This window comes from Paraburkholderia sp. RL17-337-BIB-A, assembly GCF_046025895.1.
GTDB lineage: Bacteria > Pseudomonadota > Gammaproteobacteria > Burkholderiales > Burkholderiaceae > Paraburkholderia > Paraburkholderia fungorum_C.
Map to the genome: position 1 here is coordinate 3452598 of NZ_JARESY010000002.1, position 115343 is coordinate 3567940.

The following is a 115343-nucleotide window of genomic DNA, read 5'->3' on the forward strand; positions in this document are numbered from 1 at the left end:
CTATCACACGCCCCGTCACATGCCAGTCAATGCGCTTCTTCCCAGTTCAGGCCGGCGCCCACTTCAGCGACCAGCGGCACTTTCAGCGCGGCCACACCGCACATCAGTTCCGGCAGGCGCTTGCGTACGTCGGACAATTCCGCGTCCGGCACTTCGAGAATCAGTTCATCGTGCACCTGCATGATCATGCGCGTGCCGACCTTCGACTCCTCGATCCACTTCTGCACCGCGATCATCGACAGCTTGATCAGGTCGGCGGCCGTGCCCTGCATCGGCGCGTTAATTGCCGCGCGCTCCGCTGCCTGACGGCGCGGACCGTTGCCGCCGTTGATCTCCGGCAGCCACAGGCGGCGGCCGAACGCCGTTTCCACGTAGCCCTTGGCCTTCGCGCTCAGACGCGTTTCGTCCATATAACGCGCGACGCCCGGATAGCGCGCGAAGTAGCGGTCGATATACAGCTTGGCCGCATCGCGCGTAATGCCGAGGTTCGCGGCGAGACCAAACGCGCTCATGCCGTAGATCAGGCCGAAGTTGATGACCTTCGCCACGCGCCGCTGATCGTTCGACACTTCGAGCGGCGTCACGCTGAAAATTTCCGCCGCGGTGGCGCGGTGAATGTCTTCGCCTTGCGAGAACGCACGCAGCAACGATGCATCGCCGGAGATGTGCGCCATGATGCGCAACTCGATCTGCGAGTAGTCGGCGGAGACGAGCTTGTGTCCCGGCGGGGCGATGAACGCCTCGCGAATCCGGCGGCCTTCGCCGGTACGCACGGGAATGTTCTGCAAGTTCGGATCGTTCGACGCCAGCCGGCCTGTCACCGCCACCGCCTGTGCGTAGTTCGTATGCACGCGGCCCGTTTGAGCGTTGACCATGCGCGGCAGCTTGTCGGTGTAGGTCGATTTCAGCTTCGACAAACCGCGGTGTTCGAGCAGGATCTTCGGCAACGGATAGTCTTCGGCGAGCTTTTGCAGCACTTCTTCGTCAGTGGACGGCGCGCCGCTCGGGGTCTTCTTGACCACCGGCAATTCGAGCTTCTCAAAGAAGATCTGACCGATCTGCTTCGGCGAACCGAGATTGAATTCGCCGCCGGCCAGCACGTATGCTTCGCTTTCCAGCTGGATCAGACGCGTGCCAATTTCGCTGCTTTGCGCGCGCAGCTTGTCGGCGTCGATCAGCACGCCCGTGCGCTCCATCTTGCGCAATACGCGCGACGTGGGCACTTCAATGCCGCGATACACGTAGTCGAGCGTCTTCTCCGCGGCCACTTGCGGATACAAGGCCTGATGCAGACGCAAGGTGATGTCGGCGTCTTCCGCTGCGTATTCGGCGGCCTTGTCCAGCGCGACTTCATCGAAACCGATCTGCGACGCGCCTTTGCCCGCCACCTCTTCGTACTTGATCGTCTTGATGCCGAGATGGCGCAGCGCGAGGCTGTCCATATCGTGCGTGCGATGCGATTCGACCACGTACGATTCCAGCAGTGTGTCGTGCTCGACGCCGCGCATTTCGATGCCGTAGTTCGCCAACACCTGTTCGTCGTACTTCATATGCTGGCCGACTTTCTTGTGCTCGGCGCTTTCCAGCCACGGCTTGAGCTTCGCGAGCACTTCGTCGCGCGGCAGTTGCACCGGCACGTCCGGGCCGCGATGCGCGAGCGGCACATAAGCGGCATGGCCCGGCTCGACCGAGAACGACAACCCGACGATTTGCGCGGTCATCGGATCGAGCGAGGTGGTTTCCGAATCGAACGCAGTCAACTCGGCCGCGTTGATCTTCTCGAGCCATGCATCGAACTGCTCCCACGTCTGCACGGTGTCGTAGTGACGTTCGTGGTCCACGCTGAGCGCCGGCGGCACATCGGTCTCGGGCCCTTCCACCGCATCCGCGATCTCCACTTCGCGCAGCCAGGTCTTGAAACCGTTGCGCGTGAACACCTCGCGCAGTTCTTCACGCGATTCCGGCCGGCTCTCCAGGCTTTCTTCGATCGACACGATATGGCCGGTCAGATCGCAAGCGCGCTCGACGGTGACGAGTTTCTTCGCCATTGGCAGAAAATCGAGCGCACGTCGCAGATTGTCTCCTACCGCACCTTTGATCTCGTCCGCATGTGCGACGATGCCATCGAGTGTTTCGTACTGCGTGAGCCACTTGATCGCCGTTTTCGGCCCGCATTTCTCGACGCCAGGCACGTTGTCGACGGTATCGCCGATCAATGACAGGTAGTCGATGATGCGCTCCGGCGGCACGCCGAATTTGGCGATCACGCCCTCGCGGTCGAGCTTCTCGTTCGTCATCGTATTGATGAGGGTGACATGATCCGACACAAGCTGCGCCAGATCCTTGTCCCCAGTCGACACGATCACATTCATGCCGCGTTTTTCGGCTTCGGTACTGAGCGTGCCGATCACGTCGTCGGCTTCGACGCCTTCGATCATCAACAGCGGCCAACCGAGCGCGCGCACGGCGACGTGAATCGGCTCGATCTGGCGCGAGAGATCGTCCGGCATCGACGGACGATTCGCCTTATAGTCGGCATACCAGTCGTCGCGAAACGTTTTGCCCTTGGCGTCGAACACGCACGCGCTATACTCTGCAGTGACTTCCTTGCGCATGCGCCGCAGCATGTTGATCATCCCGTAGAGCGCACCCGTTGGGCCACCTTCGGGCCCGCGCAAATCGGGCATCGCATGGTAGGCCCGGTACAGGTAACTCGAACCGTCGACCAATAGCAGGGTCTTACCTTCAAGGCTTCGTTCTTCAGGCATTATGACTAAGAGAAAAGTGATTCCGAGTCTGCGATCACTCGCAGATCAAGAGCGCGCAACGGCTAAGAAGGCCCGCGCATCGTGGCAGATGTTCACGATTATGGCAGAGTTTATCGAGGCGACCGAGTACCTCTCGGAGATTCGTCCGGCTGTCAGCATCTATGGTTCAGCGCGCCTGAAACCGAACTCGCCTTACTACAAACTCGCCACGCAAATCGCGCGCAAGCTGTCGGACGCAGGCTTCGCGGTGATCTCGGGCGGCGGCCCCGGCATCATGGAGGCGGCCAACAAGGGTGCCCATGCGGGCAAAGCCCCTTCGGTCGGCCTGAATATCGAGCTGCCGCACGAGCAATCGGGCAATCAGTGGCAGGACATTTCGCTGCGCTTCCGCCATTTCTTCACGCGCAAGGTCACGTTCGTGAAGAACTCGGATGCGGTGATCGTGATGCCGGGCGGCTTCGGCACGCTGGATGAACTCGCCGAAGTCCTCACGCTGATTCAAACCAAGAAGTCGCGCCACGTGCCGATCATTCTGGTGGGCGGCGAGTTTTGGGAAGGTCTGCTTGCGTGGTTCAAGAACTCGCTCACGCCGATGGGCCTGATCAATCCGGCGGATATGGACTTGATGCAGGTGATCGACGACCCGGATCAAGTGCTCGAAGCGGTGCTGAAGTTCTACGAAGACCGCGAAGAAACCGAACCGCATCCGGCCAAGTCGGATGAAGACCGGATGTTCTATCTGTGATCCTGGCGCTTCGCGCCCAGTGCGCGAAGCGCAGCGAACGTGCGGTGTTCGATACACATCGAGCAACGCCCGCAAGCGCTGCTAGCGGGCCGCCTCCAGGCCGCTCGCTTCCACTCCACCCGTCTGATCACCCTGCGCTTGCAGCCATTCGCAGAACTGCGCCACGAGTGGCGCCTGCGCGATCTCTCGCCTCGCCACCCACCAATAGCCGCGTGCATCGATACGTGGGCCGGCCAAAGGCATGATGAGCCGCCCCGATGTCAGCTCGTCCGCGAGCAAAGGCAACGGACCGAGCGCCCCGCCGAGCCCATCCACTGCAGCCTGCAAGGCCAGATAGAAGTGATCGAACGATTGCTTCTTCCGGCATCTCGCCGTCACCCCCGCTGCCGATAACCAGTTGCCCCACGCATCGGGCCTTGTGTCCGAATGCAGCAGTACGTGCTTCGCGAGATCGTCGGCTGTGCTGATCGGCGAGCGTTGCAGAAGCGCAGGACTGCACACCGGAAGCTCGCTCTCACCAAGAAAATGGCCGCTCACGCAGTTCGGCCAATGCGCCGGCCCGCGCCGGACGGCGACGTCAAAGCTGTCCAGGGTTTCGACGGGCGCGTTTGAAGTCGACAGCCGCAGTTCCACGTTCGGCACCTTGCGCTGGAACTGGTGCAACCGCGGCAGGAGCCACTTCATTGCGAAGGTCGGCAGGGCATTCACTCTTAAAACGTGGACGACGCCCGTATCGCGCAGCTGATCGGTGGCAAGCGCGATGCTGTCGAACGCGGCCTGCACGGTGGCCAGATAGCGGCGGCCGTCGTCGGTCAGACGCACGCGCTTGCCGCGGCGATGGAATACCTGCACACCGAGCCACATTTCAAAAGCCGCAACTTGGCGGCTGATTGCACCGTGCGTCACATGCAACTCGTTCGCCGCCGCGGTGAAGCTCTCATGCCGCGCGGCAACTTCAAAGGCGCGCAGCGCCGGAAATGGAGGAAGATTGCGAGACATGCTTGTGATTCTAGATCACAAAGGCGCGCCGAAAAATCGTTTTGCTCGCCGCCGGTTAGGCGCTACCCTCCTGAGCTTGAACCGGAAGCTTAACGATATGGATCACGATCTCACTTCAACCGAGGCAGCGCTCGCGCCCGCGCCCACCTTGCGGGAAATTTTTGGCGGCTTTCTTGGCCTCGGGCTGATCTCGTTCGGCGGCGCGCTGCCGCTAGCGCGGCGCGCCCTGGTCGAGCAACGGCGTTGGCTGACCGGCGCTGAATTTACCGACCTGCTCGGCCTTTGCCAATTCTTGCCGGGTGGCAATGTGATCAATCTTTCAGTGGCGATCGGGATGCGCTTTCGCGGCGTGCCGGGTGCGCTGGCGGGTTTGCTCGGGTTCATTGCGGGGCCTTCGCTGGTCGTGATCGGCCTTGGCGTGCTTTACGAACACACGCAAAACGACCCGCACGTTCGCCATCTGTTTGCTGGTCTCGCGGCCGCTGCGTCCGGCCTGCTAATTTCGATGGCGGTGAAAATCCTGCTGCCGTTGCGGAATAAACCAATGGCCGCGCTCATCGCGACGATCGGCTTCATCGCGATCGCCATCATGCGCCTGCCGCTTCTGCCTACGATGCTGGTGCTCACCCCGCTCAGCATCTACATCGCGTCGAGGGCCGCACGATGAACGACACGCTCATTTCTCTTGCCATCATTTTCAGTCAGCTTTCGCTGCTCGCGTTCGGCGGCGGCAACACGATTCTTCCGGAAATGCAGCGTCAGGTGGTGGATGTGCATCACTGGATGCCGGCTAGCGAATTCAGCGCGCTGTTCGCTCTGGCACAAGCGGCGCCGGGGCCGAATCTGATGATCGTGACACTGGTCGGTTGGCACGTGGCGGGTTGGGCGGGGATGCTGGTGACTTCAGTGGCCAAGTTCGGGCCGTCGTCGCTCGTGACAATACTCGCGCTGCATGCGTGGGATCGGTTCAAGGACCGTCCGTGGCGGCGTTATGCGCAAATGGGGTTGGTGCCGGTGACGGCCGGGATCGTTGCGGCGAGCGCGGCGTTGATCGCCGAGACATCGAATCCGACGGCGATTGCATGGGCGATCGCCGCGTTCACGGCGGTTATGGCGTTGAAGACACGCATTCATCCGTTGTGGCTGCTGGCGGCTGGGAGTTTGATCGGGTTGACGGGGTTTGGGCAGTTTTGAAATTCTTTGGGGGGACATGGGCGTGATTATTTTGGTGAGAAGGCCCCCTGTCTGAGTCTTCCGCCCTTATTTCTTATTGATCGGCATCGAACTCCCGTTCAAAAACGAAATCTGTTCCATCCCAGACATAGAGCGCACCAGATCGACGCCCTATCGACGGATCATATGCATCGTGCTCGATCAGAACCGGTACGCCGCCTCCGTCATGACCAATCCCTACTCCCGTGCCGAAGGAAATTAATTGGAATCGAATGCTTTTTCGCAGGCCAGCAAAGACACCCGTGTAAGAGTTTCGCGCGGTCTTTATCGGATCAACGAGGCAAATGTTTAGAGTGCCGTCGCGAAAAGGTTCAGAATACGCACGGAATTTCAGACCGCGATAAAATCTGTCGATCGAGTATTTATCACTTCCACAAACAAAAAGTCGCATATCCGTGTCGGAAAACAACTCGGAGGCGAGACGGTGTTTAAGAGAAAATGCTCCGCAGGCCTGAGCAGGTAGACAGATAGTCCATGCCAAAATTAATAGAAAAAATCTCATGGACTCTGCACTCCAATGAAACCTACATGATATACATCATTGGCCCGAAAGCTGCTGCTGCCCGACGCCGATAGACGGGCAGGTTGTGCGCAAGTCATTGCACATTCTTCGGCAAGCGAGTTATGCAAGTCTTCGGTACATTGTCCTCGAAGTATGTGCTAGTCAATTGCCTCCTTTTTCTATCCACCTTTAATTCAATAAACTCATCGCCGCAGCTTGGGAAATACTCCACGAACGCCTGTCGTTTTTTTGAAAACATAAAAATTCTGTGAATTGTGTAGACCCCCCATGCCATCATCGACATACCATATCGAAAAGTCCTTTTCCCCATCAAAATTAAAATCATCGATATTTATATTTATTTTCTTCTCCGAATCGACGACTACTTCTCTGCTACGTCTAAAATTCGGCCCATAAATTTTATAAAAAATCAATTTTCCCTCTGCTTTTAACGCCACATTTACTCGACCATCAGGCGAAAACTCTATCCATCCGTTCGACGCCCAAGTCTGGCAACAAAAAAACAACAAAAGGATCTGAATAAAAAACTTATTTTTCCCCATAGCTCTACTCCGACCACTCCATATCGGCACGCACGCCGCTCTTTGGTGGCGGCGCAACGATCAGTTCTGTTGAGCTATTTCCGATTCTATATGTCAGTTTGCGAAGCATGAATGCGGAGTATGCCTGTCTTTCATAGTAACCATTCCCGCCTCCATTCACCAAGCGGTTCACAAGGCCAATATTCACTGCAGAATAGCGGCGATCGGCGACTCTGTTTATATTGAATCCCTCCGAAAACGATTTTGACACCCAATAAAAACCACCTGAGTCACAGGAGGAGTAAATATCTTCGGCTATAAAGTCGGGATCAAACCGAGGGAACCAGACGATCAACTGACCGCCATCATTCGGATTTCCTGTGTAATGACGAGACGTGGATGAAATTCGCGGAGCCGTCGAGGGCAAGCGCTCTGCATATCCGCCGACATTGTTCGGAAAAGATCTAAACTTGCCATACTGTATGTAGTTCCCGGCCCACGTAAGCTGCATTATTCCCCGCCCGTAGAATGCGCCGTAGTATTCCGTCGCCGGATTGTTACTTGAATACTGCCCAAAACCCCATTCGTGCATGAGTCTCCTTGCGCCGCTCAAATTTCTCCACTGCGCCGTTTCAAGAAGCACCTGAGCCAAAAAAATGGATATGCGCTGTTTATCGTATCCTATATATTTTCGAATACATTCGTTCAATGCGACCGAGTGCCCCCGAATTCGATTACATGCTTCCGTTTTTGTCAGGGTGTACGTCGACCCGCTAGTGGTAATTGCTGTCCGCGGGTTTCCTGTTTGACCGTAAAACGTATGTCGAGGAAACGTAGCGGCAAGCTCGTCTAGGCTCATCCATCCACACGTCCTGAAATGCCGAATAAACGCTGTGGGATGAAAAAACCAAAGCTTCCCGCCAGTAGGTAACCCTGTGTGATCCCAGAATTGAAAGGACTTCAACAGGTTGAGGAATTTCATGTAACCCGCTTCGTTGCCATCGTAGAACTCGCCCGAGTCTTTCAATTTCCGGTAACGATCTTCGTTGTGCGTGCTGTCCCATTCGCTCGGCGCTTCACATACGAACCCACGCAACTGCTTACGCACACCATCGGTCGTCTTCACATAGCGAACGAACACATCTTCCTTCTGGTATTCCTCGGTCTCCGCTGCTTCCTCCGGTGTCTCGTGATCCTTCGCGTCCTTCAGGATTTTCTTCAACGCATTGATATCGCACAGGCCGTCCGCATTGAATGGTCCGTTACCCTCACTGATCTTTTTCCAACCTTTGAAGAATGGGAAATCAGCGTCGGACAGCTTCAATACACCTCGGATGTTGATGTCGATATAGCCTTCCTGACCTGACGCAAAGGCGACTCGCATCCAGGTGGTACGCCAGCTTCCGGCAACGTTGCGTGTGTAGTAAGCACGCGGCCGAAGCGCAGCATCTCGTAGCCGTCGCTCGGGCAGCCTGGATATAGGGCACTCGCTCGGTTGTAGAGGTTATATTCGTAGTCAGCCTCACGAATCGGTTCTGTGGTCAGCAGTTCGAAGTGCCCCGCTCCCGCGTCGCGCCACACATTTGTGAATTTCGAACCTTTGTGAAACCACGCCTCAACGTACAGCGTGTCGGGATTCCGCCCAGCGCGCAATTCGTCGAATCGGATACCGTTGAGCTTGTGGTTTGCGTCCGTGCCCACCGGCAGCGCCAGAAACTGCTGATGCGGCGGAATGATGTAGTAACTGCTGCCCCAGTAGTCGGTTGTGGCAGGTGTGACGACCTGCTCGTGGCCCAGCTGGGTAGCACCGAAATACGCATCGAAATCCGGCTTCGTCATGAAGATTTCGAAGTGCAGGTGCAACTGGCCGTGGCATCGCCCGGCCAGTCCGAGGACGTCTTTCCGATAGACCTTACGGCCGCCGCCAGCCTGAGCCGGAGCGACAACCGGAGGCAACATATCGGGTCCAGGTGACGCTGTTCGCAGGAACGACGGCACCACGTCCGGATGAAAGCCGTGGTCGTTATAACCATCGAGTTCCAGCAGATGCATGTAGAGCGAATAGAACGTCAGCTTGCGTCCTTCGCCTGTATCGGTCGTGTGTTTGAGCAGCACAAAGCCGGCATTGCTGTCTGGCACTCCGCCGCCGCCATTGAAGGCGTGCTGGCACACTCGGTAAGCCACCACTTCACCGTCAGCGATCGCGCGGATTTTCTCGTTCTGCATTCTTGGTGCCAAATGCATGCCGGGATGCCAGCGGCGATCGAACGCAATCGGATAGATACCGTGCGCCACTTCATAACGATCAATCGCATCCATCACCGAGTCTGTTGAATTGGTATCGTTCGTCTCGGGCAAGAAGGGAGGGCTGATTATCATCGTCTCAACGCTCCAGACGACTCGATTCGGAAGCCCACAAACGGCTGGCCAGATGGGCTATCAACGGGACGCCTGAGCTAACCTCAAGACCGCAACCGCCCTTATCCGCAGCTGGTAGCGGAAAAGTTTGCAGAACAGGTAGCAAAGCTGGCTCGAACACCCTCGCCGATCCATTGGGACAACTTACGGCTCGCTGCGGTGGAACTGAAGCCGACCTCAGCGACGGGGACGCGAGCGTATTCCCGCGGGTAGTACTTCGGATCTGCAATTGTCCTAATCTTGGTCTGCATGGAGCATCTCCGGTCTCTTGTAGTCGATTGGATAATGTCGATTTACTCGATGTCATCCGATCCGACTCTTTTAATGTGACCTTGGACGCTACCTATTGCCTCAGCCTGTGCCTATAAGAGAAGTCCGATTTTTCTACACAAGCAGTCGCACCCACAGGGCGATTGCATGAAGCTCAATGCCCTAGCCGGCTGCGGAAATACCGACGCCGATGAGTCAGCGGATGAGACGACTGAAACGTTATTGTGATGAAGCCCTAACCCTGAGAGATGATGCGCGGCGCCGATACCTTCACCGAGAGCCTGTTCACGATGCACAAGCTGGAAGACTTTGTTCCCGCGAGTCACCCGCTGCGCGCGATTCGCAAGATGGCCAATGCTGCGCTGGCGAAGATGGAGCCGTTGTTTGCCCGCATGTATGAGGCCGACATCAAGGGCGGGCGGCCCAGCATTGCGCCGGAGAAACTGCTGCGGGCGATGCTGTTGCAAGTGCTCTACAGCGTGCGCTCCGAGCGACAGTTGATGGAGCAGGTCCAATATAACCTGCTGTTTCGCTGGTTCATTGGGCTGTCGATGGACGATAGCGTATGGGTGCCGACCGTGTTCACCAAGAACCGGGAACGACTGATTAAACATGACGCGGTCATCGAGTTCTTCAATGAGGTGCTGGCCATTGCACAGCAGAAGGCCTGGCTATCAGGCGAACACTTCAGCGTTGACGGTACGCTGATCCAGGCCTGGGCCGGCCATAAGAGCTTTGTGCGCCGTGACGATGACGACCAAGCCAATGGCGATGGGGGCAACTTCAAAGGCGAGAAGCGCAGCAACGACACCCATGAGTCGAAGACCGATGTTGATGCGCGACTCTATCGTAAAGGCGGCACGGCCAGTGAATTGCGCTACATGGGCCATACCTTGAGCGACAACCGCCACGGTCTGGTGGCCAACGCCGTGGTGACGATCGCTGATGGTTATGCCGAGCGCGAAGCTGCGCGGGTCATGATTAACGATGCCAGACAGGCGCTCGATGACCCGGCGCGTGAGATCACGCTCGGAGCTGACAAGGGTTACGATGCCCAGGACTTCGTGCAAGCCTGTGTGGACATGAAGGTCACGCCGCATGTGGCGCAGAACAAGTCGGGACGCCATTCGGCGGTGCCGGAGGCGATTGCGCAAAGTGTGGGCTACGCCATCTCGCAGCAAAAGCGCAAACTGATCGAGCAGGGATTCGGCTGGGCCAAGACCGTTGGGGGCATGCGTCAGGTGATGGTGCGCGGCCTGAAGAAAGTGGATCAGATGTTTGTGCTGACGATGGCGGCGTACAACCTGGTTCGTATGCGCACCTTGGGACAAATCCGTGCGCAGGAGGCGCAATAAGCTAAATCGGGGCTAAAAACGGCACCGACTAGCCACCAGAGACGGGATCGGCCAATCAATTCCCGGATGGTGGAAAAAACGACTCCGGCTTCCCCTTCGGGAGGAAAGCCGCTCGTGATTGCTTCGGGTATTTCCGCAGCCTGCTAAGCCCTGATCGGCGTGTGAACTTCATGCGGCACCCGTGGGCAATTCTCTACGCAGCCGCTCTTTTCACAACCGTATTCCGCGAATACCCTCGCATCCCCCTCACTGAAACGCCACTTCCGCAAAACTCCGCAACTTCCGGCTATGCAACCGATGCAGCCCATTCATCCGCAACAACTCCATCGCCTTCACGCCGATCTGCAAATGCTGATCGACCTGCGCGCGATAGAACTGATCCGCCATGCCGGGCAGTTTCAATTCGCCATGCAAGGGCTTGTCCGACACGCATAGCAAGGTGCCGTACGGCACCCGGAAACGAAACCCATTAGCTGCAATCGTCGCGCTTTCCATGTCGAGCGCAACCGCGCGGCTTTGCGACAACCGCTGCACCGGCTCGCGATGATCGCGCAACTCCCAGTTGCGGTTATCGACGCTCGCCACCGTTCCCGTGCGCATCACACGCTTCAGTTCGACACCATCCAGTTGCGTGATCTGCGCGACCGCGCGCTCAAGCGCCACCTGCACTTCGGCGAGCGCCGGAATCGGCACCCACAGCGGCAAATCGTCGTCGAGCACGTGATCTTCGCGCACATAGCCGTGCGCCAGCACGTAGTCACCCAGGCGCTGCGTGTTACGCAGCCCCGCGCAGTGCCCGAGCATGATCCACGCATGCGGACGCAGCACGGCAATGTGATCCGTGATGGTCTTCGCGTTCGACGGCCCGACACCGATGTTGACCATCGTGATGCCGCTGCCGTCGGCGCGCTTGAGGTGATACGCGGGCATCTGCGGCAAACGCGGCGGCGCCGTGCCTTCCTGCGCCTGTTCGCCGAGATTCTCGTTGTACGTGATCACGTCGCCCGGTTCGACGAACGACGTGTATTCGCTGCGGTACGCGCGCAATTCTTCGTCGTCGGTATGGGCCATCATCGTGCGGCCCAGTTTGACGAACTCGTCGATATAGAACTGATAGTTCGTGTACAGCACGTAATTCTGGCAATGCGTGGGCGAAGTCGCCGTGTAGTGCTTCAGCCGATGTAGCGAGAAATCCACCCGCGCCGCCGTGAACAGCGCCAGCGGATGCGGCTCGCCCGGCAGCGGCTCATACGTGCCGTTGACGATGCGGTCGTCGAGCAGCGCGAGGTCCGGCGTATCGAACACGTCGCGCATCAGGAACAGGCGCTCGCGATCCAGGTCGCCCTCGAGGTGGATGCCTTCAGCGAACGCGAAGTGAATCGGAATCGGCTGATCGGACACACCGACTTCGATCTTCACGTGATGGTTCTTGGCCAGCAAACGCAATTGCTCGCGATAGTAGTTGCCGAACAGATCCGGCCGCGTGACCGTGGTCTCGAACACGCCCGGGCCCGCGACGAAACCGTACGAGCGGCGCGAGTCGATATGCGTGTTGACTTCGGTGCACACCCGGACGAACGGGTAGCAGGCGCGCACCCGGCGTTCGAACAGTTCGTTGCGGCGATAGCGCGCGAAGGCGTCGCGCAGAAACGAAGTGTTCGCTTCGTAGATCGCCGACAGACGCGTGACGGCCTCGGTGGCGTCGTCAAAGGATTCGGTCGGGAAGCTGTTGGCGGGAGTCTGCACCGCGCGTTGATTGGTATCGTTGTTCATCTTCATTCGCCCCTATTGATGAGACGACATTACCACGGAACCCGTGATCGCCAAATGACCCCGCGGCGCCTACCACAACTGCCGCCACAGCGGTCGCAAGATTGCGCGCGTGGATTGCGCGCGTGGCGCGCGAAAGCGGCGCAAAATAAGGCGATCGCGCCCGTGGGCAAGGCTGGATTTGCTAGAATCGGGGCACCATATTGGAGAATCACCATGAAGCCGCTCCTTCTCGTCGCCGTTGCACTGGCCCTCGCCTTTGGCAACGCCGCGATGGCTGCCCAGCCTGTCGACGACACGCCGGCCCCCGGTGCGCCCCAGTCCGCCAATGAACGGGCCGGTCTGCCTGACCTGGAGAAGATCAATCGTCCGGGCGCGGAGGTCAGTTCGAAGGTCGAAATCAACGTCCCGCGCACCCCAAGCTTCCACGAACGCAGCGCTAACGGCACCGAAATCACCGAATATCGCGACAAAGGCAAGCCCGTTGAAATCAACGTGCGTTCGAATCTCGGCACGCGCTATCAGATGAGCGCGCCGCTCGACACGTCGCCCAGCGTGCGCGACAACGGCCGCCCGAGCACGCGGTTGCCGTCGGTGAATCTGACTTATTGATGCATGCCGGGGCGGCGGCGCGACATGAACCGCTCCCCCGGAACCTGCGCGGCCCGAGGGCGTCGCCTCGGGATTTCAGCTTGCCTGGCCATTTTTAGCCCCACCTGCAGCATGGTCTGAAACACCGCGATGCCGCGCTCAATGGCCGCAGCGCTTTAAGGCTTTGGCGAGTGGCGAGGATCGCGGCCAGCATCGTAACCAGGTTCACGGCCAGTTGCACGGCCACAACTCGCAGCCCGATTGAGCTTGATCGCGCTGTCTGCAGCGCATTTGCTACACCTCGCACTGGCCGCATCGCGCCAGCCCGACTAACCTCTGATCCGACGTTTCCCGCATGGCTGTCTTCACCGCTGTCACCGAACCCCAACTAGCAGAATGGATGCGTCATTACGATCTCGGCGACGTCGTCGAGTTTCGCGGCATCCCGTCCGGTATTGAGAACAGCAACTTCTTTCTGACGACGACGCGCGGCGAATACGTCCTCACGATTTTCGAAAAGCTGACGGCCGAGCAACTGCCGTTCTATCTCGACCTGATGCAGCATCTGGCCGCGCACCGCGTGCCGGTGCCGGATCCCATGCCGCGCGAAGACGGCGCGCTGTTCGGCACGCTGCGCGGCAAGCCCGCCGCCATCGTAACCAAGCTCGAAGGCGCGCCGGAGTTGGCGCCGCAAGTCGAGCACTGCGTCGAGGTCGGGCAAATGCTCGCGCGCATGCATCTGGCGGGGCGCGATTACGCGCGCTATCAGCCGAATCTGCGCAGCCTGCCGTGGTGGAAGGAAACCGTGCCGACCATCCTGCCGTTTCTGAAAGGCGCACAGCGCGACTTGCTGTCGTCCGAACTGGCGCATCAGGAGGCTTTCTTCGCATCGGCGGATTACGCCGCGTTGCCCGAAGGCCCCTGTCACGGCGACCTGTTCCGCGACAACGCGCTGTTCGCGCATGCCGCGCCGGAAACCGGCCATGAGGTGCGGCTGGGCGGCTTCTTCGACTTCTATTTCGCCGGCTGCGACAAGTGGCTGTTCGACGTCGCGGTCACGGTCAACGACTGGTGCGTCGACCTCGCCACCGGCAAGCTGGACGAAGCGCGCACCGAAGCCATGCTGCGTGCCTACCAGACCGTGCGCCCGTTCTCCGTCGAAGAAAACCGCCATTGGGGCGACATGCTGCGTGCGGGCGCTTACCGCTTCTGGGTCTCGCGCCTGTATGATTTTCATTTGCCGCGCGCGGCCGAGCTGCTCAAACCGCACGATCCCGGCCATTTCGAGCGCATTCTGCGCGAACGCCTGTCCGGCGTTGCACTTCCAGGCATTCATACCTCATGCAACTGATCGAAGTCCCCGCGAAAACCGGCTATGTCTGGTTCCGGCAAGGTATCTGGCTGTTCCGCAAGAACCCGCTCGCGTTTCTGACGCTGTTCTTCACCTATTTGCTGGTCATGACGCTGGCGGCGCAGATTCCAGTCATCGGCGGCGTGCTGCCGCTCGTTTTCATTCCGGGTGTCGCGGTCGGCTTCATGGCGGCGTGCCGCAACACCATCGCGGGCAAGCCGGTGTTCCCGACCATTCTGGTGGACGGCTTTCATTCGTACGGCCCCGTGGTCACCAAACGTCTGTTCGTGCTCGGCGTGCTGTATGTCATCGCGATGGCGCTGGTGCTGGCCGGCTCGGCACTCGCTGACGGCGGCATGCTGCTGAAGGTCATGCTCGGCGCGGCCACGATGGATCAGGACGCGATTGCCAACAGCAATATTCCGCTGGCGGTGATCACCGCGTTCGCGTTCTACATTCCGGTCGCGATGATTTTCTGGTTCTCGCCCATTCTTGCCGCGTGGCACGACGTGCCGCCTATCAAGGCGATGTTCTTCAGCCTCGTCAGTTGCTGGCGCAATCGCGGCGCGTTCATCGTGTTCGGCGCATTGTGGTTCGCGGTGGCGACGACCGTCTCGTTCGGCTTGTCCGCGTTGATGCAGGCGCTGGGCGCGGGCGACTTCGCGTTCGCGATTCTGATGCCCGCCACGATGATCGTGACGACCATGCTGTACTGCTCGTTCTACGCGACTTATCGCGGCTGCTTCGGCGTGCAAACGCCTGAAGCGCCGGACCTGCCGACCACGCCGGCAGCTTGAACCGCGGCCAGGCTATTCAGGCGCGGGCGTTCTTTTGGCGCCCGCGCGGTGTCGATTCGGAACGCTGCCCGCTTCCGTCTTGGTGTCCTTCGCAAGTCCCGCCTGACGGTCCGCATGCCAGCCTTGGCGGCCCTGTACTCTCGTCCCGGTGCCCTCAGCGCTTGCGCTTCAGGGCACGCCATGCGCCCCCGCCGCTGAGTCGAATCCCTGCCGCACTCGTCAACCTGCCTCGAATTGCGGCACAATGGTTTGCGCGCAATCGATTTGCACGCTCTTTTTATACGAGATGCAACATGACCCAGCGCCCCGCTTTGCCCTTCACGCTCGACGAACAACTCTGCTTCGCGCTCTATTCGACCTCGCTTGCAATGACGAAAGCGTACAAGCCGTTGCTCGACAAGCTCGGCCTCACCTATCCGCAATATCTTGCAATGCTGGTGCTTTGGGAAGCCGACGACGTCACGGTCAAAGACCTTGCCGCACGTCTGAATCTCGACTCGGCAACGGTCACGCCGCTACTCAAGCGCCTCGAGGCGCAAGGCTATCTGGAACGGGTGCGCGGCGTTGAAGATGAGCGGCTCGTCTATATCCGCCTCACGAAAGCCGGCACCGCACTGAAGCGCCAGGCACGCGAAGTGCCGGCGGAAATCTTCTGCGCAACCCAGCAGACACCCGAATTCCTGCTCCGTCTGCGCGACGATCTGACGCGCCTGCGCGCCACCCTCAACGATTACATGGACCACTAGCCAGCCTGCTTCAAAAAGCACGCTATCGGTATGATGCAAAAATTGATTTGCACACAAATGATTTGTGTACTACCTTTATCACATGCCGCTTCGATAGGGCGCCGCCGGAACGGTGGCCGAGCAAACAGCGGCAGGCATGCAGATCCTCACAACCCAGACAAAGGAGCAGCACCATGAACATTCTCTACAAAGCAAGCGCAACCAGCACCGGTGGCCGTGACGGCCGTGCAGTGTCGTCGGACAGTGCGTTGGACGTGAAACTGGCAGCACCCCGTGAACTGGGCGGCACCGGCGCAGCGGGCACCAACCCGGAGCAACTCTTTGCAGCCGGCTACTCGGCCTGCTTCCTGAGCGCGGTGAAGTTCGTCGCCGGCCAGCGCAAGCAGACTTTGCCGGCTGACACGCAAGTCACGGCGGAAGTGGGTATCGGCCCGAACGACAACGGCGGCTTCGCGCTCGACATCGATCTGCGCATCTCGTTGCCGGGCCTCGCCGCTGGCGCAGCGAAAGAACTGGTCGACGCCGCGCACCAGGTCTGTCCGTACTCGAACGCCACGCGCAACAACGTCGCGGTGCGTTTGCAAGTCGCGTAAGTCGCGGCTTTGATGAGTCGGTGTTGAATCGCTGGTGAGAACAGTTGAACCGGCGCGGCGCGGCAAAACCGCGTCACCATGAACCGCGCCCGTACTCCGCAAACAGGTACGGGCGCCGTGCCGTTTGGCGAACGCGGCATGCAATGTGCAATACCGGACGGTGCGATCACTTACCATCGCTAACCCGGTGAACGGCCGTGCAGCGCAGCAATACCTTTCGCGTGACAGAACCCAATCTGCCGCTCGATGCCCGGCCACACCACCATTCACCCGACCGACGATTCCAATGACACGCGCCCGACGCCTGAACGACACCTTCGATACCGGTCTGGTCTGGTTCCGCCGCGACCTGCGTAACACGGACAACGCCGCGCTTTACTACGCGCTCAAACATTGCGAACGCGTCTGGTGCCTCTTCGTATTCGACACGACGATCCTGGAACCGTTGGTCGGCGCCTGGCAAGCACGCCATCCCGATACGCAACCGCAGGACCGCCGCATCGAGTTCATTCTTGCTGCGTTGAGCGAGTTGGACGCGGCTTTGCGCGCCAAAGGCGGCGGTCTCCTCGTGCTGTACGGCGATCCGGCTGATCTCGTGCCGAGGCTTGCCAGCGAACTCGGCGTGGACGCGGTATTCGCGAATCACGATTACGAACCGGTCGCGATCGAGCGTGACGAGACGGTTCGGGAGCGGCTGGCCGTTGCCGGGCGCCAGTTGCTGACGTTCAAAGATCAGGTCATTTTCGAGCGCGATGAGGTACTGACGGGTCAGAACAAACCGTTCACGGTGTTCACGCCCTACAAGAACGCATGGCTCAAGCAGCTGACGGCCTTCGATCTGAAGCCGTATCCCGTCGAAACCTACGCGAAACATCTGGCCACCTTGCCGTCCAGCCTGGACCACCCGTCACCAACGCTCACTCAACTCGGTTTCGCACCGAGCAATCTTGCGGAGCTCAATCTGCCCACTGGCATGAGCGGCGCGCAGCGTCTGCTCGACGACTTCCTGACTCGCATCGACAGCTATAAGGACCGGCGCGACTTCCCCGCCGCCAAAGGTCCGAGCTATCTGTCTGTGCATTTGCGCTTCGGCACCGTTTCGATCCGCACACTCGCGCGGCTCGCGCATGAGATGTCGCTGCAGCCCGGCGGGGAAGGCGCGGCCACATGGCTTTCGGAGCTGGTCTGGCGGGATTTCTACTTCATGATCCTCGCGCATCATCCGAGGCTGGCGAGCGGCGCGTCGTTCAAGGAAGAGTACGACCAGCTGCGTTGGGCGCAAGGCCCGGAAGCCGGCGAAGCGTTCGCCGCATGGTGCGACGGCCGCACCGGCTATCCGCTGGTCGATGCCGCGATGCTGCAACTGAACCGCACCGGCTACATGCACAACCGGCTGCGAATGGTGACGGCGAGCTTTCTGGTGAAGGATCTGGGCGTGGACTGGCGGCTCGGCGAGCGTTACTTCGCCGAATTACTGAACGACTTCGATTTCTCGGCGAATAACGGCGGCTGGCAATGGGCGGCGTCGACGGGATGCGATGCGCAACCCTATTTCCGGATTTTCAACCCGATCACGCAATCAGAAAAATTCGACGCTGAAGGGCGCTTTATCAAGCGCTATCTGCCCCAGCTTGCGAAGCTGCCGCCCAAATGGATCCACGCGCCATGGCTGGCGGGCACGGAGCGGCTCGCGGAATTCGGCGTGATATTGGGTAAGGATTATCCTGCACCGATCGTCGACCATGCCGAAGCCCGGCAGCGTACGCTTGCCCGTTTCGGCAAGTGAGCGCCTGCTCACGCAGATTGGATCGAGAACGTCTTAAGGAGACTAGAAAATGCGTCGGGCGGCGTCGTTGCTTCGTCGCGCTGACGTTTGCATTCTGGTCGACGGGACCCTTGCGCGGGCGGACTACTTCGCCCCATATGGCTTTGATGGCGTTCGCCGCGGCGTTGAATCGCGCGCTGTGGCGATTGAATTCCGCTGTTTAAGCCTGTCTGAGCGCGCCTAAGCGCTTCAGGCAATTTATAACAACTCGGGCAACTCGCCCACACACCCACGCTCTTCAAATACGCGCCGATGCTTCAACTTGCGCAGCTCAGTGCTGGCTCATCCAGGACGGCTTGCGGGTGCTCGCTTCACGGTCAAGCTTGCGCATACGGAATTCCAGGTCGTACAGATCGGTTGCCTCTGCGAGGAAAGCGTCAGCGCGTTCTTTCGCGAGTTGATCGGGCGATTTGGTCAGGAAGAGGAACAGGCGGCTAAGCAGATACATGGTCAACCTCGACAATGAATTTAGGCGTTAACGTCTAAGGGATAACCCGTATTATAGGGAAAACCCTCAGATCGCGCCACTGTTCATTTCGAAATGTTGTTCCACCGTCACCGAGCGCCCGCCGAGGCTTCCGTGACGGCGCTTTCAGCGATACGGCCCGCACCGGTACGGCGTTGATGCCTTAAGAATTCCCACACCAGGGCGCTTGCGTCCGGACCTTTGGCGGAATGAAACGGCACGGCATCGTCGCCACCACTCCAGGCGTGGGCAAGCCCTTGCACACGGCACAGCCGCACCACGCGCCGGCCGCCGCGAATGTAGTCGCGCGTCATCACGCCGCTCTTACGCTCTTCTCGAACTTCGCCGGATTTGCGCGCGCCTTTCTCGTCGACGATGCGGTTCAGCCGGAGAAATTCCACCGCCAACTGGTCCGCATTGACCGGCGCGACCACATGGTCGGCGTCGCCGTGAAGGATGATGGCGGGCATGCCTGGGTATTCAGCCACATTGACGAGTTCGTCGACCAGCTCGGCCGGTTCGCGGCGCGCGCCGCGCCGCATCACATCCATCGCCGCAATGCCGGAGCGAGCCTCGCCAAAAGCGGGGCCGGAATGCAGCGCGACCCCCGCGAAATGCTCTGGATAGTTGACGGCCAGAAGCGCCGTCAGGCCGGCGCCCGCCGAGATGCCTGCGACATACACCCGCTCGCTGTCGAAGCCGTGCTGAGCAACCAGCGAATCCACCAGTGAGACGACCGCACGCGCCTCGGCGCCGCCGGCGCTGTCACTGGCGTCGTACCAATGCCAGCAGCGATGCGAATGCACGTGCTTCGACTGCTCCGGATAGACCACGGCAAAGCCGAACCGGTCGGCGAGGACGTTCATCCGGGTGCCTTCCGCGAATTCGTCGATCGACTGGGTGCAGCCGTGCAGCATCACCACCAGCGGCATCGCCTCGAGCGCATGACCGGACGGAATGTACAAACCGTATTGCAGATGATTGACGAGCCGCCCTGGGGCGGCCGGCGCCGAATGGAACGAGCGCGTCCACGACCCGCTCGCCCATGCCGAGGCACGTGGTCGAACTCGCGATTCCCGGGGGGCAGTGCGCGGCGCCTCGCGTTTCGCGGATGCGCGCAACGCTGCCGCCGGCTTGACGGGACGGGCCTTAGCCGACGGCTTGCTAGTGGCAGCGCGGACCGGCCGTTTGGAGGCGCGCTTGGTCGTTGCGTGAGTGTGCTCGGTTTGAATCGCGAGCAGCCGCTTGAGACCGCGCAGCCAGATTTTCGATAGACTTTTTGCCATCGGCGGGGAACCTCGCAAAAAGGGACAGGTGTCGTTCGATCGAACGACGCTTTGTTGTGCAATGCACAATAACACCAATCCTCATGCGATGCTGAGGGCCAAAGCCGCTACCGAGCACCGAATTTTCCGCCGGCGAACCTTGCAGTAACATCAACGTCAAACCTCTGCAAAGCTTGTTCGCCAGCCCACGTCCGGTCACAAAAAGCCTCGTGCGTGGCGACTCCGGCCCCTGGCACCCGTCTATACTGGCGGGGTAAATCATTTCGGTACACGCCTCTTTGCTGCGTCGGCGATTCATGCCGCTTGCAGGTCAAACCCGCGTTAGACCCGTTAAACCATTACCAACCCGATTCTACGCGGCCTTGGTCGCGCTTTTGCCATGCCCGATTTGCCTGCCCATCTGTGGTACTCGATCACCAGCCTCGGCGGTGCCGGTATGACGCTGCCGCTCGCGTTCGCCATCGCACTTTGGCTGGCGGTCGGCTACACGTGGCGCATGGCTGCCGGCTGGCTGCTGCTGCTTGGCGCGGCCATCGGCGTTGTGACCGTGACCAAGCTGGCCTTCCTCGGTTGGGGCGTGGGCGTGCGCGAGCTGGATTTCACCGGCGTCAGCGGTCACGCCATGCTGTCTACGGCCGTCTATCCGGTCGCGCTGTTCCTGATGTTGCTGCCGGCGCGTCCGGCGATTCGTCTGCTTGGCGTCTTACTGGGTCTGGCCGCAGGCATCGCGGTTGGCTTGTCGCGCGTCGTGCTGAGCGCTCACTCGCCGTCTGAAGCCGTCACCGGCTGCCTGGTCGGTGCGCTGGCAGCGCTGGTGTTCGTGCGCATGGCCTGGAATGCCGAACCGGGACGGTTGTCGGCGTTGCCCGTCACTGCGAGTCTGATGATCCTCGCGGTGCTGATGCACGGCGTGCACGTGCCGACGCAACGTTGGGTCACGCATATCGCGTTGAAGGTCTCCGGCCACGACAAGCCGTTCATTCGCGCCAAGTGGAAAGCCGTACGTGACGTACGTCCCGCCACAGCGCCGCTGTCGCAGACGCTCAACACGCTTGCGCCGCCACACTCGTCGGATATCTGAAGCACGTTCAGCCGATTCCCCGGCCGACTGAACCCTACCTCTAGCGATCCGCGCGCCGCTCCATGCGCACGACTGAATAATCGTCATGGGTATCGTTATAACCTTTCATATATTACGATAGCGTTTTGACCCGCCGTTCCGGCCCACGCCGGACATCCAGCCGCCATGACACTGTCCCGCCGCCTTGTGAAACATGCGCTGTTCATCGCCAGCGCCATCTCCGTTGCCGTCAGCGCCAACGCGCGCGCCGACGAACTGGTGGTTTCCGCCGCCGCCAGTCTGACCAACGCCTTCAAGGCAGTGAGCGAGGTCTTCGAACAGCAGCATTCCGGCACCAAGGTGTTGCTGAACTTCGGCGCGTCCGACGTGTTGATGCAGCAAATCGTCAAAGGCGCACCCGCCGACGTGTTCGCCTCCGCGGACCAGAAAGCGATGGATAAGGCCGCCGCGGAAAAGGTGATCGTGCCGGCTACGCGCAAGGACTTCGCCGCGAATTCGCTGGTGCTGATCGTGCCGGCCGACAGCCACTTCGCGCCGGCCTCGCTGAACGACCTGGCATCGGCGAATGTGAAGCGTGTTGCTTATGGCGATCCGGCCTCCGTGCCGGTTGGCCGTTATACGCAAGGCGCCTTGCAAGCCGCGGGCGTATGGGACGCTGTGAGTGCGAAGGCCGTACTGGCATCGAACGTTCGCCAGAGCCTGGACTACGTGTCGCGTGGCGAAGTCGACGCTGGCTTCGTGTTCAGCACTGACGCCGCGGTCATGCCGGACAAGGTCAAGGTCGCGATGAACGTGCCGACACAAACGCCGATTACCTATCCGATCGCGCAAGTCGAAGGCAGCCGTCACGCGGCCGACGCCCAGGCCTTCATGAATTTCGTGCTGTCGCCGGCCGGCCAGGCCGTGCTCGCGAAGTACGGATTCAAGCCCGCGCATTAACTTTTCAAGCAGGTATCGCACGCCCATGCAACAGGCCTGGATTCCGCTCTTGCTATCGCTGAAAGTGGCGGGCTGGGCCACCGCGCTCAATCTGGTTTTCGGCGTCGCGGCAGGCTTTGGTCTGTCGCGCTGGCGCTCGGGCGCGCGCGATGTGATCGATTCGCTGCTCATGTTGCCACTCGTGCTGCCGCCCACCGTGCTCGGCTACTACCTGCTCGTCGTGTTGGGCCGGCGTGGCGTGATCGGCGGCTGGCTCGATCGCCTTGATATCCAGTTGGTGTTCACCTGGCAGGGCGCGGTGATCGCGTCGACGGTCGTCGCGTTCCCGCTCGTGCTGAAATCGGCGCGCGCCGCCTTCGAAGCGGTCGATCCGCAACTCGAGCGGGCCGCACGCACGCTCGGCGTCAGCGAGACGGCAATCTTCTTTCGCGTGACGCTGCCGCTCGCGGCACGCGGCATTCTCGCCGGCGGATTGTTGGCGTTTGCGCGGGCGCTAGGCGAATTTGGCGCGACGCTGATGATCGCGGGCAATTTGCCGGGACGCACGCAGACACTCTCGGTTGCAGTCTATTCAGCCGTGCAAGCCGGCGACGACAGCACCGCCAATTTCCTCGTGCTCGTGACTTCGGTGACGTGTGTCGTGATCCTGTTGCTGGCGGGCCGTCTGGTGCCACAGCACACGTTGTTGCAGTCCCGCTGATATGCCGCTCGCCGTCGACATCCGCAAGACCTTCGAGAGCGCCGAGCGACGATTCACGCTCGACGTTTCGTTCAAGGCGATCACGCAGCGCGTGGTGCTGTTCGGGCCGTCGGGTGCGGGAAAGAGTTTGACGTTGCAGGCCATTGCCGGCTTGCTGCGCCCCGACGAAGGCACGATCGCGCTGCATGGCAACGCTTTATTCGACAGCGCGCGCGGCGTCGATCTGAAACCGCAGGCACGCAAGATGGCGTATCTGTTTCAGGACTACGCGCTGTTTCCGCATCTGAACGTGCGGCAAAACATCGGCTTCGGGTTGCAGCGGGGTTGGCTCAATCCGCGGGCGAAAATCGCGCACCCGCAAGTCGACTACTGGCTCGATGCACTCGAGTTGAAAAGCGTGGCGGGGAATCATCCGGCGCAGCTCTCGGGCGGACAGAAGCAGCGCGTGGCACTGGCGCGGGCGCTGGTCGCGCAACCCCAGTTGCTGCTGCTGGACGAGCCATTTTCCGCGCTCGATAGCGCGCTGCGTGAGCGTATGCGGCTCGAGTTATCGGACCTGCAAACACGCCTCGATATTCCGATGGTGTTGATCACGCACGATCCCGACGATGTTGCCGCGTTCGGCGATCAGGTCGTGCAGGTCAGCGATGGTTGCGTGCGCGAGAATCATCCGTTTGCTGGGTACGAGCGCAGCGTGCCGTGACATAAGCGCGCGCCGTTGGACGGTTCGGAGCCATCCGGGCCCCCACAATCATCAGAACCGCCAGTGCCCTCACGGGTCTCATCGCCTGACAACCTGAGCGTCCCTCAGAACCTGTGGCACCTCAGAGCGCTAGGAACGTCAGAGCCTGCGCCTCTCCAGCACCCTTGGCTCACTCAATCCTTCACGCCAAGGATCACGCTCGACGCCTTGAACGCCGCAACCGCAGTCCCACCTTCCGCGAGCCCGAGCCTGTCGACGCTTTCATTCGTGACGACCGCGGTAATCACCGCGCCGCCTTCCAGCACCAACGACACTTCCGCGTTGACCGCCCCGCGCTTCACGCTCTCTATCGTGCCGCGCAACTGATTGCGCGCGGACAGTTTTAGCGGCGCGCCGCTTTCAGCCTCGACGAGCAGCACCACCCACGACGCCTTGATCAACGCGAACGCCGCCGCGCCCACCGCAAGCCCCAACGTCTCGGTGCTTTCATGCGTGACTATCGCGACAATCGTGTGGCCGCCCGTCAGCGCCAGCGACACTTCGTCGTTGACCGTGCCGCGCGTGATCGCCGACACCGTTCCATAAAGCTGATTGCGCGCGCTCGTTTTCACGCCGATGCGGCCGATCAGATCCCAATCCGTCGCAAAGCCTTCGATTGCGGCGCCCGCGCGTTCGAGAAAGCGCCGATGCTCGCGTTCAACCGCCCAAAACGTATCGATCAGCTTCACGGCGCGCGGCGTGAGCTTCGTGCCGCCTCCGCCTTTGCCGCCGGTCAAGCGCACGACGAGCGGCTCGCCGGCGAGATTGTTCATGGTGTCGACGGCGTCCCACGCGCCTTTGTAGCTCATGCCGACGGCTTTCGCCGCGCTGGTGATCGAACCGGTCTCGCCGATCGCCGCGAGGAGGGCGATCCGCGCCGCGCCGCCGAGCGTTTGCGCACCGGCCCGAAACCAGACGGAGCCGCCAAGTTCAAGGGCTTCGTGAGATGGATCGAGACGGTCGGATGTCATGGCGGCGGGTCGGTAGGCAGGAAAGGACAGCGAACCATTATATCGATGCACGCCTCTCCCGGCGGATGGGCACAAGCCATGCTGGCCTTGGCTCCCGTTTTTGCGTGGCGTGCGCGCATGGCCGCCTGTCTGACTGCCTTGCACATTCACTCCCGCTCGCCTCAAAATCCGCGCAGGCCATCGAGCCCCACCGGACCTTCAAACCGCGTACTGCGCGATCCCGTTCCCGAACGACCAATTCTCCTTCAGCACCTCGACGAGATTGATGAACACATCCTCTCGTCGCAGCCCCGGCGACTCCGCCAGTTCATCCGCCATCCGTTTGTACAGCGCCTTCTTTTGGTCGAGCGTGCGCGTGTTGTTCAGCGTGATCTGAATCACCACGAGATCGTCACTTCGTTCGATGTTCAGGTACTGCCTGTCGTACACAAAATTGCCGGCCTCATGCTCGGTGATGAGCATGAAGATGTCGTCTTTCGGCACGTTGAACGTGTCCACCAGCGAGCGCTGGATGCTGTCCGTCAGCGCCTTCCGATATTCCGCCGGCTTGCCGGCGCGCAATGCGATTCGTGTGAGCGGCATGGTGAAAACTCCTTGGTTGCTGTGAGTGGGTAAACACAGCTTAGGCGCGCTCAGTCATAATGAACAGCCATCTTTGACTATTTCATCTATATTTAACGGAAATGAAAGTCCTCGATCTCGATGCCGTGCGCGCCTTCGTGCTGGTCGCCGATCTGCGCAGCTTCACGCGCGCTGCCGACGCGCTCGACACCACGCAATCCGCCGTCAGCCTCAAGCTAAAGCGGCTAGAGGCGCATCTCGGCAAGCAGTTGGTGGAACGCACGCCACGCGTCGTACGTCTTTCCGCGGACGGCAGCGCTTTCCTGGGCGCGGCGCGCGATCTGCTGAGCGCGCACGAGCGGGCGCTGGGTTCGCTGTCGGTGGAGCGCCGGAGGCTCGCGCTGGGGCTGAGCGAGCATGTCGCGGGAACAGACTTGCCGGCGTTGCTCGCACGGATCAACGCGCACGATCCGGGTCTCGTGGTCGAATTGCATCTGGGCATGTCGGCAGCGCTGCTCGCGCAATTCGACGAACGGCGCCTCGACGCGGTGATCGTCCGCCATGGTCCCGACGAGCCGCCGCGTGACGACGCGCAGGTGCTGTTCAGCGAGCCGCTCGGCTGGCTCGCCACACCGGAATGGCTGCCGCGCGTCGGCGAGCCGTTGGCGCTCGCGCTGTTGAGTCCGCCCTGCAATGTGCGCGACGTCGCGCTGCAAACGCTGAATAAGGCGGGAGTTGCGTGGCAGGAGGTGTTCGTCGGCGGTGGTGTGGCGGCGGTCGGCGCCGCGGTTGCGGCCGGCCTGGCCGTGTCGCCGCTGGCGCGCCGAGTGGCGCCGCGCGGCCTGGTGGATGTCGGCGCCCGGCTCGGTTTGCCTCAGCTTCCCGAATCACGCGTGAGCGTGCATTCGCGGGTGAGAGATAAGCGCTCAATGGAAACGTTGCGGTTGGTGACGAATGGGTTGGCAAGCGCCTGAGACATCTGGACGCTTCAACACTATAAAAACCCAAGCGGCTCGGGTATATAATGGTCGCCATGCCCATCATTGCCCGGATCGACGGGCTGATCGTGGTCATCTACCCTCACGATCACGCTCCGCCACATGTTCATGTTCTCGGTCCTGATGGTGAAATTATTTTTATCTTGAATTGTCCCGACGGCCCGGTATCCATCCGCGATGGCTCGAGGGTATTCAGAACGCGAAGCGCGTCGGCTGGCAAAACGCATTAACGAAATGGTGCCGTTCCTATGCTCCGCCTGGAAAGGAATCCACTCATGAACAGCAGCGAAGAATGGCGGCTTGCGCGGCAACGCGGCGCCGAAACCGCCAGGCGTCCCGCCGCACGCAGCGCGTGCTATAAACCGCGCACGAAACGGCTCGAAATCACGCTGACCAATGACGTTTCACTGTTGGTGCCGGTCGCCTATATCGAGGGTTTGCACACAGCGTCGGCAGCGGATTTGCGCTCGATTGAGATTTTCGGCCTCGGTTCGGCGCTGGTTTTTCCGGCCCTCGACGTTGTGGTGTCGGTGCACGGCCTTATCGACGGTGTATTCGGCTCCAAAGCATGGATGCGCGATATCGGCCGCAGCGGCGGCAGCGTGAAATCCGAGGCGAAATCGGCGGCTGCCCGCGAGAACGGCAAGAAAGGCGGCCGTCCGCGTAAAGCGGCATGAGGCGGCGCGAAGCAGGATAAAGCCGCGCGAACGCGAAGCGCCGCACGCTCGGCGTCAGCCGGAACGCCGCGTGGCGTCATTTCTCATATAGGCACTCAGTGGACCTCGACCCCCGACAAACCGCCGCCGTGCGCGCGGTGATCGAAACCGGCAGCTTCGAGCAGGCCGCCGTGCGCCTGAACCTCACGTCGTCGGCGGTATCGCAGCGTGTGCGGGCACTCGAAACGCGCCTGGGCAATCCGCTGATAGTCCGCACGCGCCCGTGTCGCGCGACGCAGACGGGCCAGCGTCTGTTGCAGTATCTACGGCGCACGGCCCTGCTCGAAGACGACTTCGCCAGCGATCTCGCGGGCGCCAACGAAGCCTTGCTGAACGTCGCCGCCGCCGTGAACGCGGATACCTTGTCCACGTGGTTTTTTCCCGCGCTCTCCGAAATCCTGTTGCAGGAGAACGTGCTGCTCGATCTGACCGTCGACGATCAGGATCACACTCACGCCCTGCTCGCTTCGGGACTCGCGATCGGCTGCATCACCACCGAACCGGCGCCGATGCGTGGCTGTTTCGCGGAACGGCTCGGCGCGATGCGCTACCGGCTGGTGGCGTCGGCAGCGTTCGTCGAGCGATGGTTTCCGAATGGATTGACGCGTGAAAGCGCGCGGCGCGCGCCGGTGATTCTCTCCTCACGCAAGGACGCGTTGCAGGCGCGCTTTCTCGAGACGCGCTTCGGCCTGCCGCCGGAAGCTTATCCGTGCCACTACGTGCCCGCGCCGGTGCCGCGTTATATGGCGATCCAGCGTGGCCTGGCTTATGGCATGGTGCCCGAACTGGAATTCGGCGATGCCGTCGAGCGCGGCGAACTGGTCGACCTTGCGCCGAAGCAGCCCACCGACGTCGAGCTGTACTGGCACGCCTGGAAGGTCCAGTCGCCACGGCTCGAAAAGCTCTCGGCGCGCATCGTCGAACTCGGCCGCACTGCCCTGGGTCCGCCGGGGGCCAAGGTCAAACGCAAACGCGCCGCCTGAGCCGGAGCTTAGTGGAGGATCGGCGGCAACGAGCCGCTGCTGGCGGTAGCAGGATTGGCCGTGGCGGGATTGGCGGTGGCGTCAGCGGGACTCGCCGTCACGTTCGCGGCGTTAGCAGGCGCGTTCGTACGGACTGCCGCCGGTTTGGCCACGCCGGTTTTTTCCGCCACCTTGACCACCTGCGCATGCGCTGTGTGGCCTTGAACCAGGTTGGCGTGCATGACCCTGCCTCGACCCGGTTTCGCCTGCGCGAGCGGTGCGTGCGGCTTTTTACCCTGCGCGACTACAGTTGCCTTCAACTTCGACTTAGGCTTGCCCGCGCTCTTCGCCACGCCAGCGTGGTCAGCGTTCTTAGCCGCGACTTTCTTCACGCCACCGTGGCCAGTGTTCTTGGCCTCGACCTTCTTCACGCTGCCGTGCGCTGCCGGCCTGGCGCCGCTCTTCGACGTCAACGCAAGCCGCTGCGCGCCATGTTGACCGCTCGCCGCGTGCTTCGAACCGGCCTTCGCGCTGGCGCTAGACTTGATCCTGGCGGCACCCGTCGTTTTCTTTGCGTGCTTCGCCATATGCCCGGTCGACTCGGGCGGATTCCACACTTCCGAATAACCAGCGGCCATTGCCGCACCGGACACACACCACACTGCAACTGCCATTGCTACTACTCGAACCCACATCTCCTGCTTCTCCTGATCTTCGACTTCATAACGAGCCGAGATTATATTCTCTTGCAAAAATCCACTTTTAGACTAATATCAAGTTAAAGTACAGATAAGGACTCACCCACTCATGGCTCACGCTGCCCGTCTCACCCAGCCCGAACCACCCATTCGCCGGCCAATTTCGGAACCAACGCTTACGGAAATGTCGGCGGCAGGCCTGCGCGCGTTCTTCAACATCGCACGAGACTGGGACTTGGGCGCCGAAGAGCAGATCGTGTTGCTCGGCTCGCCGGGCCGCTCCACTTACTTCAAATGGAAGCAGGCGCCGGAAACAGCCCGCCTTGGGCGCGACACGCTGGAACGCCTGTCGCTGCTGCTCGGCATTTATAAGGCGCTGCAAATCCTGCTGCCGCAGCCCAACGCCGCCGACACCTGGATCAAGCGCCCCAACAGCGCGCCGCCGTTCGGCGGCCGCCGCGCGCTAGACCGCATGCTGGCCGGCAACATCAGCGATCTCGTGGCCGTGCGCCAGTATCTCGACGCAATGCGAGGCGGCTGGGCGTGACAGAACCGCATTGGCAGCACCGCTGGCGCAGCGCGCCGCTCGACTGGTCGCCCGCGTATCGCGTGATTCCGACGCGCTTTCCGGCCGTCAATCTGTTCGACCGGGTCGCATCGCCGGAAGATTTCGACGCCCTCTACGCGCTCGAAGCAATGACTAACGACCGCTTGCGCACCGAAGTCGGCGAACTCGATCTGGTGCCACGCGAAGAGCGCCGTTTCGGCCCGGGATACGGACCGATCATGGCCGCGTTGACGCACCTGAATCCGCTCGGCAGCCGCTTCTCGGACGGCACGTATGGCGTGTTCTATTGCGCCCGTTCGCGTGCCACGGCGATCGCCGAGACGCGCTATCACACGGGGAAATTTCTCGAAGCGACCGCCGAGCCGCCCATGCGGGAGCAAATGCGGCTGTACACCGTCGTGGCGCAAGGCAACGTAGTCGATATCCGCGGCGACGTATCGCTCGATCTCGCGGTGCTGTCGCCCGACGACTACGTCGCGGGCCAGGCGCTCGGCCGTGCCGTGCGCGAGGGCGGTGCGCCGGGCGTCGTGTATCCGTCGGTGCGGGATGTCGAAGGCGAGTGCCTCGCCGCGTTCAGAACCACGCTGCTGCGCGACTGCCATCACGCGGCGTATCTGGAATACAACTGGAACGGCACGAGCATCGATATGGTGTTCGAGCTCAATCAGGTGGGCTAGGAGGTCAAGGCAGTGCCATCGCCGCCGCGCCGGCTTCCCGCGCCGCCTCGACCGAGATCGACCAACGCCGCAGCGCCTGCGGCTCCACGATCGTCAGCCTGCCGCCGGGCCCAAATGCGCCGGTGTCGATATAAACCTGGGAACCGAACTGCTGGATGTCGCGCATCGGCGTATGGCCGCAGTAAGTCAGCGAAAGGCCATGCTGACGCACCGGATCGCCATTGCCCAAGGCCAGATCGCGCCCCCATAGCAACTGCTGGCGCGTTTCAGCAGAGAAATTGCCGGCGTCCAATTCGGCGTCCGTGCCGAAAAATTCGGCATGCAGAACATTGAAGCGCTCCTTGCCGCTGCCGACCACGCGCACGAGCGGCAGCGTCCGCAGCTGTTCGGCGTAGTGCTGCAAGCGTTCGTCCGACAAATTCGCCGCCCATATTCCGCCGATGCCATACCACCACTGGCGCCGCAAGCGTCCGTCGGCGACGGCGCATAAGGTGTCTTCGTGATTGCCGAGCACGGCATGAAACCACGGCTTGTCGAGCAGGGCCAATGCCTGCTCCGACTGTTGGCCGCGGTCCACCAGGTCGCCGACCGAAAAAAGCCGGTCGCGTGCCGGATCGAACGCGATGTCGCGCAGCAGGTAGCGCAATGCATCGACACAGCCATGCAAGTCGCCGACGACAAAGTCGCGACCGCTCCGATTGGCCGGATGATGCTGAACGGGATTGATGAGTACGGAAGCCATTCGCTCATGATAGTGCGGCATCCGTCATTGCGTCTGCGCGCTGCCTATCTTTTCCTGGTGTCCCGCAGCATGGGAAAGACGTAGAAACGACGCGAGAAACGCGCGTCTCCGGCAGGACTTACCGAAAAACGCGTGATTAGCAAAGCCGTTATTGCTGTGTGCGCAGCTTGGCGACCTGATCCACCGTCACAGCGGACTGCGGATTGCCGAACTGTCTGGTCACATAATTTGTGATCGCGGCCACCTGATCGTCGGTGAGCTGGGTGCCGAACGCGGGCATCAGCACGTCAGCCTGTTTCGTCGTACGACTGACACCGTGCAGGATCACCATCGCCAGATTATTGGCGTCGCTCGCGCCGACCGCCGAGTTGTGAATTAGCGACGGATACGCGCCCGGCGCGCTCGCACCCACGCCCTGTCCGGTCCAGTTATGGCACGTCGCGCAATTGGCGATAAACAGTTGCGCGCCGTTCACCGCGTTGACCCTGGTGCCGCGCAGCGCGGTCACGTCGTCGACGGCGGGATTGCCCCACTGGTCGCGCGGACGCGATTCACCACCGCTGATCGGCGGCACCGAGCGCAGATACGTGACGATCGAGCCGACGTCCTCGTGCGTCAGATACTGCGTGCTGTCGTTGACCACGTCAGCCATGGGGCCCGCTGCATTGGCGCGGCCCGGCGCCGAACCGGTCGACAGATACGCCACCAGTTCATCGTCGCTCCAGTTACCCACGCCGCTGTTCTTGTCCGACGTGATGTTGTACGCATGCCAGCCGGCCTGCACCGCTCCGGAAAAACGCGAGCTCGTTTTCAAACCCTGCGTGAAATTGCGTGGTGTATGGCACTCCTCGCAATGCGCGAGACCCTGGACCAGATACGCGCCGCGATTCCAGCCGGCGCTTTGTTTCGGATCGGGAACGAAACGGCCTTCGTCGAAATTGAACAGGTTCCAGAACACCATCAGCCAGCGCTGATTGAACGGAAATGTCAGGCTATTGCCCGGCGGCGCATAGTGGATCGGCGCGAGCGTGTTCAGATACGCGCGAATCGCCAGCACGTCCTGATCGGTGACCTTGGTGTACTCCGCATATGGGAAGGCCGGATAAAGCCGCTCGCCGCTCTTGCCGACGCCTTCATGCATGGCGCGCATAAAATCGGCGTCGCTCCATTGGCCGATGCCCGTATCCGGGTCGGGCGTGATGTTCGGCGTCACGATCGTGCCGAACGGCGTGCTGATCGCCAGGCCGCCGGCGAATGGGCGTGCTTTGTCAGCTGTGTGGCAGGCGACGCAATCGCCGGCCCGTGCGAGATATTCACCGCGTTTCACGAGATCGCTGCTGGCCGCCGTCGGTGTGGCCGCGGGTGTGACCATTGCATCGGCCGGATGCGAAGCGTCGTCCGCATGGGCCTGCGTGATCGTCAACTCGTCGTTGCGGCGCGCGCCAGGCCCATGCGCTTCGTGCCAGGCGACATATAGCGCAAACAGCGAAAAGACCGCCGCCAGGGTCGCCACCCGGAAGCGGCGATGCCGCGTGCTGTGGACAAGCGCATCGGCCGGCTGCACGCGAGAGGTGTTCTTCGTCATTGTGGCTCTCCGTTCAGGGCTCAGATTTCACGCTTGAGCTTGTCGGCCAGTTTCAGCGACAACGCCGCGATCGTCAGCGTGCAATTCACGGAGGCAGCAGTCGGCATCACCCCGCTGCTGGCAATGAACAGATTCGAATGATCGTGCGTGCGGCAGTCAGCGTCGACGACCGAATCCCCAGGATCGCTGCCCATGATGGTGGTACCCATGATGTGATTGTTCGGCGCGAACGTATCGTCGAACGAGACCTCGGCGCCGCCGAACAGCGACGCGATCTGCGCATACAGCTCATGCGTGTTCGCCGCGCTCTTCTTCACGTAGTCGTTGATCGAGTAATAGATCTCGGGCTGTGGAATGCCAAGCGCATCCTTGTGATCGGCCGAGGGCACCACGCGGTTCTGCGGCTCCGCGAGATGCTCGTGAAAGCTGTTGATGCTCAACGTGCGGGCCGCGCGGTCGCGGATCTGGCGGTCGAGCTCGGCGCCGGTGAGGCCTTTTTTCAGCAGATCGGCGGTCACGCTCATGGTCGGCACGCCGTTCGACAGATGCAGTTTTTTCGCCGCGTAATCGGAGCGGAATGCGCCGTCGCGGAAGTTGACGATCGAGGTCATCTCCATCGGCCCGCGTCCGGGCCACAGCGGTTCGTTGGCGAGGAAGGTCACGCCCGTGCCGGGATGGTCCATCAGGTTGCGGCCCACCTGGTCCGAGCTGTTGCCGATGCCGTGCGGGAATTTGTCTGCGGTCGACATCAGCATCAGCTTCGGCGTTTCGATGCCGTTCGCCGCGAGCACGAACAGTTTGCCGGTCACGCGTGTGCTGTTGCCGTTCGGGTCCTTGTAGTGGACGGCCGTGATGAGCCCTTTGTTATCCGCTTCGACGCGGTAGACCACTGCTTCGGCGATCAGCTTCGCGCCGGCCTGCTCGGCCTTTTCCGCATGCACCACGCCGTTGTACATCGCGGCAATCGGGCAGATCGGCATGCAGTTGTTATTGCCGCAGCAGGTAGGCCGCGCATCGTACGGACGGCTGTTACGCGCGACCGGCTCGGGCACCACCTTGAAACCCTGGGCGTTGAGCACGTTGCTAAAGCGCTGATCCATGTACGAAAGCGGAAGCTGGCTCATCGGATAGGGCTTCGAGCGCGGCGAACCGAGATCGACCGAATTGTCCGGGCCCGACACGCCGAGTTGCATTTCAGCCGCCGAATACCAGGGCTCCAGCGTTTCATACGGATAAGGCCAGTCACGTCCCACGCCATACAGCTTGTGCAACTGGAAGTCCGACGGCAACAGCCGCCACGCAGCGGCCGCCCAGTGCCACGTCGTGCCGCCGACCAGCCGCACGTATTGTGAGTTGTACGGATAGTCGCCTTTCTGGATCAGATAATTGTTGGCGGGCGCGTACTCGGGATGCGGCGCGTACGGTGTCGACGGATAGGGTGTTGCGAAGTCGGACTTGGCCGGTGAGTTGCGGAAATTCTCGACGATCTGCCAGCGCGGAATGCGCGGTCCCGCTTCGAGCAGAATCACCGAGGCGCCGGCCAGCGCCATCTGATGCGCGACCAGCCCGCCTGCCACGCCCGACCCGACCACGACGATATCGGCGGAATTCGAATTTGCCATTGCTGCCCTCTTGTGTCGACCGGAGTTGGCGCTTTAGCGCTTACTCCGGTCCCATGCACAGCGGTCGACCGGAGTTGGCGCTTTAGCGCTTACTCCGGTCCCATGCACAGCACTTACCCCGTCCCATGCACGACAGTTGTGCTGCCTTATCGTTGCTTGCTGGGTTTCACATGCCGGCGATTCATCCTGATCAAACTCAATCAGCGATACGGCACGCGCGAGAGGAACGTCCTTCAGGCGTGCACCGGCTTCTGTGTCCAGTAGAACGGCACGTCGCGGCAATAGGACGGAATGGTCAGCACGTCCTTGACCGGCTCGAACATCAGTGCTTTTTCATAAGCGACCACCTCCACATGCGGCATGTCCCCCACGAGACCGAGATACCACGCACGCATGATCGCGCTCACGGATTTCGCGAGCGCCGGCTGATCGGCCTGCAATGCCTGCGTGACGGTATCGGACGGTACGCCGCCATGGCCTTGCAGCCACGTGTTGAGCGCGGCGATGTTTTGCGGGAACTGGCTGTCGGATTTGGCGAGGGCGTCGTAGACACGTTTGCCGAGCACGGCGTCGAAGCCCGTGCGGCCGGTGAGACGCTGCGAGAGCGCAAGGAAGGCATCGAGTCCACCGCCGGCGGGCGCATCGGCGAAGGCAGGGGCGATCCATGAGAGCGAGCGGCCCGCGCCGGCAAACGCAAGCGCGGCGGCGGTGGCGCATGCGCGCAGCATCCATGCCCTGCGTGATGCCGAGAATGAAAACGAACGCGATGCCTGAAGCGAAGGCGCTTGCGAAGACCGCAGTGAAGAGTTCGGCGAGGAAGGCCGCGGAGAAGGCTGCGAAGACGAAAACCTGATCGAATGCGTCACTTCGTGGTGCGCATCTTTATTCTCAGGAACATCTGTCATGGAGGCTCCAGATGGTGAGTGGATCGTGAGTCATTCTCAACGGGCAACGCGGCCATGGCGTGATGCCGCTTGCGCGTTGCGTCGATTTCTCTACCCCAAACCTGGTCTAGCGCCGCTTAAGCGGTCTTGTGTGAGTGCATGATGCCGGTGCCGCAGTACGTGGTGCAGCGTTACGTTCCGCCGCATTACGTTGTGCTGATGACAGCCGTGTGAAATAGCTTCACTGCGAGCGCCACCGCGCGCTGCGCACGGCGAAAAACCTGCCGCCTGCCAATCGCCTTTCAACTGAAAGCGACGCGCAAGGCCGTTGCGAAAGACTATAGCCTGTGACTCACCCATTCGACAAATGGTGCCTGAAGCGCGAGTAGAATCCGCGGCACAGACGGCCCTCCACACTGGATCTCATGTTCACAAAATATTATCCGCAGGTGTTTCGCAATCGGCCGCGCATGCTGATCGGCCTTGCCGTCGGTCTCGTGGCCGCGCTGGTCGTGCCTGAGCACACACGCGTCATGGTGCGCGTTCTGGTCGGCTGGGACGCCGCGGTATGGAGCTATCTCGTGCTGATCTGGGTGCACATGGCGCTTGCCGACGAACGTGGCGTGCGCGAATTCGCGCGGCGCGACGATGAAAACGCGGGTGTGGTGCTGGCTGTGATCTGCGTCGCGACGGTCGCCAGTATTGCCGCGATCGTGCTCGAACTCGCCTCGGCGAAGGGGACGGCCGGCGCCTCGACGGTATGGCACTCCCTGTTGACCGGCTTCACGATGATCGGCGCGTGGTTCCTGATCCCGACCATTTTCACCATGCATTACGCGCGGCTGTACTACGACCCGGATGCACCGGAGACGGCGCTGCTGTTTCCCGACGACAAGCTCGAGCCGAACTACTGGGACTTCCTGTACTTTTCCTTCACCATCGCGGTGGCCTCGCAAACGTCGGACGTGGTGCTGCGCTCCCGCACGATTCGCCGCGGAGCGCTCGCGCAGTCGATCCTGTCGTTCTACTTCAACGTCGCCGTGCTCGGCCTGTGCGTGAACATCGCGGCGGGCTTGCTCGGCTCCTAGCCGTGTAAAACCCGGACGACATCCACCCGTTTTACACGCGGGCCGTCCGCGGCGGCCGCGTGAGCTGGCCTCAGGCCGCCTTCCTCTCATCCTGCCGGGTGCGCTTCCCACCCCTTCCCATCGCCCCAAAACCCCTGGCACACCGTTTGCTGCGTTCTGCCAATAGTTCTGGCCAGCCCCGTGCCGTCGACGCCTGGCGTCAAAGCACCTGCTACTGGCCAGCGGCGTGACGATCTTTGCACTACATTGACCAGTACGCGCCCTCGCTTCACGCATCGCGCGGTATCCGGCTCTGGAAGCCCAATGAGCGCTGTGATCGCATGTCACTTGCATCCACACCGCAGCAGGACGAATCTGGAAACGACCGATGGAATCCCCAAACGGGTACGCGCCGCGGATCTACTTTTTTCATTCACTTCTCGTTGGGCCGCTCGATGCATGGCCTGCGCAGTTCGCTCACGCAGCCGGACTGGGCTTCGATCACGCGCTGATCGGCGGCGTCTTTGAGCCGGGCCAGGCGGGTCACGGACAGGTAGTCGGCAACCACGGCCGGCTGCATCCGGTGTTCGAAACTCAGCAACCGGCCACGGAGGCAATCCGTATGCTCGCGCAGGCCGCCCGCCAGCATGGCCTAAGCTTGCTGGTCGATCTGGTGATCGACCGGATGGCCGCCGATGGCGCGCTGTACGCGGAACATGCCGGCTGGTTCCATCCATTCGAGTCTGAAGAGGCGCGGCTCGATCCGCGCCATGTGCATCGCGAGGACAATGTCGCGTATGCCAACTTCAACGAGGCCGGCAGCAGCGCCGCACTGGTCGACTGGTGGACGCAGCAACTGCTGGCGCTGGCCGACGCCGGCGTGGGCGGCTTCCGCTTCGATTCGCCGCATCGCGTACCGGCCGCCGTTTGGCGGCAGCTCGGCGACGCGGTTCGCGCCAGGCATCCCGAGCTGCGTTTCCTCGCCGCGACGCCCGGACTCGCCCGTGGCGACCTGCTCAGCCTTCAGGGCGCGGGCTTCGACAGCGTGTTCTCGTCGGTGCGCTGGTGGGACTTCCGCGCCAGCTGGATGGTGGAGGAGCATGCCGCACTCGCCCGCATCGCCGCCCCCATCGCCTTTCCCGAAGCGCCTTACGGCACGCGCCTCGCCGCCGATCTGAGCGATGCGCACGACGCAACCATTGTCGAGCGGGCCTACCGGCGCGCGCTGTTCGCGTCGGCCTCGACCGGCACCGGCTGGATGATGCCGATGGGCTTCGAATACGGCATCACCGAGCCGATGTCGCAAACACGCGGCGATGCTGCGCAGTTCGCCATCGCCTGCCAGTCGAAGCAATTCGACCTCTCGGAGCGGATCGGCCATGTCAACGAGGTGGTGCGCAATACGAAGACGCTGCACGCCAATGGCGAATTGCGCCCGCTAAGCGGCCCCGGTGCGCCTGCCGCCGTTTTGCTGCGCGCCGACACGCCCGACCTGCGCAACGCCGGCGAAGCTGTCCTGATCGCCATCAATCCCGAACTCGGGGCACCCGTGCGCGTCGATCCGGCGCGCTTCCTCGCGGGCGTGCCGGGCAATTTCACGCGTTTCGTCCCGCTCGACTCACCCGGGCATGCCACGCCCGCTACCTTGACGCCGTTCACGCTCGCGCCTGGCGCCGCGCGCCTGTTCCGCGCCGCAGCCGACAAGCCGATCCGTCTCGCGCCGCCGATCGACAAGGCGAACAGCAAGCGCAGCGGCCGCAAGACCGTGCTCGAAGCGATCAACGCGCCGCGCGTGGCGATCGAGAGCGTGGCACCCTCGGTCGATAACGGACGCTTCCCAGCCAAGCGCACGGTGGGCGAGCGAGCTGAAATCACCGCCGCGATCTTCGCCGAAGGTCACGACAAGATCGCCGCCGCCGTGGTCTGGCGCGCCGCCGACGAAACCGCCTGGCACGAAGTCCTGATGAGCCCGGCACAACCGGCCGGCCTCGACATCTGGAAGGCGCGCATTCCGCTGGAGCGCCTCGGCCGTCACGAATTCACGGTGATTGCATGGCGCGACGACTTTGCGTCGCTGGTCGAGCATATCCAGAAGAAGCTGAAGGCGGGCCAAACCGTCGAACTCGAACTCGACGAAGCCGCGCATCTGTTCGCCCTGGTGCTCGCCGAAGTGGAAACGGCGGAAGGCGCGTTGACCGAGCCGCTCGAACACATCGTCAAGGTGTTCACCAAAGCCGACGCCGAAACGAAGCTCGCATTGATCCTCGCGCCGACCACGGCGAAGGCGATGATCGCCGCGCGCCACCGGCCGTTCCTGAGCCGCGATCCGATCGTCTACAAGATCGACGCCGACCGGACCGCCGCGGGTTTCGCAAGCTGGTATGAGATCTTCCCGCGTTCGATGAGCGACGACGAATCGCGCCACGGCACTTTCGCTGACGTCATCAGGAAACTGCCGCGCATTCGCGACATGGGATTCGACGTGCTGTACTTCCCGCCGATCCACCCGATCGGTCTGGCGAACCGCAAAGGCCGCAACAACACGCTGAACGCGCAACCGGGGGATGTAGGCAGCCCGTACGCGATCGGCGCAGCCGAAGGCGGTCACACCGCCGTGCATCCCGAGCTGGGCACGCTCGACGACTTCAAGCAGATGCTCGCCGCCGCGCACGCGCACGGCCTCGAAATCGCGCTTGACTTCGCGATTCAGTGCGCGCCGGATCATCCGTGGCTAAAGGCGCATCCGACGTGGTTCGCCTGGCGCCCCGACGGCACGCTGCGTTACGCGGAGAATCCGCCGAAAAAGTACCAGGACATCGTCAATCCCGACTTCTATGCGCACGATGCCAAACCCGATTTGTGGCTCGCCTTGCGTGACGTATTCCTGTTCTGGATCGAAGCGGGCGTGCATATTTTCCGGGTGGACAATCCGCACACCAAGCCGCTGCCGTTCTGGGAATGGGTGATTGGCGACGTGCGATCGCGCTATCCCGACACGATCTTCCTCGCCGAAGCCTTCACCCGGCCGCGCATGATGAACCGGCTCGGCAAGATCGGCTTCTCGCAGTCGTACACGTATTTCACGTGGCGCGAGTCGAAGCGCGACTTCATCGAGTACATGACCGAGCTCACGCAAACCAGCGAGCGCGATTTCTACCGGCCGAACTTCTTCGTCAATACGCCGGACATCAATCCTCGGCATTTGCAGTCGTCCGGGCGTTCGGGATTTCTGATTCGGGCAGCCCTCGCTTCCACGCTCGCCGGCTTGTGGGGCGTGTATAGCGGATTCGAATTGTGCGAGGCCGCCGCGCTGCCGAACAGCGAGGAATATCTCAACTCCGAGAAGTACCAACTGCGCGCGTGGGACTGGAACCGGCCCGGCAACATCGTCGGCGAGATCACTGCGTTGAACCGGATTCGCCGCGCGAACCCGGCGCTGCAAACGCATCTCGGCCTCACGTTCCTGTCCGCGCACAACGACAACATTCTGTTCTTCGAAAAAGCGACTGAAGCACGCGACAACGTCATCCTGGTGGCAATCAATCTCGACCCGTTCAACGAACAGGGCGCGGACATCGAACTCTCGTGGGACACTTTCCAGCACTGGAATCTGCACGACCATGGCGCGCTGGAAGTGACCGATCAGATGACCGGTGCGCGTTTCGAATGGCACGGCCGTTGGCAGCATATCCGGCTCGGTTCGGGCCAGCCGTTTTCGATCTGGCGCATCGCGCCGCTTGGCGGCCTGCCCGCCGAACGCCCGGATGATGCCGACAGCGACTATCACGCAGACGCTGGCAACCCAACCCCTACGGAAGGTGCGACATGAAGCGTGACGATCCAGCCCAACCCACGTCGCAGGCTCATACGAGCGCAGCCACCGGCAGCGCCGCCAAGGCGCGTTCGCAGCGGCGCGCCAAGCCCGCGACCTTGAGCGACGATCCGCTCTGGTACAAAGACGCGATCATTTATCAGGTGCACATCAAGTCGTTCTTCGACGCGAACAACGACGGCGTGGGCGATTTTCCCGGCTTGATCGCGAAGCTCGACTACATTGCCGAACTCGGTGTGAACGCGATCTGGCTGCTGCCGTTCTATCCGTCGCCGCGTCGCGATGACGGCTACGACATCGCCGACTATCGCAACGTGCATCCGGACTACGGCCAGCTCGCCGACGTAAGGCGCTTCATTCAGGAAGCCCACGCGCGCGGCATTCGCGTGATTACCGAACTGGTCATCAATCACACGTCGGATCAGCACCCGTGGTTTCAGCGTGCCCGTCGCGCGAAACCCGGGTCCAATCATCGCAACTACTACGTGTGGTCGGATACGGATCAGAAGTACACGGAAACGCGGATCATTTTTATCGATTCGGAGCCGTCGAACTGGACGCATGATCCCATGGCGGCCGCGTACTACTGGCACCGCTTCTACTCGCACCAACCCGATTTGAACTTCGACAATCCGGCCGTGCTGAGGGAAGTGCTGCAGGTGATGCGCTTCTGGCTCGACATGGGTATCGACGGGCTGCGGCTCGACGCGGTGCCGTATCTGGTCGAACGCGAAGGCACCAACAACGAAAATCTGCCGGAAACGCACGCGGTGCTGAAGAAGATCCGCGCCACCATCGACGCCGAGTATCCGAACCGGATGCTGCTTGCCGAAGCGAACCAGTGGCCGGAAGACGTGAAGGAATATTTCGGCGACGAGGACGAATGCCACATGGCGTTCCACTTCCCGCTGATGCCGCGCATCTACATGTCGATCGCGAGCGAGGATCGCTTCCCGATCACGGACATCATGCGCCAGACACCGGACCTCGCGGAAACCAACCAGTGGGCGATTTTCCTGCGCAATCACGATGAACTGACGCTCGAAATGGTCACGGATTCCGAGCGCGATTACCTGTGGAACACGTACGCGAGCGATCGCCGCGCGCGTCTGAATCTCGGCATTCGCCGCCGCCTCGCGCCGCTGATGGAACGCGACCGCCGCCGCATCGAGCTGATCAATTCGCTGCTGCTATCGATGCCCGGCACGCCGGTGATCTATTACGGCGACGAACTCGGCATGGGCGACAACATCCACCTGGGCGATCGCGACGGCGTGCGTACGCCGATGCAATGGTCGTCGGATCGCAACGGCGGATTCTCGCGTGCCGATCCTGAGCAATTGGTGCTGCCGCCGGTGATGGGGGCGTTGTACGGCTTCGATGCGGTCAATGTCGAAGCGCAAAGCCGCGACCCGCATTCGCTGCTGAACTGGACCCGGCGCATGCTCGCCACGCGCCGCGCGAAGCAAACGTTCGGACGCGGCACGATCCGCTTCCTGAAGCCGGAAAACCGCAAGATTCTCGCGTACCTGCGCGAGATGCCGGGCGAGCCGCCGATCCTGTGCGTGGCGAATCTGTCGCGCGCGCCGCAAGCGGTCGAACTCGATCTGTCCGAATTCAACGGCGCGGTGCCAATCGAAATGACCGCCGATTCCGTGTTTCCGGCCATCGGCCAGCTCACGTACCTGCTGACCTTCCCGCCCTACGGCTTCCTCTGGTTCATGCTGTGCCCGGGCGGCCAGCGTCCGACATGGGCGCAGGCGCATTCGGAACCGCTGCCGGAATTCGTCACCATCGTGATTCGCGAGGGCCAGGTCGGCCCGACGCCGGAGAATGTGCGCCTGCTCGAATCCGAAGTGCTGCCGTCGTGGTTGAGCCGGCGCCGCTGGTTTGCCTCGAAGGATCAGAAGATGCATGCGGTGCGTCTCGCCGCGCTCACCACGATTCCGAATGGCGGCTTCGCGTTCACTGAAATCGAAGCGGACGTGGGCGATCACACCGAACGCTACGTTGTGCCGATCGCGATCACGTGGGGCGGCGAAACCACCTTCCCGCTCTTCATGCAGCTGGCGCTGGCACGCGTGCGCCGCGGCCGCAACGTCGGTCATCTGACGGACGCGTTCGCGCTGCCGATCTTCGCCCATGGCGTGATGCGCAAGCTGCGCGAACGCGCCGTGGTGCCGACCGTGCAGAAGAGCGAAATCAAGTTCATCCCGACCGACCGCTTCGACGAACTCAAGGATCTCGGTGAACGGCCTGAGATTCGCTGGCTGGCGGCCGAGCAAAGCAACAGCTCGCTGATCATTGCCGACGCCGCCGTGCTGAAGCTGGTGCGCCGTCTGGTCAGCGGCATTCATCCGGAAGCGGAAATCAGCCGCTATTTGACCCAGCTCGGCTACGCGAACACCGCACCGCTGTATGGTGAGGTGGTCCGCGTCGATCCCGAAGGCGTGCCGCACACACTCTGTATCTTGCAAGGCTTTATCGACAATCAGGGCGACGCCTGGAACTGGTCGCTCGACTATCTGCGCCGCTCGGTGGACGAACTCGCGATCGCTGTCGACACGGAAGCGCAATCCGCGCCGGATCGGGACAACGAAGCGATTCTGGTGGAAGGCTACAGCGCGCTGGCCGGCATCATCGGCCGGCGGCTCGGTGAACTGCATGTCGCGCTGGCCTCGCCGACGGACGACCCGGCATTCGCGCCGGAACCCGCCGGCGCCGAACAGGTGAAGGCATGGGTCGACGGCACGCAGTCCATGCTGGCTAGCGCGCTCGATCTGCTCGCACCGCGCATCGAGCAGATGAGCGATCCGGAAACCAAGGCGCTGGCGCAAAGCCTGATCGACCGTCGCGCGGCACTCGTCGAGGTGGTCGGCAAACTGGTGTCGAGCGATGCGGGCGCATTGCGTACGCGCATTCACGGCGACTTCCATCTGGGTCAGGTGCTGGTCGCGCAGGGCGATGCGTACCTGATCGACTTCGAAGGCGAGCCCGCGCGCACGCTTAAGGAGCGTCGTCAGAAGTCGAGTCCGTTGCGCGATGTGGCTGGCTTGATGCGCTCGCTGTCCTACGCAAGCGCGGCGGCGCAGTCCACCACCGAAAGCGCGCCGCAGCAAACCGCCGATCGCAAGCGCGCGCTGTTCGACCGTTTCCGCGCGCATGCCACTCAGACGTTCCTGACCCAGTACCGCGCCGCGATTGCTGACGCACCGACGCCGCTAGTGTCGCCCGAGGCGGAACAGGCGTTGCTCGATCTCTTCCTGATCGAGAAAGCCGCGTACGAAATCCGTTATGAAGCGGCCAACCGGCCGACGTGGCTCAGTTTGCCGGTACGCGGCCTCGCCGCGCTCACCAGCCGGTTGCTCGGCGACACCGGCAGCTCGCAGCACGATCCATCAACCCAGGCGCCAAGCGCCGCCACACCGCCTAATCCGGCCGAGGGCGACTATGAGTGAGCATGATCCGGCCGCAGGCCTCCAACCGCTCGATATCGACGCGCTCGTCGAAGCGCGCCACCCCGATCCATTCTCGCAGCTCGGCATGCATCAGACGGACGCGGGGCCAGTCGTGCGCGCGCAGTTGCCGAATGCCTCGCACGTCAGCGTGATTGCGCGTGCCGACGGTTCGACGCTCGGCGAGCTCGAGCAACTCAGGCCGGGGCTGTTTGCCGGCCGCATCACTGCCGCGGCGCCGTACCGCTTGCGTATCGACTGGCACGGCACCGTGCAGGAAATCGAGGACACGTATTCGTTCGGCCCCGTGCTCGGCGACGAACCGCTCGGGCGTCTCGCCGGCGGCGACCCGTACGCGGTGCTCGAATGCCTCGGCTCGCGGCCGATGGAAGTGGACGGCGTGCCCGGCGTACGCTTCGCCGTATGGGCGCCGAATGCGCGGCGCGTTTCGGTGGTCGGCGATTTCAACGCGTGGGATGGCCGCCGCCATCCGATGCGCTTGCGTCATCAGGCGGGGGTGTGGGAATTGTTCGTCCCACGCGTGGGACCCGGCACGCGCTACAAATACGAATTGCTCGCCCGCGACGGTCATCCGTTGCCACTCAAGGCCGATCCGTGCGCCATGCAAACGGAAAAACCGCCGGGCACCGCATCGGTGGTCGCGCATGTCGACGAGATCGAGCAGTTTCAATGGACCGATCACGAATGGATTCAAGGGCGCGCCGCCAGACAAACACCGCGCGCGCCGATCTCGATCTATGAAGTGCACGCCGAATCGTGGCTGCGCGTCGCCGAAGAAGGTCAGCGCGGCCTCACGTGGGAAGAACTCGCCGAACGCCTGATTCCTTACGTCAAAAGCATGGGCTTCACGCATGTGGAGTTCATGCCGATTGCCGAGCACCCGTTCGGCGGCTCGTGGGGCTATCAGCCGTTAGGTCAATTCGCGCCCTCGGCGCGCTTCGGCAAGCCCGAGCAGTTCGCCACGTTCGTCGACAAGGCGCACGAGGCCGGTGTCGGCGTGATTCTCGACTGGGTGCCGGCGCACTTTCCGAACGACGCGCATGGTCTGATCGACTTCGACGGCACGCCGCTCTACGAGCACGCCGATCCGCGCGAAGGCTATCACCAGGACTGGAACACGATGATCTACAACCTCGGCCGCAACGAGGTGAGTGCGTTCCTGGTGGCATCGGGCCTTGCGTGGTTGAAGCGCTATCACGTCGACGGCCTGCGCGTGGATGCAGTCGCCTCGATGCTGTATCGCGACTATTCGCGCGCCGCCGACGAGTGGGTGCCGAACATCTACGGCGGCCGCGAAAATCTCGAATCGATCGCGTTTCTGAAGCGGCTGAATCACGAAGTCGGCTATGTGCCGGGTGTGCCTGGCGCGATCACGATCGCCGAGGAATCGACCGCGTGGCCGGGCGTGACGGCGCGCGTCGAAGACGGCGGCCTCGGCTTCCAGTTCAAGTGGAACATGGGCTGGATGCACGACACGCTGCACTACATGGAAGAGGATCCGGTCTATCGCCAATACCATCATCACATGATGACGTTCGGGATGGTGTATGCGTATTCCGAGCGCTTCGTGCTGCCGCTCTCTCATGACGAGGTCGTGCACGGCAAAGGCTCGCTGCTCGGCAAGATGCCGGGCGACAGATGGCAGAAGTTCGCCAACCTGCGCGCGTACTTCGGCTTCATGTGGACCCATCCGGGCAAGAAGCTGCTGTTCATGGGCGGTGAATTCGGTCAGATGGCGGAATTCAATCACGACACTTCGCCGCACTGGCATCTGCTCGACGATGCGAGCCATCACGGCGTGCAAAAGCTGGTGCGCGACCTGAACCATCTATACAGCGCGGAGCCTGCGCTGCACCGGCTCGACAGCGAGCCTGGCGGCTTCGAATGGCTGGTCGGCGACGACAGCGGCAATAGCGTGTACGCCTACCGCCGCACCGATGGCGAAGGCAACGAAGTCGTGGTCGCGTGCAATATGACGCCGGTGCCGCGAGTCGGCTACCGGATCGGCATGCCGCGCGGCGGCCGCTGGGTCGAAGTGCTGAATACGGATGCCGGCGTATACGGCGGCTCGAACATGGGCAACAGCGGCATGATTCACACTGAAGAAATCTCGAGCCACGGCAGGCCGCATTCCGCGGCGCTGACGCTGCCGCCGTTGGCGACGATCATCCTGCGCGCGGATTGACGGAGGTGATGTAAGACGGGCGCGCAGCCTCGCGGCCGCGCGCCCGTTGCATGAAGACCCACGATAGCGTTGATAAAACAGAACAAGGAAGGGGAATCATGTCGCATGCAATGCCCGACCGGCTTCTGCCCGGCTCGCCCTATCCGCTTGGCGCCAGTTGGGATGGCCTTGGCGTCAACTTTGCGGTGTTCTCGGCGAATGCGCAGAAAATCGAGCTTTGCCTGTTCGATCCCACGGGTCGCAAGGAAATCCGGCGCTTCACGCTGCCCGAATGCACCGACGAAGTCTGGCACGGCTACCTGCCCAACGCGCACCCCGGCACGGCTTACGGCTTTCGCGCACATGGGCCGTATCAGCCGCAGCATGGGCACCGCTTCAATCCGCACAAGCTGTTGCTCGATCCGTATGCGCGCAAACTGGTCGGGCAGTTTCGCTGGTCCGACGCGCTGTTCGGTTACCGCGTGCATTCGAATCGTGCCGACCTTTCCATCGACCGGCGCGATTCGGCGCCGGCCATGCCGAAATGTGTCGTGATCGACGAAGCCTTCGACTGGTCGCACGACAAACGCCCGAATGTGCCGTGGGGCGAAACCATCGTCTACGAGGCGCATGTGCGCGGTGTGTCGATGTTGCGCCCCGATTTGCGGCAGCACGAACGCGGCACGTTCGCCGCGCTGGCGTCGCCGGAATTCATCGAACATTTGCTGAAGCTCGGCGTGACCGCCGTCGAATTGCTGCCCGTGCATGCGTTTCTGAACGACCGCTTTCTGGTGGAGCGCGGCCTGCGCAACTACTGGGGTTACAACACCGCGGCATTTTTTGCACCGGAGCCGTCGTATCTGAGCACGCACCGGCTCGATGAAATGCGCATTGCCGTGCGCCAGTTGCACGCAGCCGGCATCGAAGTGATTCTCGACGTGGTCTACAACCACACCTGCGAAGGCAACGAGATGGGACCGACCGTCTCGTGGCGCGGCCTCGACAACGCGAGCTACTACCGCCTGATTCCCGGCGACGAACGCCACCATATCAACGACACCGGCTGCGGCAACACCGTGAACCTGCCGCATCCGCGCGTGCTGCAGATGGTGATGGATTCGCTGCGTTACTGGTCGACGAAATTCAATATCGACGGCTTCCGTTTCGATCTCGGCGTGACGCTCGGCCGCGAGCAGCACGGTTTCGATCCGGGCTCCGGTTTCTTCGACGCATTGCGCCAGGACCCGATCCTGTCGCAGCGCAAGCTGATTTCCGAACCATGGGACATTGGCCCAGGCGGTTATCAACTCGGCAATCATCCGCCGGGTTTCGGCGAATGGAACGACCGCTTTCGCGATACCGTGCGCCGCTTCTGGCGCGGCGACGCGGGCCTGCGCCCCGATCTGGCCGCGCGTCTAACGGGTTCGGCCGATCTCTTCAACCGGCGTTTCAGGAAACCGTGGGCATCGGTCAACTTTGTCACGTCGCATGACGGCTTTACGCTCGCCGACGTCACCGCGTACGAGCACAAGCACAACGAAGCGAATCGCGAAGACAACAACGACGGCCACAATGAAAATTGCAGCCGCAATTGGGGCGTAGAGGGTCCGGCCGACGCTCCCGTGATCCACGAAACCCGTAAACGGGTGGCCCGCTCGCTGATCGCCACCCTGCTGATGGCGCTTGGCACGCCCATGGTGCTGGCAGGCGACGAATCCCTGCGCACGCAAAACGGCAACAACAACGCGTACTGCCAGGATAACGAACTATCATGGCTCGACTGGGAGCGCGCGGAGTCGCCCGATGGACGTCAGATGACCGCGTTCGTCGCGCGCGTGATCGCGCTGCGCAAACAGCATCCGCTGCTGCGCGAAACGCGCTTTCTGTTCGGCGACCGCGAAGTGTTGCCGGGCCTGTTCGATGTCGGCTGGTTCGATGCGCACGGCGATCCGCTCACCATCGAAGCCTGGCAGGACCCCGAAGGCCGCGCGTTCACGCTGCGGCGCGCCGGTCCAGGCTTGAATGGCGAAACAGAAGTATTGTTGATGATGCTCAACGCAGCGGAAAAAACGCTGCGCTTTACGCCACCCGCGCCGCACCTGGAATGGCATGTGCTGCTAGATACTGCTGAGCCGGAAAGCGCACCGCACCGGTTGGCGGTGGCAGAGGTGGAAGTGGCCGCGCATAGCCTCGTGATGCTGGCGGCGCAACCCATCGGCGAAGCGGATTGGCAGGCGGGCTGGAAAGCCGGCCCACAGCATGGGCCACGGCTGTTGACCGCGCTGCCGCCCGATCCTGGTGCGCATCCGCCGATCAGCGACACGTCGCCGACCACGTAGGCTGCGCATGAAAGCACGACACGTACAGCATGGTAAGGCAGCTGCATCACGACGCGTCAGGCCGCCAGAGGCAAACGACACGTGAGACGCGGCGTGACAGCAAAATCGAATGGTGAAGAATCATGTCCGAAAGTCCGATTGACCCGCACGCGCATCATCACGCGCATTGCCTGCCGTTCAGCGCGCAGTTGCTAGGCGCTACAGGCGCGAAGCCGCGTATCCGGTTCCGCTTCTGGGCGCCTTCGTGCAAGACAGTCCACGTGGAAGTCGAAAACGGACCGGCGCAAGGCTTGCATGACATGACGCCCGCCGGCAACGGCTGGTTCGAAACGACCGTCGACAGCGGCGCGGGTACGCTGTATCGCTTCCGGCTCGATGGCGAACATGCGGTGCCCGATCCCGCGTCGCGTTTCCAGCCGCAAGACGTGCACGGCCCGAGCGAAGTGATCGACCCGCGTGCGTATCGCTGGGAACATACGAACTGGCATGGCCGCCCGTGGGAAGAAACCGTGTTGTACGAGTTGCACGTCGGCGCGATGGGCGGCTATGTGGGTGTGCAGAAACGTTTGCCCGCGCTTGCGGCGCTCGGCGTCACCGCCATCGAATTAATGCCGCTGAACGACTTTCCCGGCCAGCACAATTGGGGCTACGACGGCGTGCTGCCGTATGCGCCCGATTCCGCGTACGGCCGCCCCGAGGAACTGAAAGCGCTGATCGACACCGCGCACGGTCTCGGCCTGATGGTGTTTCTCGACGTGGTCTACAACCACTTCGGCCCGGACGGCAACTATCTGCACGAATACGCCCGCTCGTTTTTCCGCGAGGGCACGCATACGCCGTGGGGTCCCGCGATCGATTTCGATCGCAGCGAAGTGAGCGACTTCTTCACCGACAACGCCGTGTACTGGATCAATGAATATCGTATCGACGGCCTGCGTTTCGACGCGGTGCATGCCATCGACAATCATGCGTGGCTGCGCGAATTGTCCGACCATATCCGCGCGAAAGTGCAACACGGCCGGCATGTACATCTGGTGCTGGAAAACGAGCACAACAGCGCGAGCCTGCTGGAAACGCATTTCGACGCGCAATGGAACGACGACGCGCACAACACGCTGCACGTTCTGCTGACGGGCGAAACGGAAGGCTATTACCACGCGTATGAAGACCAGCCGATCCGGCGCCTCGCGCGCGTGCTGTCGGAAGGCTTCGCGTATCAGGGCGACCCGTCGCCGATTCACGACGGCGCACCACGTGGCGAATCGAGCGGGCATCTGCCGCCCACTTCGTTCGTGATGTTCTTGCAGAATCACGATCAGGTCGGCAATCGCGCATTCGGCGAGCGTCTGCGCAAGCTGACCTCCGACGATGCCTTGCGCGCCGCCACCGGTTTGCTGCTGCTGTCGCCGCAAATTCCGCTGCTGTTCATGGACGAGGAATACGGCTCGACCCAGCCGTTCCTGTTCTTCACCGACTACACCGGCGATCTCGCCGATGCCGTACGCGAAGGACGGCGCCGCGAATTCGCCCGCTTTTCGTCGTTCAGCGACGAAAAGCGGCGCGCGCAGATTCCCGATCCGAACGATGTGAAGACGTTTGCGGCCTCGTCACCGCCTGAGCCTGTTCACGGCTCAGCCACGGACGACGAAGCGAAAGACCGCCTCAACTGGATGCACTTCTACAAATCCGCGCTCGCCGTGCGGGCGAAGCTGATCACGCCGCGCCTGAAACATTCGAAGGCGCTCGGCTCGACCGTGCTGACCGCTGCAAACGGTGGCGATGCCAACGCGCTGATCGCCCGCTGGAAACTTTGCGACGGCGAGACTTTGTCGGTCGCGTTGAATCTCTCGAAGGAGAACGTAGCGTTCCCCGAGCTGCCTGCCGGCAAAGTGATTTTCGAAACGCCGCCGCGCGTGCGCGAGCAGATCGACGCCAAAGTGTTGCCACCGCACGCGTTCGTCGCGTGGGTGACCGGCGACGTCAGCGACTATGCCATCGGCCACGATGCTCGCATCGCGGGCCAACAGGAGCGCCACGCGTGAGTGCTACCCGACGTTCACACGATACGATCGTGACCCTTGCCACGCGCGCCGGTTTCGAGGTGGAGTGGCGCGATGCGCACCGTAACACCCAGCTTGTGCCGGAGAGCACGCTCGCCGTGCTGCTGGAACGGATGGGCTTGCCGTGCGGTAACGCCACACAAATCCGGCAAAGCGCGGCCGCGCTCGAAGCGGAACTGTCCGGCAAGAAACTGCCGCCGCTGATGACCGCGGAGGTCGAGCGCGGCATCGCGTTGCCTGTCGCGGCGATCAAATCCGGCAGCCACTATCGAATCGAACTTGAAAGCGGTTCGATCATCGACGGCCGCTTCACGGCGCCTAAAGGCGAGGAAGCATTGCTCGCGCCGATCGACGAGCCCGGCTATCACACGCTGGTGATCAACGATCAACGCGTGACGCTGGCCGTTGCGCCGTCACGCTGCTATACCGTCGCGGATGCATGGCACACGCTGCACGACGGTGCCACAACACAAACCCCGCCGCTGTGGGGGATTGCCGCGCAGCTGTACGGCTTGCGCCGCACGGGCGACGGCGGCATCGGCGATTATTCGGCGCTCGCGAAAATGGCGATCGAAAGCGCGAAGCGTGGAGCGCACGTGCTCGCCGTCAGTCCGACGCATGCGATGTTCAGCGCCGAGCCGAATCGCTTCAGTCCGTATTCGCCGTCATCACGCTTGTGGTTGAACGTCACGCATATCGATCCCGCCGCGGTGTTCGGTGCCGATGCCGCGCGCGCCGCGCTCGAAAGCGCGCAGGCCGCCGACCCATGGTCGGCACTCGAAGACTTGCCGCTGATCGATTGGCCGAATGCAGTCGTGCTCAAACTCAAGGTTTTGCGCGCGCTGTACGAAAATTTCTGCACCCAGGAACGCGCGCACGACACACCGCGCGCGCTCGAATTCCACGGCTTCTGCGAGCGTGCCGGCCGTGCGCTCGAAGATCACGCGCGTTTCGAAGCGTTGCAGGCGGTGCAACTCTCGCAAGAAGGCGGGGACGGTCATTGGCGTAATTGGCCTGAGGCGTTGCGCGATCCGCGCAGCCCGGAAGTTGAAGCCTTCGCTGAGGCTCATCGGCATGAAGTCGATTTTCATCTGTTTCTGCAATGGCTCGCCGCCAAGGGTCTGTCGCACGCGCAGCATGCAGCGGCCGACGCCGGGATGGCCGTCGGCCTGATCGCCGACCTGGCCGTTGGTTGCGATAGTGCCGGCAGCCATGCATGGTCGTATCGCGACGACATGCTGCAAGGCGTGTCCGTGGGCGCGCCGCCCGATCTGTTCAACCAGGCCGGCCAGACGTGGGGACTGACCACCTTTTCGCCGCGGGCGATGCGCACGCAGGGCTTCTCCGCCTTCATCGACATGCTGCGCGCGGCCTTCGCGCATGCCGGCGGCATCCGCATCGACCACATTCTCGGTTTGCGGCGCCTGTGGCTCGTGCCCGAGGGCGAGAGCGCGCGTAACGGCGCCTATCTGCGCTATCCGCTCGAAGATTTGCTGCGGCTGATCGCGCTCGAATCGTGGCGGCATCGCGCGATCGTGATCGGCGAAGACCTCGGCACCGTGCCGCCGGGTTTTCGCGAGCGGCTCGACGAGCACGGCATCTCCGGCATTCGTGTGTTGTGGTTTGAAGGCGCGGAAGGCGGCAAGGGCTTCAAGCCGCCGCAGGCATGGGACCGCAACGCGGTCGGCACCACCACCACGCACGATTTGCCGACCGTGGCGGGCTGGTGGCGCGGCAGCGATATCACGTGGCGCAACAGAATTGGCCAGACGATGGCGCGCGCCGATGGCCGCGATCCTGAGGAAGCCGCGCAGGAGCAGCGCGCCGAGGACCGTGCGCTGCTGTGGCATGCGTTCCAGCAAGCCGGCGTCGCCGCGCCCGACGTGGCAGCGCCGCCGCCCGACCAGGCGCCCGTGGATGAAGCGCTCGCCTTCGTCGCCGCCACGCCCGGGCCGCTCGTCACGTTCCCGCTCGAAGATTTGCTCGCGCTGGTCGAGCAGCCGAATCTGCCCGGCTCGATCGACGAGCATCCGAACTGGCGCCGCCGCGTAAGTGTGCCCATCGACGAACTGTTCGAGGACGACACCTTCAGCGACCGCCTGCTGGCCATCGACCGCGCGCGCCGCAGCGCTACCGTTCCCGATTCTTCTTCCAACGCTTCTTCGGAGCCTGATACGCCATGACCGTCCCGCGCTCCACGCTTCGCCTCCAGTTTCATCGAGGCTTTACCTTCGACGATGCCGCGAAGCATGTCGACTACTTCGCCACGCTCGGCATCAGCCACGTATACGCGTCGCCGATCACCACGGCCGAGCCGGGCTCGATGCACGGCTACGATACCGTCGACTATACCCAGGTCAATGCCGAATGCGGCGGCGAGGCGGGCCTGAAACGCCTCGTCGAAAAACTGCGTGCGCACAACATGGGGCTGATCGTCGACATGGTGCCGAACCATATGGGTGTCGGCGGCTCAAGCAACGCGTGGTGGCTCGATATCCTCGAATGGGGCCGGCATAGCACGTACGCGCGCCATTTCGATGTCGACTGGCATTCGCCCGATCCGGCCTTGCGCGGCAAGGTGCTGGTGCCGACGCTCGGTGCGCCGTACGGCGAGGAACTTGCGGCGGGCAGGATTGCGCTGCATTTTGCGGCGGACAGTGGGCGCTTTTACATCGGCTATGGGCCGCATGTGTTTCCAGTGTGTCCGACTGATTACGCGTCGATTTTGCAAAGCGCCGACCGCCCCGATCTCAACGCACTGGCTGAACGTTTCCAGGGCCTGACGACGCAGCCGGCCGATCAGCCGCGCGCCGCCGAAGGGCGCGACATGCTGCGTGAGTTCGTCGCGCAAAGCGGCGCCTCATCGATCGAGCTCGTGCTGCAAGCGTATGCGCCCGAAGATCCCGTCACGCGTGACCGTTTGCATCGGCTGATCGAACGGCAGCACTTCCGTCTCGCGTGGTGGCGCACCGCTTCGGACGAAGTGAACTGGCGGCGTTTCTTCGACATCTCGACGCTGGCCGGTGTGCGGGTGGAGCGGCCGGAAGTATTCGAGGCGGTCCACGCGCTGATTTTCCGTTTGTATCAGGAAGGCGTGGTGGATGGTTTGCGGATCGACCACGTCGACGGGCTCGCTGAACCGCGCGAGTACTGTCAGCGTCTGCGCCAGCGCCTGACCGAACTGCGCGACACCGCGCCGTATGTGGTCGTCGAAAAGATTCTCGGCCGCGGCGAGCTGCTGCGCGACGACTGGCCCGTGGACGGCACCACCGGCTACGATTTCATGAGCGACGTGGGCGCGCTGCTGCACGATCCGGCCGGCGCCGAACCGCTCGCGCGGACGTGGGCCGAACTCACCGGCCGCAGCCCGCGCTTCGCCGACGAAGCCCTGGTCGCGCGACGCAAGATCCTCGCGGAGAACCTCTCGGCGGAACTGGACCGCGCGGCGCGCGCATTGCACCGCATTGCCCGCGATTCATTGACCACGCGCGATTTCACGTTCACCGCGCTGCGGCGCGTGCTGACCGAACTGGTCGCGCATTTTCCGGTGTATCGGATCTATCCGCAGAACGGGCTGCGCAGCGCCGCCGACAATGTGTATTTCGAGCAGGCGCTGGCCGGCGCGCGGCAAATGCTTTCGCGCGCGGACCACGTGGTGCTCGACCGTGTGAACGCCTGGCTCGGCGGCAGCGCCGAAGAAGTGCCGAATGCGCGGGTCAGTCCATCGCAACAGCAGGGCCCGAATGGCGCGCCGCCCAGTCATGCGGGTTCGGCGCGGCGCACCGCGCAGACGCTGTTTTCGCAATTGACCGCGCCGGTCGCCGCCAAGGCCGTTGAAGATACGGCGTGTTATCGCTATGGACGTTTGCTGTCGCGCAATGAAGTCGGCTCGGACCCGGGCGAATTTGCTTTGTCGGTCGAGCAATTTCATGCGGCCAATCTCGAGCGCTCGCAACGCTTTCCTCACGCGATGCTCGCCACGGCCACACACGATCACAAGCGCGGTGAAGACGTGCGCGCGCGGCTGGCGGTATTGAGCGAGATTGCTCACGACTGGAGCACGACGTTGCGTGCGTGGTCGACCTTGAACGCGCCGCATCGGCGTGCGCTCGACGGCAAGCCGGTCAGCAGCGTCGGCCACGACACGAGCTACGATTGGGCGCCGGGCCCCGCCGCCGAGGCGATGCTGTATCAGACCCTGGTGGGCTGCTGGCCGCCGGATTTAAAGCCGGACGATGAAGCGGGCGTCAAGGAACTGGCCGAGCGCGTCGCGCAATGGCAGTTGAAGGCGCTGCGGGAAGCAAAGCTGCAAACCAACTGGCTCGCCCCGGATGAAGCGTATGAGGCCGGCTGCCGCGATTTCCTGTTCGATATCCTGGCGCCGCAGCGGCGCGACGGGTTCCTGCGCGAGTTGTCCGCGTTCGTAACGCGGATTGGCCGCGCGGGCGCGCTCAACAGTTTGCAGCAGACGGTATTGCGGCTGGCATCGCCTGGGATTCCCGATCTTTATCAAGGCACTGAATTGTGGGACTTCAGTCTGGTCGATCCAGACAATCGCCGGCCGGTTGATTTTGCCAGGCGCGAGGCGTGGCTCGCGCCGACGCCGCCTTCGGAGTTTCTGGCGAACTGGCACGACGGTCGGGTGAAGCTTGCGGTGGTGCAGCGTGTGCTGGCGTTGCGCGCGCATTTACCGGAGTTGCTCAGTCAGGGGGCGTACCTGCCGCTTCAGGTGCGCGGTGCGCAGGCGTCGAATGTGATCGCGTTTGCACGGCGGCATGGGAACGCGTGGGCTGTCGTGGTGGCGAGCCGGCTTGCCGCCGGGTTGCTCGGCGAGGACGGCGATTTGCCGATGGTCGACCCGGCTAAATGGGGCGATACGGCGATCGAAATGCCTGCGGACCTCACTGCGCGGGCGCTGTTCGACTGGTTGAGTCCGGCGGCGCCTAAGGTCGATGAAGACGGCTTGCTGTATCTGCGCGATGCGTTAGGCGCGATGCCTATCGCGGTGCTGGTGGAGGACGGCGTGCCACGCAGTTGATCTGGCTGACTGCTCCGCTACTTTTCCGCGTAGATGATCGGCGTGCCGGGTGGGCGGAGCGACGCAATTGTTCATGGCGCCGAAGACCGAAGCCTTGGAACTGGCTTCACTCTCCTTCTGCTCCGGCTCCTCTCTCCTCTCCTTCTCACGCCTTCTGAGCGCATGGTCGGCGTACTGACATCGGATAAAAGTCGGGTAATATCGGCTCGCCAATAAACGCACCCGAGAAGAGCGCCGATGCAGATCGACTGGCCAACTATCCAAACCGGTCGTGCCGACACATCGCACGGCGCGACTGCCGACATATCCGGCTGGATGATTCCGCTGGACCCGCAAGCCCACACGGTCGATTACTTTTTGCTGAGCGCCGACGAGCCCTGCTGCGGGGGCTGCGTGCCGCGCAATCCGCTGACGTCGATCGAGGTCTATATGGCCGCGCCACTCGTGCCGCAGGCTGAGCCGCTGGCTTTGCGCGGCCGGCTGGTTCGTCTGCTGGACGATCCCGCGGGCTGGCGGTATCGCCTGGTCGATGCGGTACCGCTCGATCGTCCGCAAACGCCACCGCGTCGGTTTAGCCGGCGCGCGTTTCTCGCCTCAGGCGCGGCGTTGGGGTTGACAGCTTGTGCGCCCGGGCATTTTGCCGGTTATACCGAGGCGCACGACGAAACGGCACCAACGGCACAAACGGCACATTCCGCTCAATCCGCGCAATCCGATAGCGCGCCCAAATGGCAAGCGCCCGCCGGCACGCTCACCATCGACATGCACAGTCACGGCGGCCGCGTGATCGTGTCGCGTAATCCAGCGATCGGCGCAAACCGCCCGTTTATCCCGCTGGCCGCGCCGATGCGCGCCGGCGGCATGAACGTCATCTGTCTTGCGATCGTGACTGATACAACCGTCACGCGTGTGGCGGACAACCGCAAGCGTTTCGAAGCGTGGCGAGAACCGCAGCCAGGCGAACTGTATGCGCTCGGCCAAACCGAGTTCGTACGCGCGCATCAGTTGATCGAACGTGAGCAGTTGCGGGTGGTGACGAACACAGCCTCGTTGTCGACCTTGGGTCCGCTCGGGCCGTGCGCGATCATCTCCGCCGAGGGCGCGGATTTTCTCGAAGGCCAGGTGGATCGTGTCGACGAGGCGTACACGCAGCATCAATTGCGGCATCTGCAACTGACGCACTACCGCGTGAACGAACTTGGCGATATCCAGACTGAGCCACCGGTGCATGGCGGCCTCACGGACGTCGGCGTGCAAGTGGTGCAGCGCTGCAATGCATTGGGAATCGTCGTGGATGTAGCGCATGGCACCTACGATCTGGTGAAGCGCGCGGCGGATACGACGACCAAACCGCTGGTGCTGTCGCATTCGGCTTTGGCCACGCATCCGGGTGCGCGAAGCCGGCTGATCACGCCGGACCATGCGCGGGTCATCGCCGGCACGGGCGGCGTGATTGGCGTGTGGCCGAGCTCAGGGACATTTCATGATTTGCATGCGATGGCCGAGGGCGTCAAGCGCATGGCGGATGTCGTGGGGGTGGAACACGTCGGGTTGGGGACCGATATGCTCGGGTTTATTTCGCCGCCGGTGTTCAGGAGCTACAGGCAGCTGCCCGATCTGGCCAGCGCACTGGTGCTGGCCGGATTTTCCCAAGCGGAAGTGGCAGCGGTTCTGGAGGGCAATTACCGGCGGGTGTTCGAGGCGTCGGTGGCGTGACGTTGCATGCCTGTTTGCAAAGCGACCCTACTGCCCTGCCGCCCACAGCAATGAAAGCCCCGAAGACAACATCAACCCGTCAACCACAAGTTTGAAAGCCGTGGGGCTCATCCGGACCACGATCAGCTGCGCGGAAAAGGACCCGATCATGAGTGCCGAGCCGGTGATCAAACCATCGATCACCACGTGCAACGGCAGCGCGCCGAAATGATTGAAAACCGCGACTTTGGCGCCGTAAACAGCCAGTGATCCAGCCGCTTCCGTCGCTAGAAAAGCGCCTTTCACAAGCCCGTACGACATGAACACGGGCACCGTGATTGGCCCGGTGGAAACGACGATGCCGGTGAGAAAACCGACCACACCGCCGATCAGCGAAAGCTGCCACAAAGAAAACTTGATCGCCCGCCGCGCCAGCCAGCGCCGCGTAGGCACCATCGCGACGAAAAACAGCCCCAACGCGAGTTCGACCGCGCGGGGCGGCAACGCAAGCAGCGTTCGCACACCCAGCGCCGCGCCCGGCACCGCAGTCACGCAATAAGCGCCGCAAGCCCGCCAGTCGATCTCGCGCCACCACGCAAGAATCTTTCCGAAGTTGCCCATGATCGCGGCGATCGCCATGATCGGCACCGCTTGCTGCGGACCGAACAGCATGACGAGAACGGGCATCAGCATCATGGACGAGCCCGTGCCGATCACGCCGCTCAACGTGCCGGCCAGCAAACCAACGCACAACACCAGCAGATATCCCATGTCGCCCCGCCGTGGTATGGACGACGATTTTACTCGAGCAACGGTTCAGTGGACCTGGGACGGGCCCGGCATTAGAAGCCGCTCAACCGCCTTCATCGTCGAAGGTCCTCGGATAAACGCGCACCAGCACGATTCGCGGGCCCTTCATCTTTTTGACCACCACGTCGAAGCGATCGAACTCGACGCGCTGCCCTTCCGCAGGCAGGTCATTGAGCGCCTGAATCACGAGGCCGCCGACCGATTCGGCCTGGCCTTCGTCGATGTCGATCCCGAGCGCGCGTTCCAACGACACCACCGGCAGGCTGCCCTTGCCCATCAGCGTGCCGTCGTCCATGCGCGTCCAGTCGGCGTCGCCCTGGCGGAATTCGTCGTGAATCTGCCCAACCAGTGCGCCAAGCAGATTGTCCAGCGTCAGAAAGCCGATCGGCTTCGAATTCTTGTGCCCAACCAGCGCGAAGTGCGGTGCGCCCTTGCGAAAGCGGCGAAACAGTTCGAGCGCAGGCATGTCCGGCTTCACATACTGCACAGGCCGCGCATATTTGGAGAGGTCGTCGAGCGTACTGCCCGCGTGCCGTGCCAGCAGCAAATCCTTCAAATGGATCATGCCGGCCACGCGCTCGCCGGCGGCGTCTTCAAACAGCGGATAGCGGCTGAAGCGGTGCCGCGCCACCACCTGCATGTTTTCGCGCAACGGCAAATCGCGCCGCATGGCGATCATTTCGTGCGACGGGCGCATCAGATCCGAGACGGTCATGCGCGAAAAATCCAGCGAATGCGCAATCGTGTTCCATTCGTCCTGGCTGTATGCGCCTTCCGGCGCACCGAGCTCAGTCGCGACATTGGCGCGGCGGCCGCGCAAGATCAGCTTGAGTTCGTCGGTCGAGTAATGCGAATCGTGGCTGTGGTCCGCGTCGAGGCCTGCGAGCTTCAACACCGCGTTGGCACTTGTATTGAGCACCCAGATTGCCGGATACATCGCCCAATAGAAACCGTACAGCGGCGTGGCGGCCCACAGGGAGACCTTCTCCGCCTCGCGGATCGCCAGCGACTTCGGCGCCAGTTCGCCCACCACGATGTGCAGGAACGAAATGCACGAGAACGCGAAGAACAGCGAGATGCCGTGAATCAGCTTCTCCGATTCCACGCCAAGCAGGCTGAAGATGGGCGTGAGCAGTTCCGCGAACGCCGGCTCACCGATCCAGCCGAGCCCGAGCGACGCCAGCGTAATACCGAGCTGACAGGCGGACAGATACGCGTCGAGCCGGCCGTGCACTTTCGCCAGCAAACGTCCGCGCATGCCGTGTTCGGTCGCGAGGCTCTGCACGCGCGTCTGGCGCAGCTTCACCAGACCGAATTCGGCGGCGACGAAAAAACCGTTGAGGGCAACGAGAAACAACGCACCGATAAGGGCGACAACCTGGATCAAAGCGAGGGGCTCCGGCAACAAAAGTTGTCAGTATAGAGGGTGAAAGCTCAGTGAAAGTTAATCGCGTACAGCAACGCGCGCCGACAATGGCCGCTCACGTTGCTGCTGTTGCACTCAACGGCACATGCAGCGCGAGCGTAGCCGTTTCGCCGTCAGGCGCATCGCTTTGCTCGAAAATGCCGCCGTGCGCTTCCGCAACGCGCTTGCACAGCGCGAACACCCACGCGATCCGTTTGGCTTCGCGCGGTTCACGCGCCTGTTGGCGGGCAAAAGCCTCCAGCAAATGAGGCACCGAAGGATCGTTCAAGGCAGCAGCGCCCTGCTTGAAGGTGACGCTGGCGTACCACCTGGAGGCGTCCGCGCGCGCAGCCAGCGCAACCGCGGCGCCCGCCGCGCTCGCTTCGACGGCAAACGTGAGCATCACCCACAACGCGGCGGCCAGGCGTTCACGGTCGCCGTTGAGCTGCTCGGTAGCGAGTTGCGACTCCACCGTGACCTCGACGCCACGCGCGCGAGCCAAGCCGGAGCGCACTTCATCCGCTGTCTCGTCGAGTAGCGGATGCAGCGGAAACCGCGCATACGCGAGCGCCAGCGACTTGGTCTCGGCCCGCGTGGCGTCGACGATCGTCTCCAGCAACTTCACCTGCTGGTCCACGCCGTTGCGAATGCCGGTGACGGCGCGCTGCGAGTTGGGGTCGTTCGCATCGAGCTTGCGCTCGAGCACATACGCCCAGCTATGGATGGCGTTCAGCGGACCCCGCAGGTCGTGCGACACCAGCGACAGCACGTGGTCGCGCATGAACAGCGCAGCCTCCGCGCGCAGATGTGCGGTGCGTTCGGATACGGCGAAGCCGGAAACACCCGGCTGTGCGCCGGTGGTTCCGGTGGAAGACGTGGTCACGATCGAGCCCTCTCAGGCAGTGCATAAAATATCGAAGAAGCCCCATTATAGGCATGCTGTCCGGCGCCACCAGCCCGGCCAGACGGCTAACAGTGACGCAAACGACATGCCACGCGGCAATCCTCGGCGATGCGACGCCAACACGCCTACAATGTCGGTTTTTACGTTTTTGAACCAAGGAGCAACACATGTCGACTGTGACTACCGAATCCGGCCTGAAATACGAAGACATCGTCGAAGGCAGCGGCGCCGAAGCCGTTGCCGGCAAGACCGTCAGCGTGCACTACACGGGCTGGCTGACCGACGGCCAGAAGTTCGACTCGAGCAAGGACCGCAACGACCCGTTCGCGTTCGTGCTGGGCGGCGGCATGGTCATCAAGGGCTGGGACGAAGGCGTGCAAGGCATGAAGGTGGGCGGCACGCGCAAGCTGACGATTCCGCCGCAACTCGGCTACGGCGTGCGTGGCGCAGGCGGCGTGATTCCGCCGAATGCAACGCTCGTGTTTGAAGTCGAACTGCTCGACGTCTAAGCTTTCCCCTGTTTTGTAATCGGGTGCATTGCCGATGAATCACGCCGCCGTTGCCGCTCCTTGCGTTTCGTTGCGCCGCTACGGCGCGATCGAAGCGTCGGACGTGCACGACTTTCATCAGGTCGTGCTCGGACTCGACGGCGCGATGGTGATGGCGGTGGACGGCGTCGCGCAACAGATCGACGCCGGTTCCGCCTGGCTGATCCCGGCAGGTGCACGGCACGACTATGCGGGTATCGGAGAGAACCGGCAGTTGGTGCTGGATCTGCCGGCCGCCTCGCTGGCCGTGCCGGAACGTCTGTTCAACCACGCGCGTGCGGTGGCGGTGGATGCCTCGCTCACGCAACTCGTGCATCGGATTGCGGCGCACGCCGCGGGCGGTGCGCCAGGCGACGCTCTGGATACGCGGCGTTTTCATTGGAATGCGGCGGCACGCCTGAGCGCTGCGTTAGTGGCGGACCCCGGCACGACGGTGGCAGGCACACAAGCGCCTGGCGCTGGTCTGGATTTCGCGCGCATCGACCGTTGGCTGCGCGTGCATCTGTCGGAACCGCTGCGTATCGCCGACCTCGCCGCCCATTGCGGCTTCGGCATGCGGCGCTTTCATCAGCTTTTTATCGAAGCCTTCGGTGAAACACCGCATCGCTATTTACAGCGTCTGCGGCTCGATACGTCTCTTGGCTTGCTGTCCGATCCACGCTTATCGCTCAGCGATATCGCGCTGGAAATCGGCTTCGGCGATCAGAGCGCCTACACGCATGCGTTCACGCGGCGTTTCGGGCTGGCGCCTGGACAGTGGCGTGCGACACAGCATCGAAGTCACGCTTGAACCGCGGTCCCCGTACTGTTACCAACAGTTAAATCTGGCAAACAAAGCAGTACAGATCAGATGTGTCATTGCGTCACACGCGTGAAGCAAAAGCGCGACGTGTCTTCGCAACTGTCGGCCATCACTTCATCCCCTCCGCTTCCCCTGACAGCCCTCTGCATCAAGGCCTTTGGCAAACGACATCTCAATCTCACCGTAGATGTCGAGCCCGTGCACGGACGTGCGACTGCTCGATCGCATCGTCGAAACGCGCAAATAAAATTGAACCCATCTCAGAAGCGAAAGACAGAGATACGGGGTGCGTACTATTTTTTTCTGATCTATTGACGCACCCCAATCCTCAATGTGTTTCATCTTTGGAGGTATACGATGGAAAAGCTGGCTCTTCAAATTGCTCAGAACTCCGTATGGAATAAGTGGGTTGCAGCCAACTCCACTCAGACAGACGGCTGTATCTCCGGCACCAAGGAAGGTTGCATCTCCGTTGCAAAGGCAGGCTGCATCTCGATCGCCATGGCGAAGCCGCTGCCGAAAACCGGTTGTATCAGCTAATCGCCCTACGTCGAACATGAGCTGACAGATCAGGCAAAACACGCCCACCTGGCCAGCTCATCAGGCTGGTCCTTGCACACCACAAGGACCAGCTTCCCTCGACATCGCAACCAGGCTACGGAGCGCATATGGAAAACCAGCCAACAGTCGATGTAATCGAGCAGGTCAAAGACATCCCCATCTATCAACAGTCGATCGCGGAGAGATTTTTCCCCATTCTGGAAAAACCGGCAATCGCACTGGACTTCCCCGACAACTGGATGACGCCGCGACTCGCCGCAGCGCTCGAGACAGGTGAAGCCGAGTTCGTTCTCTCGACCGGCACCCATCACGCGAGGATGCATATCATCCGTCCTCCTTATTTTCTACTGAACTCGTACTATCAGCTGTGGAGCAAACATCCCGATATTCAGTTCACATGGCAGCAACAGTGCCAACGCGTATCGCTCACTACGGTGCTGGCGACCGAACATGTGGCGCGAGTGAACGCTCGAAAATACGGCAAGCATATCGTTGAAATGGCCTCATCCGCCATGCGGCGGCTCGATGCGCGTACCTCATATCTGAATCAGAAGCTCGATCCAGCACAGTGGGAACGCGCCGATATCGAGCGCATGCTTGACGATATCGAGGCGGCCCAGCATTGCCATCCGCATGGGTTTTACCATCTGGATTGCTCCAGCTACCATCTGGCGTATTTCGTATTGAAGGTCGCGCAATACGGACTTGAAGCACGCTTTACCCAACCTGCCAGCATCGTCCACGCTTACGAGTACACCCCGGCAAACGTCCGGTGGTTCCTGATGGAAAATTTCAGTTGCCCGCTCATCGATCTCTTCGGCAGCACCGAACTCGGCTATCTCTACTACAGCGATCGGCACGGAAACTACTCGCCGTACCTGGACAAAATGCACCTGGAACTCGTGCCGTTTGCGACGAGCGACACAATCTTCAGCCTGATTGTGTCGAGCGTGCGTAATCCCTATATGCCGCTGATCCGCTACCGCTCCGGCGATTGCGTTCAGACCGGCGACGGCTCGGCGGACCCCGAAAAGATTGTCCGGTTTTGCGGCCGCGAAAAGGAAATGCTACGGACTTCGCACGGCATTGTGTCGCAAGCGGATTTTGACGATCTGATCTGCGCTGCTTCGCCGAATATCTTCGTTTACCAACTGCATCCGGAGGAGAAGTGGCAAGCCTGCCTGCATTACACGACGTTCAATGGCGCCCCGCTCCTGCCGCAGGAAGCCGCTGATCTGCAAAGGCGTATTCAGGAAGCGACGGGGATGGAATGCGTTCCCTTGCATCGCACGCATATCGACATCGGCAAGTCGGGCAAATATGCCTGGCTCGCGAAAAAATAAAGGCCGCTCAACACGTTCCAATCGCTTCCCTGCAACGAGGACAACGCATGCATTCCACCCTTTCTGCTTCGGCCATCGACGCAAAGACATTGCTCGGTCACGATCTCTATTCGGAAGTAATCCTCTATTTCATCAAGCGCACCGGCTCGTCTTCGGACTACGTGGAGCGGCAACTCACGGAATGCCTGCGCTATCTTTATCTGGTGTCGAAGCATCGGGAGCAACTGAGCGGTCTTTTCTTGCCGGTCGAGCAGCAGATCGACGAAATCTGGCATTACCTCATTCTCCAGACACGCGAATACCGGACACTTTGTGAAGAACGCTTGCCCGGCGGCTTCTTTATCGAACACCGCAGTTGCCCTTACGCGACCTATCAACAGGAGCCGAGCCGTGAGCAACTGATCGAGCAGTCGCTTCGCTGGCTACCGTTGTACCGGGAATCCTTTGGTCCTTTCGACGAAGCCGCGCTGCCGCATTGGACCATGCCACGTTTTCTTCGCGACGAAATGGGCCTCTCTTTGTCGGAAATCGCGCAGCTCGAAGCCTGCAAGACAGCGTGAAGGCAGACGCCATGTCAGGCTACGAGAACGCCCAGCATCGGGGAAGCGAGAGAGCAAACGCGCTTGCCCTTGCGGTCATCCTGGCCTGCCAGTTGATGATTGTGCTCGACGGAACCGTGATCTACGCGGCACTGCCGCATCTTCGGGCAGACCTCGGGCTTGCGCGCCCGGATCTGTCCTGGGTGCAGAACGCCTATATGCTGACTTTCGGCGGGTTCATGCTGCTGGGCGCCCGCACCGGCGATATCCTCGGACACCGCCGCATCTTCCTCGCGGCCAGCGCGGCGTTTGTCTTGGCGTCGTGTGCCGCTGGGCTCGCGCTGTCCCTGCCTCAGCTACTCATCGCGCGCGGCGTGCAAGGCATCGCTGGCGCCTTTGCCGCGCCTTCCGCGCTCGCGCTGCTGATGCTTGGTTTCCCTGAAGGCGCATCGCGCGCGCGTGCTATCAGACTCTACACAGCGGTATCTGGCGGCGGCAGCGCAGCGGGGTTGGTGCTCGGCGGCGTCCTGACGGATTTTGCCTCCTGGCGCTGGGTATTGTTCATCAATGTGCCCGTCGGCGCACTTTTGCTACTGGCCGGACTGAGATGTCTGCCCGAAGCGCCGCGCAACCGCGGGCATTTCGACTGCATGGGCGCATTGACTGTCACCCTCGGCACCAGTCTTCTGGTGTATGGGCTCGTGCGCGGCGTGCCGGCCGGGGCGGAAGACCCCACCACCGTGGCAGCGCTGAGCGCAGCCGGGTTATTGCTCACGGCCTTCATTCTCATCGAGAAGCGGGCGCGGCAACCGATCACTCCGCTCGCGCTCTTCGCCAACGCGCAACGTTCAGGCGCTTACGTCGGCAGGATGCTGTTGATAGGTGGAATGCTGGGGACCTTCTTTTTCCTGACCCAATACGTGCAGGAAGTCCTGGAATTCAGCGCGTTCCGCGCAGGGCTCGCCTTCCTGCCCCTGTCGGTCACGCAGTTTCTGATGGTGATAGTCGGGGTGCCGCGTTTGATGCCACGGCTGGGTGGCAAAGGCGTGTTGACAGGAGGACTCTTGATCGCCGCGGTCGGCATGATGTGCCTGAGCCGGGTGGATGAAGGCACCGAGTTTTTCGCCGATCTGGCGTTGCCCATCATGATGTTGGGAATCGGCTCCGGTGCCGCACTGGTGCCGCTTACGACAGCCGGCACTGACGGCGTGGCGCCGCGTGATGCCGGCGCGGCGTCCGGTCTGATCAACGCGACGCACTATATCGGTGGCGCGATGGGCACGGCGCTTGTCGTCTTCGTTGTCGATCTGACACTTAGCCATGCCGCTTTAGCGCATGCGCTCACCGGTTCGTCTTTGGAACTGAAGGCCAAAGCCGAACTCACTCATGCTCTGTCGGTTTCGGCCGCCACGTCTGCGACGTTCTTCGCATTAGCGCTGCTCATCGCGCTCGTCACGATGCGCCGCCCACGCTCGCTGCCAGCGGCATAAGCCATAGGCGGCGGATCGGTCCCCGGACCGGGCCGCCGCCTCTCTACAGTTTAACCCGCCAGACCGCGCTCCAGATCGCCGCGGATATCGCCGGCGTTTTCCAGACCCACTGCAAGACGGATCAAGCCTTCGCTGATACCCGCCGCTGCGCGCGCCTCGGGCGTCACGCGACCGTGCGTGGTCGTTGCCGGGTGCGTGATGGTGGTGCGCGTATCGCCGAGGTTGCCGGTGATCGAGCAGATCTTCGTGCTGTCGATCACGCGCCACGCATTCGCGCGCATCTGCTCAGGCGTATCGCCCTTCAGTTCGAACGACAGGATGGCGCCGCCCGCCTTCTGCTGACGCATGGCCAGCGCATGCTGCGGATGCGATTCGAGCCCCGGATAAAACACGCGGTTCACAGCCGGATGCGTTTCAAGCCAGCGCGCGATTTCCAGCGCATTCGCCGACTGTTTTTCGACGCGCAGCGACAGCGTTTCCATGCCCTTCAACAACACCCATGCATTGAACGCGGACAAGGTCGGCCCAGCGCTGCGCACGAACGGGAACACCTTTTCCATGATGAATTTCTTCGAGCCGACCAGCGCGCCGCCGAGCACACGGCCCTGCCCATCGAGGAACTTGGTGGCCGAGTGCATCACAACGTCCGCGCCGAACTTCAGCGGCTGTTGCAACGCCGGGCTACAGAAGCAATTATCGACCACGAAGATCGCATTCGCTGCCTTCGCGATCTTACTGATCGCTTCGATATCGGCGACTTCGGTCAGCGGGTTCGACGGCGTTTCGAGGAAGAACATCTTCGTCTCCGGGCGCACGGCGTTTTTCCACGCGTCCAGATCGGTCGGATCGACGAAGGTTGTCGTGATGCCGAACTTGCTGAAGATTTGCGAGAACATGCCGAGCGTCGAACCGAACAGCGCTTGGGAGCTGACCAGATGGTCGCCGGCCTGCAACGAGGACATCACCACCGACATGATCGCGGCCATCCCCGAAGCCGTGGCCATGCACGCTTCGCCGCCTTCGAGCGCGGCCAGACGGTCCTGGAACATCGAGACGGTCGGGTTCGTGAAGCGCGAGTAAGTGTAATTGTCCTCGGAATTCTTGAATTTTTCGGCGGCGTCCGCGGCACTCGCGAAGACGAAGCTCGAGGTCAGGAAAATCGCTTCCGAGTGTTCGTTGAAGTCGCTGCGCACTGTGCCCGAGCGGACTGCCAGCGTATCGAAGTTCAGGGAGTCGTCCATGTTGGTTCTGGTTTCCAATGTTCCATGGCTGGGTTCGGTGTCTACGACGCACGTGAAAGGAGCCCGTGACGCCAAACGGCAGCAACAAAAAAGCCCGCTTTTGCGTCGGCATAAGCGGGCTTCATGTGCGGGGGAAAGCTGGAGCGGAGGCGGATGACTGCGGCTTTTCCACCCTTCGCTTTAGCTGTTTTGGGTTGCCCCGCGTCCGCAAGCTGAGATCAAATCGACGCAAGCCGTCATGCTAACACGCTCGCGGCGTGGCGTGCAGCAGGCCACGCCGCGAGCGATATCGCGTCTTAACCAACCGACAACTGCAGATGCAGCTGCGAACGCGCCGGACCGCCGCCGTCGATCGCTTCGCTCGCGGCGTCGCGATCCGATTGCGAGGACGGTGCGAGACGCGCGGTTTCGATGCGATCGAGGTATTCGGTCGTGACATCACCCGTGACGTAGTTGCCGTCGAAACACGAGGCTTCGAATTCCTTCAGCGCCGGGTTGATATCGCGCACCGCCTGCTTCAGCGCGTCGACGTCCTGATAAACGAGATAGTCCGCGCCGATCATGCGTGCGACTTCGTCGTCCGTGCGGCCATGTGCAACGAGTTCACCGCGCGTGGGCATGTCGATACCGTAGACGTTCGGGTACTTCACCGGCGGCGCCGCCGAAGCGAAGATCACCTTGTTCGCGCCGGCATCGCGTGCCATCTGCACGATTTCGTGCGAGGTCGTGCCGCGCACGATCGAATCGTCGACGATCAGCACATTCTTGCCCTTGAACTCGATGCCCATGGCGTTCAGCTTCTGGCGCACCGACTTCTTGCGCACGGCCTGGCCCGGCATGATGAAGGTGCGGCCCACGTAACGGTTCTTGAAGAAGCCTTCGCGGTACTCCACGCCCAGTTTCTTCGCGACCTGCATCGCGGCCGGACGGGACGAATCGGGAATCGGCATCACGACGTCGATCGCGACGTCGGGCAATTCACGCTTGATCTTCTCGGCGAGGTAATCGCCCATGCGCAAACGCACGTTGTAGACCGGCACGCCGTCGAGCACCGAATCCGGACGCGCGAGATACACGAGTTCGAAAATGCAGGGATTCAGGCTCGGGTTCGTCGCGCATTGCTGCGAATGCAGATTGCCTTCGATGTCGATGAAAATCGCCTCGCCCGGCGCAACATCGCGCACGAATTCGAAACCGATACCTTCAATCGCGACTGATTCCGACGCCAGAATCCACTCGACGCCCTCGGCCGTTTCCTGCTTGCCGAGGCACAACGGGCGAATGCCGAACGGGTCGCGGAAACCGAGCAAGCCGTAGCCGGCAATCAGCGAGACGATCGCGTACGACCCCCGCACCCGGCGATGCACGCCCGACACCGCGTTGAACAGCGCGGCCGGATCCAGTTGCAGACCCGAACTGGACAGCTGCAACTCGTGCGCGAGCACGTTGAGCATCACTTCGGTGTCGGAATTGGTATTGATGTGGCGGCGATCGATGCGGAACATCTCATCTTTCAGCTGCTGCCAGTTGGTCAGATTGCCGTTGTGCGCGAGGATGATGCCGAACGGTGCGTTCACGTAGAACGGCTGGGCTTCTTCTTCGCTTGATGCGGAACCGGCGGTCGGGTAACGGACCTGGCCGATACCGGTGGTGCCGGGCAGGCTACGCATGTTGCGCGTGCGGAACACGTCGCGCACCATGCCGTTGGCCTTATGCATGTGAAAATTGCTGCCGTTCGCTGTCGCGATGCCGGCGGCGTCCTGACCGCGATGCTGCAGAAGCAGCAGGCTGTCATAGATCAGCTGATTGACCGGAGAGTGGGAAACTACGCCTACGATGCCGCACATGGCATGTCCTTCAAAGGTACGAAATTCGTAACGGCGGCCGGTGCCTGCGATGCTGCACGAGGGTATAGAGGCACCGGATTGCGCCAGAGTCCTGCTGCGTTCCACTATCCGTTCGCTTGATCGTCACACGCGGACGTAGGCAGCGAGCGTCTCGGGAAGCAGCGGTTTCATTACGTGCACGCCCTCGACCGCATAAGGTCGAAGCAAGGCGTTGCGCCAGAATTCCTGTTGGGGCAGTTCGGTCAAGCCTGCAAGGGCGACCAGAACCAGCACCAGAACGACCCCGCGCACGAGGCCAAACATCAAACCGAGCGAGCGGTCCACGCCGCTCAAGCCGGTTGCCTGCACAAGGCGACTCAGCAACGCGTTCAGCACGCTTGCCACCAGCACCACGCCGACCACCACCAGCGCGAACGCCAGGAGCCACTGGGTCAGTGCGCCGCCCGGCCACGTGGCAGGGATAAATGGCACGACATAACCAACGAAGCGGCAAGCAATGAAAAACGCCGCAATCCAGCCGATCAGCCCGAATATCTCAGACAAAAAGCCGCGCCATGTGCCGCGCAAGGCCGACAAACCGATCACCGCCATTACAGCGTAGTCGAAGGCCGTGAACATCGCTCGCTTACTGTGCCGCGCCGCTGTTCGCGCCCGACGTCAAGCCGGCCTCGCGAACCTTCGCAATCGCGGCGCTCGCCGCTGCACGGTCGGCGAACGGACCGGCGCGCAATAGCGTGAGCGTCGAGCCGTCGGCCTGCTTCCGATGTTCGGTATATGCGGGCACACCGGCCGCTTTCAACTTGGCGGCCCAATTGCGCGCGTTGGCGTCGTTCGCAAATGCGCCGAGCTGGACGGCGAAACGGCTGCCCGGGGGCGACGCCGGCGTGCCGGAATTCGCATCCGCGCTGGCGGCGGCAGTATTCGCGCTGTCTTCGTTTTGAGCTGAAACGTTCGCGGCGCTTTGCGTGGCGGGCGCGTTGGTCGGTTTGGCCGGTTTGGCGGGCGCTTGCGCGATGGGCGCTGCGGGTGCCGTATTGGCGGCGACGGCGGCGGGCACTTGCGGTTTCACGGCCGGTTTGGCTGCGGTCGCTGGGCTCGTAGCCGCGCTCTGCTGTTTACCGGCGCCGGACTGGCCTTGCGTGGCTGCCGTTGTCGGCGCAAGGCCGGAAGCGGCAACTGCCGCGTCAGGCACTGGGTTATCCGGTGCTACACCGGCCTGCGTGTCTTCGTCGGTCTTGGCGACCTTCGGCGCGGGACGGCTTGGAATTTCGATGGAGATGTCGTCAGTAACGGGCTTGGGATGGGAATCCAGCACCATGGGCAGGATCACCACCGCTGCGACGACCAGCGCGATCGCGCCGACAAGTCTGCGCCGCGCACGCTGCTTTTCCGGCAGCGTAGGGTCGAGCAGCATCGCATCGGCATCTACGGTGCGCTCCGTGCGGCGGGTTCGCCGCTCCACGCGCTCGCCACGGGCGGCCCGGGTGGAACTGGTGTTTGCGCCGCGCCGGCTGGGCGCGTCGTCTTTCTTGCCGAACGAGAAAATTCCCATGAATCGCTTGGTTCGAGCCTGGCGCCCGTTCAGTGTTGCTGCGATTTACGGTAGGCCATCACGCCTGCTACCGTATAGAAACTGCCGAAAACCACGATTCTATCATTCTCTGACGCTCGTTTTAGCGCGTCTTGGAAAGCGGCGGCCGGCGTCGCGTAGCGCGTCACGCTGCTGTCGCTGCCCTCACTCACGCCTTGCTCGCGCAAAGCCGCTTCGAGTTCTTCCGCCGAAGCCGCACGCGGAGTCGGCAGACCGGTTACGCACCAGTGGTCGATTTCACCCTTCAGGTGCGACAGTACGCCGGCAATGTCCTTATCGCGCATCGCGCCGAATACGGCGTAGGTGTACGGGAAAAAGCCCATATTGCCAAGGTTTTGCGCCAACACCGCCGCCGCGTGCGGATTGTGGCCGACGTCGAGCACGATCGACGGTTTGCCGGGCAGCACCTGAAAGCGCCCCGGCAGTTCGACGTTGGCGAGGCCGAGCCGGATGTCCTGCGCCGACACCGGCAAACGGTCGCGCAGCGCTTCAAGACCGGCCAGCGCCGCGGATGTGTTGATCAACTGATTCGCGCCGCGCAAGGCCGGATAGGCGAGCGAGGAACGGCGCATCGTCGGGCCCACGTAGCTCCATTGCTGGCGCTCGCTGCCTGCCTGTCCTTCGTAGCGGAAATCGCGGCCGAATAGCCATAGTTCGGCGCCGATCTTCTCAGCGTAGTCGATCAGCGTCTGCGGCGGCACCGGATCGGCGCAGATCGCCGGCTTACCCGGGCGGAAAATGCCGGCTTTTTCAAAGGCGATTTTCTCGCGTGTGTCGCCGAGATATTCGGTGTGATCGATATCGATGCTGGTGATGATCGCGCAGTCCGTATCGAGGATATTGACCGCGTCGAGGCGGCCTCCCAGGCCGACTTCGAAGATCACCGCGTCCAGTCCGCGCGAGGCGAACAAGCTCATGATCGCCAGCGTCGTGAATTCGAAGTAGGTCAGCGTGACCGGTTCGACGAGGCTCAGGCGGGCGGCTTCGACGGCTTCGAAATGCGGCAGCAGGTCTGCATCGCTCGCCATTTCACCGTTTACGCGCGCCCGTTCGTTGAACGACAGCAGATGCGGGGACGTATGGCAGCCGACCGTGAAGCCCGCGCGCAGCAAAATCGATTCGAGGATCGCACAGGTCGAACCCTTGCCGTTCGTACCGCCGACCGTGATGACCGGGCACGCGAACGACAACTGCATCGCGTCACGTACCTGCGTGATACGGCCCAAACCCATGTCGATGCCGACCGGATGCGCGGATTCAAGGTGCGTGAGCCACGCGTCGAGGGTGGGGAATGTGGTCATCGAGTGAATCTGTGCTGCGTTGCGAGATCGTGATTATCCCGGAAATGACAGCGCGCCGCTTGATGACTCTCGCGGCGCGCTGTTTTTTGAAGGCTGCTTCGATGATTGCCGCCGTGCTGAACGGCTGCTTTGCCGACGGCGGCCACGCGAAAAGGCGCGGCCAGATTACTTCAAACTTTTAAGCGACTGCGTCCGCCGGTTGATGGCTCAACAGCGCCATCAATTGCGCGATCTCTTCGCGCAGCTTACGACGGTCGACGATCATGTCGACCGCCCCCTTCGTCAGCAGGAACTCGGCGCGCTGGAAGCCTTCCGGCAGCTTTTCACGCACGGTTTGTTCGATCACGCGCGGGCCGGCGAAGCCGATCAGCGCCTTCGGTTCCGCGATCACCACGTCGCCCAGGAACGCGAAACTCGCCGACACGCCGCCCATGGTCGGATCGGTCAGCACGGAAATGAACGGCAGCTTGGCTTCGGCGAGCTTGGTCAGCATGGCCGTGGTCTTCGCCATTTGCATCAGCGAGAGCAGGCTTTCCTGCATCCGTGCGCCGCCCGAAGCAGTGAAGCAGATAAACGGTACTTTCTGTTCGAGCGCGTTCTGTGCGCCGCGCACGAAACGTTCGCCGACCACAGACCCCATCGAGCCGCCCATGAACGAGAACTCGAAGCACGCGACCACCACCGGCAGCGTGTGGATGGCACCGCCCATTACGACCATTGCGTCGGTTTCGTCGGTGTCGTCCATCGCCTCTTTCAGGCGATCCGGGTACTTGCGGCTGTCTTTGAACTTGAGCGCGTCCACCGGCACGATTTCCTGGCCGATTTCGTAGCGGCCTTCCGGATCGAGCAGGCCGTCGAGCCGCTCACGCGCGCCGATGCGCATGTGATGGTCGCACTTCGGGCAAACATGCAGATTGGCCTCGACGTCATTGCGGTACAGCACGGCTTCGCAGGACGGGCACTTGATCCACAGACCTTCCGGAATCCCCTTGCGGTTCTTCGGATCGGTTTGTTTGATTTTCGGCGGCAGCAGCTTATCGAGCCAGCTCATATTGAATCCTTCTGGGTCAGCCGGTTGCGCGAACGGCGGGACAAACCCGCCGCTCACGTTACAGGAGACAAAAAATAACTGTTATCGGGCAGTCGCGACGCTATCGAGCGCCTCGCGCACTTCGGCGATGAAGCGCGTAAGCGTCTCGGCGGCGGTTTCGGGGGCCGCTTGTTCGAGCAATTGCACGATACGGCTGCCGATCACGACGGCATCGGAAACTTCGGCCACCGAACGCGCCGTTTGCGCGTCACGGATGCCGAAACCGACGCCGACCGGCAGGGGTACGCGCGACTTGATGGCCGGGATTTTACTCGCGATGCTGGAAACGTCCAGATTTGCCGCGCCGGTCACACCTTTCAGCGACACATAATAGACGTAGCCACTGGCGATTTTGCCGACCTCCGCAATGCGCTCGTCCGTGGAAGTGGGCGCGAGCAAAAAGATCGGATCAATGCCGGCAGATCGCATCTGTTCAGCGAAGTTAACGCACTCTTCGGGCGGGTAGTCGACAACCAGCACACCGTCTACCCCGGCTTCCTTCGCAGCCTTGGCGAACGCTTCGGTGCCCATGCGCTCGATCGGATTGGCATAGCCCATCAGCACCACTGGTGTCTTGTCGTCGGTTTCGCGGAAGCGCTTCACGTCGGCCAGCACGTGTCGCAGCGACACGCCCTGCGCCAACGCGCGTTCGGACGACTGCTGGATGACCGGGCCGTCGGCCATCGGGTCGGAAAACGGCACGCCGAGTTCGATCACATCGGCGCCGCCGGCGGCGAGCGCGTGCATGAATTCGACCGTGCGCGCCGGATCCGGGTCGCCGGCCGTCATGAACGGAATCAGGCCTTTCTTACCCTGGGCGGACAACGCGGCAAACGTGTTCTTGATACGGGACATGGAATATTCTCGGATTTTTTAGTTACTGCGCGCTTATTGCGCCTCGGTTTGCCGCTCGGCTTTGGCCGCCAACTTGCGGGTTTTGCGAGCCACAGTGGGCGCCGAGGCGGCCGCGCTAACGCGTTCGCGCGCTATCGCGCAGTAACTTTCATTGATCTCATAGCCGACGAATTCGCGCTGCTGCCGAGCGCAAGCGACTGCGGTGGTGCCACTGCCCATGAACGGGTCGAGCACGCGCCCGCCCTTCGGACAACTTGCCAACACCATCCGCTCGACAATTTCCAGAGGCTTCTGGGTGGGATGATCGACGCGTTCGGCGTGCTGCCGATGCAGCCGAGATACCGACCAGACATCCTTTGGATTATAGCCAAGCTCCAGCCACTTACTGCCTTCGAACAATTTACGCGAACGCGCCTTCTTCGTGATGGCATCGTACGGGATGCGGACGGGATCGAGATCGAAGTAATAATCTTTCGACACCGCGAAAAAGCCGATGTTGTCGTGCACCGAGGTGAAACGGCGCACCGTTCCGCCCATGCTCGGCACGCGCCGGTCCCAGATGATTTCGTTGATCATCGTGAGTTTTGTCTTCAGGAAGCTGAAGATTTCCGGCGCGTATTGCCACGTGCAGAAGATATACAGCGAACCCGACGGCTTGAGCTTCGGAATAGCCAGTTCGAGCCAGCCACGCGTCCAGGCGAGGAAGTCCTCGCCGGAGCGCATGTCGGAGTCGTTGCCATAATCCTTGCCGAGCCCATAAGGCGGATCGCAAAGGATCAGGTCGATCGACCCGTCGGGGATGTTCGCCACATCGGTCAGAAAATCGCGGTTCAACAGCCGGATGCCGGCGGGCACCTGTGCTAACAAAGGCGCAGGCGCCTCGGTCGCCGCTACTTCGGCGACCGGGGGGGTTTCAAGCGCCGGTTGCGGCTCGTCGAACTCGTCGCGCATCGTCGCGGCGCTCAGAACTGAATGCCCGATCGCTCAGCGACCGTGTGCATGTCCTTGTCGCCCCGGCCCGACAGATTGACCAGAAGGACCTTGTCTTTGGGCAACGTCGGCGCGAGCTTCGCGGCATAGGCCAGCGCGTGGCTGGACTCGAGCGCCGGAATGATGCCTTCGATGCGACAGCAATCGTGGAACGCCTTGAGCGCCTCTTCGTCGGTAATGCCGACATATTGGGCGCGATTGCTGTCTTTTAGCCACGCATGTTCAGGACCCACGCCCGGGTAGTCCAGCCCTGCCGAGACCGAATGCGTCTCGATGATCTGACCGTTGTCGTCCTGCAAGAGATAGGTACGATTGCCGTGCAGCACGCCCGGACTGCCGCCGATCAGCGAGGCCGCGTGACGACCGGATTCGATGCCGTCGCCCGCTGCTTCGACACCGATCAATTGCACCGAAGTATCGTCAATGTACGGGTAAAAGATGCCCATTGCATTCGAACCACCGCCAACGCACGCAATCACGGCATCCGGCTGACGACCGACGAGTTCGGGCATCTGCACCTTGCACTCGTCACCGATCACGCGTTGGAAGTCGCGCACCATCATCGGATACGGATGCGGTCCCGCGACAGTGCCGATGATGTAGAAGGTGTTTTCGACGTTGGTCACCCAATCGCGCATCGCTTCATTGAGTGCGTCTTTCAGCGTGCGCGAGCCGGACGACACCGGCACGACGGTCGCGCCGAGCAGCTTCATCCGGTACACGTTGGCAGCTTGGCGGCGCACATCTTCCTCGCCCATGTAGACAACGCATTCCATGCCGAAGCGCGCCGCAATGGTTGCGGTCGCCACGCCGTGCTGGCCCGCGCCGGTTTCCGCGATCACGCGCGGCTTACCCATGCGCTTGGCGAGCAGCGCCTGGCCGATCACGTTATTGATCTTGTGGGCGCCGGTGTGATTCAGATCTTCACGCTTGAAGAAAACCTGCGCGCCGCCGAGCATCTCGCTCCAGCGCTGTGCATGATAAATCGGGGAAGGACGACCCACGAAATACTTCAGTTCGCGCTCGTATTCGGCGACGAATTCCGTGTCTTTCTGATATTTCTCGTACGCGACACGCAACTCGTCGAGCGCATGAACCAGCGTTTCAGCGACGAACACGCCGCCATATTGGCCGAAATGGCCTCTTTCGTCAGGCAAGTTATACATGGTGATCACTCTTCTCAGTGTGGCGCACGGCTTTCGTGTGAGAAAACCGCGCCGCCTGAATCATTCGGCGTCTGCCGCGCGCACTGCGCGCACGAACGCCGCCATCCGGGCGTGATCTTTCACGCCCCTGGCGCCCGGCACTTCGATGCCGCTCGAGACATCGACCGCGTACGGGCGCACGCGATGGATCGCGTCACTGACGTTTTGCGCGTTCAACCCACCACTCAAAACGGCCCGACGCGCGAGCTCTGCTGGAATAAGTGACCAATCGAAAACCTTCCCGCCGCCGCCATAGCCTTCGACATGGGTGTCGAACAGAAGGCCGCTGGCTGCTGAATAGTTAAGTGCTGATTTTACCAAATCAGCCGGTTGAGTATCCGCCGCGACTCGCAACGCGCGCAACCAAGGCAAACCCGCAACCCCGGCGAGGGCTTCGCACTGCGCGGCGGTTTCGTCGCCGTGGAACTGCAGCAAGTTGAGCCCGACATTCCTGACGACTTCGCGAATCCAGTCGTGCGTTGCGTTCACGAACAGGCCGACTATCGACACGAACGGCGGCACGTCATGCACCAACTCGACCGCCTGCGCGACGCTGACCGAACGCGGGCTCGGCGGATAGAACACAAGGCCGATCGCGTCGGCGCCGAGGTCGATTGCCTGGGTGACGTCTTCCGGCTTCGAGAGGCCGCACAACTTGATACGTGTCCGATGCGGTGCGGCTTGTTGCGGCATGCCGGCGTTAGTTTCGGCCGCCCGATTTTCGGTTGATTTCATATTTACGCTTGCTCGGTCCATACGGTATTCCACGGCACGCTGCCTGTCTGCGGCGCGGGCACGGCGAATTGCTTAGGATAGCCCACCTGCGCCAGGTACAGGCCGTCGGGCATGAAGGTCGGCGCGGCACAGTCGCGATCGCGGCTGGCGAGCACCTCGGCCATCCATTCAGCCGGATGGCGTCCCCGGCCGATGTCGACGAGACAGCCAATCAGGTTGCGCACCATATGGTGCAGGAACGCGTTCGCCCGAAAGCGGAAGTGAACGAAGTCGCCCTGTTGCCGCATGTCGATCTGATACAGATGCTTGACCGGTGTTTTCGCCTGGCATTGCGACGAACGGAACGCCGAAAAATCATGCTCGCCGATCAGGTGGGCGGCGGCGGCCCGCATGGCGTCGACGTCGAGCGGCGTGTGCACCCAGCCGGCCCGCGTGGCCTGCATGGGCGAGCGGAACGGATGGACGTACAGGACATAGTAATAAGTCCGCTCGAACGCCGAAAAACGCGCGTGGAACGCGTCGGGCATCGGTTTGGCCCACTGCACGGCAATCGTCTTCGGCAGAAAGGCGTTGGTGCCGCGAACCCACGAAAAATCCGTGCGATCGAGTTCGGTGTCGAAGTGCACGACCTGGCCGAGACCGTGCACGCCGGTATCCGTGCGGCCAGCCACCACCGTCTGCACAGGCACTTGCGCGAACTCGCGCAACGCCCGTTCGAGCTCGTCCTGCACGGTCTTGCCATGCGGCTGCGACTGCCAGCCGCAGAATGCCGAGCCGTCGTACTGAACGCCTAGCGCAATACGCTTCACGACAACGGTGCGAGCGTCGAGAGCAGCGCGCGGGCCTCGGTGCGCGTGGCCGGATCGTTCGCTTCGATCACTTCGTTGATGAGCAGGCGCGCGCCGGACAGATCGCCGAGGTCGATATATTCCGCGGCCAGATCGAGCTTGTTGCGGGCGATGCGGCTGAGATCGGCTCGCGTAAATGCGGGCAACGGCTGGGCCGGACTCGGCGGCAACTCGAGGTCGAAATCGAGCTTCAACGCGCCGAAGCCGGCCGCGCCAAGGCCCGCCACGGCTGCGTGGCCTGCGGTGCCGGCGGAGATTTCGTCGGACACGTGCGGGGTGTCGTCCGGATCGTGAGGCGCCACGGCTTGCTGTGCGGTGGTTTTCGGGGAGGCTACCGGCTGCGTCGAAAGCGATTCAGGTGCGCTCACCGCTGCGTCGGTCGATTCGACGCGCGGCGGCAATGGCATGTTCAGACTGCTGAAGGCATCGACGGCGTCGCGCGGGAACTCGGCCGGAATGGATCGCGCGGGTTGAGTTTGCGCGACGGGGGCCGGTTCGAGAGTCGGTGCGCCATCGGGTGTTGTGGTTTCGGCTTGCTGATGTGACTGCTGTTGCGGTTGCAATTGTGGTTGCGGCTCATGGGACGGCTGATAGGCTGGGTCGAGGTGGGCCGGGTCCTGTTGGACCGTGGGCACTGCCGGCACATACGTGTCGGGCGCCGGATGCGCCAACGTGTCGATGGACGGCTGATCGAGCGGCGACGTCGTGCGCGGCTCGGCCTCATGCGGCGTGAAGTCGATGACCGGTTCGGGAGTGTTGAAATGGTTCTGCGGCTCATTCGCCGACTCTGCCAGCGGCGCGGCCGGCGCGCTCGATGCGGGTTCATCGTCCCATTGCAGACGGTGTGGAGGCGCCTCTTGCTGGAAAGTCTCGCTGACCGGTTCAAGCGACGTCAGCGGCAAGGCTTCAGCACCCAGTTCCGCGGCGGCTGCAAGACTCGCAGCCGTGGCCGCTCCGTCGAGGTTTTCGTGATGAACTGAGGGAAGCGGTTCGGACGTGGAGCCGCTTTGGGCAGCCGGTTCGATGTCTGCGCGCGGTTGCGCAGGTTCAAACGGCGCGGGTGCCGCGTGGCTTTCCGGCCACGCGGGCGGGGATGCATTGGGGTCTTGCGTGGGGAAGGCTGTGTGCGATTCGCCGGTCGAGGCTTCGTGCTCATCGGCGGCTTGCTCTTTTGCTGCGGCTTGCTCGCCTGCTGCCGCGCGCTCTCTTGCTGGCGCGCGCTCTTGCGCCGCTTGGTCCGCTATGACTCGCTCAGCTTCGGCACGCTCCGCAGCAGCTTGTTGCGCTGCTGTACTTTCTCCCGCCGTGTGCTCGGTTGCTGTATGTTCTGCCGCTACGCGCTTTGCAGCTTCTCCCGCTGCAGCTTCACGCTGCGCTGCTTCCCGCGCAGCCGCCGCGCGGATTTCCGCTTCGCGCTCCGCGGCCACGCGTTCCGCTACTTCTCGCGCCGCTGCTTCTCGCTCTGCTGCTTCTCGCGCCGCTGCTTCTCGCGCCGCTGCTTCTCGCTCTGCTGCTTCTCGCGCCGCTGCTTCTCGCGCCGCGCCCTCACGGCCAGCCGCAGACAGTGCTACTCCATACGCTGCCGCTTCGTCGCTCGCGTCCGACGCTTCCCGCACAGGAATCTGTTCGCGCGTCGAAACGCCATCTTCCGGCGCGGCCGTTCGCGCGGAAGCCGCCGCGGCGTCCTGCGCCAGCGAGCCTTCAGCCACGGCAACACGGGCGCGCTTACGCCGCCGCAGACCCAATGCCGCCAGCAGCACCACCAACGCCGCGCCGATCGCCGCTGCCACGCTCAAATTCGTCTGCGAGATGCCGATGTCGTTCGACGCGGAAATCGCTGCGCCACCATGACCCGAAACGGCCGCAGCAGACGAAGCGCCAGCGGCGGGCTGCGCACCGTTCGTCGACGGCGTGGGCGTGCGCGTGCCCGTCACGGCAGATGAGCCGCCGATGCCGTGTTTCTGCAGTTCCATCAGCACGCGGTTTTTCAGCGCAAGCAATTGCTGCAAGCTGGACACCTGAGCACGCGCTTGCGATGCCGGCTGTGCGGCTGCGGTGGCGGTGGCCGCCGCTTGCGCAGCTGCTGCGGCAGCGGCTGACGCAGCTTCGGCGGCCTCGCTGGGCGAGGGCTGGACCGCTCCCGACCAGACATCCGCGCCGCTGGCCGGCGCCCCGCCTGCGGCCTGTGAACCTGCTACGGGTGCCCCCGCTACCGCACCGGCCGCCGTCGAGCTACCCGGCGTCGCCGGGCTTGCTTCAGCCGCCGAACTGGCCGTCCCTGAAACCGCAGGCGCGGACGGTGCTGCAGCGCGCGCCGCAGCACTTGCTGCGCTTGCTGCGGCGGCATTGACTTGCGCCACGCCGCTCGCAACGCCGACCGTCACACCGGCCGTCGCCGCATTCGGTGCATTCGGTGCATTCGGTGCATTCGGCGCATTCGGCGCGCTCGGCGCGTTCGCCGTGTTCGATGCAGAAGCAGCCGCAGCCGTGGCGGTCGATGGCGCAGTAGACGCGGACCCAGCAACCGGCGCGGAAGCCACCAGAGCCCCGGACGCATCCAGTGCCGGAATCGTCAACACGGCGCCTACGCGCAACCGGCTCGGGTCATGATTCATGAAGCCGCTCGGATTCGCATCGAACAGCGCGCGCGAAGCGCGTACGAGCGTCGCCCGATCGCGCGACTGCGTGACGGCGATCGCCACGTCGTTCAACGACTGACCAGGCTTCACCGTATATTGACTGCCGGCGGCATAAGAAACGGAGGCGCCCGCCGGCGCGCTTGTGGCGTCGCCCGGCGCTGCCACTGCGTTGCCTGCGCCGACACTGACGCCAGCCAGCGCCAAAGCCAGAGCGGCCGCGACCGTCAAGTGGCCCGTACCTTGATACATGAACATAGCCCGAAGGGAAGAGAGTCGAAGGTTCATCGGGACTCCTGGCGCGTCAGCGCGCAGCCCTTTTTTGCGGTTGAGAAGAGACAAGATAATCGGAGCACACAATGAAAAAAGCGCCGCGCAAGCGCGACGCTTCTTGAGTTTTCTACGCGTCGTGAGCGCGTAGTTTACTTTACTTGTCGAGCACAATGCGAAGCATGCGACGCAGCGGTTCAGCCGCGCCCCACAGCAGCTGATCGCCCACCGTGAAGGCGGACAGATATTCGCCGCCCATCGCCAGTTTGCGCACGCGGCCGACCGGCACAGTCAGCGTGCCCGTCACCACGGCGGGGGACAGATCGCGCATCGACGCTTCACGTTCGTTCGGCACGACCTTGACCCAGTCGTTGCCCGACGCGAGGATGCTGTTCACTTCGTCCAGCGGCACGTCCTTGTTCAGCTTGATGGTCAGCGCCTGCGAGTGACAACGCATTGCGCCGATCCGCACGCACAGCCCATCTACCGGAATCGAACCCGGCGTGCCCATAGCCGGCTTGCCGAGAATCTTGTTGGTTTCCGCGCCGCCCTTCCACTCTTCCTTCGACATGCCGTTGCCGAGATCCTTGTCGATCCACGGAATCAGCGAGCCGGCGAGCGGCACGCCGAAATTGTCGGTCGGCATACGGTCGCTGTTCATTGCGGAGAGCACGCGCCGGTCGATGTCGAGAATCGCCGACGACGGATCCGCCAGGTCTTCCTTGGCCGCGCCGTACAGCGTGCCCATTTGTTGCAGCAGTTCGCGCATGTTTTGCGCGCCCGCGCCCGAAGCGGCCTGATACGTCATGGCCGTCATCCAGTCGACGAGGTTTTCGCGGAACAGACCGCCCAGCGCCATCAGCATCAGGCTGACCGTGCAGTTGCCGCCGATGAAATTCTTCTGGCCCTTGACCAGCGCGTTCTTGATCACGTCAAGGTTGACCGGATCGAGAATGATGACCGCGTCATCCTTCATGCGCAGCGACGAAGCCGCGTCGATCCAGTAGCCGTTCCAGCCCGCTGCGCGCAGCTTCGGGAACACTTCATTGGTGTAATCGCCGCCTTGGCAGGAGATGATCGCTTCGCACTTCTTCAGGTCTTCGATGCTTGTTGCATCTTTGAGCTTGGTCTCGTTTTTGGCGAACGACGGCGCGTTGCCGCCCGCGTTGCTGGTGCTGAAAAACACCGGTTCGATCAAGTCGAAATCGCCTTCCTGCTGCATACGTTGCATCAGGACGCTGCCGACCATACCGCGCCAACCTACGAGACCTACGTTCATGACTTCATACCCTTCGAATGGAGACTTCCCCGCATCTTTGCCCGCAGTGACCGCGCGGGGAAGATGAGCGGGCACGACGGACGATCAGCGTTTCGTGATCGTTTTCGGGGTAATCGTTTTGACGAGCGATTTGATGGTAATGGCGAACTCAACCACACGGGCCGTTTTGCCGTGCAGTTTGGAAATCGAGGAGATTTGGGAGATCTGCGCCATCGCTACAATATACACGAAAACCGGAATCTGGCGACGTGATCGTCCGCCGTTATCGTCCGTATTACGCACGAATTGGCCTGTTCCAAGGCCAATTCGCGTTTTAAAGGCCGCTTTAAAGACTGCGCGGCGACCCAACTACCCTCTGTGCTACGTCCGCGTCGAAGCGCCTTACAGGGCAGCGACTACCGCGTCGCCCATCGCCACGGTGCCGACCTGCTTGCAACCCGGCGTCAGAATGTCGCCCGTGCGATAACCCTGCTCCAGCACCTTCTTTACTGCGTTTTCGATGCGATCCGCCTGTTCCGCCTTGTTCAGCGAATAGCGCAGCATCATGGCGGCCGACAGGATCGTGGCCAACGGATTCGCCACGCCCTTGCCGGCGATATCCGGCGCGGAACCGTGCGACGGCTCGTACAAGCCCTTGTTGTTCTTGTCGAGCGAGGCCGACGGCAACATGCCGATCGAACCCGTCAGCATGGCGGCTTCATCGGAGAGAATGTCGCCGAACAGGTTGCCGGTGACGATCACGTCGAATGACTTGGGCGCCTTAACCAGTTGCATGGCCGCGTTGTCGACATACATGTGCGACAACTCGACGTCCGCGTATTCCTTCGACACGTCGATCATCACGTCCTTCCAGAGCTGCGACGTTTCGAGCACGTTCGCCTTATCGACCGAGGTCAGCTTCTTGCTGCGCTTTTGCGCCGCCTGAAACGCCACGTGCGCAATGCGGCGCACTTCGGGTTCCGAATAACGCATCGTGTCGAAGCCTTCTTTCGAGCCGGCGAACAGACCGTCCGGCGCTTCACGCACGCCGCGCGGCGAGCCAAAGTAGATGTCGCCGTTCAGTTCGCGCACGATCAGGATGTCCAGACCCGAAACGATTTCTTCCTTCAGCGACGAAGCGCCCGTCAGTTGCGGATAGCAGATTGCCGGACGGAAATTCGCGAACAGTTGCAGGTGCTTGCGCAAACCGAGAATGGCCTGCTCCGGGCGCAGCGCGCGTTCGAGCGAGTCGTACTTCCAGTCGCCGACGGCGCCGAACAGGATCGCATCGGCTTCCTTCGCCAACGCGAGCGTCGAATCGGGCAGCGGATGGCCCTTCGCTTCGTAGCCCGCACCGCCAACCGGCGCTTCTTCGAGTTCGAACTTTTCGCCGAGCACGTTCAGGACCTTGACGGCCTCCTTGACGATTTCGGGACCGATGCCGTCGCCCGGCAAGACTGCGATCTTCATGCGAATTTCCTTGATGATTTTTTCGTTTATCCGACGATGCGGTGAGCCAGCCAAGGCTGCTTCGTGATCCGCTCGGCTTCGAACTGGCGAATCTTGTCCGCGTGACGCAGCGTCAAACCGATATCGTCGAAGCCATTCAGCAGGCAGTACTTGCGGAACGCAGCCACTTCGAACGGATACTCGGTGCCGCCGTCCGACGTGCGCACGACTTGCGCTTCCAGGTCGACGGTCAGCTTGAAGCCGTTGAACGCGTAGGTTTCGTTGAACAGGTGATCGACTTGCTGTTCGGTCAGCACGATCGGCAGCAGGCCGTTCTTGAAGCAGTTGTTGTAGAAAATATCGGCGAAGCTCGGCGCAATGATCGCGCGAAAGCCATATTGCTGCAGTGCCCACGGCGCATGCTCGCGCGAGCTGCCGCAACCGAAGTTCTTGCGCGCCAACAGCACCGATGCGCCCTGATAGCGCGGCTGGTTCAGCACGAAATCCGGGTTCAGCGGACGCTTCGAGTTGTCCTGACCCGGCTCGCCGTGGTCGAGATAACGCCATTCGTCGAACGCGTTCGGACCGAAACCCGTGCGCTTGATCGACTTCAGGAATTGCTTCGGAATGATCGCGTCCGTGTCGACGTTCTCGCGATCGAGCGGCGCCACGACGCCGGTGTGTACGATGAATTTATCCATGACGCTTGCGCCTGTTTCAAGACCGGACGATGCGCGTGACGGCCTGAAAGCCACCACCCGCACCGCCGGCAAAAATCAAAAACCGCTTATTTGTCAGCGTGATTGCTGATCGAATTGCCGAGGTGCGACATGTCCTCGCCGAATCCGTGCACCGTGTTGCAGCCGGCCAGACCGAGCAATAGCCCGGCTAGCGTACCGAGTGCGAAGCGGCGCAATAGAGTGGTGCGATTCATGCTCTTCATCATGCGATTTATCCAAGCTTGCGAATATCGACGAAATGCCCTTCGATAGCCGCAGCGGCAGCCATCGCGGGGCTCACCAGGTGGGTACGGCCACCGGCGCCCTGACGACCTTCGAAATTACGATTCGACGTGGATGCGCAACGCTCGCCCGGGTCCAACCGGTCGGCGTTCATTGCGAGACACATCGAGCAACCGGGCTCACGCCATTCGAAACCGGCATCGGTAAAGACCTTGTCGAGGCCTTCACGTTCCGCTTGCGCCTTCACCAGACCCGAACCCGGCACGACCATGGCCAGACGGATGTTCGGTGCGACGCGGCGGCCGAGCTTCTTGACGACGTATGCTGCGGCGCGAATGTCTTCAATGCGCGCGTTGGTGCACGACCCGATGAAGATTTTATCCGGCTTGATGGATTCGATCGGTGCGTTCGGTTCGAGCGCCATGTACTTCAGCGCGCGTTCCATTGCGTCACGCTTGCCCGGGTCTTTTTCGCGTTCCGGATCCGGCACGCGGCCGTCCACGGCGGCGACCATTTCCGGCGACGTGCCCCACGTGACTTGCGGCACGATTTCAGCGGCGTTCAGTTCGACCACGCGATCGAATTGCGCGCCTTCGTCCGATTTGAACTGCTTCCAGTACTCGACCGCGTGATTCCATTCGACGCCTTCCGGCGAGAACGGACGGCCTTTCAGGTAATCGATGGTGGTGTCGTCCACGGCGACCATGCCGGCGCGTGCGCCTCCCTCGATCGCCATGTTGCAGACCGTCATGCGGCCTTCCATGGACAACGCGCGGATTGTCGAACCGCCGAACTCGATGGCATAGCCGGTGCCGCCTGCCGTGCCGATCTTGCCGATGATCGCCAGCACGATGTCTTTCGCAGTGCAGCCGCGCGGCAACGGGCCTTCGACCTTCACCAGCATGTTCTTGCTCTTTTTCTGCAAGAGCGTTTGCGTGGCCAGCACGTGCTCGACTTCCGACGTGCCGATGCCATGCGCCAGCGCGCCGAACGCGCCGTGCGTGGATGTGTGCGAGTCGCCGCAGACTATGGTCATGCCCGGCAGCGTAGCGCCCTGTTCCGGCCCGATGATGTGCACGATGCCTTGACGCAGGTCGTTCATCTTGAACTGCGTGATGCCGTAGGCGTCGCAATTCGTGTCGAGCGTATCGACTTGCAGCTTGGAGACCGGATCGGCAATGCCGTGCCTGCGATCCGTGGTGGGGACGTTGTGGTCCGACACCGCCAGATTCGCGCTGATACGCCACACCGGACGCTCAGCCAGTTTCAGGCCTTCGAACGCCTGAGGGCTGGTGACTTCGTGCAGCAGGTGACGGTCGATATAGAGAATCGTCGTACCGTCTTCTTCCGTGTGGATCACGTGTGTGTTCCACAATTTGTCGTAGAGAGTCTGTGCCATGGTATGCGGGGTAGTAATGACTGCGGGCTGACTGTGTCGATCAATTATGCCACGCAGAACCCTGCTTTGGGCCCCTCGATCACGGAGAAAACCGATAAAAAACAGAGAGTTGGGTGGTAGTGGCGATACCTGTATGGGCGTTACCCGGCAAGGGAGTGCGAGGCCGGCATCGTGCCCGCGGTCGCGCCAGGCGGTAGCGCGTCGGCTCTGCGACGCGGCAACTGACCGGAGCGGGCTGGCCGAGCGCGCTAGCCCGGCCTAGTGAACAGGCAGCACCGCTCTGCAAACGGCCATCGTCAAAGCCGTTGGATCCGATGACTTTGTGGTGCATAGAGGCGTGGTCGGGCTTGCGCTAAGCGACATCGTGACCGAGGCCGAGTTCGCCAGACGCGCCGTCGATCCCGCCGGCAATGTCCCGTAGCAAATACTTGGATCAGCGCGCAACTCAGATTCCGACGCCAGCTGAAAGCCGGATGGACATGTTTCTCCGGCGCGTGCCAGAACCATGGTCGAAAGAAAACGGTTCCCTTCGGCGACTCCGTTGTTACAGAAGGTATAACGGGGTTTTCGCGGAGGCGCCTCCGCCCAGATGTTGCAAGTCTCCGCATTGAACCAGCCGTCAGCCAAACCGATGACATTTGAACCGCTCGGCGAGTGAATGACCAAATTACACAAAGCTGTTTTATTCGCCATCGCCTGCTGAACGTTTACGGGCGCGTAACGATCCCAGCACACTGCGCCTTCGGGAGATTGAGATGAAACAACGACTTCGGGTGTCGTGTACGAGATCTTTTTGCATAAAGAGCTGTGAGTTTGGTTTGTATTTTTCGATATTACGCATGGAAGACGTTCGCTACCGGACACAATATTTTTGCCATCCAGTCTCGCAACGCTATATATATCCAATTGCGCGAAGCAAATACTCGAATTTACTTCAACATCCTCCGCCGTCGCTAATTTATAACCCGACGGACACCCCGGTACTGGATTATCCGTTTCAAATACCTTTCCGGCCGACGGCTGACATATTTCCCCCGTTGTATACTGCGTGTCCGAGGTCGCTATTACCTTACAGGTCGAATCCGCACTTTTCAGAAGATACCCTTCTCTAACGCGAAGCTTATCGTCAATCTGCATACGGCTACATAAACTCTTATTATATATTTCCGCGATACTCTCCGGGATCTCCTCCCTCCCGTAATCGCACTCGTTCTGAGTACCGTGATCGTACAGGAAGCTCATCGCGGCATCGAAATCCTCATACTGATTAAAACTTCGATCTCCCTCGAGACACGATCCACCGCACAATGTCGAACTGAGCGCCGACAAATATCCCGTGTAGTATGCGTAGTCCATGTTTCCATTATCGAATGGGATGCACTGCTCACTCGTAGATTGCGCGCGTTGTTGTCTATTACCCGTTGGCGGTCGTCCACAATTCGTAAATTCGACCCACGGCATTTCATTCCATGCCGCATGCCCGAGAGGAAAATGCGCGAGCTCCGGCTGAGCTGCAACGGGTGGCAGCGTGAACGCGATATCGTTCGGATTGTATTCGGGGTTAGGCGTCATGGGTGTGGTCGGCGGCTCGGCTACAGAGCGCCATCCGACAACTTGATACCAATGTATCCGCCCCATTGCAGCCCATTCATTTTCCTGCCGGATGATCGGCTCCAGGAATCGGCCTAAGCTGGCGTTGACATCGACGAAGTTTGCGGTTTGACGAATCGTGTAGACATAGCCGCTACGGAACCCGCGTCCCTGATCCCACAACCAGCGGTATCCCCGCATAAAATCGGTCGTTGTCGAAACGTAGCCTGAATAGTCGTTCTGGGGCCCCGCATGTCCGATCGCATGATTGTAGAGACTGAGATCGGCAATCGTTCCCGGTCGCGACGCATCAACGCCTCTCGCAATAAATCCCCCGGCACGCCTCACCTCATTGGGAGCACGCGTGTCAGCCCGGTAGACAAACTCTGGAATTTGCGCCGGTTGGGCGGGAGTATTTCTGATAGCCCCAAAAAATGCCACAAAAACAATCACAAAAGTCGAGATAAATCTCATAGCCGCACTCCATTCAGATGTTCATCTGATTACTGTGGATACAAGATTCCCTCTGTGTTCAAAACAATATAAGCCTCCGAAATTCTTATAGTCTCATTATCGACATGGGCACCAATGCCTATCGGAATTCCGCTCGTTATCGGATCGAAAAATCTTACGGATATCACATTTGGCTTGCTGCATACCCGATAAGCCACGGACACGTTTGCATTCTGAACATTCGAGGTCGCAAGGTTTACGTATTGAGTGGTTATGCTGTAAACGTACCCTAAGGTCTCGTTCGAGAAAGAATCCGAGTACAACGTTTGATGAACCATGCAAGGTTCTTTATCTGTCGACAGAAAAACGTAAAAACTGGAATCTGGATTGTTTTTATCTTTTAATTTGATACCGTATTTATAAAAACTCCAGGGGATAGAGCCAGATCCTTCCGCTGAAAACCTCGGGCTCAATACTACATTGCCACCTCGTGCCGGCAAAGGAGCCCAACTGGTTCCAGTGTAGTATCTAACGTTATATCGCTGCGACAACATTTCCGTAGTATCGACATCTGCCGACAGTGACGGTCCTGTCGCGTTGGCATCGAGCATGCCAGTAAGTGAAATAAAGAAGAAAGAACATAGTCCCTTCGCTGCCACGCCCCTCAGATTCGACTTCATTTTCACACCTCGCTTTTCAATAAAAACCTGCGCCAACAACCTAAATCGTCGTTTAAGTGGCGCAAGGGATCTCCACCGCGACAACTGCTTTTTAGCTACAAGCAAAGTAGGCGTACGGTGGCAATTCAGCGGTGGGGAAGCGATCTACGAGTTTGTGGACTTATTGTGCGCCCTAGGGCGTCGGAATTGGCGTGACGGATCGACCCAGATATGAAGGGGTGGGTTACAGCGCCCATGACGCGTGAAGCGCCGCGCGTTTAATGAGGACAGGGATGCTTCTAAAAAAAACCCCGGCAACTGCCGGGGCTTTCTCGATCCTGCTAGACCACAATCGATCAACGTTGCGCAATCGGCTTCGCTTCACGTTCCGTATCGCCGATGAACAGCTGACGCGGACGGCCAATCTTCTGTTCCGGATCGGCAATCATTTCGTTCCACTGCGCAATCCAGCCGACCGTACGTGCCATCGCGAAGATACACGTGAACATTGACGTCGGAATGCCCAGCGCGCGTTGCACGATGCCCGAGTAGAAATCGACGTTCGGGTACAGCTTGCGCGACACGAAGTATTCGTCTTCCAGTGCGATCTTTTCCAGCGCCATGGCCAGCTTGAACAGCGGGTCGTCGTGCAGGCCCAGTTCCTCCAGCACTTCGTGGCAGGTTTCGCGCATCAGCTTCGCACGCGGATCGTAGTTCTTGTAGACGCGGTGACCGAAGCCCATCAGCTTCACGCCCGAGTTCTTGTCCTTCACCTGCTTGATGAACTCAGGAATGTTGTCGACCGAGCCGATTTCTTCCAGCATGTTCAGTGCGGCTTCGTTCGCACCACCGTGCGCCGGGCCCCACAAGCAAGCGATACCGGCTGCGATACACGCAAACGGATTCGCGCCCGACGAGCCAGCCAGACGAACCGTCGACGTCGACGCGTTCTGTTCGTGGTCCGCGTGCAGGATCAGGATACGGTCGAGCGCGCGCACCAGCACGTCGTTGACCTTGTACTCTTCGCACGGGTTCGAGAACATCATATGCATGAAGTTCGCGCTGTACGACAGGTCGTTCTTCGGGTACGCAAACGGCTGGCCGATGCTGTACTTGTACGCCATCGCGACGAGCGTAGGCAGCTTCGCGATCATGCGAATCGCCGACACTTCACGGTGACGCGGATTGTTGATGTCGAGCGAGTCGTGATAGAACGCCGACAGCGCGCCGACTGCAGCGACCAGAATCGCCATGGGGTGGGCGTCGCGACGGAAACCGCGGAAGAAGAAGTGCATCTGCTCGTGCACCATCGTGTGATTCGTGACGGTCTTCACGAACTCTTCTTGTTGCTGCACGTTCGGCAGTTCGCCCTTCAGCAGCAGATAGCAGGTTTCGAGGAAGTCGGCGTTTTCCGCGAGGTTGTCAATCGGGTAGCCGCGGTACAGCAGCTCGCCCTTGTCGCCGTCGATGTACGTGATCGCCGAATTGCAAGCCGCCGTCGACATAAAGCCCGGGTCGTACGTGAACTTGCCGGTCTGGCCGTACAGTTTGCGGATGTCGATCACGTCCGGGCCGAGAGTGCCCTTGTAAATCGGCATTTCAACGCTCGGCGAATTGTCGCTGAACGATAGCGTGGCTTTAACATCTGACGGGGTCATAGCACATCCTCAATCGAAGTATGTAAACAGGGTTTCGATAATTTGCACGCCTGGGAACAACGGACAAGCGGCGCTCAAAACATTAACGGCGCTCAGGCGTTGCGCAGCAACTCCAGGACCCGGATCACATCCGGGTCGGCAAGGTCGCCTTCCGGTTCCTTGCGGACCAGCAGCAAGTCCATCAGGTCGTTATCGCTCAGCTCGAGCAGACGCGTGAGAGCGCCTACATCCGCATCGCTGAGGTCATGCTCATATCGGCTGAAAAAACGTTCAAAGATCAGATCGTTTTCCAGCAAGCCGCGCCGTGCGCGCCAGCGAAGGCGCGCGCGGCGAAGAGGGTCGGACTGATGCGAAGACTCTTGCATCTCAGACAGCGCGGCGAACCATCAATTCCTTGATCTTGCCAATCGCCTTGGTCGGGTTCAGGCCCTTCGGGCAGACGTCGACGCAATTCATGATGGTGTGGCAACGGAACAGACGGTACGGATCTTCCAGGTTGTCGAGACGTTCACCGGTCGCTTCGTCGCGGCTATCTGCGATGAAACGATAGGCTTGCAGCAGGCCGGCCGGCCCGACGAACTTGTCCGGATTCCACCAGAAGCTCGGGCACGACGTCGAGCAGCTGGCACACAGAATACATTCGTACAGACCGTCGAGTTCGTCGCGTTCTTCCGGCGACTGCAGACGTTCCTTTTCCGGCGGCGGCGTATCGTTGATCAGGTACGGCTTGATCGAGTGGTACTGGTTGAAGAACTGCGTGAAGTCGCAGATCAGATCGCGCACGACCGGCAGACCCGGCAGCGGACGCAGCACGATCTTTTGCGGCAGATCGTTCAGGTTCGTCAAACACGCGAGGCCGTTCTTACCGTTGATGTTCATTGCGTCCGAACCGCACACGCCTTCACGGCACGAACGGCGGAACGACAGCGTTTCGTCCACTGCCTTCAGCTTGACGAGCGCGTCGAGCAGCATGCGTTCGTGCGAGTCGATCTCGATCTCGTACGTTTGCATGCGCGGCGCCGCGTCCTTATCCGGGTCGTAGCGGTAAATTTCAAATGTACGCTTTGCCATTTCTGAATTCCTTTGACTTGTGCCTTAGAAGGTACGCGCTTTCGGCGGCACCGATTCGACGGTCAGCGGTTGCATGTGAACCGGCTTGTAGTCGAGGCGATCGCCTTCGCTGAACCACAGCGTATGGCGCAGCCAGTTTTCGTCATCGCGATGTTCGAAGTCGTCCTGCGCGTGCGCGCCGCGGCTTTCCTTACGCGCTTCGGCGGAAACCATCGTGGCGCGTGCCACTTCGATCAGGTTTTCCACTTCCAGTGCTTCGACGCGTGCCGTGTTGAACACCTTCGACTTGTCTTTCAGGTAGATGTTGTTGACACGTTCAGCCACTTCGCGAATTCGTTCGACGCCTTCGGCCAGCAGCTTCGACGTGCGGAACACGCCGGCGTGTGCCTGCATCGTGGAACGGATCTCAGCCGCGACGTCTTGCGAATATTCGCCCGACGAGGACTTCTCCAGCTTGGCCAGACGCGCCAGCGAGAAATCAGCGGCGTCAGCCGGCAACGGCTTGTGATCCTTGATTTCCTTCACATGCTTGACGATGTGGTTGCCGGCCGCGCGGCCGAACACCACCAGGTCGAGCAGCGAGTTCGTGCCGAGACGGTTTGCGCCGTGCACCGACACGCACGAGCATTCGCCCACAGCGTAGAAACCGTTGACGACTTCCTCGTGACCCTTCGACGTACCCACGACCTGGCCGTTGATGTTCGTCGGAATACCACCCATCTGATAGTGGATGGTCGGCACAACCGGGATCGGCTCCTTGATGCAGTCGACGTTCGCGAACTTCATGGCGATTTCGCGGATCGACGGCAGACGTTTCATGATCGTCTCGGCGCCGATGTGCGACAAATCGAGCAGCACGTGATCCTTGTTCGGACCCACGCCGCGGCCTTCCTTGATTTCCTGGTCCATCGAACGCGAAACGAAGTCGCGCGGCGCCAGATCCTTCAACGTAGGCGCGTAGCGTTCCATGAAACGCTCGCCATTCGAGTTGCGCAGAATGCCGCCTTCGCCGCGCACGCCTTCGGTAATCAGCACGCCCGCGCCGGCCACGCCGGTGGGGTGGAATTGCCAGAATTCCATGTCTTGCAGCGCGATGTTCGAACGCGCAGCCATGCCCAGGCCGTCACCGGTGTTGATGAACGCATTCGTGGACGCGGCGAAGATCCGGCCCGCGCCGCCCGTAGCGAATAGCGTGGTCTTGCCTTCGAGGATATAAACGTCGCCGGTTTCCATTTCCAGCGCGGTCACGCCGAGCACGTCGCCGTCGGCGTCGCGGATCAGATCCAGCGCCATCCATTCGACGAAGAATTGCGTCTTGGCCGCAACGTTTTGCTGGTACAGCGTGTGCAGCAGCGCGTGACCGGTACGGTCAGCCGCCGCGCAAGCGCGTTGCACCGGCTTCTCGCCATAGTTGGCGGTGTGGCCGCCGAACGGGCGCTGGTAAATCGTGCCGTCCGCATTGCGGTCGAACGGCATACCCATGTGTTCCAGTTCGTAGACAGCGTTCGGTGCTTCACGGCACATGAACTCGATCGCGTCCTGGTCGCCGAGCCAGTCGGAACCCTTGATCGTGTCGTAGAAGTGATAGTGCCAATTGTCTTCGCTCATGTTGCCAAGCGAAGCGCCGATGCCGCCTTGAGCAGCCACCGTGTGCGAACGCGTCGGGAACACCTTGGACAGCACGCAAACCGACAGACCGGCGCGCGCGAGTTGCAGCGAAGCGCGCATCCCCGAGCCGCCTGCGCCGACGATAACCACGTCAAACTTGCGACGCGGCAGAGAATTCTTGATTGCAGCCATTCTTTTACACTCTCCAGAGAATCTGCGCAGCGTAGCCCGCACATGCGAGCAGCCAGACGATCGTCAGCGCCTGAAGAAACAGGCGCGTGCCAACGGGCTTCACATAGTCCATCCAGATGTCGCGGATACCAACCCACGCGTGATAGAACAGCGAGAGCAACGTGACGAACGTGGCGAGCTTCATCCATTGCGTGGCGAAGATCGACGCCCAGCCGTCATACGAGAAATCGCGCGCGCCGAAGAACCACGCGAGCAGGATCACCGTGTAGACGGCCATGATGCAGGCGGTGATGCGCTGCGCGAGCCAGTCGCGCAGACCGTAATGCGCGCCAACGACGAGACGCTTCGGACCGATTCGGTTATTAGCTGCCATTTTTTTAGAATGCTCCGAAGAGTTTGAGCGCAAATGCAATCGTCAGAAGCGACGAAACGACCAGCACCACGATGGAGGTTTGCTTGCCCTTCTCTTTGGTCGTGAGGCCGTGGCTTGTGTCCATGAACAGGTGACGCACACCTGCGCAGAAGTGGAACAGGAAGGCCCACGCGAGAACGAGCGTGATGAGCTTGACGATGATGTTGGAGAGGAAACCTTTGAAGACTTCGAAACTAAGTTCGGAAGTCAGGCTCTGATCGAAGAGGTACAGCAGGAACGGAAGAAAAACAAAAAGCAGCCCACCGCTTAAGCGATGCAAGATCGACACACGCCCCGCTAGAGGGAGACGATATGCCGTCAAAATCTGCCCGATACCGATGTTCCGGAATTCCGGCCTCGGTTTTTTTACGGCTTCAGCCATGCTAGACCCCTACTATGTAGTCACACTAATCCGCAATTTTAGCGCCTTTTCATATCGCGCTGCAGCGAAAACCACGACAGGTCCGTTACAGCGTGCGCGATAAAGGCGCCTTCAAACAGGCGCGCGTGTGGGACGCGGCGCCTTTTTTCATCCCGATTCAGCTCAGATCGTTCTGATAGTAATACCCGGTTGTGACATACCAACCACGGCGCACCTCAACCGGCCGGTCGCCATATGTATAGGACACGCGCTCGACCGAAAGCAGCGGAAAACCCGCCGGCACATGCAACAGGTCCGCCACTGAAGGCTCGGCCGCGACCGCGCGGATCTTCTCCGTCGCGCGAATCATGCGCGTGCCGAATTCAGTCTCGAACATTGCATAGAGGGGACCTTTATACTCCGACAGCCGCTCGAGCGTGAGCCCGCGAAACACGGCGCCGGGCAACCAGATTTCATCGAGTACGGTGACTTCGCCGTCGAACTGCAGCAAGCGCTTGATCAGCACCACCGGATCGGCGGCCTTGAGATCGAGTTGCCGGGCAATGTCCGCCGACGCACGCAAGCGCCGGCATTCAAGCAGGCGGCTGACGTGCGGGTGTTCCGCGCCGTCATCGGCCAATAATCTGAGGAAGCGAAACTGGGCGCGGTCTTCATTGTGCGTTGCAACGAAAGTGCCCTTGCCCTGGCGGCGCACCAGCAGGTTGTCGGCGGCTAGCTCGTCGATCGCTTTGCGCACGGTTCCCTGACTGACCTTGTATCTGGCCGCCAATTCGACTTCACTAGGAATGATCTCGCCAGGTTTCCATTCTCCGCTTTCGAGGCTCTGCGTAATCAAGCCCTTGATCTGCTGATACAAGGGGCTGAAAGTGGGCGACGTAGTGGGCGTGGCAGCGGATACACCCTCGCCCGCGGCCCCATGGCCGTTCGGATTCGCGGGGTTTGCCTGGTTCGAACTCATCCGCGCATTTCATCATAAAGGGCCGTGCCGCGTCTAGGGTTTTCCCCGCAATAGATGTGTCTTATATAAGACATAAGATAATGTTGACTTTGTGTCTGACGACTCCTACACTCCTTGTCGAGCAAGGGTTTGCGGGTTTTTCGGCGGCTGTTTTGTACGATGCAATACAGCGCCGCAATGCACCGGCAGCTACTCTGCACCATGCTGTTCCCACGCAGTCCAGGTTTCGATCCGCCGCCTTCGTTGGTCAGACGCTTGCCGAAACGCGCTGTTGCAGGAGCCCGCACTGTGCAGCGGCTACCCGGCGCAACATGCCCCGCCTCCGCTCAGCAGTACAGGTTTCCGGCATGGCGGTCTTGCCGCAGCGCGCCGCACAGCCTCGGCACATTCCGGGGCCGTACGCGAACAGTGAATTCCGCCGTGTTTCACAACGCTTCGCTGAACGCGCATATAGAATGGCGTTTTCCCTAGCGTCTAACGCATCGTCCTGGAGATTTCTCAATGGCTAAGCCCGCAAAGCGCGTTGCCGTCACCGGCGCCGCAGGTCAAATCGCTTACTCCCTACTGTTCCGCATCGCCAATGGCGATCTGCTGGGTAAGGATCAGCCGGTTGTCCTGCAACTGCTCGACCTGCCGCAAGCGCAAGGCGCCGTCAAAGGCGTCGTGATGGAACTGGATGATTGCGCATTCCCGCTGCTGTCGGGTGTCGTGATCACTGACGACCCGAAGGTTGCATTCAAAGATGCAGACGTTGCCCTGCTGGTCGGCGCACGTCCGCGTTCGAAAGGCATGGAGCGTAAGGACCTGCTGTCGGCAAACGCCGAAATCTTCACGGTTCAGGGCAAGGCGCTGAACGAAGTCGCCAGCCGCGACGTGAAGGTGCTGGTGGTCGGCAACCCGGCCAACACGAATGCTTACATCGCGATGAAGTCGGCGCCGGATCTGCCGAAGAAGAACTTCACCGCCATGCTGCGCCTGGACCACAACCGCGCGCTGTCGCAACTGGCGGCCAAATCGGGCAAGCCGGTCGCTTCGATCGAAAAGCTGGCTGTGTGGGGCAACCACTCGCCGACCATGTACCCGGATTTCCGCGTTGCAACGGCTGAAGGTCAAGACCTGACCAAGCTGATCAACGACGAAGAATGGAACCGCAACACGTTCATCCCGACCGTCGGCAAGCGTGGCGCCGCGATCATCGAAGCGCGCGGCCTGTCGTCGGCGGCGTCGGCTGCAAACGCTGCAATCGACCACGTGCGCGACTGGGTGCTCGGCACGAACGGCAAGTGGGTCACCATGGGTATCCCGTCGGACGGTTCGTATGGCATTCCGGAAGACATCATCTACGGTGTGCCGGTTACATGCGAAAACGGCGAGTACAAGCGCGTTGAAGGTCTGGAAATCGACGCGTTCTCGCGCGAAAAGATGGACGGCACGCTGAACGAGCTGCTGGAAGAGCGCGAAGGCGTTCAACATCTGCTCGGCTAAGCGCCTGATGCAGACGAACCGGAACTCGTGAGAAAACGCCGGGCCGCCCCAAGTTTTCTCACCCCCTCGGGGGGGCCTGGCGCGAAGCGACAGGTCCGGGGGGCAATCCCCCGACTTTATCGCGGCGGGTTCCGGTTTTTTACGTGCGAATGCAGGTACGGCGCTGCAATCTGCGGCTGGTTTCGCAGACCACCGTGCCAGTATTCGCATCTGATTCGAACGCGTTTTGTGCAGCTGCCTAACAGTGGCCATACAGAGCGCATCCGCATCAGATTTTCTCTAAACACAACCCACGCTCCTGACGCCGAAGATGCGCGCCCTCACACCCGCCGAAGTGCTGTTTGACGGCGAAGTGCCGCCCGCTGTGCTGCCTGCCTGCGATCACTACGCCGGCAGCGAGAAGCTGATGCTGAAATCGTTGGCATTGCAGCAGCAACTCGGCCCGGTGTTCGACATCACGCTCGATTGTGAAGACGGTGCGCAGGTCGGCCGGGAAGCCGAACACGCGGAACTGGTCGCGTCGCTGCTGGGCAGCGAGCATGACCATTTCGGCCGCGTCGGCGTGCGGATCCACGACTTCGATCATCCGCACTGGCGCGACGACGTCCGCCTCATTCTGCGTGCCGCAAAACGAGCGCCCGCTTACATCACCCTGCCGAAGATCCGCAACGTGCCCGACGCCGCCGAAATGGTCGCGTTCATTGAAGCGACGCGGAGCGAACTCGGCATTGCGCAGCCGGTGCCGGTGCAATTGCTCGTCGAAACCCATGGCGCGTTGACGCGTGTGTTCGATCTGGCCGCGCTGCCGGGCGTCGAAGCGCTGAGCTTCGGGCTGATGGACTTCGTCTCCGCGCACGACGGCGCGATTCCCGATACCGCGATGCGCTCGCCCGGCCAGTTCGATCATCCGCTGGTTCGGCGTGCCAAGCTCGAGATCTCGGCAGCCTGCCATGCACACGGCAAAGTGCCGTCGCATAACGTCAGCACGGAAGTACGGGACATGAGCGTAGTCGCGAACGACGCTACTCGCGCCCGCAACGAGTTCGGCTACACGCGCATGTGGAGCATCCATCCGGCGCAAATCGAGGCGATCGTCGCCGCGTTTGTCCCGCGTGACGAGGAAATCGTCACCGCTACCGAAATTCTGCTGGCTGCCCAGGCCGCGCAATGGGGACCGACGCGCTATCACGACACGCTGCACGACCGGGCGAGCTATCGCTACTACTGGTCCGTACTGCGTCGCGCGCAATCCACTGGCCGCACCGTCCCGCAAGACGCCGCGCCACTCTTCACGAAAGTGGGCGCTAACGGGCAAACCGCATCATGACCATGACGGCCAACGCTACAGCCGGCGCGGCAGCGCTGAACAGCGCCCACGCGCGCCGCCATGCAAGTGAATCACGGCATCGTCTGGCTTTGTGGAAAACAGGCGTCGAACACGCGGCTCAACCAGAAGCAACGAGCAGGCACAGAGGAGATTGCGGGAGATGAGCGAGACTACGCAAACCGCCGGCGCACAAGGCGAGAACGAACCCCAAAGCGGCTTCAAGCCGAAGAAATCCGTGGCGCTGTCCGGCGTGACGGCTGGCAACACCGCTTTATGCACAGTCGGCAAGACCGGCAACGATCTGCATTACCGTGGCTACGACATTCTCGATATCGCGACCTCATGCGAATTCGAGGAAATCGCGTATCTGCTGGTCCACGAAAAGCTGCCGACGCAGGCCGAACTGACCGCCTACAAGACCAGGCTTAAAGCGCTGCGTGGCCTGCCCGCGAATGTGAAAGCCGCGCTGGAATGGATTCCTGCTGCCGCGCATCCGATGGATGTGATGCGCACCGGCGTATCCGTACTGGGCACCGTGTTGCCGGAGAAAGACGACCACAACCTGCCCGGCGCACGCGACATCGCCGACAAGCTGATGGCTTCACTCGGTTCGATGCTGCTGTACTGGTACCACTACTCGCACAACGGCAAGCGCATCGAGGTCGAAACCGACGACGATTCGATCGGCGGCCACTTCCTGCATCTGCTGCATGGCGTGGAGCCGTCGAAGTCGTGGGTCGACGCGATGCATGTGTCGCTGAACCTGTACGCCGAGCATGAATTCAACGCGTCGACGTTCGCCGGCCGCGTGATCGCGGGCACGGGTTCGGATATCTATTCAGCGATTACCGGCGCAATCGGCGCACTGCGAGGCCCGAAACACGGCGGCGCGAACGAAGTCGCGTTCGAAATCCAGTCGCGCTATCAGACGCCGGATGAGGCCGAAGCCGATATCCGCAAGCGCGTCGAAAACAAGGAAGTGGTGATCGGTTTCGGTCACCCGGTCTATACGATCTCCGATCCGCGCAACAAGGTCATCAAGGAAGTTGCGAAGAAGCTCTCGAAGGAAGCGGGCAACCTGAAGCTGTTCAACATCGCCGAGCGACTTGAAACAGTGATGGCAGATGTGAAAAAAATGTTTCCCAATCTCGACTGGTTCAGCGCGGTGTCGTATCACATGATGGGCGTGCCGACGGCGATGTTCACGCCGCTCTTTGTGATCGCCCGCACGGCAGGCTGGAGCGCGCACATCATCGAGCAACGCATCGACAACAAGATCATTCGTCCGAGCGCGAATTACACCGGACCTGAGAATTTGAAGTACGTGCCGCTAAATAGGAGAAAATAGCGGTCGCTGTGCGCTTTCGAGGCGCGTGCAGTTCAACCTCGCGGCCGTCCGGACCGGCCAGCCGCGCACTGTTCAACTGAAACTAGATAGAAAGGTTTTCTCCATGAAAAAGCTGATGATCGCCGCCGTGATTGGCGCCCTGTCCACGACGATGCTGACCGTCGTGACTGACGCCGCCGCACAACCGGCGACCACCACCGCCACGAAGCCGGCTGCCAAGGCTGTGGCGAAGCGCCCGCAGCCGAAACGCCTGATCAAGCGCAAAGCCAATCCGGCCAAGGAAGCGAAGGTCGATCCGGTACCGGACGGCTCGGTCAAGTGGTCGTGCAACGAAGGTCTGGCATTCGACCTGAAGGGCGACATGAAGCGTGACCAGATCGTCACGGTTCACTGGGCAAACAAAAACTACAATCTGCCGCGCGAAGCGACCACCACGGGCGCAGACCGCTTCCACGACGCCGCATCGGGTATGGACCTGGTCGTGATTCCGACGAAGGCGATGTTGTTCTCGGATAAGGACAGCTCGCGTCTGGCTGACGAGTGCAAGACGGCAGCGATGGAGCAAGGCGCACCGGCTCCGACGCAATCGAACGCAATCAACAAGAGCAACTAATACGTTACATCAGGAAAACTCCCCGATGTCCGCTCCGATTTCCAACGTGCGACCCGACCCGGATAAAGTCCTGGTCGATATCGTCGATTACGTGCTGGATTTCCCGATCGACAGCACGCTCGCGCTGGATACGGCGCGTAACTGCCTGATCGATACGCTCGGCTGCGGACTCGAGGCGCTCACCTACCCAGCCTGCACCAAGCTGATGGGACCGATCGTGCCGGGCACGGTCGTCCCCAACGGTGCAAAGGTGCCCGGCACGTCGTTCCAGCTTGACCCGGTTCAGGCCGCCTTCAACATCGGCGCCATGATCCGCTGGCTGGACTTCAACGACACCTGGCTTGCCGCTGAGTGGGGCCATCCGTCGGATAACCTCGGCGGGATTCTGGCGACGGCCGACTGGCTCTCGCGCAGTGCCATCGCAGCGGGCAAAAAGCCGCTGACGATGAAAGACGTGTTGATCGGCATGATCAAGGCGCACGAAATTCAAGGCTGTATTGCGCTCGAGAACTCGTTCAACAAGGTCGGGCTCGATCATGTGTTGCTGGTCAAGCTGGCTTCCACCGCGGTGGTCGGCCAGATGATCGGTTTGACGCGCGATGAATTGATCAACGCGGTATCGCAGGCGTTTGTCGATGGACATGCGCTGCGTACCTATCGTCACGCGCCGAATACCGGCTCGCGCAAATCATGGGCCGCAGGCGACGCGACCTCGCGCGCCGTACGTCTCGCGTTGATCGCGAAGACCGGCGAGATGGGCTATCCGTCGGTGCTGACGGCCAGGACGTGGGGCTTTTACGACGTCGCGTTCAAGGGCAACGAGTTCAAGTTCCAGCGTCCGTACGGCTCGTATGTGATGGAAAACGTGCTGTTCAAGATCTCGTTTCCGGCTGAATTTCACGCCCAAACGGCGGTGGAAGCGGCGATGACTTTACACGCGCAGCTCGCCGCTAACGGCAAGCGCGTGGAAGACATCAAAAAGATCACGATCCGCACGCACGAAGCCGCGATCCGCATCATCGACAAGAAAGGCCCCCTGAACAATCCGGCCGACCGCGATCACTGCATCCAGTACATGATCGCCGTGCCGCTGATCCACGGCCGCCTGACGGCCGCGGATTATGAAGATTCGATCGCGCAGGATGCGCGACTCGATGTGCTGCGCGCCAAGATGGAATGTGTCGAAGACACGCAGTTCACGAAGGATTACCACGATCCGGAGAAGCGTTCGATCGCCAATGCACTGACGATCGAATTCAACGACGGATCGACATTCGACGAAGTCGTAGTCGAATACCCGATCGGTCATAAGCGTCGTCGCGAAGACGGAATTCCGTTGTTGGTCGAGAAGTTCAAGACCAACCTCGCGCGCCGCTTTCCGGTCAAGCAACAACTGGCGATTCTCGACGTGTCGCTGGATCAGGCAAGGCTCGAAGCCATGCCGGTCAATGAATACGTCGATTTGTACGTCATCTAGTTAAGTACAGTAGTTCCGCGATCAAACCAAGGAAAACACCATGGCCCACAACCTCCACAAAACGCTCAAGGAATTCGACAGCGGTTCCGGCAAAGGCAAGTTCTACTCCCTGCCGCAACTCGGCAAGGCACTGAACATCAAGATCGACCGCCTGCCGGTTTCGATCCGTATCGTGCTGGAATCGGTGCTGCGTAACTACGACGGCAAGAAAATCGCCGAAGAACACATCACGCAACTCGCGAACTGGAAGCCGACTGCAGCACGCGTCGACGAAATCCCGTTCGTGGTGTCGCGCGTCGTTCTGCAAGACTTTACCGGCGTGCCGCTGCTCGCCGATATCGCTGCGATGCGCGGTGTCGCGCAACGCGTCGGCAAGAACCCGAAGTCGATCGAACCGCTGGTCCCGGTTGATCTGGTGGTCGATCACTCGGTGCAGATCGATCACTTCCGCGAAAAGAACGCGCTCGACCTGAACATGAAACTGGAATTCCAGCGCAACAACGAGCGCTACCAGTTCATGAAGTGGGGCATGCAGGCATTCGACACGTTCAAGGTCGTGCCGCCGGGCGTCGGTATCGTTCACCAGGTGAACCTGGAATACCTCGCACGCGGCGTGCACAAGAAGGCCGAAGGCGCGGACACCGTGTACTACCCGGATTCGCTGGTCGGCACCGACAGCCACACCACGATGATCAACGGCATCGGCGTGGTGGGCTGGGGCGTGGGCGGCATCGAAGCTGAAGCCGGCATGCTCGGCCAGCCGGTGTACTTCCTGACGCCGGACGTGGTTGGCGTTGAACTGAAGGGCAAGCTGCGCGAAGGCCTGACGGCGACCGACCTGGTCCTGACCGTGACCGAACTGCTGCGCAAGGAAAAGGTTGTCGGCAAGTTCGTCGAGTTCTTCGGCGAAGGCACGAAGTCGCTGTCGCTGCCGGACCGCGCAACGATCGGCAACATGGCGCCGGAATACGGCGCCACCATGGGCTTCTTCCCGGTCGACGAAAAAACCATCGACTACTTCAAGGGCACGGGCCGCACCGACGCGGAAATCTCCGCCTTCGAAAGCTACTTCAAGGCGCAAGGCCTGTTCGGTATTCCGAAGGCTGGCCAGATCGACTACACCAAGGTCGTCACGCTGGATCTGGGCACGGTGACGCCGTCGCTGGCAGGTCCGAAGCGCCCGCAAGACCGTATCGAAATCGGTCACGTGAAGTCGACCTTCAGCGATCTGTTCTCGAAGCCGGTCGCAGAAAACGGCTTTGCAAAGAAGGCCGAAGATCTCGAAGCGCAATACACGACGAGCAACGGCGTCGACGTGAAGAACGGCGACATCCTGATCGCCGCGATCACGTCGTGCACGAATACGTCGAACCCGAGCGTGCTGCTGGCGGCTGGTCTGCTAGCGAAGAAGGCGGTCGAAGCCGGTCTGACGGTTGCTCCGCACATCAAGACCTCGCTGGCGCCGGGATCGCGCATCGTCACGGAATACCTGACGAAGACCGACTTGATGAAGTACCTCGACAAGCTCGGTTTCACGCTGGCCGCTTACGGTTGCACGACCTGTATTGGTAACGCGGGCGACCTGACGCCGGAACTGAACGAAGCGATCACGAAGAACGATATCGTCGCGGCGGCTGTTTTGTCGGGCAACCGTAACTTCGAAGCGCGTATTCACCCGAACATCCGCGCGAACTTCCTGGCCTCGCCGCCGCTGGTCGTCGCTTACGCGATCGCCGGCAACATCACGCGCGACCTGATGACCGAACCGGTCGGCAAGGGCAAGGGCGGCAAGGACATCTACCTGGGCGACATTTGGCCGACCAGCGAAGAAGTCAACGAACTGCTCAAGTTCGCGCTGGATGCAGACGCGTTCCGCAAGAACTACTCAGCGCTGACCAAGAAGGGCGACCTGTGGAGCAAGATCGAAGGCGAAGAAGGTCAAGTCTACGACTGGCCGAAATCGACCTACATCGCCGAGCCGCCGTTCTTCGGCAAGGACTTCTCGATGACGCCGGCGGACAGCATCCCGGCCGTCAAGAATGCGCGCGCACTGGGCATCTTCGGTGACTCGGTCACGACCGACCACATCAGCCCGGCTGGCTCGATCAAGGAAGATTCGCCGGCAGGCAAGTGGCTGAAGGCAAACGGCGTGCAGAAGGCCGACTTCAACAGCTACGGCTCGCGCCGCGGCAACCACGACGTGATGATGCGCGGCACGTTCGCCAACGTCCGGATCAAGAACCTGATGATCCCGGCGAAGGCAGACGGCACGCGCGTTGAAGGCGGCCTGACGATTCATCAGCCGAGCGGCGAGCAGGAGTCGATCTATGACGCAGCGATGAAGTACATCGACGCGGGTACGCCGACTGTCGTGTTTGCCGGTGAAGAGTACGGCACGGGCTCGTCGCGTGACTGGGCTGCGAAGGGTACGCAACTGCTGGGCGTGAAGGCTGTGGTCGCGCGTAGCTTCGAGCGGATTCACCGTTCGAACCTGGTCGGCATGGGCGTGCTGCCGCTGCAGTTCAAGGGCTCGGACAGCGTGCAATCGCTCGGTATTACCGGCGAAGAGACGTACGACATCGAAGGCCTGGGCAACGACTTCAAGCCGCAACAGGAAGTGACGCTGGTGATTCGCGGTAAGGACGGTAAGGAGAAACGCGTGCAGGTTCTGCTGCGTATCGATACGCCGATCGAAGTCGACTACTACAAGCACGGCGGGATTCTGCCGTTCGTGCTGCGTTCGCTGCTGGCTGCTTAAGGTATTCGCTTAGGCATGTAGTAACTGCGAGCTGTTTTGCAGGGGCTGCGTCCTGTGGAGGACGCAGCCGATTTTGGAAGCCCGGCTTTTGGCCGGGCTTTTTTTCTGGCTTTTTACTTCTGACCGCGGCCTGCCTGGAAGGCGTCCGGGTTGTCGGTGATCCGGCGTTGGGTCATGCGGGCGTTCCAGTCGGTGTCTCCTGGTGCCGACACCGTTGCACGCGTCGTGACGTGCGCGCGCTGCTGGGCGGCCCAGTTGAGTAACGCAACCTGGTCGATCGCGTCGGTTTCAGCCGACGGATGTGCGGTCCATTCGGGTTGCTTCGACACGGAAGGCCTCGTGGCTGGACGAACGGTGCGGCTCGCCGCGAGCCGCTCGTCGACTTGCGCCTCGGTCATGCGTGCGACTGCGAGTTTCCGGTCTGCCTTCGCCGGACGGCTCATCATGGCTTCGCGGGTAGACGCTTGCGTGGCCAGTTGTGGCGCGGCGTGCTGCGATAGCTGCGTGCGCGGGTTTCCAGGGGCGGCCTTGAGAGTCGTGTTGACATTCTTCGCCTGGCTCACCGACGCCACTGTGGGCACTGCATAGCCTGGCTCGGATGGCGACGGCGCGACAACTGCTGCCGTATGGCTTGCCGCCGAACGCGCAGGCGCGACCTCTGCCGCTGCGTAACTCGTCGCATGACTTGCAGGCGCCGTCACTGCCGCGACAGAGCTCGGTGCGGATGCGGCCGCGCTCGCGACCGAAGGCACACCCTGCACGACCGTCTGCGCGTCCTCAACCGCCAACTGCGCCAGCTTGCCAGGCTCTTGCGAATTATCGATGGCTGCAGCTGTCACCGTCGGCACAACCGGCTGCGTCACAGCCAGCGTTGTCGGTTTCTCCGCGTCTCGCGTCGTGCACGTTGCCAGCAACCAGGCCAGCGCAATGCTGCAACCCAGGAAGATCGTCGCCCCGATTATGTAATCCGAGCGCGACGAACGCGGACGGATCTTGCCCATCTCAAGGTAGCGCTTCGCTTCAGCCATCTCCGCATCGAAACGATGGGTATCCGAGCGTTGTGGGGGCGCCTTGTAGAACAGAATGTGCTTCACGCCCGGAGGAAACGGGCTTTGGCGCGCCGGCCGTTCCTTGCGTTGCACCGCATCGTGGATCGCCTGTTGCGCTTCAGTTTGTGCCGCGGGTTGGGGTTCGCGTTGCGCCGCATTTTGTGCTGCGGCCCGCGGCGCACGTCGTCGCGAGCCGAAAGGCGGCGGCAAGCCATCAAATGGCCGCGGCTTCGGGAACGCCAGATCGCCTTCGATCAAGGCCAGCGGTCGGTTCATCGTATGGTGCTCCGGTGGGACTCGACCGCTGTGTCGAGTTGCGCGACCAAGGTCTTGGCGCGCTCCATGAGCGCGCCAATTGCACTCGCCTCGTGTTCCAGCGGGGTCGTGCTGGCGCGCCGCAACGCTTCCATCAGACTACGCGCACCGACCAGACCTACGGCGCCGCTCAATCTGTGCAGCACGCTACTCAACCCTTCGCTGTCGCGCTCGTGGCTCAAGCCGCTCAGGCGCTTGAGATCGTCGTCCATCGAATGGCGCCAGCCGCCCAAAAATGTGCGGAGATCGATGCCCTCTTCAGACAGCGCGTCGAGATAGCGGCGCTCGAAGGGTTCAGATGGGGCACTCGTGGCTGCATCCTGCAACTGCGCGGCAAGGGCGAACAAGGGCGCCTGCGCGTGACGAGCCGGTTCTGTGGACGGCCCCCATTGATCAACGGTGAACGGCGCACTGAAGCTCGCGCGAGTGCCGGAATCTGAACTGCTTGCGATGAAAAGCTCGCCTTGCATACGCTGGACGAGAATCTGGCAGAGCGGCAAGCAAGCATCAGCGTCGCCAAGTCGTTCCCCCGCGGACGCTTCATCAGCGCTCAGCCCGAAAAGTTGCAGTTGTGCGGCATGCGCGGCTTTTTCACCGGCATCCGTCACGCTGATAACAATCCGCTGTGAGCCGGAATTCGACGGTTCCGCCCGCACGACGAGCGCAATCTCTCCACGCGAGCTAGCCTGGATCGTGCGGTTTAGCAGATGGAAGAAGATCTGCCCGAGCCGGGCACTGTCGGCGAGAATCCGCTCAGCGACCGTTTGATCGATGCTCGAACTCAGGCGCAAGCCTCGCTGAGCCGCATACGGAGTCAACAGTGCAATGACGCCGTCGACGAGTTCGCGCAGATTCGTCGCGCTTTCGTCGAGAACGAAGTCACGCGATTCTAGTGGCGAACCATCCAGCAAGTCGTGAAGTGTTTGACCCCATGTGTGCACCGCGGATCGGATCACCGGCATCTGCGCGCGTTGAGCCGACGGTGTGGCCGCCGTTTCGAGCGATTCAAGCAGACCCGTCACGGCGATCAATGGTGCTTCCGCATAGACACGCATCGCACCGAGCAACCAAAGCCGTTCCTGCTTCGCGGCGGCGCTCGCCTCAGCGGATGCTGCGACGCGTACGGCCTGCTCGCGCGCTTCGGCTGCAGCGCAGCGGCGCGTCCATTCATTCTCAGCGTGGTGCAGTTTTTCAGCAACGCGTCTCAGCGCGGCGCGAGACAGGCATGCCCCGGCCAACGCAACGACCGCCGGCGCCGCGAGCGCCAACAGCCACGTTTGCCGCTCGATGGCGGCATCACGTGCGCCTGTCGCCGGTTGGCCGAACGCGTTGCGGTTATCGCCGGAAGCAAGCGCAAGAGACGCGCTAGCAGCGGTCTCCTCGCGCGAATGAAGATCGCTGGCCGACTGCCGGAGTTGTCCCACTGCGTCGCGCGCGGCGAGCACTGCGGCCGGACGTGAATCGTCAACGCGCAATGCGTGCGGTGTACTGTCGACTAACGGCGCCGCGTTGGCGCGTATCGAGAGCAGGCACAGCAATGCAAACGCAAAGAAGCAGCCCAATACCGTCGCAAAACGGATCGAAGTCAGCCCGGCGTTGTGAGAGAGACTGTGAGAAAAATTGTAAGAGGAGCGCGGCGCACGACGACGCGCGCCCGCTGAAGAACCAAGCAGGCTCATTTTGTTCGTAGCCCGCAGCATTTCAGTCGATCAGCCTGTGCAGCGTAGCAAACTCAATCAGTGCTGCCAATGACGACAGCCCAAGCTTTTCCTGGATGCGGCTCTTGTATGTGCTCACTGTCTTGTCGCTCATGAACAGCGCGTCGCCAATCGCCTTGTTCGACATGCCTTTCGTGAGCATCTGCAAAATCACAAGTTCCTTATCGGACAACAGCGTGAGCCTGTCTTCTTCATTTGCCCCGTCGGCGGACGGCGCGATGCCGGCTCCGCTGGCTGTCACGGGAAACACTGTATAGCCGGCCAATACAGCCTCGACACCGCGCATGATCTCTTTCATCTCCTGCGACTTGGCGACAAAACCGTGCACACCAGAGCGCATCGCCCGCTGCGCGAAGGTAGCCGGATCTTGCCCCGACAGCACCAGCACGCGCATCGACGGGTGGGCGAGCTTGAGACGCGGAATGACATCAAGCCCGCTGATGCGCGGAATGTCGAGATCGAGGATCGCAAGTTTGGGTGTGTGTTGCCGGGCCATTTCGACAGCGGTTTGTCCGTTGTCGGCCTCGATTACTTCTTCAACGCCAAGTAGTTGTATGAGCTGCATCTTGATGACCAGCCGAAATGCGGGATGATCGTCGATAACCAGAATGGTAGACATTTATAGTATTCCTCATGAAATCGACCCTTGCCACGCTCACGCTCACCATCGGTAAGCCATAAAAGCCGCATCTAACGAGAAGAATGCGTGCAACGTCCCCGCCTCTCGGCGCAAGACTGCAAGGGATTAGGGATTAGGGATTAGGATCTCGTAGCAAAGCCGTGATACAACGCGGGCTAGCCGAAATATCGACCGGCCGCACGAAGTCGGCATTCGTTCGCGCCGACCGTCATTCTTGATACGCCGGCAAACTAGGAAGCCCCGAGCACGAATTCGATCTCGACGCGGCGATTTGGCGCAAGACATCGCACCAGTTCGTCGCGTTTCGTTTGTTGACAAGTCACCAGTTGATTGGCACTGCCCTGGCCCTGTGCGGTTACCGGCAAGGTCACACCGTGATTGCTCAGATACTGCCGGACCGTCTGTGCACGCTGCAACGAAAGACTCTTATTGTAAGTATCGCTGCCAAGGCGATCGGCGTAGCCGGTGACCTTCAACTCACGTATCGCGGGAACCTTCTTAAGACCCATCACCACGGCGTCGAGATGTTGCTTGCCAGCCGGCAGAATCGCCGCTTCGTCGCCGCCGTTGAAACGGAACAGCGAGTCGGCTCGCAGCGTTATCTTTCGCGGCTCCTGAGCCGCAGGTGTCGGTGCCACCGCGTGCTTCGCTTGCGAACATTGCAGCGCCGTTTCCGCTGATTTCCGCAGGTTGTCCTGAACTTCCGGTAAGCGCTTTTCAGCTCTGGAGAAACTCCGCGTCCATGCGTCATGTCCAGCTTGCGTCAGTTCGACTTCGGCACACGCAAGAGGCCGTTGCGCTTCAGGGCATTGGGCGAGGGCAGGATCGGACTTGATAGTGTTGACGATCTTCCATAGATCAGGGCGCACAGTCGACACGGTGCGCAAGGCGGGGTTAGCTGCGGATAACGGCGAGCCATTTTCAAGGCTCATCGTAATCATCGCGGCTTGGCCAATTGCTTCCTCGACGAAGCCCCAGTGATCGCTGGCCTGCGACGCCTGTTGGCCAGCGTCTAACCAGCATTGCGCCTTCGCGTGGAAATAGCTGTTTTTATCGCCCGGGACTTGATCGAGACGTTGTTGCAACGATGTCAGCGCGGTGCGGCTGCTGACGATCGGCGCGTAGGTGTCGATCCATTGCCCGTTGGCCGCCCCTGCGGCCTCGTCCTGCGCGGCGCCGACGCCGGTTTTCAGCACGGTGGCATCTTCGATGCCGAGCCGCTCACGCGCGGCATGGTCCGCGCAACCTGACAAGGCCAGCGCACACGCGAGGATCGTTAACTGGAGTTTCATTGGATTTCTGCGTCGAACGCATCTTCTTTAAGATGGTTCTGAGTATGAAGAGACGCGGATGCAGGGGGAATGGGAAGATTCTTAGAATGACGTCAGAAAGCTGAGACTTTGGGGAAGATCACGTCAAACGCAGGAAACGGCCCGTATCGGAGAAGGTCGGGACGTTTGCGTAAGCCCGCGATGTCTCCGCAACGCAAGGTCCCGCGCCAAAGATCAGTGCTGTGCTGCACCTGTCGCGCGCATAGGCATTACGTGCGCGACGGATAATCCAGTCAGCCTCGCACTCTCTTGCTACATAACGGCTGTCGTTGATACGGTCTGCCACTTACACCTTCACCGCCCGCGCCGCGTTCCTTCCCCGCAGCCACTCCAGTGCCAGCAGCAGGCAAGTCGAAAACACAATCAAAATTGTCGCCAGCGCCGCAATCGTCGGGCTGATGTTCTCGCGAATGCCAGTGAACATTTGCCGCGGCAGCGTCGTCTGATCCGCGCCTGCGAGAAACAGCGTCACCACGACCTCATCGAACGATGTCGCGAACGCGAACAATGCCCCCGAGATGACCCCCGGCGCAATCACCGGCAACGTGATGCGGAAAAACGTCTTCACCGGATTTGCGCCGAGCGACAAGCTGGCACGCACCAGGTTGTAATTGAAGCCTTGCAACGTCGCGGCCACGGTCGTCACGACAAACGGCACACCAAGCGACGCATGCGCCAGAATCAACCCGATATAAGTATTCGCCAGCCCCAGCGGCGCAAAGAACAGATACATGCCAACGCCGACCACCACCACGGGCACGATCATCGGAGAAATCAGGATCGCCATCAGCAGCGCCTTGCCGCGGAAGTTCGCTTTGGTCAGTCCGATTGCAGCAAGCGTGCCGAGAACAGTTGCGACCACCGTCGCCGACGGCGCCACGATAAAGCTGTTCTTCGCCGCCATGCGCCACTCATCAGACGCGATCAGATTCTGATACCAGCGCAGCGACCAGCCCGGAATCGGATACACCAGAAACGTGCTCGACGAAAACGACAGCGGCACAATCGCCAGCACCGGCAAGATCAGATATAGCAGCGTCAGCACGGCAAGCGCGCGCAGTGCGAAGTACCACACGCGTTCAACCAACGACGTATGCGGTGCGAACAAGGGCTTGGCAAGTTTCATCGCGAGTAGGCTCCGTTCAGCCAATCAGCCGAGGCTCAAGGACGAACGCGTAAAACGCCCGTAGATGACGTACAGCACGAGCGTCGCGGCAAGCAGTAAGCCGCCGAGCGCGCACGCCATGCCCCAGTTGATCGTCACGTTGGTGAAGTACGCGACGTAGTAGCTAACCATCTGGTCGCCTGGGCCACCGAGCAATGCCGGCGTGATGTAGTAGCCGATCGCCAGAATGAACACGAGCAGTGCCCCTGCGCCGATCCCCGGATAAGTCTGCGGCACATACACGCGCCAGAACGCCGCGAACGGATGGCTGCCCAGCGAAATCGCGGCGCGCTGATAGGTCGGCGGGATCGACTTCATCACGCTATACAGCGGCAGGATCATGAACGGCAACAGAATGTGCGTCATCGAGATGTAGACACCGGTGCGGTTGAACAGCAGCGACAGCGGGTCATGCAACAGCCCGCTCGCAATCAACGCCTTGTTCACCAGCCCCTCGCTTTGCAGAATCACAATCCACGCGGCGACGCGCACGAGGATCGACGTCCAGAACGGAATCAGCACGAGAATCATCACCAGATTCGCGCGACGATCGGACAGCGTCGAGATCCAGTACGCGAGCGGATAACCGAGCAGCAGCGTGAAAAACGTCACGACCGCGCCGATTACAAACGTGCGGCTAAACACGGCGAGATAGATCTGTTGGTCTGGATCGGTCGGAATGATGTGGCCGAACGCGTCCTGTTTGTGGTCCAACGAAGCCAGCAGATAGAACGGTGAATACACACCTGAATTCTTGGCAATCGCCTGCCAGTAGGTGATGTTGTTCCAGCGCTCGTCGAGTTCGACGAACTTCGCGTGAACCTCGGCGGGCGCGAGATCCAATGGCTTGCTGTTGTCGTCGACGAACGGCATCGCGCGAGCCGACTTCGCGACCAGAGAACGGTAGCCGGGAATTTCGACGTTCAAGCGGCGTGCCAGCGCACCCATGCCATCACTATCCGCGACTGCGGCGAGGTCCACCGCCAATGCGGCATACGCCGCGTCAGGAGGCAGCGTCTTGCGATCCCAATCGCGTAGTGCATGCAGCGTATGCGGCAAGGCATTAACAACTTCCGGATTCTGCGCAGCGCGCGTCAACAACGCACCGATTGGCACGACGAAAATCAGTAGCAGAAAAATGGCGAGCGGTGCGATCAGTAGGAGCGCCATCGCGCGTTTTTTCGCTTCCGCGGCCTTCAGTTCTCGCTTGAGCCGAACACTCGACTCGGGCGTCGAATCAGCGGCGATCGTCATCGTAGTCACACCCGTCTCCATTGTCGACAGGAGTTAGCGCTTTAGCGCTTACTCCTGTCCCACGCACTAGCGAGTCGACCAGAGTTAGCGCTTTAGCGCTTACTCTGGTCCCACGCACTCGCGAGTCGACAGGAGTTAGCGCTTTAGCACTCACCCCCGTCCCACGCACCAACTGTCAATCCCATGCATCCAGCCGCGCGCACATCGTTCAGATAGGCGCGCGTCGTCTTGCATCGATACGACACGACTTCACTAACAAGAAACCGCGCCGCCTCACCCAAGCCTGCTTACTTCGAAGCCCACGACGAAAACCGTTGCTCCAACTCATCGCCATGGTCGGTCCAGAACGCGAGATTCTGCAACACAGCATTCTTGCCATTAGCCGGCGAGTTCGGCAGATTCGCAAGCGTCTTCGGATCGAGCGCCTTGATCGCCGCCACATTCACCGGACCGTACGCGATGTTATGCGCGTAGTCCTGTTGCGGCTTCGACGAAAGCGAATACGCGATGTACTTCTCAGCCAGCGCCTTGTTCGGCGAGCCCTTCGGAATCGCCCAATAGTCAAGGTCGTAGATGCTGCCGTTCCACACCACCTTGAGGTTCTTACCCTCCTTCTGCGCGGCGTCGATACGGCCGTTGTACGCGGTCGACATCACCACATCACCCGCGACGAGAAATTGCGGCGGCTGTGCGCCCGCTTCCCACCATTGAATATTCGGCTTCAGTTCGTCGAGCTTCTTGAACGCCCGGTCCTGGCCTTCCTTGGTGGCGAGCACCTTGTAGACGTCCTTCGGCGGCACGCCGTCGGCCATCAGCGCGAATTCCAGGTTATACCGCGCGCCCTTGCGCATCGCACGCTTGCCGGGGAATTTCTTTACGTCCCAGAAGTCGGCCCAGCCCGTCGGGGCGGTTTTCAGCTTGTCGGCGTTATACGCAAGTGCCGTCGACCACACGAAGAAACCTACGCCGCAAGCTTGCGGCGCTTCCGGAATCAGATCCGACTTCTTGGCGATCTTCGACCAGTCCAGCTTCTCGTACAACCCTTCATCACAACCTCGGCCGATGTCGCCCGATTCGACTTCCACCACGTCCCAGTTCACATGCTTCGCTTCGACCATCGCCTTCACTTTGGCCTGCTCGCCGTTATATTCGACGGCGGTCACCTTGTTGCTGGTTTGCGCTTCGAATGGCTGGTTGAATGCGACCTTTTGCGCGTCGCCGTTCGCGCCGCCGAAGTTGACGACCGTCAGTTCGGCTGCATTGACCTGCGCGGCGCCCAGCGCGAGCGCCACAGCACCGACAGCGATGGCGCAGCGCGATTTCCCGATCTTGCTCATGGTGTGTTGCTCTCCTTTTTGGTGGTGTGCTTTCAACCTCAGCGAACTACGGTACGGCTTGTTATGTGCTGCTGACTCGACCCGCCTGAATTTGACCAACTACGTTGGAGCCACTGCGCCGAACGATCTGCATCGAACGAACTCCGTCGATCGCTTCGCGCCAAACGCCTTCACGCGCCTGCAAAAACCCGCAGATGCTCGGGTGCGAACTCCAGTGCAACCGGCGCACCAGGCGCGAAGGTTTCGAGTGCATCGGTGCCGAGCGGCACCTTGACGAAGCACTCGTCCTGTTCCGGCAGGCCACAGCGCATACGCACGTGGTCGCCAAAATAGATCAGCCCGCGCGCTTCGCCGCTTAGGGCGTTGGCGCCCGGTCGTGACGCACCGTTCCCCAGGCTAGCGAGCTTCATGCGCTCAGGCCGGATGCAAGCAACCGCCGGCGTGCCCGCCCGCGCGCCACCGATATTGCGTCCCGTGAGGCGGGTGCCGTCAATCAGATGAAACTCGCAGTACTCGCCATCGACGTTCGCAATCGTGCCGCGCAGCTTGTTGCTGTCGCCGATGAAGTTCGCGACGAACTCGTTGCACGGCGATTCGTACAGACGGTCGACGGTATCGAGCTGCTGCACGATGCCTTTATCGAACACGGCGACGCGGTCCGACATGGTCAGCGCCTCGCCCTGATCGTGCGTCACATAGACGAACGTCACGCCGAGCTTCTCGTGTAATGATTTAAGTTCGTACTGCATATGCTCGCGCAACTGCTTGTCGAGTGCGCCGAGCGGCTCGTCCATCAGGACGAGCTTCGGTTCGAACACGAGCGCCCGCGCCAGCGCAATACGTTGCTGCTGACCGCCGGAAAGCTGCGCCGGATAGCGTTTCGCGAAGCTCTCCATACGCACCATCTTCAGCGCGTTATTCGTGCGATGGGCGCGCTCATTCGCGGAAAGTTTGCGCACCGTGAGGGGATACGCGACGTTCTGCTCGACCGTCAAATGCGGAAACAAAGCGTAGTTCTGAAACACCATGCCGATGTTGCGCTTATGCGGCGGCACGGTGTTGAGCAGCGTGCCGTCCAGCCAGATCTCGCCGCCGGTGGGAAATTCAAAGCCCGCCAGCATCATCAGACATGTGGTTTTCCCTGATCCCGAAGGTCCGAGCAGCGTCAGGAATTCGCCCTGATAGATATCCAGATCGAGTTGTTTGACGACCAGCGTTTCGCCGTCGTATGTCTTGCGCACACCTCGAAAGCTGACGATCACGTCATCGGTTTTCATGCCTTCGTCTCCTCTGCGGTTCGGCTGCTCCCCCTGCAAAACAGAGGGATAGCGTCAATTGCGTGGCTCACTATAGTCCCTTACGGTTCTACACTATGGAACCATTTCATTATTCCGGATAGAACCACTTGGACACCGTGATTTTGTCGGATTGGCTCGCCGCGCGGCTTGACCGCACGGCCGCCGAACCGGTCTACAGACAGACCCTAAGGCTGATGCAACAGGCCATCCTGACCGGCCAGTTGCCGCCCGGCACCAAGCTGCCGAGTTCGCGCACGCTCGCCGAAGACCTCGGCATCGCGCGCAACACGGTGCTGCACGTCTACGATCAGTTGACCGCCGAAGGCTATGTGATCTCAACCACCGGCAGCGGCACCTATGTCGCCGACACGCGGCCGGACACGGCGGCGGTGAATGCGCGCAAGAAGCCGGCGGTGGTGAGCGTGGACGAGCGCGAGGAAGCGGCGCAGAAGCCGCCCAAACGCGATCTCGGCGACCTCTCCACGCGCGGACGAAGGCTGATCGATCAGGCTGGCGTCTCCGCCAAACAGTGGGGGGCGTTCATGCCGGGCGTGCCCGACGTCGCCGAGTTTCCGGCGCGCACATGGAGCCGCTTGCAGGCAAGGTTGTGGAAGGAAGCCAATCCCGATCTGCTGACTTATGCGCCTGGCGGCGGCTATCGCCCACTGCGGCGCGCATTGTCCGATTATCTGCGCGTCGCGCGCTCGGTGAATTGCACGCCCGATCAGATCATCATCACGACGGGCATTCATCAGTCGATCGATCTGGCGGTGCGTTTATTGACCGACGTCGGCGATCGCGCATGGGTGGAAGAGCCGTGCTATTGGGGTGCGCGCAGCGTGCTGCAATCGTCGGGGATCACGTTGGTGCCCGTGCCTGTGGACGACGAGGGCCTCAACCCGCGCGAACAGGATCTGCAGCAGCCACCGCGATTAGCGCTCGTCACGCCCTCGCATCAATATCCGCTCGGCATGGTGATGAGTCTCGCGCGCCGCCGCACGCTGCTCGAGTACGCGCGCCAGCACAACGTCTGGATCATCGAGGACGACTACGACAGCGAGTTCCGCTACGGCAGCCGTCCGCTGGCATCGTTGCAAGGACTCGATGATGCCGGTCAGGTGATCTATGTTGGCAGCTTGGGGAAGATGCTGTTTCCTGGCTTGCGGATCGGCTACATGATCGCGCCGGCGCATCTGGTGGATACATTCCGCACGGGCGTGGCCGAGCTGTATCGCGAGGGACAATTGATGCAGCAGGCGGTGATGACCGACTTCATCATGGACGGCCATCTCACGTCGCACGTTCGCCGTATGCGCGCGCTATATGGTGAACGCAGACAGATTCTGATCGACGCGATCACCGCGCGTTTCGGCAACGAACTCCCGGTGATGGGCGACGAAGCCGGCCTGCATCTGGTGCTCGGCCTGCCGGACCATGCGAATGATCGCGCGGTAACCGCTGCGGCTTACGACGCTGGAGTGATCGTGCGGCCGCTCGCCGCCTACTACAGCAGCGAGACGCCCGCGCGGCGCGGCCTATTGCTGGGATACGCCTGCGTGGCGAACGAGAAGATCGGTCCGGCGTTCGACACGCTCGCGCGGGTGATCGAGCAGACGGCGTTGAAGAAAAAGCCTACGCGTGCCGCCTGAGCGCACAACGCCTCACTTCAAGCCGAAGTCCACCCGCGACGTCGCGCCCTTGTCTTTGATTCCATCCGCATTCAGCTTCGGCGCGACGATAAACACGCGGCTGCTGTCGATCTTGCCGTCAAAATACTGCTGCACCGCCTGCGCCCGTTGCTGCGCGAGCTTACGCAAGCTGGCGTCGTCGATCGGTGCATTGGCGGCGAGCGCGCTCTTCATCTCGTCGTCCGGCAGGCTCTTGGTCAAGCCGACAAAATTGTGCGGCTTCTTGAAGTCAGCCGCCTTGTAGGCCTTGGTCAGGTACTTGTCGTATTCCTTCGGATCAACCGTCACCGTCGACAGATCGACACTCTCGCCGTTGCCCACCACGTCTTTGATCTTCTGCTGCTTGACCTGGCGTTCAACGTACTGCGTTCGTAAACCGGGTTCGTCGACAGCCGGATCGACACGGCCGATCAGGTCGATACGGATCGACGCTTTGTCAGCCAGCGCCTTCACGATGGTGTCGAGCTTCTTGTCGGCGGCATCCGAGAGTGTCGCTGAACCCGGCTCGAACTCGACGTAACCCAATTCCTCGCCATTGCCGCCGAATGCATTGGCGATCAGCGAGAACGGCGCGGTCACGGCCTTCTGCAGCAGATTGAGCACGGCATGCCAGATCAAGCCGCCAATGCTGAACTCCGGATTCGACAACGATCCCGACACCGGCAGATTCACGTCGATCTCGCCGCGCGAATTTTTCAGGAGCGAGATCGCGAGCCGCACCGGCAGCTTGGTCGCCGTGTCGTTCTCGACGTGATCGCCGAACGTGAGCTGGTCGATGAAAATATGATTGTTCGCGTTCAACTGATCGTTATCGAGCTGGTAGTGCAGATCGACATTCAGCTTGCCCTTGGTAATCGGATACCCGGCGTATTTCGCCGAATACGGCGTGAGATTGGTGAGCTCGATATCATGCGCGCTGGCAGTCAAATCGAGCGCCGGTTTCGCGATCAGCGGATTGACCGTACCGCGAATCGACAGCGGACCATTGGCGGCCAGCTTCGCAGCGATGTCGACAGGCGCGGACGTGGTCGATTGCGTGCCGAACGCCCCGACTGTGCCTTGAATGCCGACCAGGTTCGCCGTGAAGTTCGGCCTGATGAAGTT

96 protein-coding genes (1 of these 96 only partly in view) are annotated in these 115343 nt (G+C 61.4%); 42 read left to right on the forward strand and 54 right to left on the reverse strand.

Going from position 1 to position 115343, the window contains the following annotated elements:
- Positions 1–26: 26 nt before the first annotated feature.
- Positions 27–2768, reverse strand: coding sequence for a DNA polymerase I (gene polA, locus P0D84_RS36065; RefSeq protein WP_408345055.1), 2742 nt, complete (start codon positions 2766–2768; stop codon positions 27–29).
- Position 2769: 1 nt separating this feature from the next.
- Between polA and P0D84_RS36070 the strand changes: the two genes are divergently transcribed.
- Entirely contained in the window at positions 2770–3513 is a 744-nt protein-coding gene (locus P0D84_RS36070) for an LOG family protein (protein WP_179739347.1), read from the forward strand.
- A gap of 81 nt (positions 3514–3594) precedes the next feature.
- Here the strand turns inward: P0D84_RS36070 and P0D84_RS36075 are convergent, their stop codons facing one another.
- Positions 3595–4512, reverse strand: a complete 918-nt coding sequence (locus tag P0D84_RS36075; protein ID WP_408345059.1) for a transcriptional regulator GcvA — start codon at positions 4510–4512, stop codon at positions 3595–3597.
- Positions 4513–4609: 97 nt separating this feature from the next.
- On the opposite strand from P0D84_RS36075, the gene P0D84_RS36080 reads away from it, so the two are divergent.
- Both P0D84_RS36080 and P0D84_RS36085 read left to right on the forward strand, forming a co-directional pair.
- Entirely contained in the window at positions 4610–5179 is a 570-nt protein-coding gene (locus P0D84_RS36080) for a chromate transporter (RefSeq protein ID WP_408345062.1), read from the forward strand.
- Positions 5176–5706 (forward strand): chromate transporter, encoded by a 531-nt coding sequence (locus P0D84_RS36085; RefSeq protein WP_408345065.1) that lies wholly within the window; start codon positions 5176–5178, stop codon positions 5704–5706. The genes P0D84_RS36080 and P0D84_RS36085 overlap by 4 nt, the downstream gene beginning before the upstream one ends.
- A gap of 73 nt (positions 5707–5779) precedes the next feature.
- Here P0D84_RS36085 and P0D84_RS36090 read toward each other — a convergent pair whose 3' ends face one another.
- From P0D84_RS36090 to P0D84_RS36105, 4 genes are all read right to left on the reverse strand, one after another.
- Positions 5780–6247 (reverse strand): hypothetical protein, encoded by a 468-nt coding sequence (locus tag P0D84_RS36090; protein ID WP_408345068.1) that lies wholly within the window; start codon positions 6245–6247, stop codon positions 5780–5782.
- A 203-nt stretch (positions 6248–6450) separates the two neighbouring features.
- The gene (locus P0D84_RS36095) at positions 6451–6810 is read right to left on the reverse strand and encodes a hypothetical protein (RefSeq protein WP_408345071.1); all 360 of its coding nucleotides are present in this window, start codon (positions 6808–6810) and stop codon (positions 6451–6453) included.
- Positions 6811–6814: 4 nt separating this feature from the next.
- Positions 6815–8173, reverse strand: coding sequence for a hypothetical protein (locus P0D84_RS36100; RefSeq protein WP_408345074.1), 1359 nt, complete (start codon positions 8171–8173; stop codon positions 6815–6817).
- Positions 8110–9108, reverse strand: a complete 999-nt coding sequence (locus P0D84_RS36105) for a M23 family metallopeptidase (protein WP_408345077.1) — start codon at positions 9106–9108, stop codon at positions 8110–8112. Before P0D84_RS36105 ends, P0D84_RS36100 begins: the two co-directional genes overlap by 64 nt.
- Positions 9109–9728: 620 nt before the next feature.
- Between P0D84_RS36105 and P0D84_RS36110 the strand changes: the two genes are divergently transcribed.
- The gene (locus P0D84_RS36110; protein ID WP_408345080.1) at positions 9729–10832 is read left to right on the forward strand and encodes an IS5 family transposase; all 1104 of its coding nucleotides are present in this window, start codon (positions 9729–9731) and stop codon (positions 10830–10832) included.
- A 246-nt stretch (positions 10833–11078) separates the two neighbouring features.
- Here P0D84_RS36110 and P0D84_RS36115 read toward each other — a convergent pair whose 3' ends face one another.
- On the reverse strand, positions 11079–12605 hold the full coding sequence (locus tag P0D84_RS36115) for an AMP nucleosidase (protein ID WP_408345083.1): 1527 nt from the start codon (positions 12603–12605) through the stop codon (positions 11079–11081).
- Positions 12606–12818: 213 nt separating this feature from the next.
- Between P0D84_RS36115 and P0D84_RS36120 the strand changes: the two genes are divergently transcribed.
- The 6 genes from P0D84_RS36120 (at position 12819) to P0D84_RS36145 (ending at position 18466) form a co-directional block, all read left to right on the forward strand.
- Positions 12819–13214 carry a hypothetical protein gene (locus tag P0D84_RS36120; protein ID WP_408345086.1) on the forward strand — a complete coding sequence of 132 codons (396 nt, stop codon included), beginning with the start codon at positions 12819–12821 and terminating at the stop codon, positions 13212–13214.
- Positions 13215–13548: 334 nt separating this feature from the next.
- On the forward strand, positions 13549–14544 hold the full coding sequence (locus tag P0D84_RS36125; RefSeq protein ID WP_408345089.1) for a homoserine kinase: 996 nt from the start codon (positions 13549–13551) through the stop codon (positions 14542–14544).
- Positions 14535–15341, forward strand: coding sequence for a BPSS1780 family membrane protein (locus P0D84_RS36130; RefSeq protein WP_408345092.1), 807 nt, complete (start codon positions 14535–14537; stop codon positions 15339–15341). The genes P0D84_RS36125 and P0D84_RS36130 overlap by 10 nt, the downstream gene beginning before the upstream one ends.
- Positions 15342–15634: 293 nt before the next feature.
- Positions 15635–16087: a MarR family winged helix-turn-helix transcriptional regulator gene (locus tag P0D84_RS36135; RefSeq protein WP_408345095.1), complete on the forward strand. Its 453-nt coding sequence runs from the start codon at positions 15635–15637 to the stop codon at positions 16085–16087.
- Between the two features lie 173 nt (positions 16088–16260).
- On the forward strand, positions 16261–16680 hold the full coding sequence (locus P0D84_RS36140) for an organic hydroperoxide resistance protein (RefSeq protein WP_408345098.1): 420 nt from the start codon (positions 16261–16263) through the stop codon (positions 16678–16680).
- A 286-nt stretch (positions 16681–16966) separates the two neighbouring features.
- Positions 16967–18466, forward strand: a complete 1500-nt coding sequence (locus tag P0D84_RS36145) for a cryptochrome/photolyase family protein (protein WP_408345101.1) — start codon at positions 16967–16969, stop codon at positions 18464–18466.
- 310 nt (positions 18467–18776) lie between these two features.
- Here P0D84_RS36145 and P0D84_RS36150 read toward each other — a convergent pair whose 3' ends face one another.
- Positions 18777–18953 carry a DUF3563 family protein gene (locus P0D84_RS36150; RefSeq protein ID WP_408345104.1) on the reverse strand — a complete coding sequence of 59 codons (177 nt, stop codon included), beginning with the start codon at positions 18951–18953 and terminating at the stop codon, positions 18777–18779.
- Positions 18954–19060: 107 nt separating this feature from the next.
- The gene (locus P0D84_RS36155) at positions 19061–20257 is read right to left on the reverse strand and encodes an extracellular catalytic domain type 1 short-chain-length polyhydroxyalkanoate depolymerase (RefSeq protein WP_408345107.1); all 1197 of its coding nucleotides are present in this window, start codon (positions 20255–20257) and stop codon (positions 19061–19063) included.
- A gap of 379 nt (positions 20258–20636) precedes the next feature.
- On the opposite strand from P0D84_RS36155, the gene P0D84_RS36160 reads away from it, so the two are divergent.
- The 4 genes from P0D84_RS36160 to P0D84_RS36175 all read left to right on the forward strand — a co-directional run bounded on the left by P0D84_RS36160 (position 20637) and on the right by P0D84_RS36175 (position 23680).
- Positions 20637–21338, forward strand: a complete 702-nt coding sequence (locus tag P0D84_RS36160; protein WP_408345110.1) for a phosphatase PAP2 family protein — start codon at positions 20637–20639, stop codon at positions 21336–21338.
- 165 nt (positions 21339–21503) lie between these two features.
- A complete protein-coding gene (gene modA / locus P0D84_RS36165) occupies positions 21504–22277 on the forward strand; it encodes a molybdate ABC transporter substrate-binding protein (protein ID WP_408345114.1) in 774 nt (257 codons plus the stop codon).
- A 25-nt stretch (positions 22278–22302) separates the two neighbouring features.
- Positions 22303–22977, forward strand: a complete 675-nt coding sequence (gene modB / locus P0D84_RS36170; RefSeq protein WP_408345117.1) for a molybdate ABC transporter permease subunit — start codon at positions 22303–22305, stop codon at positions 22975–22977.
- A gap of 1 nt (position 22978) precedes the next feature.
- Positions 22979–23680, forward strand: coding sequence for a sulfate/molybdate ABC transporter ATP-binding protein (locus P0D84_RS36175; protein WP_408345120.1), 702 nt, complete (start codon positions 22979–22981; stop codon positions 23678–23680).
- Positions 23681–23853: 173 nt separating this feature from the next.
- Here P0D84_RS36175 and P0D84_RS36180 read toward each other — a convergent pair whose 3' ends face one another.
- Both P0D84_RS36180 and P0D84_RS36185 read right to left on the reverse strand, forming a co-directional pair.
- The gene (locus P0D84_RS36180; RefSeq protein WP_408345123.1) at positions 23854–24690 is read right to left on the reverse strand and encodes a TOBE domain-containing protein; all 837 of its coding nucleotides are present in this window, start codon (positions 24688–24690) and stop codon (positions 23854–23856) included.
- Between the two features lie 198 nt (positions 24691–24888).
- The gene (locus P0D84_RS36185) at positions 24889–25272 is read right to left on the reverse strand and encodes a tautomerase family protein (RefSeq protein WP_408345125.1); all 384 of its coding nucleotides are present in this window, start codon (positions 25270–25272) and stop codon (positions 24889–24891) included.
- 101 nt (positions 25273–25373) lie between these two features.
- On the opposite strand from P0D84_RS36185, the gene P0D84_RS36190 reads away from it, so the two are divergent.
- From P0D84_RS36190 to P0D84_RS36200, 3 genes are all read left to right on the forward strand, one after another.
- Positions 25374–26225, forward strand: coding sequence for a LysR family transcriptional regulator (locus P0D84_RS36190; protein ID WP_408345128.1), 852 nt, complete (start codon positions 25374–25376; stop codon positions 26223–26225).
- Positions 26226–26524: 299 nt separating this feature from the next.
- Entirely contained in the window at positions 26525–26926 is a 402-nt protein-coding gene (locus tag P0D84_RS36195; RefSeq protein WP_408345131.1) for a DUF2442 domain-containing protein, read from the forward strand.
- Between the two features lie 98 nt (positions 26927–27024).
- Positions 27025–27948 (forward strand): HTH-type transcriptional regulator ArgP, encoded by a 924-nt coding sequence (locus tag P0D84_RS36200; protein WP_408345134.1) that lies wholly within the window; start codon positions 27025–27027, stop codon positions 27946–27948.
- 8 nt (positions 27949–27956) lie between these two features.
- On the opposite strand, the gene P0D84_RS36205 is transcribed toward P0D84_RS36200, so the two are convergent.
- Positions 27957–28601: a hypothetical protein gene (locus P0D84_RS36205; RefSeq protein WP_408345137.1), complete on the reverse strand. Its 645-nt coding sequence runs from the start codon at positions 28599–28601 to the stop codon at positions 27957–27959.
- A gap of 133 nt (positions 28602–28734) precedes the next feature.
- Between P0D84_RS36205 and P0D84_RS36210 the strand changes: the two genes are divergently transcribed.
- Positions 28735–29172 carry an MbcA/ParS/Xre antitoxin family protein gene (locus P0D84_RS36210; RefSeq protein WP_408345140.1) on the forward strand — a complete coding sequence of 146 codons (438 nt, stop codon included), beginning with the start codon at positions 28735–28737 and terminating at the stop codon, positions 29170–29172.
- Complete coding sequence (locus P0D84_RS36215; protein ID WP_408345143.1) at positions 29169–29870, forward strand: RES family NAD+ phosphorylase; 702 nt, start codon at positions 29169–29171, stop codon at positions 29868–29870. Before P0D84_RS36210 ends, P0D84_RS36215 begins: the two co-directional genes overlap by 4 nt.
- 4 nt (positions 29871–29874) lie before the next feature.
- Here the strand turns inward: P0D84_RS36215 and P0D84_RS36220 are convergent, their stop codons facing one another.
- The 4 genes from P0D84_RS36220 to P0D84_RS36235 form a co-directional block, all read right to left on the reverse strand.
- Positions 29875–30612: a metallophosphoesterase gene (locus tag P0D84_RS36220; RefSeq protein WP_408345146.1), complete on the reverse strand. Its 738-nt coding sequence runs from the start codon at positions 30610–30612 to the stop codon at positions 29875–29877.
- Positions 30613–30760: 148 nt separating this feature from the next.
- A complete protein-coding gene (locus tag P0D84_RS36225; protein ID WP_408345149.1) occupies positions 30761–32197 on the reverse strand; it encodes a c-type cytochrome in 1437 nt (478 codons plus the stop codon).
- A 20-nt stretch (positions 32198–32217) separates the two neighbouring features.
- On the reverse strand, positions 32218–33819 hold the full coding sequence (locus P0D84_RS36230; RefSeq protein WP_408345152.1) for a GMC family oxidoreductase: 1602 nt from the start codon (positions 33817–33819) through the stop codon (positions 32218–32220).
- 233 nt (positions 33820–34052) lie between these two features.
- Positions 34053–34724 (reverse strand): sugar dehydrogenase complex small subunit, encoded by a 672-nt coding sequence (locus P0D84_RS36235; protein ID WP_408345155.1) that lies wholly within the window; start codon positions 34722–34724, stop codon positions 34053–34055.
- Between the two features lie 404 nt (positions 34725–35128).
- Between P0D84_RS36235 and P0D84_RS36240 the strand changes: the two genes are divergently transcribed.
- The 9 genes from P0D84_RS36240 (at position 35129) to P0D84_RS36280 (ending at position 56395) form a co-directional block, all read left to right on the forward strand.
- On the forward strand, positions 35129–35791 hold the full coding sequence (locus P0D84_RS36240) for a DUF1345 domain-containing protein (protein WP_408345158.1): 663 nt from the start codon (positions 35129–35131) through the stop codon (positions 35789–35791).
- Between the two features lie 367 nt (positions 35792–36158).
- Positions 36159–39599 carry a maltotransferase domain-containing protein gene (locus tag P0D84_RS36245; RefSeq protein WP_408345161.1) on the forward strand — a complete coding sequence of 1147 codons (3441 nt, stop codon included), beginning with the start codon at positions 36159–36161 and terminating at the stop codon, positions 39597–39599.
- Positions 39596–43060, forward strand: a complete 3465-nt coding sequence (treS, locus tag P0D84_RS36250) for a maltose alpha-D-glucosyltransferase (protein ID WP_408345164.1) — start codon at positions 39596–39598, stop codon at positions 43058–43060. Before P0D84_RS36245 ends, treS begins: the two co-directional genes overlap by 4 nt.
- Positions 43053–45263 carry a 1,4-alpha-glucan branching protein GlgB gene (gene glgB, locus P0D84_RS36255; protein WP_408345167.1) on the forward strand — a complete coding sequence of 737 codons (2211 nt, stop codon included), beginning with the start codon at positions 43053–43055 and terminating at the stop codon, positions 45261–45263. Before treS ends, glgB begins: the two co-directional genes overlap by 8 nt.
- 98 nt (positions 45264–45361) lie before the next feature.
- Positions 45362–47581 carry a glycogen debranching protein GlgX gene (glgX, locus tag P0D84_RS36260; RefSeq protein WP_408345170.1) on the forward strand — a complete coding sequence of 740 codons (2220 nt, stop codon included), beginning with the start codon at positions 45362–45364 and terminating at the stop codon, positions 47579–47581.
- Between the two features lie 122 nt (positions 47582–47703).
- Positions 47704–49623: a malto-oligosyltrehalose trehalohydrolase gene (gene treZ, locus P0D84_RS36265; RefSeq protein ID WP_408345173.1), complete on the forward strand. Its 1920-nt coding sequence runs from the start codon at positions 47704–47706 to the stop codon at positions 49621–49623.
- Positions 49620–51824: a 4-alpha-glucanotransferase gene (gene malQ / locus P0D84_RS36270; RefSeq protein WP_408345176.1), complete on the forward strand. Its 2205-nt coding sequence runs from the start codon at positions 49620–49622 to the stop codon at positions 51822–51824. The genes treZ and malQ overlap by 4 nt, the downstream gene beginning before the upstream one ends.
- On the forward strand, positions 51821–54679 hold the full coding sequence (treY, locus tag P0D84_RS36275) for a malto-oligosyltrehalose synthase (protein ID WP_408345179.1): 2859 nt from the start codon (positions 51821–51823) through the stop codon (positions 54677–54679). The genes malQ and treY overlap by 4 nt, the downstream gene beginning before the upstream one ends.
- A 237-nt stretch (positions 54680–54916) precedes the next feature.
- A complete protein-coding gene (locus P0D84_RS36280) occupies positions 54917–56395 on the forward strand; it encodes a dipeptidase (protein WP_408345182.1) in 1479 nt (492 codons plus the stop codon).
- 27 nt (positions 56396–56422) lie between these two features.
- Here P0D84_RS36280 and P0D84_RS36285 read toward each other — a convergent pair whose 3' ends face one another.
- From P0D84_RS36285 to P0D84_RS36295, 3 genes are all read right to left on the reverse strand, one after another.
- Positions 56423–57145 (reverse strand): sulfite exporter TauE/SafE family protein, encoded by a 723-nt coding sequence (locus tag P0D84_RS36285; RefSeq protein WP_408345185.1) that lies wholly within the window; start codon positions 57143–57145, stop codon positions 56423–56425.
- An 82-nt stretch (positions 57146–57227) separates the two neighbouring features.
- Positions 57228–58571 (reverse strand): hemolysin family protein, encoded by a 1344-nt coding sequence (locus P0D84_RS36290; protein ID WP_408345188.1) that lies wholly within the window; start codon positions 58569–58571, stop codon positions 57228–57230.
- A gap of 94 nt (positions 58572–58665) precedes the next feature.
- Positions 58666–59472: a sensor histidine kinase gene (locus tag P0D84_RS36295; RefSeq protein ID WP_408345191.1), complete on the reverse strand. Its 807-nt coding sequence runs from the start codon at positions 59470–59472 to the stop codon at positions 58666–58668.
- 188 nt (positions 59473–59660) lie between these two features.
- Between P0D84_RS36295 and P0D84_RS36300 the strand changes: the two genes are divergently transcribed.
- The 6 genes from P0D84_RS36300 (at position 59661) to P0D84_RS36325 (ending at position 64776) form a co-directional block, all read left to right on the forward strand.
- Positions 59661–60002, forward strand: a complete 342-nt coding sequence (locus tag P0D84_RS36300) for an FKBP-type peptidyl-prolyl cis-trans isomerase (protein ID WP_074770998.1) — start codon at positions 59661–59663, stop codon at positions 60000–60002.
- A 34-nt stretch (positions 60003–60036) separates the two neighbouring features.
- Entirely contained in the window at positions 60037–60831 is a 795-nt protein-coding gene (locus P0D84_RS36305; RefSeq protein ID WP_408345195.1) for an AraC family transcriptional regulator, read from the forward strand.
- 369 nt (positions 60832–61200) lie between these two features.
- Positions 61201–61383: a hypothetical protein gene (locus P0D84_RS36310; protein WP_408345198.1), complete on the forward strand. Its 183-nt coding sequence runs from the start codon at positions 61201–61203 to the stop codon at positions 61381–61383.
- Between the two features lie 128 nt (positions 61384–61511).
- Entirely contained in the window at positions 61512–62747 is a 1236-nt protein-coding gene (locus P0D84_RS36315; RefSeq protein ID WP_408345202.1) for a hypothetical protein, read from the forward strand.
- A gap of 47 nt (positions 62748–62794) precedes the next feature.
- Complete coding sequence (locus P0D84_RS36320; protein WP_408345205.1) at positions 62795–63307, forward strand: glycine-rich domain-containing protein; 513 nt, start codon at positions 62795–62797, stop codon at positions 63305–63307.
- Between the two features lie 11 nt (positions 63308–63318).
- Positions 63319–64776, forward strand: a complete 1458-nt coding sequence (locus tag P0D84_RS36325; protein WP_408345209.1) for an MFS transporter — start codon at positions 63319–63321, stop codon at positions 64774–64776.
- 50 nt (positions 64777–64826) lie between these two features.
- Here P0D84_RS36325 and P0D84_RS36330 read toward each other — a convergent pair whose 3' ends face one another.
- The 5 genes from P0D84_RS36330 to folC all read right to left on the reverse strand — a co-directional run bounded on the left by P0D84_RS36330 (position 64827) and on the right by folC (position 70756).
- Positions 64827–66017, reverse strand: a complete 1191-nt coding sequence (locus P0D84_RS36330) for an O-succinylhomoserine sulfhydrylase (RefSeq protein WP_408345211.1) — start codon at positions 66015–66017, stop codon at positions 64827–64829.
- Positions 66018–66313: 296 nt separating this feature from the next.
- Positions 66314–67864 carry an amidophosphoribosyltransferase gene (gene purF / locus P0D84_RS36335; protein WP_408345214.1) on the reverse strand — a complete coding sequence of 517 codons (1551 nt, stop codon included), beginning with the start codon at positions 67862–67864 and terminating at the stop codon, positions 66314–66316.
- Between the two features lie 123 nt (positions 67865–67987).
- Complete coding sequence (locus P0D84_RS36340) at positions 67988–68482, reverse strand: CvpA family protein (RefSeq protein ID WP_408345217.1); 495 nt, start codon at positions 68480–68482, stop codon at positions 67988–67990.
- 7 nt (positions 68483–68489) lie between these two features.
- Positions 68490–69416, reverse strand: coding sequence for an SPOR domain-containing protein (locus P0D84_RS36345; RefSeq protein ID WP_408345220.1), 927 nt, complete (start codon positions 69414–69416; stop codon positions 68490–68492).
- A gap of 29 nt (positions 69417–69445) precedes the next feature.
- Positions 69446–70756: a bifunctional tetrahydrofolate synthase/dihydrofolate synthase gene (folC, locus tag P0D84_RS36350; protein WP_408345223.1), complete on the reverse strand. Its 1311-nt coding sequence runs from the start codon at positions 70754–70756 to the stop codon at positions 69446–69448.
- A 29-nt stretch (positions 70757–70785) separates the two neighbouring features.
- Here folC and P0D84_RS36355 point away from each other — a divergent pair, with 29 nt between their 5' ends.
- Positions 70786–70938, forward strand: coding sequence for a hypothetical protein (locus P0D84_RS36355; RefSeq protein WP_408345226.1), 153 nt, complete (start codon positions 70786–70788; stop codon positions 70936–70938).
- Here the strand turns inward: P0D84_RS36355 and accD are convergent.
- From accD to P0D84_RS36460, 21 genes are all read right to left on the reverse strand, one after another.
- Positions 70935–71807, reverse strand: a complete 873-nt coding sequence (gene accD, locus P0D84_RS36360; protein WP_093634944.1) for an acetyl-CoA carboxylase, carboxyltransferase subunit beta — start codon at positions 71805–71807, stop codon at positions 70935–70937. The two genes, P0D84_RS36355 and accD, sit on opposite strands and share 4 nt — an antisense overlap.
- A gap of 81 nt (positions 71808–71888) precedes the next feature.
- Positions 71889–72701: a tryptophan synthase subunit alpha gene (gene trpA, locus P0D84_RS36365; protein ID WP_323045550.1), complete on the reverse strand. Its 813-nt coding sequence runs from the start codon at positions 72699–72701 to the stop codon at positions 71889–71891.
- Positions 72702–72734: 33 nt separating this feature from the next.
- On the reverse strand, positions 72735–73652 hold the full coding sequence (locus P0D84_RS36370; protein ID WP_408345230.1) for a DNA-methyltransferase: 918 nt from the start codon (positions 73650–73652) through the stop codon (positions 72735–72737).
- Positions 73653–73663: 11 nt separating this feature from the next.
- Positions 73664–74857 carry a tryptophan synthase subunit beta gene (gene trpB, locus P0D84_RS36375; RefSeq protein ID WP_408345233.1) on the reverse strand — a complete coding sequence of 398 codons (1194 nt, stop codon included), beginning with the start codon at positions 74855–74857 and terminating at the stop codon, positions 73664–73666.
- A gap of 60 nt (positions 74858–74917) precedes the next feature.
- Positions 74918–75631, reverse strand: coding sequence for a phosphoribosylanthranilate isomerase (locus tag P0D84_RS36380; RefSeq protein ID WP_408345236.1), 714 nt, complete (start codon positions 75629–75631; stop codon positions 74918–74920).
- Positions 75632–75633: 2 nt separating this feature from the next.
- Complete coding sequence (truA, locus tag P0D84_RS36385; RefSeq protein ID WP_408345238.1) at positions 75634–76440, reverse strand: tRNA pseudouridine(38-40) synthase TruA; 807 nt, start codon at positions 76438–76440, stop codon at positions 75634–75636.
- Complete coding sequence (locus P0D84_RS36390) at positions 76437–79403, reverse strand: motility hub landmark protein FimV (protein WP_408345241.1); 2967 nt, start codon at positions 79401–79403, stop codon at positions 76437–76439. Before P0D84_RS36390 ends, truA begins: the two co-directional genes overlap by 4 nt.
- Before the next feature lie 139 nt (positions 79404–79542).
- Entirely contained in the window at positions 79543–80664 is a 1122-nt protein-coding gene (gene asd / locus P0D84_RS36395) for an aspartate-semialdehyde dehydrogenase (protein ID WP_027805102.1), read from the reverse strand.
- Positions 80665–80748: 84 nt separating this feature from the next.
- Positions 80749–81012, reverse strand: coding sequence for a hypothetical protein (locus tag P0D84_RS36400; protein WP_408345244.1), 264 nt, complete (start codon positions 81010–81012; stop codon positions 80749–80751).
- A 33-nt stretch (positions 81013–81045) separates the two neighbouring features.
- Positions 81046–82113 (reverse strand): 3-isopropylmalate dehydrogenase, encoded by a 1068-nt coding sequence (gene leuB, locus P0D84_RS36405; RefSeq protein ID WP_408345247.1) that lies wholly within the window; start codon positions 82111–82113, stop codon positions 81046–81048.
- Between the two features lie 26 nt (positions 82114–82139).
- Complete coding sequence (gene leuD / locus P0D84_RS36410; RefSeq protein ID WP_408345250.1) at positions 82140–82793, reverse strand: 3-isopropylmalate dehydratase small subunit; 654 nt, start codon at positions 82791–82793, stop codon at positions 82140–82142.
- An 86-nt stretch (positions 82794–82879) separates the two neighbouring features.
- Positions 82880–83038, reverse strand: coding sequence for an entericidin A/B family lipoprotein (locus P0D84_RS36415; protein ID WP_408345253.1), 159 nt, complete (start codon positions 83036–83038; stop codon positions 82880–82882).
- Between the two features lie 5 nt (positions 83039–83043).
- A complete protein-coding gene (gene leuC / locus P0D84_RS36420; RefSeq protein WP_408345256.1) occupies positions 83044–84453 on the reverse strand; it encodes a 3-isopropylmalate dehydratase large subunit in 1410 nt (469 codons plus the stop codon).
- Positions 84454–84711: 258 nt separating this feature from the next.
- A complete protein-coding gene (locus tag P0D84_RS36425; protein ID WP_408345259.1) occupies positions 84712–86517 on the reverse strand; it encodes an enterotoxin A family protein in 1806 nt (601 codons plus the stop codon).
- A 994-nt stretch (positions 86518–87511) separates the two neighbouring features.
- Positions 87512–88813 carry a citrate synthase gene (gltA, locus tag P0D84_RS36430; RefSeq protein WP_408345262.1) on the reverse strand — a complete coding sequence of 434 codons (1302 nt, stop codon included), beginning with the start codon at positions 88811–88813 and terminating at the stop codon, positions 87512–87514.
- Positions 88814–88905: 92 nt separating this feature from the next.
- The gene (locus P0D84_RS36435) at positions 88906–89178 is read right to left on the reverse strand and encodes an FAD assembly factor SdhE (protein WP_408345265.1); all 273 of its coding nucleotides are present in this window, start codon (positions 89176–89178) and stop codon (positions 88906–88908) included.
- Between the two features lies 1 nt (position 89179).
- On the reverse strand, positions 89180–89884 hold the full coding sequence (locus tag P0D84_RS36440; RefSeq protein WP_132383613.1) for a succinate dehydrogenase iron-sulfur subunit: 705 nt from the start codon (positions 89882–89884) through the stop codon (positions 89180–89182).
- Between the two features lie 24 nt (positions 89885–89908).
- Positions 89909–91684 carry a succinate dehydrogenase flavoprotein subunit gene (gene sdhA / locus P0D84_RS36445; protein ID WP_408345268.1) on the reverse strand — a complete coding sequence of 592 codons (1776 nt, stop codon included), beginning with the start codon at positions 91682–91684 and terminating at the stop codon, positions 89909–89911.
- 4 nt (positions 91685–91688) lie between these two features.
- Positions 91689–92057 carry a succinate dehydrogenase, hydrophobic membrane anchor protein gene (sdhD, locus tag P0D84_RS36450; RefSeq protein ID WP_054034791.1) on the reverse strand — a complete coding sequence of 123 codons (369 nt, stop codon included), beginning with the start codon at positions 92055–92057 and terminating at the stop codon, positions 91689–91691.
- Positions 92058–92061: 4 nt separating this feature from the next.
- A complete protein-coding gene (gene sdhC, locus P0D84_RS36455; RefSeq protein ID WP_054034790.1) occupies positions 92062–92478 on the reverse strand; it encodes a succinate dehydrogenase, cytochrome b556 subunit in 417 nt (138 codons plus the stop codon).
- A 157-nt stretch (positions 92479–92635) separates the two neighbouring features.
- Positions 92636–93436 carry a GntR family transcriptional regulator gene (locus tag P0D84_RS36460; RefSeq protein WP_408345270.1) on the reverse strand — a complete coding sequence of 267 codons (801 nt, stop codon included), beginning with the start codon at positions 93434–93436 and terminating at the stop codon, positions 92636–92638.
- Positions 93437–93937: 501 nt separating this feature from the next.
- Between P0D84_RS36460 and P0D84_RS36465 the strand changes: the two genes are divergently transcribed.
- The 6 genes from P0D84_RS36465 to acnA all read left to right on the forward strand — a co-directional run bounded on the left by P0D84_RS36465 (position 93938) and on the right by acnA (position 102444).
- Positions 93938–94921 carry a malate dehydrogenase gene (locus P0D84_RS36465; RefSeq protein ID WP_111932633.1) on the forward strand — a complete coding sequence of 328 codons (984 nt, stop codon included), beginning with the start codon at positions 93938–93940 and terminating at the stop codon, positions 94919–94921.
- 310 nt (positions 94922–95231) lie between these two features.
- Positions 95232–96248 carry an HpcH/HpaI aldolase/citrate lyase family protein gene (locus P0D84_RS36470; RefSeq protein WP_408345274.1) on the forward strand — a complete coding sequence of 339 codons (1017 nt, stop codon included), beginning with the start codon at positions 95232–95234 and terminating at the stop codon, positions 96246–96248.
- 160 nt (positions 96249–96408) lie between these two features.
- Entirely contained in the window at positions 96409–97596 is a 1188-nt protein-coding gene (prpC, locus tag P0D84_RS36475) for a bifunctional 2-methylcitrate synthase/citrate synthase (protein ID WP_408345278.1), read from the forward strand.
- Positions 97597–97699: 103 nt separating this feature from the next.
- A complete protein-coding gene (locus P0D84_RS36480) occupies positions 97700–98209 on the forward strand; it encodes a hypothetical protein (protein ID WP_408345281.1) in 510 nt (169 codons plus the stop codon).
- Positions 98210–98234: 25 nt separating this feature from the next.
- Positions 98235–99686, forward strand: a complete 1452-nt coding sequence (locus tag P0D84_RS36485) for a bifunctional 2-methylcitrate dehydratase/aconitate hydratase (RefSeq protein ID WP_408345285.1) — start codon at positions 98235–98237, stop codon at positions 99684–99686.
- A 40-nt stretch (positions 99687–99726) separates the two neighbouring features.
- A complete protein-coding gene (gene acnA, locus P0D84_RS36490) occupies positions 99727–102444 on the forward strand; it encodes an aconitate hydratase AcnA (protein ID WP_408345288.1) in 2718 nt (905 codons plus the stop codon).
- 113 nt (positions 102445–102557) lie between these two features.
- Here acnA and P0D84_RS36495 read toward each other — a convergent pair whose 3' ends face one another.
- From P0D84_RS36495 to P0D84_RS36530, 8 genes are all read right to left on the reverse strand, one after another.
- A complete protein-coding gene (locus tag P0D84_RS36495; protein WP_408345291.1) occupies positions 102558–103769 on the reverse strand; it encodes a hypothetical protein in 1212 nt (403 codons plus the stop codon).
- A complete protein-coding gene (locus P0D84_RS36500; protein WP_408345294.1) occupies positions 103766–105370 on the reverse strand; it encodes an ATP-binding protein in 1605 nt (534 codons plus the stop codon). Before P0D84_RS36500 ends, P0D84_RS36495 begins: the two co-directional genes overlap by 4 nt.
- A gap of 139 nt (positions 105371–105509) precedes the next feature.
- Positions 105510–106145 carry a response regulator gene (locus P0D84_RS36505; RefSeq protein WP_408345297.1) on the reverse strand — a complete coding sequence of 212 codons (636 nt, stop codon included), beginning with the start codon at positions 106143–106145 and terminating at the stop codon, positions 105510–105512.
- Positions 106146–106396: 251 nt separating this feature from the next.
- A complete protein-coding gene (locus P0D84_RS36510; protein WP_408345300.1) occupies positions 106397–107458 on the reverse strand; it encodes an OmpA family protein in 1062 nt (353 codons plus the stop codon).
- A 325-nt stretch (positions 107459–107783) separates the two neighbouring features.
- Entirely contained in the window at positions 107784–108623 is an 840-nt protein-coding gene (locus P0D84_RS36515; RefSeq protein ID WP_408345303.1) for an ABC transporter permease, read from the reverse strand.
- 24 nt (positions 108624–108647) lie between these two features.
- Positions 108648–109925, reverse strand: coding sequence for an ABC transporter permease (locus P0D84_RS36520; RefSeq protein WP_408345306.1), 1278 nt, complete (start codon positions 109923–109925; stop codon positions 108648–108650).
- A gap of 278 nt (positions 109926–110203) precedes the next feature.
- Positions 110204–111253, reverse strand: coding sequence for an ABC transporter substrate-binding protein (locus P0D84_RS36525; protein ID WP_408345309.1), 1050 nt, complete (start codon positions 111251–111253; stop codon positions 110204–110206).
- Positions 111254–111423: 170 nt separating this feature from the next.
- Positions 111424–112530, reverse strand: a complete 1107-nt coding sequence (locus P0D84_RS36530; RefSeq protein WP_408345312.1) for an ABC transporter ATP-binding protein — start codon at positions 112528–112530, stop codon at positions 111424–111426.
- A 128-nt stretch (positions 112531–112658) separates the two neighbouring features.
- On the opposite strand from P0D84_RS36530, the gene pdxR reads away from it, so the two are divergent.
- Positions 112659–114200 (forward strand): MocR-like pyridoxine biosynthesis transcription factor PdxR, encoded by a 1542-nt coding sequence (pdxR, locus tag P0D84_RS36535; RefSeq protein ID WP_408345315.1) that lies wholly within the window; start codon positions 112659–112661, stop codon positions 114198–114200.
- 12 nt (positions 114201–114212) lie between these two features.
- On the opposite strand, the gene P0D84_RS36540 is transcribed toward pdxR, so the two are convergent.
- Positions 114213–115343, reverse strand: partial view of a DUF748 domain-containing protein gene (locus tag P0D84_RS36540; RefSeq protein ID WP_408345318.1) — the 3' end only. It continues 2694 nt past the right edge of the window; 1131 of the gene's 3825 nt are visible here — the last part of the coding sequence; its start codon lies beyond the right edge, outside the window; its stop codon occupies positions 114213–114215.

Bases quoted from the DNA above. Each gene is read 5' to 3' on its own strand.
- trpA (WP_323045550.1), bottom strand. From the start codon at position 72,701: ATGTCCCGTATCAAGAACACGTTTGCCGCGTTGTCCGCCCAGGGTAAG.
- treZ (WP_408345173.1), top strand. From the start codon at position 47,704: ATGTCCGAAAGTCCGATTGACCCGCACGCGCATCATCACGCGCATTGC.
- P0D84_RS36465 (WP_111932633.1), top strand. From the start codon at position 93,938: ATGGCTAAGCCCGCAAAGCGCGTTGCCGTCACCGGCGCCGCAGGTCAA.
- P0D84_RS36425 (WP_408345259.1), bottom strand. From the start codon at position 86,517: ATGAGATTTATCTCGACTTTTGTGATTGTTTTTGTGGCATTTTTTGGG.
- P0D84_RS36525 (WP_408345309.1), bottom strand. From the start codon at position 111,253: ATGAGCAAGATCGGGAAATCGCGCTGCGCCATCGCTGTCGGTGCTGTG.
- treS (WP_408345164.1), top strand. From the start codon at position 39,596: ATGAAGCGTGACGATCCAGCCCAACCCACGTCGCAGGCTCATACGAGC.
- modA (WP_408345114.1), top strand. From the start codon at position 21,504: ATGACACTGTCCCGCCGCCTTGTGAAACATGCGCTGTTCATCGCCAGC.
- P0D84_RS36280 (WP_408345182.1), top strand. From the start codon at position 54,917: ATGCAGATCGACTGGCCAACTATCCAAACCGGTCGTGCCGACACATCG.
- polA (WP_408345055.1), bottom strand. From the start codon at position 2,768: ATGCCTGAAGAACGAAGCCTTGAAGGTAAGACCCTGCTATTGGTCGAC.
- glgB (WP_408345167.1), top strand. From the start codon at position 43,053: ATGAGTGAGCATGATCCGGCCGCAGGCCTCCAACCGCTCGATATCGAC.
- P0D84_RS36380 (WP_408345236.1), bottom strand. From the start codon at position 75,631: ATGAAATCAACCGAAAATCGGGCGGCCGAAACTAACGCCGGCATGCCG.
- P0D84_RS36220 (WP_408345146.1), bottom strand. From the start codon at position 30,612: ATGGCTTCCGTACTCATCAATCCCGTTCAGCATCATCCGGCCAATCGG.
- P0D84_RS36120 (WP_408345086.1), top strand. From the start codon at position 12,819: ATGAAGCCGCTCCTTCTCGTCGCCGTTGCACTGGCCCTCGCCTTTGGC.
- P0D84_RS36225 (WP_408345149.1), bottom strand. From the start codon at position 32,197: ATGACGAAGAACACCTCTCGCGTGCAGCCGGCCGATGCGCTTGTCCAC.
- P0D84_RS36530 (WP_408345312.1), bottom strand. From the start codon at position 112,530: ATGAAAACCGATGACGTGATCGTCAGCTTTCGAGGTGTGCGCAAGACA.
- P0D84_RS36145 (WP_408345101.1), top strand. From the start codon at position 16,967: ATGACACGCGCCCGACGCCTGAACGACACCTTCGATACCGGTCTGGTC.
- prpC (WP_408345278.1), top strand. From the start codon at position 96,409: ATGAGCGAGACTACGCAAACCGCCGGCGCACAAGGCGAGAACGAACCC.
- treY (WP_408345179.1), top strand. From the start codon at position 51,821: ATGACCGTCCCGCGCTCCACGCTTCGCCTCCAGTTTCATCGAGGCTTT.
- P0D84_RS36305 (WP_408345195.1), top strand. From the start codon at position 60,037: ATGAATCACGCCGCCGTTGCCGCTCCTTGCGTTTCGTTGCGCCGCTAC.
- P0D84_RS36140 (WP_408345098.1), top strand. From the start codon at position 16,261: ATGAACATTCTCTACAAAGCAAGCGCAACCAGCACCGGTGGCCGTGAC.
- P0D84_RS36185 (WP_408345125.1), bottom strand. From the start codon at position 25,272: ATGCCGCTCACACGAATCGCATTGCGCGCCGGCAAGCCGGCGGAATAT.
- P0D84_RS36095 (WP_408345071.1), bottom strand. From the start codon at position 6,810: ATGGGGAAAAATAAGTTTTTTATTCAGATCCTTTTGTTGTTTTTTTGT.
- P0D84_RS36285 (WP_408345185.1), bottom strand. From the start codon at position 57,145: ATGGGATATCTGCTGGTGTTGTGCGTTGGTTTGCTGGCCGGCACGTTG.
- P0D84_RS36325 (WP_408345209.1), top strand. From the start codon at position 63,319: ATGTCAGGCTACGAGAACGCCCAGCATCGGGGAAGCGAGAGAGCAAAC.
- P0D84_RS36235 (WP_408345155.1), bottom strand. From the start codon at position 34,724: ATGACAGATGTTCCTGAGAATAAAGATGCGCACCACGAAGTGACGCAT.
- P0D84_RS36160 (WP_408345110.1), top strand. From the start codon at position 20,637: ATGCCCGATTTGCCTGCCCATCTGTGGTACTCGATCACCAGCCTCGGC.
- leuC (WP_408345256.1), bottom strand. From the start codon at position 84,453: ATGGCACAGACTCTCTACGACAAATTGTGGAACACACACGTGATCCAC.
- P0D84_RS36300 (WP_074770998.1), top strand. From the start codon at position 59,661: ATGTCGACTGTGACTACCGAATCCGGCCTGAAATACGAAGACATCGTC.
- purF (WP_408345214.1), bottom strand. From the start codon at position 67,864: ATGTGCGGCATCGTAGGCGTAGTTTCCCACTCTCCGGTCAATCAGCTG.
- P0D84_RS36070 (WP_179739347.1), top strand. From the start codon at position 2,770: ATGACTAAGAGAAAAGTGATTCCGAGTCTGCGATCACTCGCAGATCAA.
- P0D84_RS36110 (WP_408345080.1), top strand. From the start codon at position 9,729: ATGCGCGGCGCCGATACCTTCACCGAGAGCCTGTTCACGATGCACAAG.
- P0D84_RS36210 (WP_408345140.1), top strand. From the start codon at position 28,735: ATGGCTCACGCTGCCCGTCTCACCCAGCCCGAACCACCCATTCGCCGG.
- asd (WP_027805102.1), bottom strand. From the start codon at position 80,664: ATGAACGTAGGTCTCGTAGGTTGGCGCGGTATGGTCGGCAGCGTCCTG.
- P0D84_RS36390 (WP_408345241.1), bottom strand. From the start codon at position 79,403: ATGAACCTTCGACTCTCTTCCCTTCGGGCTATGTTCATGTATCAAGGT.
- sdhD (WP_054034791.1), bottom strand. From the start codon at position 92,057: ATGGCAGCTAATAACCGAATCGGTCCGAAGCGTCTCGTCGTTGGCGCG.
- folC (WP_408345223.1), bottom strand. From the start codon at position 70,756: ATGACCACATTCCCCACCCTCGACGCGTGGCTCACGCACCTTGAATCC.
- P0D84_RS36205 (WP_408345137.1), bottom strand. From the start codon at position 28,601: ATGGCAGTTGCAGTGTGGTGTGTGTCCGGTGCGGCAATGGCCGCTGGT.
- P0D84_RS36085 (WP_408345065.1), top strand. From the start codon at position 5,176: ATGAACGACACGCTCATTTCTCTTGCCATCATTTTCAGTCAGCTTTCG.
- P0D84_RS36320 (WP_408345205.1), top strand. From the start codon at position 62,795: ATGCATTCCACCCTTTCTGCTTCGGCCATCGACGCAAAGACATTGCTC.
- P0D84_RS36435 (WP_408345265.1), bottom strand. From the start codon at position 89,178: ATGCAAGAGTCTTCGCATCAGTCCGACCCTCTTCGCCGCGCGCGCCTT.
- P0D84_RS36460 (WP_408345270.1), bottom strand. From the start codon at position 93,436: ATGAGTTCGAACCAGGCAAACCCCGCGAATCCGAACGGCCATGGGGCC.
- accD (WP_093634944.1), bottom strand. From the start codon at position 71,807: ATGAGCTGGCTCGATAAGCTGCTGCCGCCGAAAATCAAACAAACCGAT.
- P0D84_RS36080 (WP_408345062.1), top strand. From the start codon at position 4,610: ATGGATCACGATCTCACTTCAACCGAGGCAGCGCTCGCGCCCGCGCCC.
- P0D84_RS36115 (WP_408345083.1), bottom strand. From the start codon at position 12,605: ATGAACAACGATACCAATCAACGCGCGGTGCAGACTCCCGCCAACAGC.
- P0D84_RS36245 (WP_408345161.1), top strand. From the start codon at position 36,159: ATGGAATCCCCAAACGGGTACGCGCCGCGGATCTACTTTTTTCATTCA.
- leuD (WP_408345250.1), bottom strand. From the start codon at position 82,793: ATGGATAAATTCATCGTACACACCGGCGTCGTGGCGCCGCTCGATCGC.
- P0D84_RS36340 (WP_408345217.1), bottom strand. From the start codon at position 68,482: ATGTTCACGGCCTTCGACTACGCTGTAATGGCGGTGATCGGTTTGTCG.
- P0D84_RS36105 (WP_408345077.1), bottom strand. From the start codon at position 9,108: ATGGATGCGATTGATCGTTATGAAGTGGCGCACGGTATCTATCCGATT.
- P0D84_RS36495 (WP_408345291.1), bottom strand. From the start codon at position 103,769: ATGAACCGACCGCTGGCCTTGATCGAAGGCGATCTGGCGTTCCCGAAG.
- P0D84_RS36470 (WP_408345274.1), top strand. From the start codon at position 95,232: ATGCGCGCCCTCACACCCGCCGAAGTGCTGTTTGACGGCGAAGTGCCG.
- P0D84_RS36440 (WP_132383613.1), bottom strand. From the start codon at position 89,884: ATGGCAAAGCGTACATTTGAAATTTACCGCTACGACCCGGATAAGGAC.
- P0D84_RS36130 (WP_408345092.1), top strand. From the start codon at position 14,535: ATGCAACTGATCGAAGTCCCCGCGAAAACCGGCTATGTCTGGTTCCGG.
- P0D84_RS36480 (WP_408345281.1), top strand. From the start codon at position 97,700: ATGAAAAAGCTGATGATCGCCGCCGTGATTGGCGCCCTGTCCACGACG.
- P0D84_RS36330 (WP_408345211.1), bottom strand. From the start codon at position 66,017: ATGGACGACTCCCTGAACTTCGATACGCTGGCAGTCCGCTCGGGCACA.
- P0D84_RS36415 (WP_408345253.1), bottom strand. From the start codon at position 83,038: ATGATGAAGAGCATGAATCGCACCACTCTATTGCGCCGCTTCGCACTC.
- P0D84_RS36315 (WP_408345202.1), top strand. From the start codon at position 61,512: ATGGAAAACCAGCCAACAGTCGATGTAATCGAGCAGGTCAAAGACATC.
- sdhC (WP_054034790.1), bottom strand. From the start codon at position 92,478: ATGGCTGAAGCCGTAAAAAAACCGAGGCCGGAATTCCGGAACATCGGT.
- P0D84_RS36190 (WP_408345128.1), top strand. From the start codon at position 25,374: ATGAAAGTCCTCGATCTCGATGCCGTGCGCGCCTTCGTGCTGGTCGCC.
- P0D84_RS36180 (WP_408345123.1), bottom strand. From the start codon at position 24,690: ATGACATCCGACCGTCTCGATCCATCTCACGAAGCCCTTGAACTTGGC.
- P0D84_RS36100 (WP_408345074.1), bottom strand. From the start codon at position 8,173: ATGCGAGTCGCCTTTGCGTCAGGTCAGGAAGGCTATATCGACATCAAC.
- P0D84_RS36515 (WP_408345303.1), bottom strand. From the start codon at position 108,623: ATGAAACTTGCCAAGCCCTTGTTCGCACCGCATACGTCGTTGGTTGAA.
- P0D84_RS36505 (WP_408345297.1), bottom strand. From the start codon at position 106,145: ATGTCTACCATTCTGGTTATCGACGATCATCCCGCATTTCGGCTGGTC.
- leuB (WP_408345247.1), bottom strand. From the start codon at position 82,113: ATGAAGATCGCAGTCTTGCCGGGCGACGGCATCGGTCCCGAAATCGTC.
- P0D84_RS36310 (WP_408345198.1), top strand. From the start codon at position 61,201: ATGGAAAAGCTGGCTCTTCAAATTGCTCAGAACTCCGTATGGAATAAG.
- P0D84_RS36230 (WP_408345152.1), bottom strand. From the start codon at position 33,819: ATGGCAAATTCGAATTCCGCCGATATCGTCGTGGTCGGGTCGGGCGTG.
- P0D84_RS36345 (WP_408345220.1), bottom strand. From the start codon at position 69,416: ATGGGAATTTTCTCGTTCGGCAAGAAAGACGACGCGCCCAGCCGGCGC.
- P0D84_RS36240 (WP_408345158.1), top strand. From the start codon at position 35,129: ATGTTCACAAAATATTATCCGCAGGTGTTTCGCAATCGGCCGCGCATG.
- acnA (WP_408345288.1), top strand. From the start codon at position 99,727: ATGGCCCACAACCTCCACAAAACGCTCAAGGAATTCGACAGCGGTTCC.
- P0D84_RS36090 (WP_408345068.1), bottom strand. From the start codon at position 6,247: ATGAGATTTTTTCTATTAATTTTGGCATGGACTATCTGTCTACCTGCT.
- glgX (WP_408345170.1), top strand. From the start codon at position 45,362: ATGTCGCATGCAATGCCCGACCGGCTTCTGCCCGGCTCGCCCTATCCG.
- P0D84_RS36510 (WP_408345300.1), bottom strand. From the start codon at position 107,458: ATGAAACTCCAGTTAACGATCCTCGCGTGTGCGCTGGCCTTGTCAGGT.
- gltA (WP_408345262.1), bottom strand. From the start codon at position 88,813: ATGACCCCGTCAGATGTTAAAGCCACGCTATCGTTCAGCGACAATTCG.
- P0D84_RS36175 (WP_408345120.1), top strand. From the start codon at position 22,979: ATGCCGCTCGCCGTCGACATCCGCAAGACCTTCGAGAGCGCCGAGCGA.
- P0D84_RS36370 (WP_408345230.1), bottom strand. From the start codon at position 73,652: ATGCGCGACGAGTTCGACGAGCCGCAACCGGCGCTTGAAACCCCCCCG.
- P0D84_RS36485 (WP_408345285.1), top strand. From the start codon at position 98,235: ATGTCCGCTCCGATTTCCAACGTGCGACCCGACCCGGATAAAGTCCTG.
- P0D84_RS36075 (WP_408345059.1), bottom strand. From the start codon at position 4,512: ATGTCTCGCAATCTTCCTCCATTTCCGGCGCTGCGCGCCTTTGAAGTT.
- P0D84_RS36195 (WP_408345131.1), top strand. From the start codon at position 26,525: ATGAACAGCAGCGAAGAATGGCGGCTTGCGCGGCAACGCGGCGCCGAA.
- P0D84_RS36135 (WP_408345095.1), top strand. From the start codon at position 15,635: ATGACCCAGCGCCCCGCTTTGCCCTTCACGCTCGACGAACAACTCTGC.
- P0D84_RS36125 (WP_408345089.1), top strand. From the start codon at position 13,549: ATGGCTGTCTTCACCGCTGTCACCGAACCCCAACTAGCAGAATGGATG.
- sdhA (WP_408345268.1), bottom strand. From the start codon at position 91,684: ATGGCTGCAATCAAGAATTCTCTGCCGCGTCGCAAGTTTGACGTGGTT.
- P0D84_RS36150 (WP_408345104.1), bottom strand. From the start codon at position 18,953: ATGTATCTGCTTAGCCGCCTGTTCCTCTTCCTGACCAAATCGCCCGAT.
- trpB (WP_408345233.1), bottom strand. From the start codon at position 74,857: ATGTATAACTTGCCTGACGAAAGAGGCCATTTCGGCCAATATGGCGGC.
- modB (WP_408345117.1), top strand. From the start codon at position 22,303: ATGCAACAGGCCTGGATTCCGCTCTTGCTATCGCTGAAAGTGGCGGGC.
- P0D84_RS36155 (WP_408345107.1), bottom strand. From the start codon at position 20,257: ATGGCAAAAAGTCTATCGAAAATCTGGCTGCGCGGTCTCAAGCGGCTG.